At 70.5% G+C, this 111,418-nt stretch carries 108 protein-coding genes and 1 tRNA gene (1 of these 109 running past the window's edge); 46 read left to right on the top strand and 63 right to left on the bottom strand.

All coding sequences use genetic code 11. The features are described from left to right. The first annotated feature begins 445 nt into the window (after positions 1-445). Both D9599_RS31125 and D9599_RS03515 read left to right on the top strand, forming a co-directional pair. Positions 446-1,999, top strand: coding sequence for a DNA polymerase Y family protein (locus D9599_RS31125; protein WP_232480118.1), 1,554 nt, complete (start codon positions 446-448; stop codon positions 1,997-1,999). Further along, positions 1,996-5,181: an error-prone DNA polymerase gene (locus tag D9599_RS03515; RefSeq protein ID WP_309228527.1), complete on the top strand. Its 3,186-nt coding sequence runs from the start codon at positions 1,996-1,998 to the stop codon at positions 5,179-5,181. Before D9599_RS31125 ends, D9599_RS03515 begins: the two co-directional genes overlap by 4 nt. 8 nt (positions 5,182-5,189) lie before the next feature. On the opposite strand, the gene D9599_RS03510 is transcribed toward D9599_RS03515, so the two are convergent. From D9599_RS03510 to D9599_RS03490, 5 genes are all read right to left on the bottom strand, one after another. Further along, positions 5,190-5,534 (bottom strand): hypothetical protein, encoded by a 345-nt coding sequence (locus D9599_RS03510; RefSeq protein WP_198379831.1) that lies wholly within the window; start codon positions 5,532-5,534, stop codon positions 5,190-5,192. A gap of 193 nt (positions 5,535-5,727) precedes the next feature. Continuing rightward, positions 5,728-6,102 (bottom strand): hypothetical protein, encoded by a 375-nt coding sequence (locus tag D9599_RS03505; protein ID WP_198379830.1) that lies wholly within the window; start codon positions 6,100-6,102, stop codon positions 5,728-5,730. A 13-nt stretch (positions 6,103-6,115) separates the two neighbouring features. Further along, on the bottom strand, positions 6,116-7,369 hold the full coding sequence (locus D9599_RS03500) for a hypothetical protein (protein WP_198379829.1): 1,254 nt from the start codon (positions 7,367-7,369) through the stop codon (positions 6,116-6,118). After that, positions 7,369-9,795 (bottom strand): glycosyl hydrolase family 28-related protein, encoded by a 2,427-nt coding sequence (locus tag D9599_RS03495; RefSeq protein ID WP_198379828.1) that lies wholly within the window; start codon positions 9,793-9,795, stop codon positions 7,369-7,371. Before D9599_RS03495 ends, D9599_RS03500 begins: the two co-directional genes overlap by 1 nt. Positions 9,796-9,849: 54 nt before the next feature. Then, a complete protein-coding gene (locus tag D9599_RS03490; RefSeq protein WP_198379827.1) occupies positions 9,850-10,500 on the bottom strand; it encodes a hypothetical protein in 651 nt (216 codons plus the stop codon). A 235-nt stretch (positions 10,501-10,735) separates the two neighbouring features. On the opposite strand from D9599_RS03490, the gene D9599_RS03485 reads away from it, so the two are divergent. The 6 genes from D9599_RS03485 (at position 10,736) to D9599_RS03460 (ending at position 16,218) form a co-directional block, all read left to right on the top strand. Continuing rightward, entirely contained in the window at positions 10,736-11,824 is a 1,089-nt protein-coding gene (locus tag D9599_RS03485; RefSeq protein ID WP_198379826.1) for an extracellular solute-binding protein, read from the top strand. Next, positions 11,821-12,870 carry an ABC transporter ATP-binding protein gene (locus D9599_RS03480; RefSeq protein ID WP_198379825.1) on the top strand — a complete coding sequence of 350 codons (1,050 nt, stop codon included), beginning with the start codon at positions 11,821-11,823 and terminating at the stop codon, positions 12,868-12,870. The genes D9599_RS03485 and D9599_RS03480 overlap by 4 nt, the downstream gene beginning before the upstream one ends. Further along, positions 12,867-13,703, top strand: a complete 837-nt coding sequence (locus tag D9599_RS03475; RefSeq protein ID WP_198379824.1) for an ABC transporter permease — start codon at positions 12,867-12,869, stop codon at positions 13,701-13,703. Before D9599_RS03480 ends, D9599_RS03475 begins: the two co-directional genes overlap by 4 nt. Continuing rightward, positions 13,700-14,488 (top strand): ABC transporter permease, encoded by a 789-nt coding sequence (locus D9599_RS03470; RefSeq protein ID WP_198379823.1) that lies wholly within the window; start codon positions 13,700-13,702, stop codon positions 14,486-14,488. The genes D9599_RS03475 and D9599_RS03470 overlap by 4 nt, the downstream gene beginning before the upstream one ends. A 90-nt stretch (positions 14,489-14,578) precedes the next feature. Next, entirely contained in the window at positions 14,579-15,781 is a 1,203-nt protein-coding gene (locus tag D9599_RS03465; protein ID WP_198379822.1) for a pyridoxal phosphate-dependent aminotransferase, read from the top strand. A gap of 65 nt (positions 15,782-15,846) precedes the next feature. Beyond that, positions 15,847-16,218 (top strand): GNAT family N-acetyltransferase, encoded by a 372-nt coding sequence (locus D9599_RS03460; protein WP_198379821.1) that lies wholly within the window; start codon positions 15,847-15,849, stop codon positions 16,216-16,218. A gap of 44 nt (positions 16,219-16,262) precedes the next feature. Here D9599_RS03460 and D9599_RS03455 read toward each other — a convergent pair whose 3' ends face one another. Then, entirely contained in the window at positions 16,263-16,721 is a 459-nt protein-coding gene (locus tag D9599_RS03455; RefSeq protein ID WP_198379820.1) for a cupin domain-containing protein, read from the bottom strand. Between the two features lie 116 nt (positions 16,722-16,837). On the opposite strand from D9599_RS03455, the gene D9599_RS03450 reads away from it, so the two are divergent. The 4 genes from D9599_RS03450 to D9599_RS03435 all read left to right on the top strand — a co-directional run bounded on the left by D9599_RS03450 (position 16,838) and on the right by D9599_RS03435 (position 20,519). Then, complete coding sequence (locus D9599_RS03450) at positions 16,838-17,725, top strand: LysR family transcriptional regulator (RefSeq protein ID WP_198379819.1); 888 nt, start codon at positions 16,838-16,840, stop codon at positions 17,723-17,725. A gap of 87 nt (positions 17,726-17,812) precedes the next feature. Then, entirely contained in the window at positions 17,813-19,015 is a 1,203-nt protein-coding gene (locus D9599_RS03445; RefSeq protein WP_198379818.1) for a pyridoxal phosphate-dependent aminotransferase, read from the top strand. Continuing rightward, on the top strand, positions 19,012-20,010 hold the full coding sequence (locus D9599_RS03440) for a GNAT family N-acetyltransferase (protein WP_198379817.1): 999 nt from the start codon (positions 19,012-19,014) through the stop codon (positions 20,008-20,010). Before D9599_RS03445 ends, D9599_RS03440 begins: the two co-directional genes overlap by 4 nt. After that, a complete protein-coding gene (locus tag D9599_RS03435) occupies positions 20,010-20,519 on the top strand; it encodes a DinB family protein (protein WP_198379816.1) in 510 nt (169 codons plus the stop codon). Before D9599_RS03440 ends, D9599_RS03435 begins: the two co-directional genes overlap by 1 nt. On the opposite strand, the gene D9599_RS03430 is transcribed toward D9599_RS03435, so the two are convergent. From D9599_RS03430 to D9599_RS03400, 7 genes are all read right to left on the bottom strand, one after another. Next, the gene (locus D9599_RS03430) at positions 20,516-20,896 is read right to left on the bottom strand and encodes a VOC family protein (RefSeq protein WP_198379815.1); all 381 of its coding nucleotides are present in this window, start codon (positions 20,894-20,896) and stop codon (positions 20,516-20,518) included. The two genes, D9599_RS03435 and D9599_RS03430, sit on opposite strands and share 4 nt — an antisense overlap. Before the next feature lie 123 nt (positions 20,897-21,019). Then, positions 21,020-22,084, bottom strand: a complete 1,065-nt coding sequence (locus D9599_RS03425) for an ABC transporter ATP-binding protein (RefSeq protein WP_198379814.1) — start codon at positions 22,082-22,084, stop codon at positions 21,020-21,022. Beyond that, positions 22,081-23,091 (bottom strand): ABC transporter ATP-binding protein, encoded by a 1,011-nt coding sequence (locus tag D9599_RS03420; protein ID WP_198379813.1) that lies wholly within the window; start codon positions 23,089-23,091, stop codon positions 22,081-22,083. Before D9599_RS03420 ends, D9599_RS03425 begins: the two co-directional genes overlap by 4 nt. Before the next feature lies 1 nt (position 23,092). Beyond that, positions 23,093-24,016 (bottom strand): ABC transporter permease, encoded by a 924-nt coding sequence (locus D9599_RS03415; protein ID WP_198379812.1) that lies wholly within the window; start codon positions 24,014-24,016, stop codon positions 23,093-23,095. After that, positions 24,016-24,987, bottom strand: a complete 972-nt coding sequence (locus D9599_RS03410) for an ABC transporter permease (RefSeq protein ID WP_198379811.1) — start codon at positions 24,985-24,987, stop codon at positions 24,016-24,018. The genes D9599_RS03415 and D9599_RS03410 overlap by 1 nt, the downstream gene beginning before the upstream one ends. Positions 24,988-25,033: 46 nt before the next feature. Further along, on the bottom strand, positions 25,034-26,617 hold the full coding sequence (locus D9599_RS03405; protein ID WP_198379810.1) for an ABC transporter substrate-binding protein: 1,584 nt from the start codon (positions 26,615-26,617) through the stop codon (positions 25,034-25,036). 26 nt (positions 26,618-26,643) lie between these two features. Beyond that, positions 26,644-28,224 carry an ABC transporter substrate-binding protein gene (locus D9599_RS03400; RefSeq protein ID WP_198379809.1) on the bottom strand — a complete coding sequence of 527 codons (1,581 nt, stop codon included), beginning with the start codon at positions 28,222-28,224 and terminating at the stop codon, positions 26,644-26,646. Between the two features lie 108 nt (positions 28,225-28,332). Here D9599_RS03400 and D9599_RS03395 point away from each other — a divergent pair, with 108 nt between their 5' ends. Continuing rightward, positions 28,333-29,964 (top strand): ABC transporter substrate-binding protein, encoded by a 1,632-nt coding sequence (locus D9599_RS03395; RefSeq protein WP_198379908.1) that lies wholly within the window; start codon positions 28,333-28,335, stop codon positions 29,962-29,964. 60 nt (positions 29,965-30,024) lie between these two features. Here D9599_RS03395 and D9599_RS03390 read toward each other — a convergent pair whose 3' ends face one another. From D9599_RS03390 to D9599_RS03375, 4 genes are all read right to left on the bottom strand, one after another. Continuing rightward, positions 30,025-30,489, bottom strand: coding sequence for an Lrp/AsnC family transcriptional regulator (locus tag D9599_RS03390; protein ID WP_043836091.1), 465 nt, complete (start codon positions 30,487-30,489; stop codon positions 30,025-30,027). Between the two features lie 148 nt (positions 30,490-30,637). Next, on the bottom strand, positions 30,638-31,207 hold the full coding sequence (locus tag D9599_RS03385; protein WP_198379808.1) for a DedA family protein: 570 nt from the start codon (positions 31,205-31,207) through the stop codon (positions 30,638-30,640). 151 nt (positions 31,208-31,358) lie between these two features. Continuing rightward, positions 31,359-32,489 carry a type III PLP-dependent enzyme gene (locus tag D9599_RS03380; RefSeq protein ID WP_198379807.1) on the bottom strand — a complete coding sequence of 377 codons (1,131 nt, stop codon included), beginning with the start codon at positions 32,487-32,489 and terminating at the stop codon, positions 31,359-31,361. 378 nt (positions 32,490-32,867) lie between these two features. Next, positions 32,868-33,497, bottom strand: coding sequence for a TetR/AcrR family transcriptional regulator (locus D9599_RS03375; protein WP_198379806.1), 630 nt, complete (start codon positions 33,495-33,497; stop codon positions 32,868-32,870). 114 nt (positions 33,498-33,611) lie between these two features. Here D9599_RS03375 and D9599_RS03370 point away from each other — a divergent pair, with 114 nt between their 5' ends. The 3 genes from D9599_RS03370 to D9599_RS03360 all read left to right on the top strand — a co-directional run bounded on the left by D9599_RS03370 (position 33,612) and on the right by D9599_RS03360 (position 36,895). Continuing rightward, the gene (locus D9599_RS03370; RefSeq protein WP_198379805.1) at positions 33,612-34,817 is read left to right on the top strand and encodes an HlyD family secretion protein; all 1,206 of its coding nucleotides are present in this window, start codon (positions 33,612-33,614) and stop codon (positions 34,815-34,817) included. A gap of 20 nt (positions 34,818-34,837) precedes the next feature. Beyond that, positions 34,838-36,433, top strand: coding sequence for a DHA2 family efflux MFS transporter permease subunit (locus tag D9599_RS03365; protein WP_198379804.1), 1,596 nt, complete (start codon positions 34,838-34,840; stop codon positions 36,431-36,433). Between the two features lie 69 nt (positions 36,434-36,502). Further along, positions 36,503-36,895 (top strand): hypothetical protein, encoded by a 393-nt coding sequence (locus D9599_RS03360; RefSeq protein WP_198379803.1) that lies wholly within the window; start codon positions 36,503-36,505, stop codon positions 36,893-36,895. Between the two features lie 27 nt (positions 36,896-36,922). On the opposite strand, the gene D9599_RS03355 is transcribed toward D9599_RS03360, so the two are convergent. The 3 genes from D9599_RS03355 to D9599_RS03345 all read right to left on the bottom strand — a co-directional run bounded on the left by D9599_RS03355 (position 36,923) and on the right by D9599_RS03345 (position 38,313). Then, positions 36,923-37,714, bottom strand: a complete 792-nt coding sequence (locus tag D9599_RS03355) for a thiazole synthase (RefSeq protein WP_232480075.1) — start codon at positions 37,712-37,714, stop codon at positions 36,923-36,925. A 4-nt stretch (positions 37,715-37,718) separates the two neighbouring features. Continuing rightward, a complete protein-coding gene (thiS, locus tag D9599_RS03350) occupies positions 37,719-37,931 on the bottom strand; it encodes a sulfur carrier protein ThiS (RefSeq protein ID WP_232480074.1) in 213 nt (70 codons plus the stop codon). Between the two features lie 88 nt (positions 37,932-38,019). Further along, positions 38,020-38,313, bottom strand: coding sequence for a hypothetical protein (locus D9599_RS03345; RefSeq protein ID WP_198379801.1), 294 nt, complete (start codon positions 38,311-38,313; stop codon positions 38,020-38,022). Between the two features lie 147 nt (positions 38,314-38,460). Here D9599_RS03345 and aroQ point away from each other — a divergent pair, with 147 nt between their 5' ends. The 4 genes from aroQ (at position 38,461) to aat (ending at position 41,511) form a co-directional block, all read left to right on the top strand. Then, the gene (gene aroQ / locus D9599_RS03340) at positions 38,461-38,916 is read left to right on the top strand and encodes a type II 3-dehydroquinate dehydratase (protein ID WP_043836102.1); all 456 of its coding nucleotides are present in this window, start codon (positions 38,461-38,463) and stop codon (positions 38,914-38,916) included. Continuing rightward, positions 38,913-39,380 (top strand): acetyl-CoA carboxylase biotin carboxyl carrier protein, encoded by a 468-nt coding sequence (gene accB / locus D9599_RS03335; RefSeq protein WP_198379800.1) that lies wholly within the window; start codon positions 38,913-38,915, stop codon positions 39,378-39,380. The genes aroQ and accB overlap by 4 nt, the downstream gene beginning before the upstream one ends. Positions 39,381-39,387: 7 nt before the next feature. Next, on the top strand, positions 39,388-40,746 hold the full coding sequence (gene accC / locus D9599_RS03330; RefSeq protein ID WP_198379799.1) for an acetyl-CoA carboxylase biotin carboxylase subunit: 1,359 nt from the start codon (positions 39,388-39,390) through the stop codon (positions 40,744-40,746). A 96-nt stretch (positions 40,747-40,842) separates the two neighbouring features. Next, the gene (aat, locus tag D9599_RS03325) at positions 40,843-41,511 is read left to right on the top strand and encodes a leucyl/phenylalanyl-tRNA--protein transferase (protein ID WP_198379798.1); all 669 of its coding nucleotides are present in this window, start codon (positions 40,843-40,845) and stop codon (positions 41,509-41,511) included. Here aat and D9599_RS03320 read toward each other — a convergent pair. From D9599_RS03320 to D9599_RS03295, 6 genes are all read right to left on the bottom strand, one after another. Further along, positions 41,397-42,926, bottom strand: a complete 1,530-nt coding sequence (locus D9599_RS03320) for a trehalose-6-phosphate synthase (protein ID WP_198379904.1) — start codon at positions 42,924-42,926, stop codon at positions 41,397-41,399. The genes aat and D9599_RS03320 overlap by 115 nt on opposite strands. A gap of 219 nt (positions 42,927-43,145) precedes the next feature. Then, positions 43,146-43,901 carry a trehalose-phosphatase gene (otsB, locus tag D9599_RS03315; protein WP_198379797.1) on the bottom strand — a complete coding sequence of 252 codons (756 nt, stop codon included), beginning with the start codon at positions 43,899-43,901 and terminating at the stop codon, positions 43,146-43,148. Positions 43,902-43,936: 35 nt separating this feature from the next. After that, entirely contained in the window at positions 43,937-44,338 is a 402-nt protein-coding gene (locus D9599_RS03310; RefSeq protein WP_198379796.1) for a DUF2155 domain-containing protein, read from the bottom strand. Further along, entirely contained in the window at positions 44,335-44,562 is a 228-nt protein-coding gene (locus D9599_RS03305) for a hypothetical protein (protein ID WP_198379795.1), read from the bottom strand. The genes D9599_RS03310 and D9599_RS03305 overlap by 4 nt, the downstream gene beginning before the upstream one ends. Continuing rightward, positions 44,559-45,125, bottom strand: a complete 567-nt coding sequence (gene mlaD, locus D9599_RS03300; protein ID WP_198379794.1) for an outer membrane lipid asymmetry maintenance protein MlaD — start codon at positions 45,123-45,125, stop codon at positions 44,559-44,561. The genes D9599_RS03305 and mlaD overlap by 4 nt, the downstream gene beginning before the upstream one ends. Positions 45,126-45,243: 118 nt before the next feature. Continuing rightward, the gene (locus D9599_RS03295) at positions 45,244-45,597 is read right to left on the bottom strand and encodes an NADH:ubiquinone oxidoreductase subunit NDUFA12 (RefSeq protein ID WP_198379793.1); all 354 of its coding nucleotides are present in this window, start codon (positions 45,595-45,597) and stop codon (positions 45,244-45,246) included. Between the two features lie 177 nt (positions 45,598-45,774). Between D9599_RS03295 and D9599_RS03290 the strand changes: the two genes are divergently transcribed. From D9599_RS03290 to D9599_RS03235, 12 genes are all read left to right on the top strand, one after another. Further along, the gene (locus tag D9599_RS03290; protein WP_198379792.1) at positions 45,775-47,301 is read left to right on the top strand and encodes a hypothetical protein; all 1,527 of its coding nucleotides are present in this window, start codon (positions 45,775-45,777) and stop codon (positions 47,299-47,301) included. Between the two features lie 3 nt (positions 47,302-47,304). Further along, positions 47,305-47,781 carry a RidA family protein gene (locus D9599_RS03285; RefSeq protein ID WP_198379791.1) on the top strand — a complete coding sequence of 159 codons (477 nt, stop codon included), beginning with the start codon at positions 47,305-47,307 and terminating at the stop codon, positions 47,779-47,781. Then, positions 47,778-48,164 carry a nuclear transport factor 2 family protein gene (locus tag D9599_RS03280; RefSeq protein WP_198379790.1) on the top strand — a complete coding sequence of 129 codons (387 nt, stop codon included), beginning with the start codon at positions 47,778-47,780 and terminating at the stop codon, positions 48,162-48,164. Before D9599_RS03285 ends, D9599_RS03280 begins: the two co-directional genes overlap by 4 nt. A 42-nt stretch (positions 48,165-48,206) precedes the next feature. Continuing rightward, complete coding sequence (locus tag D9599_RS03275; RefSeq protein WP_198379789.1) at positions 48,207-49,361, top strand: GNAT family N-acetyltransferase; 1,155 nt, start codon at positions 48,207-48,209, stop codon at positions 49,359-49,361. 43 nt (positions 49,362-49,404) lie between these two features. Next, positions 49,405-50,244 (top strand): DMT family transporter, encoded by an 840-nt coding sequence (locus D9599_RS03270; protein WP_198379903.1) that lies wholly within the window; start codon positions 49,405-49,407, stop codon positions 50,242-50,244. Beyond that, complete coding sequence (locus tag D9599_RS03265) at positions 50,220-52,241, top strand: DNA/RNA helicase domain-containing protein (protein WP_198379788.1); 2,022 nt, start codon at positions 50,220-50,222, stop codon at positions 52,239-52,241. Before D9599_RS03270 ends, D9599_RS03265 begins: the two co-directional genes overlap by 25 nt. A gap of 8 nt (positions 52,242-52,249) precedes the next feature. After that, positions 52,250-53,092, top strand: coding sequence for an endonuclease/exonuclease/phosphatase family protein (locus D9599_RS03260; RefSeq protein ID WP_198379787.1), 843 nt, complete (start codon positions 52,250-52,252; stop codon positions 53,090-53,092). 63 nt (positions 53,093-53,155) lie between these two features. Then, on the top strand, positions 53,156-54,046 hold the full coding sequence (locus D9599_RS03255) for a PPK2 family polyphosphate kinase (protein ID WP_198379786.1): 891 nt from the start codon (positions 53,156-53,158) through the stop codon (positions 54,044-54,046). 121 nt (positions 54,047-54,167) lie between these two features. Further along, positions 54,168-54,911, top strand: a complete 744-nt coding sequence (locus D9599_RS03250) for a gluconate 2-dehydrogenase subunit 3 family protein (protein ID WP_198379785.1) — start codon at positions 54,168-54,170, stop codon at positions 54,909-54,911. Next, entirely contained in the window at positions 54,911-56,680 is a 1,770-nt protein-coding gene (locus D9599_RS03245) for a GMC family oxidoreductase (protein ID WP_198379784.1), read from the top strand. The genes D9599_RS03250 and D9599_RS03245 overlap by 1 nt, the downstream gene beginning before the upstream one ends. After that, the gene (locus D9599_RS03240; protein ID WP_198379783.1) at positions 56,680-57,930 is read left to right on the top strand and encodes a cytochrome c; all 1,251 of its coding nucleotides are present in this window, start codon (positions 56,680-56,682) and stop codon (positions 57,928-57,930) included. Before D9599_RS03245 ends, D9599_RS03240 begins: the two co-directional genes overlap by 1 nt. 67 nt (positions 57,931-57,997) lie before the next feature. Further along, positions 57,998-58,837 carry an alpha/beta hydrolase gene (locus D9599_RS03235; RefSeq protein WP_232480073.1) on the top strand — a complete coding sequence of 280 codons (840 nt, stop codon included), beginning with the start codon at positions 57,998-58,000 and terminating at the stop codon, positions 58,835-58,837. Between the two features lie 79 nt (positions 58,838-58,916). On the opposite strand, the gene clpA is transcribed toward D9599_RS03235, so the two are convergent. The 3 genes from clpA to D9599_RS03220 all read right to left on the bottom strand — a co-directional run bounded on the left by clpA (position 58,917) and on the right by D9599_RS03220 (position 62,745). Next, on the bottom strand, positions 58,917-61,283 hold the full coding sequence (gene clpA, locus D9599_RS03230) for an ATP-dependent Clp protease ATP-binding subunit ClpA (protein ID WP_198379781.1): 2,367 nt from the start codon (positions 61,281-61,283) through the stop codon (positions 58,917-58,919). A 192-nt stretch (positions 61,284-61,475) separates the two neighbouring features. Beyond that, positions 61,476-61,925 (bottom strand): ATP-dependent Clp protease adapter ClpS, encoded by a 450-nt coding sequence (gene clpS / locus D9599_RS31120; RefSeq protein ID WP_232480072.1) that lies wholly within the window; start codon positions 61,923-61,925, stop codon positions 61,476-61,478. A gap of 289 nt (positions 61,926-62,214) precedes the next feature. After that, positions 62,215-62,745 carry a phasin family protein gene (locus D9599_RS03220; protein ID WP_198379780.1) on the bottom strand — a complete coding sequence of 177 codons (531 nt, stop codon included), beginning with the start codon at positions 62,743-62,745 and terminating at the stop codon, positions 62,215-62,217. A 331-nt stretch (positions 62,746-63,076) separates the two neighbouring features. Here D9599_RS03220 and D9599_RS03215 point away from each other — a divergent pair, with 331 nt between their 5' ends. Beyond that, a complete protein-coding gene (locus D9599_RS03215; RefSeq protein ID WP_198379779.1) occupies positions 63,077-64,285 on the top strand; it encodes a D-alanyl-D-alanine carboxypeptidase family protein in 1,209 nt (402 codons plus the stop codon). A 53-nt stretch (positions 64,286-64,338) separates the two neighbouring features. On the opposite strand, the gene D9599_RS03210 is transcribed toward D9599_RS03215, so the two are convergent. The 7 genes from D9599_RS03210 to D9599_RS03180 all read right to left on the bottom strand — a co-directional run bounded on the left by D9599_RS03210 (position 64,339) and on the right by D9599_RS03180 (position 71,187). Further along, a complete protein-coding gene (locus D9599_RS03210; protein WP_198379778.1) occupies positions 64,339-65,445 on the bottom strand; it encodes a DSD1 family PLP-dependent enzyme in 1,107 nt (368 codons plus the stop codon). Between the two features lie 52 nt (positions 65,446-65,497). Further along, positions 65,498-65,851 carry a gamma-glutamylcyclotransferase family protein gene (locus D9599_RS03205; RefSeq protein WP_309228528.1) on the bottom strand — a complete coding sequence of 118 codons (354 nt, stop codon included), beginning with the start codon at positions 65,849-65,851 and terminating at the stop codon, positions 65,498-65,500. Then, positions 65,851-67,263 carry a phosphoglucomutase/phosphomannomutase PgmG gene (gene pgmG / locus D9599_RS03200; protein ID WP_198379777.1) on the bottom strand — a complete coding sequence of 471 codons (1,413 nt, stop codon included), beginning with the start codon at positions 67,261-67,263 and terminating at the stop codon, positions 65,851-65,853. Before pgmG ends, D9599_RS03205 begins: the two co-directional genes overlap by 1 nt. Before the next feature lie 10 nt (positions 67,264-67,273). Further along, positions 67,274-68,578, bottom strand: a complete 1,305-nt coding sequence (locus tag D9599_RS03195; RefSeq protein ID WP_198379776.1) for a UDP-glucose/GDP-mannose dehydrogenase family protein — start codon at positions 68,576-68,578, stop codon at positions 67,274-67,276. A 213-nt stretch (positions 68,579-68,791) separates the two neighbouring features. After that, positions 68,792-69,664, bottom strand: a complete 873-nt coding sequence (gene galU, locus D9599_RS03190) for a UTP--glucose-1-phosphate uridylyltransferase GalU (protein WP_198379775.1) — start codon at positions 69,662-69,664, stop codon at positions 68,792-68,794. Between the two features lie 81 nt (positions 69,665-69,745). Further along, a complete protein-coding gene (locus D9599_RS03185) occupies positions 69,746-70,420 on the bottom strand; it encodes a hypothetical protein (RefSeq protein WP_309228525.1) in 675 nt (224 codons plus the stop codon). Then, entirely contained in the window at positions 70,417-71,187 is a 771-nt protein-coding gene (locus tag D9599_RS03180) for a VWA domain-containing protein (RefSeq protein WP_309228524.1), read from the bottom strand. Before D9599_RS03180 ends, D9599_RS03185 begins: the two co-directional genes overlap by 4 nt. A gap of 49 nt (positions 71,188-71,236) precedes the next feature. Between D9599_RS03180 and D9599_RS03175 the strand changes: the two genes are divergently transcribed. Continuing rightward, on the top strand, positions 71,237-72,901 hold the full coding sequence (locus tag D9599_RS03175; protein ID WP_198379774.1) for a hypothetical protein: 1,665 nt from the start codon (positions 71,237-71,239) through the stop codon (positions 72,899-72,901). Between the two features lie 41 nt (positions 72,902-72,942). Here D9599_RS03175 and D9599_RS03170 read toward each other — a convergent pair whose 3' ends face one another. Beyond that, positions 72,943-75,207 (bottom strand): NADP-dependent malic enzyme, encoded by a 2,265-nt coding sequence (locus tag D9599_RS03170; RefSeq protein ID WP_198379773.1) that lies wholly within the window; start codon positions 75,205-75,207, stop codon positions 72,943-72,945. 94 nt (positions 75,208-75,301) lie between these two features. On the opposite strand from D9599_RS03170, the gene D9599_RS03165 reads away from it, so the two are divergent. Further along, positions 75,302-75,505, top strand: coding sequence for a hypothetical protein (locus D9599_RS03165; protein WP_198379907.1), 204 nt, complete (start codon positions 75,302-75,304; stop codon positions 75,503-75,505). Between the two features lie 114 nt (positions 75,506-75,619). Here the strand turns inward: D9599_RS03165 and D9599_RS03160 are convergent. Then, a tRNA-Leu gene (locus tag D9599_RS03160) sits at positions 75,620-75,705 on the bottom strand. A gap of 23 nt (positions 75,706-75,728) precedes the next feature. Between D9599_RS03160 and lipB the strand changes: the two genes are divergently transcribed. Next, positions 75,729-76,448 (top strand): lipoyl(octanoyl) transferase LipB, encoded by a 720-nt coding sequence (gene lipB / locus D9599_RS03155; RefSeq protein ID WP_198379772.1) that lies wholly within the window; start codon positions 75,729-75,731, stop codon positions 76,446-76,448. A 94-nt stretch (positions 76,449-76,542) separates the two neighbouring features. Beyond that, a complete protein-coding gene (gene ybaL, locus D9599_RS03150; RefSeq protein ID WP_232480071.1) occupies positions 76,543-78,246 on the top strand; it encodes a YbaL family putative K(+) efflux transporter in 1,704 nt (567 codons plus the stop codon). Between the two features lie 44 nt (positions 78,247-78,290). Here the strand turns inward: ybaL and D9599_RS03145 are convergent, their stop codons facing one another. Further along, a complete protein-coding gene (locus D9599_RS03145; RefSeq protein WP_198379770.1) occupies positions 78,291-79,661 on the bottom strand; it encodes a DEAD/DEAH box helicase in 1,371 nt (456 codons plus the stop codon). A gap of 336 nt (positions 79,662-79,997) precedes the next feature. Between D9599_RS03145 and mtgA the strand changes: the two genes are divergently transcribed. Beyond that, positions 79,998-80,705 carry a monofunctional biosynthetic peptidoglycan transglycosylase gene (mtgA, locus tag D9599_RS03140; protein ID WP_198379769.1) on the top strand — a complete coding sequence of 236 codons (708 nt, stop codon included), beginning with the start codon at positions 79,998-80,000 and terminating at the stop codon, positions 80,703-80,705. 3 nt (positions 80,706-80,708) lie between these two features. On the opposite strand, the gene D9599_RS03135 is transcribed toward mtgA, so the two are convergent. The 3 genes from D9599_RS03135 to D9599_RS03125 are packed head-to-tail and all read right to left on the bottom strand — an operon-like array spanning position 80,709 to position 81,936. Continuing rightward, entirely contained in the window at positions 80,709-80,906 is a 198-nt protein-coding gene (locus D9599_RS03135) for a hypothetical protein (protein ID WP_198379768.1), read from the bottom strand. 56 nt (positions 80,907-80,962) lie between these two features. Then, on the bottom strand, positions 80,963-81,238 hold the full coding sequence (locus D9599_RS03130) for an acylphosphatase (protein ID WP_198379767.1): 276 nt from the start codon (positions 81,236-81,238) through the stop codon (positions 80,963-80,965). After that, the gene (locus D9599_RS03125; protein ID WP_198379766.1) at positions 81,235-81,936 is read right to left on the bottom strand and encodes an ATP12 family chaperone protein; all 702 of its coding nucleotides are present in this window, start codon (positions 81,934-81,936) and stop codon (positions 81,235-81,237) included. Before D9599_RS03125 ends, D9599_RS03130 begins: the two co-directional genes overlap by 4 nt. A gap of 225 nt (positions 81,937-82,161) precedes the next feature. Here D9599_RS03125 and D9599_RS03120 point away from each other — a divergent pair, with 225 nt between their 5' ends. Further along, positions 82,162-82,623, top strand: a complete 462-nt coding sequence (locus D9599_RS03120) for a VOC family protein (protein ID WP_198379765.1) — start codon at positions 82,162-82,164, stop codon at positions 82,621-82,623. Here the strand turns inward: D9599_RS03120 and D9599_RS03115 are convergent. The 8 genes from D9599_RS03115 to D9599_RS03080 all read right to left on the bottom strand — a co-directional run bounded on the left by D9599_RS03115 (position 82,620) and on the right by D9599_RS03080 (position 91,499). After that, on the bottom strand, positions 82,620-83,645 hold the full coding sequence (locus D9599_RS03115) for a 4-hydroxyproline epimerase (RefSeq protein ID WP_198379764.1): 1,026 nt from the start codon (positions 83,643-83,645) through the stop codon (positions 82,620-82,622). The two genes, D9599_RS03120 and D9599_RS03115, sit on opposite strands and share 4 nt — an antisense overlap. Before the next feature lie 66 nt (positions 83,646-83,711). Beyond that, on the bottom strand, positions 83,712-84,422 hold the full coding sequence (locus tag D9599_RS03110; protein ID WP_198379763.1) for a metal-dependent hydrolase: 711 nt from the start codon (positions 84,420-84,422) through the stop codon (positions 83,712-83,714). Positions 84,423-84,498: 76 nt separating this feature from the next. Beyond that, positions 84,499-84,783, bottom strand: coding sequence for a formate dehydrogenase subunit delta (locus tag D9599_RS03105; protein WP_309228523.1), 285 nt, complete (start codon positions 84,781-84,783; stop codon positions 84,499-84,501). Further along, entirely contained in the window at positions 84,780-85,598 is an 819-nt protein-coding gene (gene fdhD, locus D9599_RS03100) for a formate dehydrogenase accessory sulfurtransferase FdhD (protein WP_198379762.1), read from the bottom strand. The genes D9599_RS03105 and fdhD overlap by 4 nt, the downstream gene beginning before the upstream one ends. Beyond that, positions 85,579-88,428, bottom strand: coding sequence for a formate dehydrogenase subunit alpha (gene fdhF, locus D9599_RS03095; protein ID WP_198379761.1), 2,850 nt, complete (start codon positions 88,426-88,428; stop codon positions 85,579-85,581). The genes fdhD and fdhF overlap by 20 nt, the downstream gene beginning before the upstream one ends. Positions 88,429-88,441: 13 nt before the next feature. Beyond that, positions 88,442-90,001 (bottom strand): NADH-quinone oxidoreductase subunit NuoF, encoded by a 1,560-nt coding sequence (locus D9599_RS03090; protein ID WP_198379760.1) that lies wholly within the window; start codon positions 89,999-90,001, stop codon positions 88,442-88,444. Beyond that, positions 89,998-90,504 carry a formate dehydrogenase subunit gamma gene (locus D9599_RS03085; RefSeq protein ID WP_198379759.1) on the bottom strand — a complete coding sequence of 169 codons (507 nt, stop codon included), beginning with the start codon at positions 90,502-90,504 and terminating at the stop codon, positions 89,998-90,000. The genes D9599_RS03090 and D9599_RS03085 overlap by 4 nt, the downstream gene beginning before the upstream one ends. Positions 90,505-90,602: 98 nt before the next feature. Further along, positions 90,603-91,499: a LysR family transcriptional regulator gene (locus D9599_RS03080; protein WP_198379758.1), complete on the bottom strand. Its 897-nt coding sequence runs from the start codon at positions 91,497-91,499 to the stop codon at positions 90,603-90,605. Positions 91,500-91,611: 112 nt separating this feature from the next. On the opposite strand from D9599_RS03080, the gene D9599_RS03075 reads away from it, so the two are divergent. Further along, complete coding sequence (locus D9599_RS03075) at positions 91,612-92,583, top strand: tripartite tricarboxylate transporter substrate binding protein (RefSeq protein ID WP_198379757.1); 972 nt, start codon at positions 91,612-91,614, stop codon at positions 92,581-92,583. A gap of 6 nt (positions 92,584-92,589) precedes the next feature. Here the strand turns inward: D9599_RS03075 and D9599_RS03070 are convergent, their stop codons facing one another. Beyond that, complete coding sequence (locus tag D9599_RS03070; protein ID WP_198379756.1) at positions 92,590-93,651, bottom strand: NAD/NADP octopine/nopaline dehydrogenase family protein; 1,062 nt, start codon at positions 93,649-93,651, stop codon at positions 92,590-92,592. Between the two features lie 116 nt (positions 93,652-93,767). On the opposite strand from D9599_RS03070, the gene D9599_RS03065 reads away from it, so the two are divergent. Continuing rightward, on the top strand, positions 93,768-94,760 hold the full coding sequence (locus D9599_RS03065; RefSeq protein ID WP_198379755.1) for a tripartite tricarboxylate transporter substrate binding protein: 993 nt from the start codon (positions 93,768-93,770) through the stop codon (positions 94,758-94,760). Between the two features lie 299 nt (positions 94,761-95,059). Here the strand turns inward: D9599_RS03065 and D9599_RS03060 are convergent, their stop codons facing one another. Genes D9599_RS03060 through D9599_RS03015 form a run of 10 tightly spaced genes read right to left on the bottom strand, consistent with a single transcriptional unit; the run spans position 95,060 to position 102,843 of the window. Then, the gene (locus tag D9599_RS03060; protein WP_198379754.1) at positions 95,060-95,620 is read right to left on the bottom strand and encodes a peroxidase-related enzyme; all 561 of its coding nucleotides are present in this window, start codon (positions 95,618-95,620) and stop codon (positions 95,060-95,062) included. Further along, positions 95,617-96,117 carry a CMD domain-containing protein gene (locus tag D9599_RS03055; protein ID WP_198379753.1) on the bottom strand — a complete coding sequence of 167 codons (501 nt, stop codon included), beginning with the start codon at positions 96,115-96,117 and terminating at the stop codon, positions 95,617-95,619. The genes D9599_RS03060 and D9599_RS03055 overlap by 4 nt, the downstream gene beginning before the upstream one ends. Further along, positions 96,114-97,538, bottom strand: coding sequence for an NAD(P)-binding domain-containing protein (locus tag D9599_RS03050; protein ID WP_198379752.1), 1,425 nt, complete (start codon positions 97,536-97,538; stop codon positions 96,114-96,116). The genes D9599_RS03055 and D9599_RS03050 overlap by 4 nt, the downstream gene beginning before the upstream one ends. Next, positions 97,535-98,323 carry a c-type cytochrome biogenesis protein CcmI gene (gene ccmI, locus D9599_RS03045; protein WP_198379751.1) on the bottom strand — a complete coding sequence of 263 codons (789 nt, stop codon included), beginning with the start codon at positions 98,321-98,323 and terminating at the stop codon, positions 97,535-97,537. Before ccmI ends, D9599_RS03050 begins: the two co-directional genes overlap by 4 nt. Then, the gene (locus D9599_RS03040) at positions 98,320-98,766 is read right to left on the bottom strand and encodes a cytochrome c-type biogenesis protein (protein WP_198379898.1); all 447 of its coding nucleotides are present in this window, start codon (positions 98,764-98,766) and stop codon (positions 98,320-98,322) included. The genes ccmI and D9599_RS03040 overlap by 4 nt, the downstream gene beginning before the upstream one ends. Before the next feature lie 17 nt (positions 98,767-98,783). Next, positions 98,784-99,380, bottom strand: a complete 597-nt coding sequence (locus D9599_RS03035) for a DsbE family thiol:disulfide interchange protein (RefSeq protein WP_309228521.1) — start codon at positions 99,378-99,380, stop codon at positions 98,784-98,786. Continuing rightward, positions 99,377-101,341: a heme lyase CcmF/NrfE family subunit gene (locus tag D9599_RS03030; protein WP_198379750.1), complete on the bottom strand. Its 1,965-nt coding sequence runs from the start codon at positions 101,339-101,341 to the stop codon at positions 99,377-99,379. The genes D9599_RS03035 and D9599_RS03030 overlap by 4 nt, the downstream gene beginning before the upstream one ends. Further along, on the bottom strand, positions 101,338-101,877 hold the full coding sequence (gene ccmE, locus D9599_RS03025; protein WP_198379749.1) for a cytochrome c maturation protein CcmE: 540 nt from the start codon (positions 101,875-101,877) through the stop codon (positions 101,338-101,340). The genes D9599_RS03030 and ccmE overlap by 4 nt, the downstream gene beginning before the upstream one ends. Further along, positions 101,874-102,005: a heme exporter protein CcmD gene (gene ccmD, locus D9599_RS03020; protein ID WP_198379748.1), complete on the bottom strand. Its 132-nt coding sequence runs from the start codon at positions 102,003-102,005 to the stop codon at positions 101,874-101,876. The genes ccmE and ccmD overlap by 4 nt, the downstream gene beginning before the upstream one ends. Positions 102,006-102,015: 10 nt before the next feature. After that, positions 102,016-102,843, bottom strand: coding sequence for a heme ABC transporter permease (locus D9599_RS03015; protein ID WP_198379747.1), 828 nt, complete (start codon positions 102,841-102,843; stop codon positions 102,016-102,018). 245 nt (positions 102,844-103,088) lie between these two features. On the opposite strand from D9599_RS03015, the gene D9599_RS03010 reads away from it, so the two are divergent. Next, positions 103,089-105,170: a 3-hydroxyacyl-CoA dehydrogenase NAD-binding domain-containing protein gene (locus D9599_RS03010; RefSeq protein ID WP_198379746.1), complete on the top strand. Its 2,082-nt coding sequence runs from the start codon at positions 103,089-103,091 to the stop codon at positions 105,168-105,170. Next, on the top strand, positions 105,167-105,583 hold the full coding sequence (locus D9599_RS31115) for a PaaI family thioesterase (protein WP_198379745.1): 417 nt from the start codon (positions 105,167-105,169) through the stop codon (positions 105,581-105,583). The genes D9599_RS03010 and D9599_RS31115 overlap by 4 nt, the downstream gene beginning before the upstream one ends. A gap of 27 nt (positions 105,584-105,610) precedes the next feature. On the opposite strand, the gene D9599_RS03000 is transcribed toward D9599_RS31115, so the two are convergent. Further along, on the bottom strand, positions 105,611-106,081 hold the full coding sequence (locus tag D9599_RS03000; protein WP_198379744.1) for a hypothetical protein: 471 nt from the start codon (positions 106,079-106,081) through the stop codon (positions 105,611-105,613). Between the two features lie 396 nt (positions 106,082-106,477). Here D9599_RS03000 and D9599_RS02995 point away from each other — a divergent pair, with 396 nt between their 5' ends. The 3 genes from D9599_RS02995 (at position 106,478) to D9599_RS02985 (ending at position 110,500) form a co-directional block, all read left to right on the top strand. After that, the gene (locus D9599_RS02995; RefSeq protein ID WP_198379743.1) at positions 106,478-109,156 is read left to right on the top strand and encodes a PAS domain-containing protein; all 2,679 of its coding nucleotides are present in this window, start codon (positions 106,478-106,480) and stop codon (positions 109,154-109,156) included. 126 nt (positions 109,157-109,282) lie between these two features. Next, positions 109,283-109,720, top strand: coding sequence for a low affinity iron permease family protein (locus D9599_RS02990; protein ID WP_198379742.1), 438 nt, complete (start codon positions 109,283-109,285; stop codon positions 109,718-109,720). Between the two features lie 45 nt (positions 109,721-109,765). Continuing rightward, entirely contained in the window at positions 109,766-110,500 is a 735-nt protein-coding gene (locus D9599_RS02985) for a lytic transglycosylase domain-containing protein (RefSeq protein WP_198379741.1), read from the top strand. Here D9599_RS02985 and D9599_RS02980 read toward each other — a convergent pair. Continuing rightward, positions 110,424-111,418, bottom strand: the 3' portion of a protein-coding gene (locus D9599_RS02980; RefSeq protein ID WP_198379740.1) for a hypothetical protein. 439 nt of this gene lie beyond the right edge of the window; 995 of the gene's 1,434 nt are visible here — the last part of the coding sequence; its start codon lies beyond the right edge, outside the window; it ends in the stop codon at positions 110,424-110,426. The genes D9599_RS02985 and D9599_RS02980 overlap by 77 nt on opposite strands.

Here is a 111,418-nt window from a genome sequence, read left to right as displayed (position 1 = left end):
GACAGACAGCGTCTGTGACGCTGACGTCACGCTATGGCGGCTAGCATGACGATGGGAGGGGAATCGAGGGATGCCTTCACACTTCGTTAAGGTAGTTGCAGATCTGCCCACCCCGACATGGCTCCTCCCGACTCAAAGAAAACGACGAGTCGCGCGGCGCGGGCGGTAGGCTGGTGCTCCGCGCTTCTTGTCCGATGTTTTGATGGAGCATTAATCAGTATAGTTGTTTCGATGGTGCGCTTTCATCTGTCTGGAAGGGGCTGCGCTTCCGGGTGGGTATGCGGGGTTCCGAAGCTTGCCCTGCCGCTCCACCACCTTTGGGCGGGTTCTTGCGGGCGGTGCTTGCCATCGGGCGCGCCGACAAGAACATTTAGAGAACGATGACCCTCGATTCGGCCTCTCCGCCGCGGCCCTTCCGCCCTTTCTCTCGTTGGGGAGAGCGGGGATGAGACGAAGGGCCTGCCGCACGCCGCGTATAGGGGCAGAATCCTCGTGCTCCTTCCCCCCCGCGCCCGATGCCTCCGACGATCTTTCCCCCGCCGGCCCTCGGATCCTTGCGCTCCACCTGCCCTGGCTCGCCACCGAGGTCCTGCGCCTGCCCGGCCCCATCCTCACCTGGCACATGCTGGGGAACCGGCGCCTCGTCGCCGCGGTGGATGCGGAGGCGGTGGCGCTGGGGCTCCGGCCTGGCCAGACGCTGGGCGACGCGCAGGCGCTGGCACCCGAAGTCGCAGCGCTGCCGCACCGGCCGGAAGCGGCGGCGGCGCGGCTCTCGGCGCTCGCCCTCTGGGCGTTGCGGATCGCGCCCCTGGTGGCGCCGGACCCACCGGACGGCCTCCTTGTGAATATCGCGGGCACCCGGGCGGTGCTGGGCGAGGAGGAGACGGTGATGCGTCGGGCGGTGGCGGGGCTGGCGCGGCTGGGCCACGCGGCCTCGGCGGCGGTCGCGGGCACGACGGGGGCGGCGATGGTTCTCGCGCGCTGCGGCATCCCCGCCCGCGTGCCGGCAGGCGGGGAGGCGGCGGTCCTGGCCCCCCTGCCTCTCTCCGCCCTCCGGGGGGCGGAGGTGCCACATCTCGATCTCGCGCGCCTCGGGTTGCACCGGATCGGCGACCTGTTGGCGCAGCCGCGCGGGCCGCTGGTCCGGCGCTTCGGGGCAGGGCTGGCTTTGGCGCTCGACCGTGCGACGGGGGCGGTGGCCGAGCCCTTCCGCAGCATCCGCCCCGTGCCCGATCGCCACGTGGCCCTCGACTTCGAGGAGCCGCTGATCACCCGCACCGCTATCGACGCGGCGGCGGACCGCCTGCTGGCGCGGCTCTGCGCCGCGCTGGCGGAGGAGGGGAGGGGGCTGCGCCGCTTGGTGCTGCGCGCGCACCGGGCGGATGGCGGCGTGCAGGAAGTCTCGGTCGGGCTGGGCCTCGCCGGCCGCGACCCACGCCACCTCTCCCGCCTGCTGGCACCGAAGCTGGAAGCGCTCGCGCCCGGCTTCGGCTTCGACCGTATCGCGCTGATGGCGGAGGAGACGGAGCCTCTGGCCGCTGCCCAGCCCGGTTTCGGGGCGGAGGACGAGCGCGCCGCCCTGGCCGCCCTGCTGGACCGCGTGGCGCAGCGCCTGCCCGCCTGGCGCCTGCACCCGCGGGAGAGCCACTGGCCGGAGCGGGCGGTGGAGCGCGCCGCCCCTCTGGTGCCGGTGCCGGTGCCGGCCGGCTGGGCCGCGCGCCCGCGCCCCCTGCGCCTGCTGCGCCGGCCGGAGCGGCTGGAGGCCATGGCGGTGCTGCCGGACGAGCCGCCCTTCCGCATCCGTTGGCGTGGCACCTGGTTCCAGGTGCGCGCGGGCGAGGGGCCGGAGCGCCTGGCGCCCGAATGGTGGCGCGACCGCCCGGGCCGCCCGATGCGCGACTACTACCGGTTGGAAATGGCCGATGGCCGCCGCTTCTGGATCTGCCGCGCTGGCGGCCCGGGAGAGGGCGGCTGGTTCCTGCACGGGCTGATGCCGTGAGCGGCTTCGGCGAGCTGGCCGCGATGTCGAACTTCACCTTTCTGGAGGGCGCCTCCCACCCTTGGGAACTGGCGGCGGCGGCGAAGGCGCTCGGCCACGACGCGATCGGCATCGCCGACCGCAACTCCTTTGCCGGCCTCGTCCGCGGCATGGCGGCGGCGGAGGAGGCAGGGCTGCGCTTCGTGCCCGGCTGCCGCGTGGCGCTGGAGGACGGGAGGGAATACCTCGTCTGGCCCACTGACCGCGCGGCCTATGCGCGGCTGTCGCGGATGCTCTCCGCCGCCCGGATGGCCGGAGAGAAAGACGAATGCGCCATCCCGCGCGATGCCCTGATCGCGGCGGCGGAGGGACAGGTGATGGCCATGGTGCCGCCCGACGCGCCGGACGACGCCTTCGCCGAGCGCCTGCGAGCGGATGCCGCGGCCATGCGGCGCGCGCTCGCCCTGCCGATGTTCGCCGCCGCGCATCACCGCTTCGCCGGCGACGACCGGCGTCGCCTGCGGCTGCTTTCGGCCATGGCCGGCGCGGCGCGGGCGGGATTGCTGGCGGCGGGGGGCGTGCGGATGCACGTCGCCTCCCGCCGGCGCCTGGCGGATGTGGTGGCGGCGATCCGGCTGGGCGTGACGGTGGACGCACTCGGCCTGCACGCGGCACCGAACGCGGAGGCGCATCTCAAGCCCGCCGCCGAGATGCGCCGCCTCTTCGCCGGGCAGGAGGAGGCGGTGGAGGCGACGCTGCACGTGGTGGAGGCCTGCCGCTTCAGCCTGCGCGACCTCTCCTACGAATATCCCGAGGAGATCTTGGAACCGGGCCTGACCGCGCAGCAAACCCTCGCGCAAAGGGTGGCGGAGGCGGTGGCGGCGCGCTGGCCGCAGGGAGCGCCCGCGAAGGTGGCCGCCCAGATCGCCGAGGAGATGGCGCTGATCGACCGGCGCGACTACGCCGCTTACTTCCTGACGGTACACGAGATCGTCCGCTTCGCTGTCTCGCAGGGCATCCTCTGCCAGGGGCGCGGCTCGGCGGCCAACTCGGCGGTCTGCTACGTGCTCGGCATTACCGCCGTCGATCCCTCCAAGCACCGCCTTCTCTTCGCGCGCTTCCTGAGCGACGCGCGCGGCGAGCCGCCCGACATCGACATCGACTTCGAGCACGAGCGGCGGGAGGAGGTGATCCAGCACATCTACAAGCGCTACGGCCGCGACCGCGCCGCCATCACCGCCACCCTCATCCGCTACCGCACGCGCAGCGCCGTGCGCGAGGTCGGCCGCGCCATGGGCCTCTCGGACGACATCACCGGCCGCCTTGCCAAGGCCTCCTGGCACGATGGCGTGGAAGGGCTGCGGGATGTCGCACGCAGCACGGGGCTGGATCCCGACGCCGACCCGCGCCTTGGCATGGCGATGGATCTGGCGGAGGAGCTGCAAGGCTTCCCGCGCCACCTGGCCACGCATGTCGGCGGCTTCGTCATCACGCGCGGCAAGCTGACGGAGCTGGCCATCGTCACAAAGGCCGCGATGAAGGACCGCCACACCGTCGAATGGGACAAGGACGACATCGGCGAGCTGCGGATGCTGAAGGTGGATGTGCTGGGCCTCGGGATGCTCTCCTGCATCCGCCGCGCCTTTGACCTGCTGCGGCGCTATCCTGGCATCGACCACAACCTGCAGTCGGTGCCGCAGGACGATCCTGAGACCTACGCCATGCTGGCGCGCGCGGATTCCCTCGGCGTCTTCCAGGTGGAGAGCCGGGCGCAGATGAACATGCTGCCGCGCATGCGCCCCGCGAAGTACTATGACCTGGTGATCGAGGTGGCGATCGTCCGCCCCGGCCCGATCCAGGGCGACATGGTTCACCCCTATCTCCGCCGCCGGAACAATCAGGAGCCGGTGGACTACGCGAAGCCCGAACTGCGCGCCGTGCTGGAGAAGACGCTTGGCGTGCCGCTCTTTCAAGAACAGGCGATGGAGATGGCGATCGTCGCCGCGGGCTTTACGCCGTCACGCGCCGACGAGCTGCGCCGCTCCATGGCCTCCTTCAAGCACGACGGGAAGCTCGAGACCTTCCACGACGAGTTCGTCGGCGGCATGGTCCGTCGCGGCTACGAGCCCGATTTTGCCGAGCGCTGCTTCTCCCAGATCCGGGGCTTCGGCGGCTACGGCTTTCCGGAGAGCCACGCGGCCTCCTTCGCGCAGCTCGTCTACATCTCCGCCTGGATCAAGCGCCACCATCCCGCGGCCTTCGCGGCGGCGCTGCTGAACAGTCAGCCCATGGGCTTCTACGCGCCGGCGCAGATCGTGCGCGACGCGCGCGAGCATGGCGTCGCCGTTCGCCCGGCCGACGTGACCGCCAGCGACTGGGACTGCACGCTGGAACAGGACGGGGAGGGGTGGGCGCTGCGGCTGGGTCTGCGCCTCGTCTCGGGCTTGCCGAAGGAGAACGGGGAAAGGATTGCGTCGCTCCGCCCGGCGGTCTCCCCTGCGGCCCTCGCCGCCGCCGGGCTGGGCCGCGTGGCGCTGGAGGTGCTGGCGCGGGCGGACGCCTTCCGTGGCCTCGGCCTCGACCGCCGCCGCGCGCTCTGGGAAGCGGCCGCGGTGGAGCGGGCGGTGCCGCCCTTGCCGCTCTTCATCGCCGCCGAGGCCGCGCCGCGCCTGCCGGCGGAAACGCGGGGCGAGGCGACGGTGCTCGACTACGGCGCGACGGGGCTAAGCCTGCGCGCGCACCCGCTCGCGCTGCTGAGGCCGAGACTTGCGGAAATCGGGGCCTGGGACAGCCGGGCGGTGGCGGCGGGGCGGCAGGGGCAGCGGATGCGAGTCGCCGGGCTGGTGCTGGTGCGTCAGCGCCCCGGCACCGCCAAAGGCGTCGTCTTCTTCACGCTGGAGGACGAGTTCGGCACGGTGAATCTCGTCCTCCATGCAGCGACCATCGCGGCCAACCGCGCTCCCGTGGTGGCCGCGCGCCTGCTGCTGGTGGAGGGAAAGGTAGAGCGCTACGACGAGGGTGCGGTGCCCGTCGTCCATCTTCTCGGCCAGAAACTGGAGGACCGCTCGGACCTGCTGGACGGGCTGCACCTGCTCGGCCCCGTGCCCGTGCCGCTGGCCCGTGCGGATGAGGTGTCGCGCGGAACGGACCACCGGCCCGATTCACGCTCCCCCACCTTTCCGGGAAGCCGGGACTGGCACTGAGCGCGGGCCTACTCCGCGGCCAGCGGCATCGTATCCTCCCCTGCGGCCGCCGCATCGGGCACGCGCTCCTCGCCGGTCCGAGGCAGGAGGAGGGCGCTGCGGCGGATCAGCCAGACCGCCCGCTCGAAGAGCGAGGTGGCGCGGAAGAGCAGGTCCAGCCCGTCCTGCATCGAGACCCCCGCGCGCGCCAGTCGGCGGCGGATCCCGTCCATCACCGAGCGGTCGGCCGACAGCTCGGACAGCGTCGCCGCCGCCTCGGGATCGCCTGAGAGCGCGGTTTCGTGCAGTTCCGTCAGCAAGAGGTGAAGGGACTCGGCGAGCGGCCCGGCGAGGCCCGCGAGAGGATCGTCCACCCCTCGCCGCGGCCCCAGGAAGGCATTCGCCGGACGCCTCCGGCGATATCGTTGCGGATCATGGGCGAAGTCGGGCGACGGCGCAGCAGGCCGCCGAGCATGTCATAAAAAGATTAATCGCAGGCCCCGAACGCTCCGCACGGCCGGGGCCCAGGCCTCCGCGACCGGTCACGCCGGTCGCGGGGGCGGTCCCTCAGGTGGGGTTCACCGCCAGGCTGTTGGCGGCCACAGTTACCGTGCCCGTGCCGCTCACCACCACCGGGGCGGCGAGGGGGGCAACGAGGAGCGGGTTGCCGCCCGAGGCCGCGTCGTAAAGCCCCACATGGGTTAGCGTGCCGGCCGAGGCGGAGAAGACGAAGCGGATCGCCTCGGCGTTCTGCTGCGTGCCCGTACCCGTGAAGGTTACGCGCTGGCGAGCATAGCCGTTGCCGGCCGGCTCCCCGTTCAGCCCCGCGGCCGCCGTGCCGCCGGTGCCTAGGGCGGCGTAGACCGTGGTCGGAAGGCTTGGGCCACGGGCGCAAACAGCGCGGGCAAGGAGGTTGCGCGCGTAATCGGTCAGTGCGGACATGGTGGTCTCTCGTTCAGTTGAGGGTGAGCGCCTGCAGGGTGGCGTCCGGCAGGCGAGTGGGGTGGAGGTCCAGGGGGCCGACCTCGCCGAAGGCACCCTGGCCGAGCGTGGAGGCGCCGTGGCCGACCAGAAGACGGTTGACCGACGGGATCGCCCCCGCCAGCGACATGACCGTGCCGCCGTTGCAGCAGGCCACGATGCCGCTCGTGTCCCAGGCCAGAGCGGCGCGGAAGGCGACGCCCGGTGCCAGGGTCTGGATGCTCGATCCCGAGGTCAGCGTCCCCGAAGCCGAGCGGAAGGGTTGGAGCGTCGCTGCCCCGCCCGGCTTGCGCAGCCCGAAGCGGTTGCCGTCCGTACCGTCGTCGAGCACGAGAAGGCCCTGCACGTCGGCCGCGCCCGTGCTCACCGTCGGCAGCATGAAGGTGCCGACCAGGGAGCCGGCCGCTGCACGGGCGGCGTTCAGCGAGAAGACCGGCACGTCCGCGCCACGGGTAGAAGAAGCGGGAGTGCCCGCGGCCGGCAGGACGGGCGTGGAGGCGAAGCCGCTCTGTTCGGCTTGTGGGGTCATGATTTGCAGTGTGAAGTCCGCCGCGACGCTCACCGCCAAGTTCGGCATGATGCCGAGCTGGATGTAGGTCGTCGTCGCGTCAGTAATGGTGCGCGTGACAGTGATCCGCTGCCACGCGCCCGCCGGCGTGAACTGCACATCCGACGCTGGCGTTGCGCCGCCCCCGCGCTCCTGAATGCGGATGCGGTAGTTGGAACTGGCCGGAAGTGAACCGGCGGCGAGACGCACCCATGCCGAGAAGGTCCATGTCTGGCCGATCGACGCAGGCATGGCCGCAGCGCTCGTCACTTCAGGCGTGACGGTAAAATAGCCGGTCGCCGTGGGCGTTCCCTGCACCCGAACGGACAGGACCGGAAGGCCGTAGGTTGGATCGGTTCCGAGCGCGAGCGTGCTTGTCGTTCCCGCCAGGGCGGCGATGGTCCAGTAGGTCGGAGGCGTTCCCGGCGACCCGGCAACCGCTCCTTCCAGGCGCGGGTTACGGAGGCTGTTGGTGCGTCCCCCCTCCACCAGCAGCCGCTGCGCTGCACCCTGGAAGCGGGGTGCGTTGGCCGCAAAGGACAGCATGGTGGTGCCGTCCGTGTCCGCCGCGAGCGCGGTGGAGGCGCGGGTCAGCGCCAGCCCTCCCGACAGCGCTCCCGCGGACACAAGCCGGAGCGGTCCTCCCCCCAGCGCGTGGATGATTGGTGTGGCGCCGATCATCAGCTGGCACCCGCGCCGGTGAGTTGGCAGAGCCTCGTCGTCCCACCGTCCGGCGAGAGGACGATGAGGCTGGCGATGCCGCCCGAGCGAATTTTCGTGAAGCCGTCCGGGTTGCCGATCGCCGCCGTAAAGCCGGTGAGCGGCAGGGCGAGGTCGGTGCCGCTGCGGTTCAGCACCATGCAGGAGAAGCCATTGCCTGTAGCCGACCAGTCGATTGAGAGCGTGGCACCAGGATTGGCCACCAGCATCCGCGCGTTATGCGTGGCGAAGATCAGCGGCGTCGCGGCGGAGAGCATCACCATGGGCATGGCCCGCTGCGTGAAGCTGTTGTCCACATAGTTGCGCGTCGCCGCCTGCATCGCCGATGCCGGATCGGCTGCCAGCGTCATCGACCCGGTGAGCGACAGCGAGCCCGCCAGCGTCATCGCCCCGTTGGAGGCGATCCGCATCCTCTCGGTCAGCGCACCGCCCGAGCGGGTCTCGACCACGATCGCGCCGGCTTCCGCCCCTGCCGTCACCGTCTCCGCGACGGCACCGATGCGGCCGAAAGTCACCTCCGCCGCGCTGCTGTTGTTGCCATTCACCTCAAGGTTGAAGAGACGGTCGTTCGCGGCGGGCGCCGCGGAGAGCCTTCGGGTGCGGAGGGTCATCGGCAACGTCATCCCGGCGCCGCCGAAGTTGAAGGCCGCGTTCGGGTTCAGCGTCTGGTCGCCGCCGAGGAAGACATCCGTGCCGGCGACGCTGACTGCGGCCGCCGCCGTGTCGCCACTGCCGTGCAGGCGGAGCATGGCGCCGGCGCTGCTGCTGCGGCGGTGCACCGCGACGATGCCATCGCTGCGGGCCGAGAGTCGCGTCTCGATCGCCCCGGCCGCTGAGATGGCCGCGAGTTCTGCCTGTCCACCGATGGAGCGGTTGATGCCAACGCTGGAGGGCATGCGGCTGCTGCTCACCTGCAGCTTCTGCAGCGCCCCCGCGCTCTCGCCGGTGAAGCCGGCGTTCTTGAGGTCGCAGCCGACGATCTGCAGGCTGTCCGCGTTGTCGAGGAGGTGGACGGTGCCGTAGATGTCGCAGCCCATCAGCACCAGCCCGCCGTCCTGCAGCTCCAGCGAGCGGCCGGAGCCAGCGGGAAGCATGACGCCGGCGATAGTGTTCTGGTCGGAGGCCTGGACATTCACCACCAGGGCACGGCCCTTGCTCGACCAGAAGCCGCCGTACCACTTGTTGCGGTTCGCCAGGCCTGTGATCTGCACGCCGATCGTGGCGGGATCGACCACGATGCCGTCGAGGCCGCAGTTCACGATCTGCGCCGAATGGCACTCGTCGTCGAGGTGCCAGCCGACGTCATGCCCGAACTCGAAGCAGTTCACGAAGTTCGGCATGTCGGCGTCGTAGATCCAGAAGCCCTTGCCACGACGGTGGTTGAGCGTCGGGTTGACCGATCCGCCGCTCGTGTAGGTGCCCGAGAAGGCGCTGGCCGCGAGGTCGAGGGTCGTGCTGTTCGGCACGGCGGCGATGGTGAAGCGACCGTTCGCCCCGGCAACGCCGCCCACGCCGCTGATCACCACCACGTCCCCGGCGCGCAGCTCGTGGGCGGAGGACACGGCGAGCCGCACGAGGCCCGACGGGTTGGCGGCGCAGCCCGTGACCGCGTAGGTCGTGTTGGAGAAGCCCCGGCCCGTGGTGGCCAGCGGGTGCCAGTTGATGCGCTCGTTATGGGCGATGTCATAGGAGCGGCCGAGATAGAGGCCGTTGGTGCAGTCGCCCACCACGTCGAGCACGCGCGTGCGGCTGGAACCGTTGCTGTAGATGCCCCAGGTGAACCCGATGATGAGCAGGCTGCGCACGGAGGCGTCGGTGGCGTTCGTCGGGCTGCCGCCCGTCGTCCCGTCGCCGATGCTGACCGCAGTTCCCGAGAAGGCGGCCACGCAGTTCAGCGCCTCGCGCACGTTGGAGGGCGCGACGAGGCCCTTGCGCAGGATGGCCACACCCTCCAGCGCCGCGTTCCGGCGCAGGCGGATGGTGCGCAGCGGGTTCAGCACGATGGCGTAGGGGATGGAGGTGTAGTCGTTGTCCACCCGGAAGCCGCCGGGATCGGCGGCGCCGCGGAGGGTGACGTTGGGCGGAATGATGAGGTCAGCGCTGTCCACCAGGTAGCGGCGCGGACCGAGCGTCACCACGCCACCACCGGCCGCGGCGGCGTTGTTCATCGCGGTCTGGATGGCCAGCGTGTCGTCCGTCGTGCCATCGCCGGCCGCGCCGAAGTCGCGCACGTAGAGGGGGCGGTCCGCGGTGATGATGGAGCGGATCTGGCCGAAGGTGGCGCGCCGTGTCTCGGTCCCGGACCCCACGCCCTGCACGATGGGGGAGACGTCCGTGTCCTGTAAGGCGGCGGCTGGAGGAAGTTCGCTGATCTTGCTGTCGGGCATCGGGGCTGGCGGCTCCGTTGGAGGGGCGGTCGGCGTCGGGGCGAGCGGGTGGCGCTACATGACCATCCGGCCGCCAGCCTCGATCAGCATGCTGACCCCATTCTCGAGCAGGAGGGCGAAGGCGGAGAGGACGACGAAGGAGGGGGAAACCTGCGCCACCAGCGGATCCAGCGCGTCCTCGACCTTCACGCGGTAGCCGTTGCCCGGCGTCGGCGCGGCGAAGGTGGCACTGGCGGTGCCCGCCGCGACCGGCACGCTCGTCGGCCCGAGAACAGGGGCGCCGAGCGAGTTGAGCACGCTGAACTTCAGCGTGGTGGTGGCGCCCGAGGCGCTGGCCCGGACGGTGAAGTTCTGCCCCTGGTTCAGGCCGCTCGGCATGGCGCCCAGGGCGACGCCGCGCGCGACCGCCGTAACGGAGAGGTCGGTCTCGATGCCGAGGGTCGCCGCGCCCGTGAGCCGCAGGGGCGCCGAGTTGGCATCGACCACGATGCCGTTGCCGACCTCGCCGTTATTGCGGACCGGCAGGATCGCCGTCGCGTCGCCCGCCTGCACCACCACCATGTGGCCTGGCAGCAGCCGGCCCGCCGCGCCGTTGAAGTAGCCCGGCGAAAGAACGGTGGCCCGGCTGTCCGTGGTCTTGTAGAGCCACAGGGTGAAACTGTCCGCTGCAACGAGCGAGATCAGGCTGTTGGCAATGAAGGACATGCGGGGTGGCTCCTGCGCGGCGAACACGAAAAACCCCGCGCGGCAGGGCCGGGCGGGGCGAATGGAGAGTGGTTGGGGGGCGGGCGCGGTTGTCCCGTTGGCGAGGGGGGAGTTACAGGACGACAGGCCTTATGTCAAGAACTAATTCCTCGGAAACCCCAGAAAAGATACCCATCTTGCGCCCGGCGCCCAGCGCCATAACCTCTCGCCCTCCAGCCCAGCTCCGCGAGACGGCATGACCCTTTTCCGCGTCCTCCTGCTGCTTCTCGCGATGGCCCTTCCGGCTTCTGCGCAGCAGCCCGTGCTGAACGTCTATAACTGGACCGACTACATCGATCCCCAGGCGATCGAGGGCTTCCAGCGCGAGACCGGCATCCGCGTCCGCTACGACGTCTTCGACAGCCTGGAGACGCTGGAAGGCAAGCTCTCCGCGGGGCGTTCCGGCTACGACGTCATCGTGCCCACAAGCGAGCCGAGCTTCGCCCGCCTGTCGCGCGCGGGCGCACTCCGCCCCCTGGACCGCACCGCGATCCCCAATTGGTCCGGCCAGGATCCCGCATTGCTCGCCCAGGTAGCCAGCAGCGATCCCGGGAACCGCTTTGGTGCCATCTATCTCTGGGGCACCATCGGCATGGGCCTGCGCGCGGACCGCATCCGCGCCCTCGCGCCCGACGCGCCGCTCGACAGCCTCGACCTCATCCTCAAGCCCGAGAACGCCCGGCGAATCGCCAGCTGCGGCATCGCCATCATGGACAGCGGCATCGACATCATCCCGAGCGTGCTGCGCTGGCTGGGCAAGGACCCGAACAGCGCCGACGCCGCCGACCAGCGCGCGGCCGAGGCGGCGCTTCTGGCCATCCGCCCGCATGTCCGCGCCATCATTCCCTCCTCCGCCATCACCGATGCCTTGGCGCAAGGCGAGTACTGCGCCGTGCTCACCTATTCCGGCGATGTCGTGCAGGCCCGTAACCGCGCTCAGGCCGCAGGCCGCGAATCCGGCCTCACCTATGCCCAGCCGAGCCAGGGCGCGCAGATCTGGTTCGACATGCTCGCCATCCCCGCCGACGCCCCGAACCCCGACGCCGCCCAGCGCTTCATCGACTACATGCTCCGCCCGCAGGTCATCGCGGGCGTCACGAACCAGGTGCGCTACCCCAACGCCGTCCCCGCCTCCCGCCAGTACCTGCGGCCGGAAGTCACGGCGGATCCCAATGTCTATCCCTCCCAGGAAGCCATCGCCCGCGCCTTCACCGTCGCCGCCCCCGGCCCGGCGGCCGAGCGCGCCCGCGCCCGCTCCTGGTCGCGCTTCAAGGCCGGCCGTTGACACCACGCCTCTCGCTCACCGCCGTGACCCGCCGCTTCGAGGGCGTGACGGCGCTCGACGCCGTCTCGCTCGACGTCGCCGCCGGGGAATTCCTGGCCCTTCTCGGCGGCTCCGGATCCGGAAAATCCACCCTGCTGCGCGTGATCGCGGGCTTTGAGACGCCCGACTCCGGCACCGTGAGGCTGGACGGCGCAAACCTCGCCGGCGTGCCCCCGCACCGGCGCCCCGTGAACATGATGTTCCAGTCCTACGCCCTGTTCCCGCACATGAGTGTCGCGGCCAACATTGGTTACGGACTTCGCCGCGAGGGTCGCCCGCGCGCCGAGATCGAGGCGCGCGTCGCCCAGGCGATCGCGACCGTGCGCTTGGAAGGCATGGAGAAGCGCCGCCCCGACGCCCTCTCCGGCGGCCAACGCCAGCGCGTCGCTCTCGCCCGCGCCCTGGTGAAGCGCCCCCGCCTGCTGCTGCTGGACGAGCCGTTGGGCGCACTCGACGCCAACCTGCGGGAGCGCACGGGCTTCGAGCTGCGCGCCATCCAGCGCGAGAGCGGCGCCGCCTTCGTCATGGTCACCCACGATCAGGCAGAGGCGCTGGCCCTCGCCGACCGCGTGGCCGTCATGGACCGCGGCCGCCTCCTGCAGGTCGCCCCCCCGCGCGACCTCTACGAGCGTCCGGCAACGCGCTTCGTCGCGGGCTTCCTCGGCGCCGCCAACGTCCTCTCCGGGGCCCGCACCGCCGATGGCGCGCTGGATTGCCCCGACGCCGCCTGTACCCTCCGCGCCACCACAACCATCCCCGAGGGAACCGCCGCCGCCGCGATCCGCCCCGAGCGAATCCGCATCGCGACCGTGACCGGCGATAACACCGCCTCCGGCACCGTCGAGGAGGCCGCCTTCCGCGGCGAGAGCAGCCTTCTCCTCGTGCGCCTCGCCGGCGGCGCCCTCATCCGCGTCTCCCACGCCGAGGAGGGCGGCGCCCCGCCGCCCCGCGGCACCGAGGTCCGCCTCGCCTGGGACGCCGACGCCGTGGTCCCGCTCGTCGAATGAAAGCCGCCCTCCGCCTCATCCCCGGAGCCTGGCTCGCCCTGCTGGTCGCAGCACCCCTCGTGCTGGTCGCCATCATGGCCCTCTCCTGGCAGGCCGAGGGCGTACCCCCCTACAGCCCGCCTTGGGCAGGGGAGGGGATCAACCCCGACAACCTCCGCCTCCTAGCCGAGGATCCCCACTACCGCGACGCCCTCGCCCAATCCCTCGTCGTCGCCGCCCTCACCGCTGGCTTCTGCCTGCTGATCGCCACCCCCATGGGCCTTGCCATCGCGCGCGCCGGGCGGGGGCGCAACGCGCTGCTCGGCGCGGTCCTGCTGCCCTTCTGGACAGGCTTCCTCATCCGCATCGGCGCCTGGATCGGCCTGTTGCGGGATGAGGGCTGGATCAACTCCGTCCTCCGCGCCCTCGGCTGGATCGACCAACCCCTGCCGCTGCTCTACTCGAACGGCGCGATGCTACTCGGCATGGTCCACGCCTACCTGCCCTTTGCCGTGCTCCCCGTCTTCGCGGCGGCCACGCGGCTCGACCCGGTGCTGGAACAGGCCGCCGCCGACCTCGGCGCGACCCCCGGCCGCGCCTTCCTCACGATCACCCTGCCGCAGCTCCTTCCGGCGCTCGCCGCCGCCTTCCTCCTCGTCTTCATCCCCGCGGCAGGCGAGTACGTCATCCCCGAACTCCTCGGCCCCGCCGATGCCACCCTTGTCGGCCGCGTCCTTTTCCAGGAATTCTTCCAGAACCGGGACTGGCCTGTCGCCTCCGCCCTCGCGGTCGCGCTGCTGGCCCTGCTGCTCGGCCCCATCGTCCTCTTCCAGCGCCTGGGCCGCTCGGCATGACGCCGCGCTGGCTCCGGGTCGCCATGTGGGCCGGCCTCGCCTTCCTCTGGCTACCGGTGGGGCTGCTCGTCGCCTACGCCTTCTCGGCCGACCCGGTTCCCTTCCACTGGGGCGGCTTCTCCACACGCTGGTTCACGGCCCTTGCCGCCAATACGCGCCTGCTGGAGGCCGCCTGGCTCTCCCTCCGCGTCGCCGCCGGCGCCGCCACCCTGGCCGTCCTCCTCGGCGGCGCCACCGGCTGGGTTCTCGCCCGCCACGGCCCCTTCGCCGGCCGCGCGGCCCTCGGCGCCCTGGCCGGCGCCCCGCTGATCCTGCCGGAGGTCGTGACCGGCCTCTCCCTCCTCCTCCTTTTCGTGGCGCTCGAGGGCGCGACGGGCTGGCCGGAGGGCCGCGGGGCCCTGACCGTCCTGCTGGCCCACGCCACCCTCGGCACCGCCTACGCGGCCGTGGTCATCCAGTCGCGCCTCGCCTCCCGGGACCGGGAACTGGAGGAGGCCGCCCGGGACCTCGGCGCCGGCCCGGCCACGGCCTTCGCCACCGTCACCCTGCCCCTGATGGCGCCGAGCCTCGCCGCCGCCTGGCTCCTCGCCTTCACCCTCTCGCTGGACGACGTGGTGCTCGCCTCCTTCGTCTCCGGCCCCGCCGGCACCACCCTGCCGGTCGCCCTCTTCTCCATGCTACGCCTCGGCATGACGCCCGAGGTCAACGCCCTGGCCACGCTCCTCCTGGCGGCCGCGGGCGTCACTCTCGCCGCGGTCGGCTGGTTGTTGCGTCCGCGCGACTAGAATTCGGGCCTGGAATGCGCGGATCGGCGGTTCCGCCGCGGGCCCAGGAGCATTAGGGTCCGCCGCGTTTCAACTCGAAGTCCGAGAACAATGACCCTCACCGCCGAGCGCCTGAACAAGATCTCCCCCTCCCAGACCATCGCCATCTCCACGAAGGCGCGGGAGATGAAGGCGGCGGGGCGGGACATCATCAGCCTCTCGGCGGGCGAGCCGGACTTCGAAACCCCGCGCAACGTGAAGGACGCCGCGATTCGCGCGATCGAGGCCGGCGAGACCCGCTACACCGACGTCTCCGGCACCAAGGCCATGCGCCAAGCCGCCGCGGATAAGTTCAAGCGCGACCACGGCCTCGACTACAAGGTGGAGGAGATCGTCGTCTCCACCGGCGGGAAGCAGGTCATCTTCAACGCGATGGTCGCGACGCTCGACAAGGGCGACGAGGTTGTCATCCCCGCCCCCTGCTGGGTTTCCTACCCCGACATCGTGGCGCTGGCGGACGGTACGCCCGTGATCGTCGAGGCCGGCCCGAACCAGGGCTTCAAGATCACCGCCGACCAGCTTGAGGCCGCGATCACCCCGCGCACCAAGTGGTTCATGCTGAACAATCCCTGCAATCCGACCGGCGCTGCCTACACGGCCGAGGAACTGAAGTCCCTCACCGACGTGCTCCTGCGCCACCCGCAGGTCTGGGTCTTCACCGACGATATCTACGAGAAGCTCGTCTACAACGGCTTCAAGTTCGCCACCGTGGTCGAGGTGGAGCCGAAGCTACGCGACCGCACCGTGACGATGAACGGCCTTTCCAAGGCCTACGCGATGACCGGCTGGCGCCTCGGCTATGCCGGCGCTCCCGCCGCGCTCGTCAAGGCGATGGACAAGCTGCAGAGCCAGTCCACCTCCAACACCTCCTCCATCACCCAGGCCGCCGGCGTCGAGGCGCTGAACGGCCCGCAGGAGACGGTTGAGGAGATGCGCCAGGCCTTCGAGCGCCGCCGCGACCTCGTGGTCTCCATGCTGAACGGAGCCCCTGGCATCCACTGCAACACGCCGGAGGGCGCCTTCTATGTCTTCCCCTCCGTCACCGGCTGCCTCGGCAAGACCACCAAAGGTGGGAAGCTCCTGAAGACCGACGAGGACTTCGTCCTCGCTCTGCTGGAGGAAGAGGGCGTCGCCACTGTCCACGGCTCGGCCTTTCTTTTCCCCGGCTACATGCGCATCTCCTACGCCGCCGCCGACGACCAGCTGAAGGAAGCCTGCGAGCGCATCCAGCGGTTCTGCCAGGGCTTGCACTGAGCTTCGCCTTCCGCCCCGCGACGGAGGGTGACTTCGAGCCCCTGCTCGACCTCTCGATGCGCGTCATGCGCGCGCATCTGGAGCGGGTAGGGCGCTTCGATCCTGCCCGCCGCCGCGCCCGGATGCGTGCCGCCTTCGACCCCGCCGCTTTCCGCCTGATTGAGGAGGAGGGCCATTTCCTCGGCTGCGTCGCGGTGGTGGACCACCCCTGCCATCGCGAGATCCACTCCTTCTACCTCGAACCCCGAGCGCAGGGACGTGGCCTCGGTCGCGTAGTCCTGGACGCCATCCTGGCCGAGCGCCCGGGCCGCCCGGTGCGCCTGGAGGTCCTGAAGGAAAGCCCTGCCGCCCGCTTCTACGAGCGCGCCGGCTTCCACCTGACTGGCGAGGCCGAGTACGACCTTCTCTACGAATGGCCCGGCCGGCATCCAGCGTGAGCGCCGGAGTTATCTGAGCCGCACCCGGCCTGCCCAGCTCCTGCTCAGCCCATGTTGACGCCGTACTGCCCGCAGATCGCGCCGATCTCTGGCGGCGTCAGCCCGCCAGGCGCCGCCCGGCCCGCGCGGTCGAAGTGCCGGAACATCTCCAGGCTTTGCACGCCCGGGGTGGCCATCACCAGGAAGCGGACCAGCCCCGCCGTGTCATTGCGGAAGGCGTGGCGCGATCCCGCGGGCAGCGTCACCGTCGTCCCTGGCCCGTGCCGCCGCTCTGCCACCCCATCGAACACGGTCAGCTCGCCCTCCAGGATGTAGAAGACTTCGGTATCCTCGCCATGCACGTGCGGCGGCACGAAGAAGCCAGGCGGCGTCAGGTGCTCGCCGAGGAACAGGCCGTGCGAGCCGGGCTCTGCCTTCACCACCATCTTCGCACCGAAGACATCCAGCGCCTCGCCCTCACCCGGGGCCTGCACGCCGACCGGCCGATCCATCACGTCCAACATCCCTCTCTCCTCTCCATGACGGGCATCCATCCCGCCCAAGCAGACTGCGGCATTACCCGCGCGCCGGGCAGTTTCTCGTTCTGGACAGCCCGTTCGCCCTGGCGAACACTGCGCACATGCGGGCCTTCCTCGGCATCGAAGCCTTTGTCCGGGTGGTGGAGGCCGGCAGCTTCACCGCTGCCGCCGAGCGGCTGCAAACCGCCAAGTCCTCCGTCAGCGAGACCGTCCGCGCCCTCGAGGATCGCCTTGGCGTTCGCCTGCTGGACCGCAGCACGCGCAAGGTGCAGCCCACCGAGGCCGGCCGTGCCTTCTACGCCCGCTGCCGCCTCCTGCTGCGCGAGGAGGAGGCCGCGCGGCTGGAAGCCCAGGCCCTGCAGGAGGCTCCGGCCGGCCGGCTGCGCGTTGCGGCCCCGGAGTGCTTCGCGGCCCGCCACCTCATGCCCGGCCTCGCCGCCTTCCTTGCGGCCCACCCGGCCGTCGAGATCGACCTCGTCGAGGCCGCCGGCCTCGTCCGGCTGGTCGAGGACGGCTTCGACCTCGCCATCCGCGTGACGGAAGCGCCAGCGCCGGGGCTCGTCGTGCGGCGCCTGGCCACCTCCCGCGTCGTTATCGTGGCCTCGCCCGGCTATCTGGCCCAGCACGGCGCCCCGGCCGTGCCCGGCGACGTCGCGCGCCATCGCTGCATCGGCTTCGCGCCGCTCCCATGGCGCGACACCTGGCGCCTGGGTAGCGAAACCGTCGCGATCCGCCCGGTCCTGCTGACCGACCACGCCGAATCCCTCCGCGCCGCGGCCGTCGCCGGCGTCGGCCTGGCGGCGATCCCGGACTGGGCCGTGGCGGACGCGATCGCCTCCGGCGGGCTGCAGCGCGTCCTGCCCGCCTGCGAGACGCCGGAGAGCGGCATCTTCGCCGTCTACCCGACCAACCGTCTCATGGTTCCCAAGGTCCGCGCCTTCACCGACCACGTCGCCGCCATGCTGCGCGAGCGCGGCCTGCCGCCCTGAAGGCCCCGCTGAGGCGGGGTTGGCGAGGCGCCGCCCGGGGCCTAGTTTCCGCCCCCTCAAAGCACCGCCCACACTGGAACATCCCGAATGCCCGCCCTCGCCCAGAGGCTGCAGGAGATCACCCTCTCCGGCTCATCCCGCATGTCCCTCCGCGCGCGCGAGCTGCGTGAGGCCGGCCACAAGGTCATCAGCCTGACGATCGGCGAGCCCGACTTCGCCACCCCGACCCACGCCATCGAGGCCGCGCACGAGGCCGCCCTGGCGGGGAAGACCAAGTACCCCCCCAACGACGGCTGGCCCGAGCTGAAGGCCGCCGTCCAGCGCAAGTTCAAGCGCGAGAACGGCCTCGACTACGCCCTCGACGAAATCATGATCGGGAATGGCGGCAAGCAGGTGATCCTGGACGGCATCCTCGCCACCGTCGATGCGGGCGACGAAATCGTCATTCCCACCCCCTTCTGGTCCGCCTATGCCGATATCGGCAAGCTCGCCGGCGGCGTGCCCGTGCTTGTTCCCTGCCCGCAGAACAACGGCTTCAAGCTCCGCCCCGAAGACCTCGACGCCGCCATCACCCCGCGCACGAAGTGGGTCGTGCTGAACTTCCCCAACAATCCTTCCGGCGCCGCCCTCACGCGCGATGAGGTGGCCGCGCTCGCCGCCGTGCTGATGCGCCATCCCCATGTCTGGGTGATGTCGGACGAGATGTACGAGCACATCTCCTACGTCGAGACCGGCTTCCACAGCATCGCCGCCGTCGAGCCCGGCCTGAAGGATCGCGTGCTCACCGTAAGCGGCGCCTCCAAGACCTACGCTATGACCGGCTGGCGCGTCGGCTTCTGCGGCGGGCCGCGTGCGCTGATCAAGGCCATGACCAACATGCAGAGCCAGACGACGAACGGCATCGCCACCGTCGCCCAGGCCGCCACCATCGCCGCTCTGGACGGCCCGCAGGACACGGTGGAGGAGCGCCGCGCCCTCTACCGCGCCCGCCGCGACCTCGTGGTGGAGATGCTGAACGAGGCACCGGGCATCCAGTGCCACCGTCCGGAAGGCGCCTTCTACGTCTATCCCAGCGTTGCCGGCCTCCTCGGCCGCACCACCGCCGGCGGCCGGCGCCTTGGGACGGACGAGGACGTGGCCATGGCCCTGCTTGAGGAGAACCACGTCGCCACCGTCTCCGGCACCGCCTATGCCATGAGCCCCTATATCCGCCTCTCCTACGCGACGGATACGGAAACGCTGCGCGAGGCCTGCGCCCGCATCCAGGCCTTCTGCCAGGGCCTGTCATGACCCCCGCCATCCGCCCCGGCACCGACGCCGACGCGGATGGCTTCATCCGCCTCATCGGTGATGCCTGGGCCGAGTACCCCAACTGCGTTCTCGACGTGGACGCCGAGGTTCCCGAACTTCGCGCGCTTGCGACCCACTTTGAAAAGGTCGGCGGTGCCCTCTGGGCTGCCGAAGCGGATGGCGCCATCGTCGGCATGGTCGCCACCCGCCCGCTGCGGGATGACGACGAGGCCTGGGAAATCGGCCGCATGTACGTCGCCAAATCTGCCCGCGGTACCGGCCTCGCGCATGCCCTGCTCGACCGCGCCGAGGCCCATGCCGTCGCCCACGGCGCAAAGCGCATGATCCTCTGGACCGACACCCGCTTCGAGGCCGCGCACCGCTTCTACGAAAAGCGTGGCTATGTCCGCGCCGGCTCCATCCGCATCCTCGACGACATCTCGAACTCCCTCGAATTTCGCTATGCCAAGCCCGCGACCGGCGTGGTGGTGGAGGTGCTGGACGCCGCCGCGGCCTCCAGCGCGGAGCGCCGCCTGGCCGAGATCCTCGTTGCCTGTGTCGCGGCCGGCGCCTCCGTCTCCTACCTGCCGCCCCTCTCGCCCGAGGTCGCCCGCGCCTTCTGGCGGGGCGTTTCCGCCGACGTCGCAACCGGCGCCAAGGTCCTTCTCGGAGCCTGGTGCGACGGCCAACTCGCCGGCACCGTGCAACTCGTCCTCGCCCAGCAGCCCAACGCCCCCCATCGAGCGGAGGTGGCGAAAGTGCTCGTGGACCCCGCCTTCCGCCGCCGCGGCATCGGCCGCGCCCTCATCCGACGCGCCGAGCAGACCGCGCGCGGCATCGGCCGGAGGCTTTTGGTGCTGGATACAGAGGCAGGCGGTGATGCCGAGCGCCTCTACCGCAGCCTCGGATGGCAGGAGACCGGCCGCGTGCCCGGTTACGCGCTGGGCCACGACCGCCAGCCGCTCGACACGGTCTTCTTCTGGAAAAGGCCCTGATGATCACGCCGGACTGGTGCCGCATGATGGCGGCCTACAACGCGGAGATGAATTGTCGTCTCCTCACCGCCGCCGCCCGCCTGCCGGACGCCGCCCGGCGCGAGAACCGCGGCGCCTTCTTCGGCAGCCTCCACGGCACGCTGAACCATCTTCTCTGGGGCGACATGCAGTGGATGTCCCGCTTCGATGGCGGCGAGAAGCCCCCCATCGGCGGCGGCCAGGCCAGCACCGGCCTGGAACCCGACTTCGACGCCCTGGTCCGCCGGCGCGCGGCCATGGACGCCCGCATCACCGAATGGACTGCCCGCCTCTCACCCGAATGGCTGGCCGGCGATCTCACCTGGACCAGCGGCGCCGCGCGGCGGGAGGTCACGCGCCCCCGCGCCCTGCTGGTCACTCACTTCTTCAACCACCAGACCCATCACCGCGGCCAGGCCCACGCACTGCTGACTGCCGCCGGCGAGGATACCGGCGACACCGACCTGTTCCTCGTGCTGGACGCCGCCTAGCTCCGCTCGAGCAACTCCACCCGCACGTTCTCCGGCCCCTCGATGAAGGCGATGCGCGTGCCCGGCCGAACGTCGTTCGGCTCCATCACCACGCGCACGCCCTTGGACCGCATTTCTTCGATGACGGCGTCGATGCCCTTCACCGTCACGGCCAGGTGCTCAATTCCCAGGAAGGGCGCCGGCGGACAACCGGGGGTCGTGGGCGGGACCCGGTCGATGAAGACGTCCACGCCACCGAGATCGAGGGTCACCCGCAGGCTCGTCGGCCCCTCGTTCCGTCCCTTCTGCTCCGCCGTGAGGTGCTCGACGAACCAAGCCGCCGTCGCGTCCGGATCGGGGCTGCGCAGGTGGACGTGGTCGAAGGCGAAGCGGGCCATGCTTGTTTCCTCAGCGGAGATAGTTGACCCCGCCACTACCACCGACATAGGGCCCGCGCGACCCCTCCCGCCCCTCGCAGGCGGCAAGGCCGAGCAGTGCCAGCAGAACGAGAGCCGCCCGCATCAGACCGGCTGCCCCCCATGATTGGGCAGGTCGTTCAGGTGGCACCGGCTGCGATGCCCGGGCGCCACCTCCTGCAAGGCGGGGATCTCCACCCGGCAGCGGTCGAAGGCATGCGGGCAGCGCGGATGGAAATGGCAGCCCGCCGGCGGGTTGAGCGGGGAAGGGATCTCCCCCTTCACCGTCGCAAAGGCCTTCTTCCGCGCCTCGATCTTCGGCACCGCCGACAGCAGAGACTGCGTGTAGGGGTGGTTGGCACGGGCGAAGACCGTCTCCGTCGGCGCCTCCTCCACCACGCGGCCGAGATACATGATCACCACCCGGTCACTCAGGTGCTCCACCACGCCGAGGTCATGCGAGATGAAGAGGTAGGTGAGGTTGAGCTCCTGCCGCAGCCGCATGAACAGGTTCAGCACCTGCGCCTGGATCGATACGTCCAGCGCCGCCACGGACTCGTCGCAGACAAGGAACTCCGGCTGCACCGCCAGCGCCCGCGCGATGCCGATGCGCTGCCGCTGCCCGCCCGAGAACTGGTGCGGGTAGCGCGCCTTGAAAGCCGGATCGAGCCCCGCCCGCCGCATCTGCTCGTCCACATAGGCGGAGAAGCCGGCCCGCGTCGTCAGCCCGTGGAAGAGCGGCGCCTCGCCGATGATCTCAGCCACCTTCAGGCGCGGGTTCAGCGAGGACATCGGGTCTTGGAAGATCATCTGCGCCTGCAGCATCGCCGCCCGCGCTTCCTTCCCATGCAGCCCCGTCCGGTCCTGGCCTTTCCAAAGAATCGCCCCGTCCGAGGGCGGCATGATGCCCGCCACCATCCGCCCGAGGGTGGACTTCCCGCAGCCGGATTCACCGACGAGCCCCACCACCTCGCCGCGGCGGATGGTCAGGTCCACCTTGTCCACCGCGTGCACGACCTCATCGCGCAGCGGCGCACCCAGCTTGGCCGCGATCTTCCCGGCGAAGTCCAGCCGCTTGGCGAAGCGGCGGGAAACACCCACCACCTCGATCAGCTTCTCCGCATCCGCCCCGCGCGCGAAAGCCACCGGGGCCTCAACCGTCGCGCTCATGCGGCCACTCCCGCGTTCTCGAGATGCGGCCGGAAGCACCGCGCCTCATGCGCGGGCAGGATCTCGGCCATGGGCGGGGACTGCACGCAGACCTCCGCCGCCCGCGGGCAGCGCGTGCGGAAGGGGCAGCCCGCCGGCAGGTTCAGCAGGGAAGGGGTCATCCCCGGGATCTGCAGCAGCGGCTGTCCCCGCTTGTTGCGGCTGGGCACGGAGCCCAGAAGCCCGTGCGTATAGGGGTGGAGCGGATGGTCCAGCACGTCGTCGACCGCGCCGTATTCCGCGATCTCCCCCGCGTACATCACGGCGATGTCGTCCGCGAGCCCGGCCACCACGGAAAGGTCGTGCGTGATCCAGATGATCGAGGTGCCGGTTGTTGCCGCAAGCTTCTGCACCTCGGCCAGGATCTGCCCCTGGATGGTCACGTCCAGCGCCGTCGTCGGCTCGTCCGCCACGATCAGCTCCGGCTCGTGCAGCAGCGCGATCGCGATCGCCACGCGCTGGCGCATGCCGCCCGAGAACTGGTGCGGATAGGACTTCAGCCGCTCGTCGGGGGAGGGGATGCCAACCATCCCCAGCGTGTCCCGCGCCCGCTGCCGCGCGTCCTCGTGGCTGATCTTCCGATGCGCCTGCATCGTCTCGATCATCTGCGTGTCGATGCGCAGGACCGGGTTCAGCGTCATCATCGGGTCCTGGAAGATCATGGCAACCCGGTTCCCCCGGAGCTGCCGCATCTCCTCTTCCGAAGCCTTCGCCAGGTCCCGCCCGCCGAACAGGATCTCGCCGCCCACGATCCGCCCGGGCTCGTCCACCAGCCGCATGATGGAGAAGCCGGTCACGGTCTTGCCCGAGCCGGATTCGCCGACCAGCCCGAGCACCTTGCCGCGCCCGACATTGAGGGACACGTCATTCACCGCCGGCACCACCCCGGCACGCGTGAAGAAATGCGTCCGCAGGTTCCGTACCTGCAGGGTCGGCGGCGCGGCGGAGGCGGGAATATTGGGCTGCACGTTACTTCTTCAGCCGAGGGTTGAGGACATCGCGCAGATGGTCGCCGACGAGGTTGATCGAGACGATCGTCACCAGCAGCGCAATGCCCGGATAGAAGGAGATCCAGTACTTGCCGGAGAGCATGTACTCGTAGCCGTTGGCGATCAGCAACCCGAGCGAGGGCTCCGTGATCGGCACGCCGAGGCCGAGGAAGGACAGAGTCGCCTCCAGCGCGATGGCACGGGCGATCTGAATGGTCCCTACCACGATCAGCGGCGGCATGCAGTTGGGCAGCAGGTGCCGGAAGATGATGCGCCGTGTCGGCAGCGCCAGGCACTGCGCGGCCTCGATATATTCCCGCCGCCGCTCCACCAGCGCCGTGCCGCGCACGGTCCGGGCGTAATACGCCCATTCCACCACGATCAGCGCCAGGACCACGTTCATGATCCCCTTGCCCAGAAAGGCGAGGATCATCAGTGCCGAAAGGATGGTGGGGAAAGAGAGCTGCAGGTCCACCAGGCGCATGATGACCGTGTCCGTCCGCCCCCCCGCATAGGCCGCAAGCATCCCGAGCGAGGCCCCGACCAGCGCCGCCGCAATGGCTGAGCCCGCGCCCACGATAAGGCTGATCCGGAGCCCGTACATGATGCCCGACAGCATGTCCCGCCCCTGGTCGTCGGTGCCGAGCCAGTAGGTCATGGTGTCGGCGCCATTGCGCGACCCCGGCTCCAGACGCCCGTCCATGATGTCGAGCTGTGCGAGGTCGTAGGGATTCTGCGGCGAGATCAGCGGTGCGAAGATCGCCACAAGCACGATCACGCTGAAGACGACCAGCGCCCCCGTTGCGATCTTGCTCTCGAAGAACTCCGAGACGAAGCGCCGGAACGGTGTCTCGACCCGGGGCGCCTTGGCGACGGGCGCGTCCCCCGCGGTGGTCGCGCTCATCACTTGCTCTCCAGCCGCACGCGCGGATCAAGGACCGAGTAGAGCAGGTCCACCACGAGGTTGATGACGATGAACATGAGCACGATGCTCATGAGGTAGGCGACGATCACCGGCCGGTCGAGCACGTTAATGCTGTCGATGATCAGCTTGCCCATCCCCGGCCAGGCAAACACGCTCTCGGTCACGACGGAGAAGGCGATGGTCGAGCCGAGCTCAAGCCCCACCACCGTCACCACGGGGATGAGAATGTTCTTGAACACGTGCACCCCGATCACACGCTGCGGCGAGAGGCCCTTGGCGCGCGCGAACTTCACATAATCCATCAGCATCGTCTCCCGCACGCCCGCGCGGGTGAGGCGGATGACGAGGCTGATCTTGAACAGCGCGAGGTTCAGCGCTGGCATCACCATATGGGCCAGTCCGTCCTGCGTCAGGAACGACCAGCGCATCCCCAGGAACTCCGCCGTCTCCCCCCGCCCGGTGGAGGGCAGCCAGCCGAGCTGCACCGCAAACACCATGATGAGCATCAGCCCCACCCAGAAGGTGGGCAGCGAGAAGCCGAGGATGGACCCCGCCATGATCGCCTTGGCGCCGGCCCCATTCGGCCGCAGCCCCGCATAGAGCCCGAGCGGCAGCCCGACGAGGATCGCGAGGAAGGTCGCCCCGAAGGCCAGTTCCAGCGTTGCCGGCGCCCGCTGCCCGATGAGCTTCAGCGCCGGCTCGTTGAACACGAAGGACCGCCCGAGGTCGCCCCGCACCGCGTTCGACAGGAAGGCGAGGTACTGCTCCCAGAGCGGCTTATCGAGGCCCAGTGCCGCGATCGCGCGCGCGCGCTCCGCCTGGTCGGCATCCGGGGAGATAAGGATCTCCACGGGATCACCGATGGCATAGACGCCGACGAAGACGATGACGGACATGGCCAGCATGACCAGCGCGGCCTGGATCAGCCGGCGCAACAGGTAAACGCTCATGCGTGATCCCTTTCCGTCAACGCCCCTGTCCTAGTCAAGTCCGGCTTCAGGGAGCCGCCGGCCGCACGTCCTGCGCGCGGGACAGCTCGTCGTTGCGCGCCTCGTGTCGGATGCCCCGCCGCATGGCCCAGGTGTTGGTCTGGATGTGGATCGGGATCACCGCCACGTCCTCCGCCGCGATCCGCTCCGCATCCAGCACCAGCTTCTGCCGCTTCTCCTCATCGAGTTCGGTCAGCGAGGCTTCAAGCAGCCGGTCCACCTCCGGATTGGAATAGCGCCCGCGGTTGGATGCGCCCCAACCCTTGTCTGCATTCACCGTCGCGAGGATGTTGCGCAGCGGGTGCGATCCGTCCGGGTTAGACCCCCAGCCGATGAGATGCGCGGAGAACTCCTGCCGCGCCGCCCGGCCGACGAAGACCGCCCAGGTCTGCCCCTCCACCGCCGTCCGCACGCCGATGCGCGTCCAGGTCTGCCCGATCGCTTGGATGATCCGCCCGTCATTGATGTAGCGGTCGTTCGGCCCGTTCAGCTGGATGCGGAACCCGTTGGGATAGCCGGCCTCCGCCAGCAGCCGCTTCGCCCCCTCGGGGTCGTAGCGGGTGGGCTGCACATCCGGCACATGGCCTGTGACACCCGGTGGCAGGAACTGCCCGGCGGGCGTCGCCGCCCCTTCCATCAGCCGGTCCACGATCGCCTGCCGGTCCACCGCCATGGAGAGCGCGCGCCGCACCCGCACGTCGCGCAGCGGGTTCCGCCCCAGCGGCTTGCCGTCATTGTCGGTGATAAAGGGCGAGTTCTCGTTCGGTCCTCGCAGGTGATCAAGCCCCAGAAACACAAGCCGCAGCCCCACCGTCTCGCTGAGCGCGACGCGCTGATCATTCCGCAGCTTCGCCAGGTCCGTCGTCGGCACCTGGTCGATAAAGTCCACGTCACCCGCCAGCAGCGCCGCCGTGCGAGAGGCGTCGTTCGTGATCATGCGGTAGTTCACGCGCTCATAGGCGGGCTTCGGGCCCCAGTAGGCGTCGTTCCGCACAAACTCGATCCGGTCGCCGTTGCGGTAGCTCACCGCGCGGTAAGGTCCGGTGCCGATCGCGGCGCGGAGGGCGTTGAAGTCCTCCGTCGTCGCGTTCTCGACCGTCTCCTTGTCCACGATCCGAACGTTCGTCATGTCCAGCGGCAGCAGGGGGTAGGGCTGCGCCGTGTGGAAGCGGATGGTCAGCGGGTCAACGATCTCCACCCGCGTGATCGGCTTCGCGTAGACCGCGTAGGAAGCTGGACTGTTCGGCACATTCGGCAGCCGGGCAAGGGTGAAGGCCACGTCCTCCGCCGTGAAGGCATTACCGTTGTGAAAACGAACGTTCGGCCGCAGCTTGAATTCCCAGGTCGTCGGCCCCACGACGCGCCACTCCGTCGCCAGGCCGGGAATGTTCCGTGCCTGCCCGTCCGTGTTCACCAGCTTGTCGAAGATCATGTCCGCCACGGCATTGTTCGGCGAAAGCTGGTGGTAATGCGGATCCAGCGACGTCACCGGCGCGCCCACCGCCATGGTGAGCGTCTGCGCCCATCCCGCCACCGGGCCGCCAATGACGGCCGCGAGCGCCACCGTCGCGCCGAGCAGAAGCTTCTTCATCCGCCTTCCTCCGTTCTTGCTGCTCGTCACGGCTGCGCCGGCCGCACGTCTTGCGCGCGGGTCAGCTCGTCCGCTCGGGCATCGTGCCGCAGCCCGCGGCGCATCGCCCAGATATTCTTCTGCGTGTGGATGGGGATGATGCCGACATCGTCCATCGCAATCTGCGTGGCCTCGCGCAGCAGCGCCTCCCGTCGCTCGTTGTCGAGCGTGCGCAGCGCCGTCTCCATGGCCGCGTCCATCGTCGCGTTGCTGTAGCGCCCGCGGTTCGACCCGCCGAAGCCCCGCTGCTGGTTATAGGTCGCGAGCAGCGAGCGCAGCGGGTTCGACGCCTCGCCGGAGGAGGTGCCCCAGCCCACCAGCATCGCCGAGAGCTCCTGCCGCCCGGCGCGCGCGACGAAGGTGGCCCAGGGCTGCGCCTCCACGCTCGTTCTCACGCCCGCGCGCGTCCACATCTGCCCGATCGCCTGGATGATCCGGGCGTCGTTCATGTAACGGTCGTTCGGACCGTGCAGCGTCAGTCGGAACCCATTCGGGTAACCTGCCTCCGCCAGCAGCCGCCGCGCCCCATCGGGATCGCCACGCTGCGCCACCAGCCCGGGGATCGAGCCGAAACCGCCCGCCGGCAGCAGCTGCACCGTGGGCGTGGAGGCGCCCTCCATCACGCGCTCCGAGATGGCTGCGCGGTCGATTGCGATGGAGAGCGCGCGCCGCACCCGGACGTCCTTCAGCGGATTGCGTGGCAGCGGCCGCCCGTCATCGCCCAGCGCGAAGGGCGTCGGACCCTCGCGGGAATGGTCGAGCGCGAGATAGATCAGCCGCAGCCCGTCCGTCTCGCTGAGCTGCACCCGTCCGTCGTTGCGCAGCTTCGCGATGTCGCTCGTCGGCACCTGGTCGATGAAGTCCACGTCGCCCGACAGCAGCGCCGCCGTCCGCGCCGCGTCGTTCGTGATCATCCGATAGCTCACGCGCGCCCAGTGCGGCCGGTCGCCGAAGTAGGAGTCGTTGCGCGCGTACTCGATCCGGTCGCCGTTGCGGTGGCTGATGAGCCGGAAGGGCCCCGTGCCGATCGCGAGCTTCCCGGAATTGAAATCCTCGGTCAGCGGGTTGGCGTGGATCTCGCGGTCCAGCATCTCCACCTGCGCCAGATCGACCGGCAGCAGCGGATAGGCGCCATTCGTGTGCAATCGCACCGTCAGCGGGTCCACCACTTCCACCCGCTGGATCGCCCGCGTGTAGATCCCGTAGGAGGAGGGGCTGTTCGGTACCGTCGGCACGCGCGCGATGGTGAAGGCCACGTCCTCCGCGGTGAAGGAGTTGCCATTGTGGAAGGTCACGCCGGGGCGGAGCTTGAACTCCCAGACATCCTCGGCCACCGGCTGCCAGCTCTCCGCCAGCCGCGGCACCACCTGCGCCCTCGCGTCGAAGCCCGTCAGGCCATCGAACAGCATCTCCGCCACCGCAAAGTTCGGCGACAACGCGTGATAATGCGGATCGAGCGAGGTGACGGGCGCGCCCACCGCCAGGTTGAGCGTCTGCGCCGCGAGCGGCGCGGAGACCGAAAGGCACGACAAAAGGGCGGCGCGCGCCACCAAGGCTACTCGCTGCATGAAATCCCCCGGGTTTCCCGATGGCGCCTTCCCCAAGCCGCTTCTAGCAGTCTGCCCAGCGTGCCGCTAGTTTGCGTCACCGAGAGATTACAAAAGGGAGAGCTTCGCGTGACCCAACCCATAAACCGACGCCTCTTCGTGACGGTCCCGGCCGCCCTGGCCGCCATCACCGCCGGCCTCGCTCCCTCCCTGGCGCGTGCCCAGGCGGGCGCCAACGGGGCCGCTGCCAATGGCCGGCCGCTCACCATCGGCATCGGCGGCGCGGTCACCTCGCTCGATCCGCATTTCTACAACGCCTCCCCGAACAACAGCCTCTCGATGCACATCTTCGACCGGCTGGTGGAGCGTGACGCCCAAACCCGCCTCGTCCCCGGACTCGCCCTCTCCTGGACCCCGGTTTCGGAAAAGATTTGGGAGTTCAAGCTCCGTCCCGGCGTGAAGTGGCATGACGGCCGCGACTTCACCGCCGACGACGTTGCCTTCACCATCGAGCGCACGCCGAACGTCCCGAACTCCCCCGGTGGCTTCGGTGGCTTCGTCCGCTCCATCCAGCGCACCGAGATCGTGGACCCGCTGACGGTCCGCTTCCACACGGCCAGCCCTGCGCCCCTACTGCCGACGGAACTGGGCTCGGTCGCCGTCGTCTCCCGCCATGCCGGCGGGAACGCGAGCACGGAGGACTACAACTCCGGCAAGGCTGCCATCGGCACCGGCCCCTACAAGATCGCGTCCTACTCGCCGGGCGACCGCACCGAGCTCGTCCGCAACGACGACTGGTTCGGCCCGAAGCAGCCCTGGAGCCGTGTCTCCTACCGCTTCATCGGCAATGACAGCGCCCGCACCGCCGCCCTCCTTGCCGGGGACGTGGACCTGATCGACCAGGTGCCCACCAGCGACCTCGCCCGCCTCCGCCGCGAGAGCCGCGTTGCCCTCGCCGAGGTCCAGGGCGTGCGCGTCATCTACCTTACCCTCGACCGCTCCCGCGACGGCAAGCCGCCTTTCATCACGGACAATGCCGGCCAGCCCCTGGCCAAGAACCCGCTGAACGACCTGCGCGTGCGCCAGGCGCTCTCGGCGGCCATCAACCGCGAGGCCCTGTGCCGCCAGGTTATGGAAGGCACCGCCGCGCCGACCGGCCAGTGGCTGCCCCCTGGCTCCTACTCCTACAATCCCGAGGTGAAGCCGGATCCCTTCAACCCCGACCGCGCCAAGGCCCTCCTGGCCGAGGCCGGCTTCCCGCAGGGCTTCAAGCTCACCCTGCACGGTCCGAACGACCGCTACCCGAACGACGCCCGCACCATCCAGGCCATCGCCCAGATGTGGCAGCGCATCGGCGTGGGAACCCAGGTGGAGGCCATGCCCTGGGCCACCTTCTCCGTCCGGAACAGCCGGCAGGAATTCGACGTCCGCCTCGGGGGCTGGGGCAGCGTGACCGGGGAGGCCTCCTACACGCTCGTGAACCTCATCGGGACCTACGATCAGGCCAAGCGCTTCGGCTCGACGAACTATGGCCGCTACACGAACCCCGAGCTGGACGCCCTGACCGAACGCGCCACCTCTACCCTCGACGACAAGGAGCGGGAGCGCCTGTTGCAGCAGGGCGTGAAGATGTCGATGGACGACCTCGCCTTCATCCCGCTCTTCCAGCTCGTGAACATCTGGGCGCTCAAGCGTGGCCTCGCCTACGATGCCCGGGCCGACGAACGCACCCTCGCGATGAGCGTGACCCCCGGGGCCTGATCCGCGGCACAACCCGGGAGGCCGTGAGGCCTCCCGGAACCCCGGGGAAGGGGAGGGGGCCTACTCCTCGTCGGCCTCGGCCACCGGCAGGATCATCGTTTCCTTCGCCGAGGAGAGCGCGACGACCACATCCGTCCGCTCCACACCCGTCTGGCCCCGCACCTCGTCCGCCACGAAGCGCTCCAGCGCCTGGAGGTCGGGCAGTCGCAGCTTCAGCAGGTAATCCCAGGGTCCGCTGATCGCGTGGCACTCCAAAACCGCCGGCGCCCGGCGCATCGCCTTGCGGAAGGCCCCGTCATCCCGCCCGGGCCGCAGCCCGACGGTCACGAAGGCCAGGAGCGCGCAGCCCACGGCCGCCGGGTCCAGCGCGGCGTGCCAGCCGCGAATCGTCTCCCTCTCCTCAAGGCGCTTCACCCGCTCCGCGGTGGCGGAAACCGAGAGCCCGGCGACCTTGGAGAGTTCCGCCAGCCCCGCCGCACCGTCCTGCTGCACGGCGATGAGGATGTTCCGGTCGATCTCGTCCATACCGTGCAGCCTAAAGCCTGAACCGCACTTGGCAAATTACCTGCAACGACTCCACCGGATGACCGGCCCGGGCGCCGCTCCGCCACCCCCTCCATTCAGGGGGGGGCACCTCACAAGAGGATCGGACCGGCCGCGGAAAGCGGGGCACTCAGACCACCGGCACCGTCCCGGTCGAGCGGCGCTTACGGAAAAAACGCCGGAACAGGAACACCGCGAGGACGATGAGCGCGCCGCCAGCGATGAAGTGGAACAGCCGCTCCGGCCCGATGAGCGCGCCGAGATACCAGCCGGCGGCGACGAAGCTGCTGGCCCAGACCCCGGCCGCGATGAAGTTCAGCACGGCAAAGCGCAGCTGCCCCATGCCCGCCAGCCCGCAGGCGGCTGCGGCCACGTTGCGGATGCCATAGAGGAACCGAAAGCTGAGGACGAAGAGCGTGCCGTACTGCAGCAGCATGGTGGTCGCGCTGGCCATCTTCGCCTCGGCCTTTGGATACCGCTTCACCAGGCCAGGCCCGTAGCGCCGGCCGAGCAGGAACCAAGTCTGATCCCCAAGGAAGGATCCAATCCAGACGGAACCGAGCAGCAGGAAAGGATCGACCGCCCCAGTCATGGCCCCGATAGCAGCGGCGGCGAGCACGAAGGTCTCACCTTCGAAGAACGCCCAGAGACCTGCCAGCAGATACGCTGCGGCGCCATATTCAGCCCAGAACTCTGCCACGCAAGCCCCCGGTCTTTCGGTACATTATTACCGACACGTCATCCTTAAGGAAGCAGATTCCGTGGCGCGTTGCACCATTCGAGAAAGTCCGTTGCGTAGAACCAAAAACGAGATGGGGCGCCACGAGGCGCCCCACTTGTTCACCCTATAGTCAGATGTAGTGCTCGGCCAGGGGGAGGAACCCGTTAAACTTCTGGCTCGCATAGGTCGTCACATAGGCCCCGGCCGAGAGGATCTCAATCCGATCGCCAGCCTCCAGCGAGGCGGGAAGCCGGTAGTTCGACTTCTCGTAGAGGGTGTCAGTGCTGTCGCAGGTCGGCCCCGCGATCGTCACCGGACCCTCCTCGCCCCCGTCATGCGGCGTGCGGAAGGCGTACTTGATCGCCTCGCCCTCGGTCTCCGCCAGCCCGCCGAAGCGCCCGATGTCGAGATAGACCCAGCGCACCGGATCGTCCTTCGACTTGCGGGACACCAGCACGACCTCGGCCGAGACCACCGCCGCGTCCGCCGCGATGAAGCGCCCGGGCTCCACCACGATGTCCGGCAGAGCATTGCCGAAGTGCTCCGCCATCGCACCCATGATCGCGGCGCCGAAGTCGTCGATCTCCGGCACCTCGGAGCGGTAGCGGACGGGATAGCCGCCGCCGAGGTTCACCATGCGAACCTTCACCCCGGCCTCGCGGAGGTCGGTGAAGAGCATGGCCACCTTGGCGATCGCCGCTGCATAGGCCGCCGTGTGGGTCTGCTGGCTGCCGACATGGAAGGAGAGGCCGAAGGGATCGAGCCCGAGCTCCCCCGCGCGGATCATCAGCTCCCGCGCCATCTCGACCTCGCAGCCGAACTTGCGCGACAGCGGCCACTCCGCGCCGTCGTTGCCGACGAGGATGCGGCAATAGACGCGCGAGCCCGGCGCGGAGCGCGCCAGCTTCTCCAACTCGCCCTCGGAGTCGAAGGCGAACATCCGCACCCCACGCGCATAGGCGGCCCGGATCGCGCTCTCCTTCTTCACGGTGTTCCCATAGGAAACCGCTTCAGGCGCCGCGCCGGCCTCGAGCGCCGCCGAGACCTCCTCGTAGGAGGCCGCGTCGAAGCAGGAGCCGAGCCCCGCCAGCCGCTCTAAGATCGGGGCGGCCGGGTTAGCCTTCACGGCATAGTAGATGCGGGCAAGCGGCAGGGCCGCCTGAAGCCGGCGATAGTTCGTTTCCACGCGATCCACGTCGAGCACAAGGCACGGCGTGGCCGGCTGAACATCGGCCAGAAATTGTGCGATCTTAGGTGTCATCGCACCACCCTCCCCATAGCGAGGCGGCAGGCGTTCGCCATCGGCGATACGGCCATGCTCAGGTTGACGAACGGTCGAACGAACCAGCGACCAAGTGAGAGCCCTGGCGCTTCCTTCCACCCTCTTTGTCGTGAGGGCGGAGATTGGTCGGCAGGGGGTTGCCAGAACGCTTGACGTCGTTGCGTAACCTTGCGGGCCAGAGGCACGTGCGTGCGGCGTCTGGGGGGCAGATAGCCCCGCGGTCCCAGGGGTGCAAGGGACTTCAGAGCCCAGACACCGATTTTTTCCGAAGGGGTGGCCGAAGGGCCGGAAAGCTCCCGGAGAAGCGCCGGATGGCCCGGCTCTTCCGGGGGCCAAACCTCGCGGCGGCAGGCCGCTTTACGGCGCGCTGACCCCATAGGCCCGGAGGAAGACCGCCACTGCCTGATCCACCACGGCATTCACCGCCGCGTCGTCCGGCGTCGGCCCCCCAAGCATCGTGCGGAGGTAGAGTTCGCCCCGCAGCAGGCCCATCAGGTGATCCGCCGCGACGCCCGGATCGGCATCAGCCCGCAACCGGCCCAGGCGCTGCTCCTCGGCCAAGCGCCGCATGAGCCAGGCCCGCCCGACCGCCGGCCCCGCCGCGTAGAAGGCCGCTGCCAGATCCGGGAAGCGGGCGCATTCGGCAATGACGATTCGATGGATCGCGATGCTCTTCGGCTCCAGAAGAAAGCGCATCCAGAGCCGGCCGGTCTCCCGCAGCGCCCGGTCGGTGGAGGCCGCCGCCGAGACCAGCGTCTCCGCCTCCGCCGCGATCGCCGCGCAGCGCTCCCCCACGATAGCCCCGAACAGCGCCTCCTTCCCGGCGAAATGCGCATAGAGCGTCGCCTTCGAAACACCTGCCTCCTTCGCCACCGAATCCATCGAAACCGTCGCGTAGCCGGCCGCCATGAACAGCTGGGCTGCCGCCTTCAGGATGGCGGCGCGCTTGGGAGAAACATCGGAAGAGGAGGTGGCGGCGGCTGACAAGGAACCCTCCGGCTGGTGGCCTGCCCATATGTGATACTGGACGGTTCAGTTTTCCATGGACAAATGGCCTAGAGATCGCCATCTAAGCAACTGAACTGAACGGTTCAGTTGAAGATGAACGCCCGGACAACGACCCTCCCCGACTCTGAGACGCGCACCACTGTCACCGAGGCAAAGACGGCCGGGGAGACTCGGCCCGCCACGCTCGCCCCCGCGGCGACAGCCCACGGCGCGCCGCGTCCGCGCCGCTCCCGTCGCCTCCTGTCCGTTTTCGCCCTGCTGGTCATCGCCGGCAGCGCGCTCGGCGGCGCCTGGTTCTGGCAGGTCGGTCGCTTCCTGCAGTCCACAGACAACGCCTATGTCGGCGGCGACATCGCCGTGCTCTCCTCGCGGATCGAGGGCGACGTCACCCGCATCCTGATCGGCGACAACCAGCCGGTTGAGGCCGGCCAACCTCTGATCGAGCTCGACCGCCGCGACTGGCAGGCCAAGCGCGACCAGGCTGCGGCCGCCCTGGCTGAGGCCGAGGCAAATATCGCTACCTTCGCCGCCCAGCGCGCCCAGGCCGTCGCTCAGGTCGCCGCCGCCGAGTCCCAGGTCGCCCAGGCCGAAGCCGACCGCGTCTTCGCTGTCACCGATGCGGGCCGCGCCGGCAGCCTCGCCTCCAGCGGCTTCGGCACGCGCGAGGCCGTGGACCGCACCACCGCCGCCCGCCACAAGGCCGAGGCGACCGTTGCCGTCGCCCAGGCCGGCCTCGAATCCGCCCGCGGCGCCATTCCGGTGCTCGACGCCCAGGCTAAGTCGGCTCTCGCCCGCCGTGACTCCGCCCGCGCTATGCTCGCCCTGGCCGAGGCGAACCTCGACTACACGGTCATCCGCGCCCCCTTCTCGGGCGTGGCGGGCAACCGCGCCGCCCAGCTCGGTCAGCATGTCCGCGCCGGGCAGAACCTGATCGCCGTCGCGCCCCCCGCCGGCCAGCTTTACGTCACCGCCAACTTCAAGGAGACGCAGCTCCGCCGCATCCGCGAGGGCCAGCCGGTCGAGCTGACGGTCGATGCCGGCGGCAGGCTGCACGGCACCGTGCAGAGCCTCGCCCCGGCCACCGGCGCCCAGTTCTCCCTCCTGCCGCCGGAGAACGCGACCGGCAACTTCACCAAGATCGTCCAGCGGGTGCCGGTCCGCATCGCCGTCGATGCCGGCCAGCCCGTCGATCACCTCCGCCCGGGCCTCTCGGTCGAGGCCGAGGTGGACACCCGGGACGACCCGCATGCGCCCCGCAGCGTATTCGGCGTTGCCGCCGCGGCGATTCACGGCCGCTGAGGGGAAGGCCAGGAACGGTCATGTCCGCCACCACGGCCAATCCCGCCGCCGCCCCCGCCGCCCTCCCGGCGGCGGGGGCGGCGGTGTCGAAGCGGCACTTCATCGGCTTCATGGTGATGGTGCTGGGCATGTTCATGGCGATCCTGGACATCCAGATCGTCTCGGCCAGCATCAGCGACATCCAGGCCGGCCTCGCCGCCTCCCCGGACGAGGCCTCCTGGGTGCAGACCTCCTACCTGATCGCGGAGATCGTCATGATCCCGCTCTCAGGCTTCCTCTCGCGCCTGCTCTCCACCCGCGTGCTCTTCACCATCTCGGCCGCGGGCTTCACCCTTTTCTCCCTCGCCTGCGCCACGGCCACCTCCCTTCCGGTGATGATCGTCGCCCGCGCCATGCAGGGCTTCCTCGGCGGCGCGATGATCCCCACGGTCTTCGCCACGGCCTTCCTGCTCTTCCAGGGCCCCCGACGGTCCTCCGTCAGCGTCCTCATCGGCCTCACCGCCACCCTCGCCCCCACCATCGGCCCGACCCTCGGCGGCCTGCTGACCGAGACCTTCTCCTGGCACTGGCTCTTTCTCATCAACGTCCCTGTCGGCGTCCTCATCGCGGTGGTGGTCTGGAGCACGATGGACATCGACCGGGGCGACCCCCGGCTGCTCGGCCGGTTCGACTGGATCGGCCTCGCCGCCATGGCCGTCTTCCTCGGCAGCATGGAATACGTGATGGAGGAGGGGCCTCGCTGGGACTGGCTGGACGACCCCACCATCGCCGCCTTTGCCGCCGCCGGCGCGGTCGCGGGCGTCGTCTTCTTCTGGCGCGCTTTCACTCGGCGCGACCCGATCGTGGAGCTGCGCGCCTACGGCAACGCGAATTTCGCCTTCGGCAGCGCCTTCGCCTTCATCGTCGGCATCGGCCTTTATGGCGCGGTCTACCTCATTCCGCTCTTCCTCGGGCGCATCCGCGGCTACAACTCGCTCCAGATCGGCGAGACGATGTTCATCACAGGCCTCGCCATGTTCCTGGCCGCCCCCGTCGTCGGCCGGCTCTCGCGCGTGCTGGACCTGCGCCTGCTGCTCGCCTTCGGCATGGCCACCACCGCCGTCGCCATGTGGATGACCTCCGAGCTCACCGCGCAATCCGCCTTCGGCGAGCTATGGCTGCCCCTCTCGCTGCGCGGCATCGGCACGATGTTCGCCATGGTGCCGGTCAACCAGCTTGCGCTCGGCACGCTGCCGCCAACGATGATCAAGAACGCTTCTGGCCTCTACAACCTCATGCGCAACCTCGGCGGCGCGGTGGGGCTCGCTCTGATCAACACCCTCGTCATCGACCGCTCGGCCGCTCACCGCCTTCACCTCTCCGAAGCCACCAACTGGGCCCGCCCCGGCGCCATCCAGTCCATCGATGCCATCTCCGGCGCCCTCGCCAACCGCCTCGGCGACGCCGCCGACCACGCGGCGCTCGCCCGCGTCTCCGGCATGATCACCCAGCAGGCGCTGATCCTTGCCTATAACGACGTGCTGGTGGCGATCGCCTGCCTCTTCGCGCTGGCGGTCCCCCTCGTCCTCTTCGTGAAGGCGCCCAGGTCCGGGGGAGGGGGCGGCGCTGCCCACTAAGGGTCCGCCTCAGCCCTTTCGCCTCGGGCAGCGTTCTACCCGCGCAAACCCCTCGCGGAGACGAACGCCATGCAGGTCCTCAGGCTTTCACGCTTTCTCGGCTGGTTCAGCATCGGCCTGGGCGTGTTCCAGATCCTCGGCGGCCGGAGCCTCGCCCGCACCATCGGCATGCGCCGCCATACAGGGCTGATCCGCGCCTTCGGCGTGCGGGAACTGGCGAACGGCGCAGCCATCCTCGCCAACCCTGCCTCCGCCCCGTTTCTGGTCGCCCGCGTGGCCGGCGACGCGCTGGACCTTGCCGTCCTCACCAGCACGCCGGTCTATGGCCCGCGGGAGCGTGCCAACGCCAAATGGGCCATCGCCGCAGTGGCGGGCATCACGCTGCTGGACATCCTCTGCGCCGCGCGGCTGAGCACCGAGGACGACGACGAACTTCCCGGCCTGCCCGTATACTGGGACTGAGCGGACCGGCAGAGGAGGGAGCGGACCCTACCGGATCAGCCCTGCCATGGGGCTGGAAGCATCCGCCGCGTAGTTCCGCGGCATCCGGCCAGCAAGGAAGGCGTGCCGCCCCGCCTCCACGCCCGCCCGCATGGCCCGCGCCATCCGCACCGGGTCCTTCGCGTGGGCGATGGCGGAGTTCAGCAGCACCGCGTGGCAGCCCAACTCCATGGCCTGCGCCGCCTCGCTGGCGGTGCCTATCCCGGCATCGACCAGCACCGGCACCCGCGCGTTCTCGATGATCGAGCGCAGCATGAAGGGGTTGGACAGGCCAAGACCCGAGCCGATCGGCGCGCCCAGCGGCATCACGGCCACGCAGCCCATCTCCTCCAGACGCTTGGCGGCCAGCGGGTCGTCGGCGCAGTAGACCATCACCTGGAACCCGTCCTTGATGAGGGCCTCTGCCGCCTCGAAGGTCGCAGGCATGTCGGGGTAAAGAAAGGGCGGAGGTCCCAGAACCTCCAGCTTCACCAGGTTCCACCCCCCGGCCTCGCGAGCCAGGCGCAGGGTTCGCACGGCCTCCTTCGCCGTGTGGCAGCCGGCCGTGTTGGGCAGGTAGGTGTAGCGGTCCGGCGGCACGAAATCCTGCAGCATGGGGGCGCCGGGGTCGGAGAGGTTCACCCGCCGCACCGCGACCGTCACCATCTCCGCGCCCGAGGCCTCGATCGCCGCGGCCGTCTCCTCGAGCGACTTGTAGCGCCCCGTCCCGACCACGAGGCGGGAGCGGAAGCGGCGCCCTGCCACCTCCCAGGCGTCCTCTGCGGCTGTCATCCCGTCCATGGCCTCAGCCCCCCCCGATAAAATGCACGATCTCCAGGGCATCCCCCGGCTCCAGCCGCGTCGTCGCGTAGGCGGAGCGGGGAACGATCTCCTCGTTCCGCTCCACCGCCACCTTGCGCGTGTCGAGTCCCGCGCCGGCAAGGAAGTCGGACAAGGGAAGGGAGGCCGGCAGATCGCGGGCCTCTCCATTAACGGTGATGCGGATAGGTCCGTGCATGGCCCGGCGCATGTGGCACGCGCCGGGGCTGGGTTGAAGGGGCATCTCCCCGACGGAGCGGGAGATCCCTCCGGGCCAAGTGCGCCGCTCAGTCCTCGTGCTTGCGGTGCCCGCGGCCGGTCTGGGTCTTCTCCGCGCCCGCCGCGGCCGCCTGTTCCTGCTCGCGCTTGCCGACCGTCGCATGGCTCGTGCCGCCCGTCCCCGCGTTTGCGTCCTCGGCGGTGGAGGCAGCGCCTTTCATGGAGCCGTGGTCCCCCTTCGGGGCCTCTGCCTCGCCGCCCTCGGGCACGTTGGCATCGGGATCCTGATGCTGGCCCTTCACGGTGCCCCGGCCGGTGACGTGGTCGTCACCGGTGCCGTGGTCGGTTTTCTTCTTCGTCATGGCTGGCCTCCTCGCCGGTTTGGGTCTTGAACCCGGCAGCCCAGGGACGGGTTGCGGGGGGGAGATGGGTTTGCCTGCCGGCCTCGGCCCATGCTAGCCCGCCCGGCCAGCACCCCGGGCCCATCCGGGCGGACCGGAACAGAGCCCTTGGAACCCCCGCTGATCGCCGTCCTCAACGGCCCGAACCTCAATCTCCTCGGCACGCGGGAGCCCGAGAAATACGGCTCCGCGACCCTCGACGACGTGGAAGCCCTCTGTGCCGAGGCCGCCGAGGAACTGGGCCTGGCGATCGACTTCCGCCAGACCAACCTCGAGGGCGAGCTGATCTCCTGGGTGCAGGAATGCCGCGGCCGCGCGGCCGGCATCATCATCAACCCCGCCGGTTACTCGCATACCTCCATCGCGCTGATGGACGCCCTGCTGGCGGTGGACCTGCCGGTGGTCGAGGTGCATATCACCAACATCCATCGGCGGGAGGCCTTCCGGCATCTCTCCTACGTCTCCCGCGCCGCGGTGGGCGTGATCTGCGGCCTGGGGGTAGGGGGCTACGCCCTCGGCCTCCGCGCGATCGCCGGAATCATCGGACAGGACGAGACGGCATGAGCGGCCTTTCCTTCGACCCGGACGCGATCCGCGCCCTGGCCAAAATCCTTCGCGAGACCGACCTTAGCGAAATCGAGCTCGTCCAGAACGAGAGCCGCATCCGCGTCGCCCGCAGCGTCCCGGCCCAACAGGTGGTGCAGACCGTGGCCGCCGCGCCGCAGCCCATCGCCGCGCCCGTAACCGAGGCCCCCGCCAGCACCCCGGCCAGCGAGGATGTCACGGCCGCGACGCCCGGCGCCGTCACCTCCCCCATGGTCGGCGTTGCCTACCTCTCGCCCGAGCCCGGCGCCGCACCCTTCGTCGCGCTCGGCGCCCGCGTCTCCCAGGGCCAGACGGTGCTGCTGATCGAGGCTATGAAGACCTTCAACCAGATCAAGGCCCCCAAGTCCGGCACCGTCACCCGCATCCTCATCGAGAGCGGCACGCCCGTGGAGTTCGGCGAGCCCCTCCTGGTCATCGAGTAGCCGCCGCGTGCCCGCCTTCAACAAGATCCTGATCGCCAACCGCGGGGAGATCGCGCTCCGCATCCACCGCGCCTGCCAGGAGATGGGCATCCGCACAGTCGCCGTGCACTCCACCGCCGACGACACGGCGATGCATGTGCGTCTGGCCGACGAGAGCGTCTGCATCGGCCCGCCCTCGGCGCGCGACAGCTATCTCAACGCGGCCGCCATCCTCTCGGCCGCCACGATCACCGGCGCCGAGGCCATCCATCCCGGCTACGGCTTCCTTTCCGAGAACGCGCGCTTCGCGGAAATGGTGGAGGCGCACGGCATGGCCTTCATCGGCCCGACCGCCGAGCACATCCGCATCATGGGCGACAAGATCGCCGCCAAGGACGCCATGCGCCGCCTCGGCGTGCCTCTCGTCCCCGGCTCGCCCGGCGCTCTCGCCTCGGTGGACGAGGCGCGCGAGATCGCGGACGCGATCAAGTACCCTATCCTCATCAAGGCGGCCGCCGGCGGCGGTGGCCGGGGCATGAAGGTGGCCCACAACGAGGACGAGCTGGAGGAGGCGTGGCGCGTCGCCCGCACCGAGGCCAAGGCCGCCTTCGGCGACGACGCCGTTTACATGGAGAAGTATCTCGACCGGCCCCGCCACATCGAGATGCAGATCCTGGCCGATACCCACGGCAACGTTGTCCACTTTGGGGAGCGCGACTGCTCCCTCCAGCGGCGCCACCAGAAGCTGGTCGAGGAAGCCGGCAGCCCCGCCATCACGGCCGCCGTGCGCGACGCCCTCGGCGAGACCGTGACAAAGGCGCTGAAGCAACTCGGCTACCGCGGCGCTGGCACGCTCGAATTCCTGTACCAGGACGAGCAGTTCGCCTTCATCGAGATGAACACCCGCCTGCAGGTCGAGCACCCCGTTACCGAGATGGTCTGCGGCGTGGACCTCGTGCGAGAGCAGATCCGCGTCGCGGCCGGCGAGCCGCTCGGCTACGAGCAATCGGACATCCGCTTCAACGGCCACGCCATCGAGTGCCGCGTGACGGCGGAGAATCCGATCAGCTTCGCGCCCTCCCCGGGGCGGGTGAACGCCTACCACGCGCCCGGCGGCCTCGGCGTGCGGATCGATAGCGCCCTCTACGCCGGCTACGCGGTGCCGCCGCATTACGACAGCCTCGTCGCGAAGCTCATCGTGCACGGCTCCACCCGCGCCGAGGCCATCGCCCGCTGCCGCCGCGCGCTGACCGAGATGGTGGTGGACGGCATCCACACCACGATCCCACTTCACCAGCTGATCATGGAGGACCCCGAGTTCGCCTCGGGCGACTACACGATCCACTGGCTCGAGCGCTTCGTCGCCCGCCACACGCCGGCGGCGTAAGGGGGCGCGGCGCTTGGCGCCGCACCCGCCCTCGGCCTATCCTGCCCCGATGCGGCACCGGGTGGACCATCCCCTTCGCGCTTGCAGGCCCCGCGGATGAGCCGCCGCGCCCTGCCGGTCACGCCGGATCTCGTTCTCCGCGCCTACCGCGCCGGTCTCTTCCCAATGGCCGAGGGCCGCCACTCAGGCCGCCTCTACTGGCTGGACCCGAAGATGCGCGGGATCCTGCCGCTGGACCGCTTCCACCTGCCCCGCAGCCTGCGCAAGACGGTGCTATCGGACGCCTTTGAGGTGACCGCGGACGCCGACTTCCCCGCCGTCCTCGCCGGCTGCGCCGCCCCCGCGCCGGGGCGCGAGGACAGTTGGATCAACCCGGAGATCGAGGACCTTTTCAACGCTCTCGCCCGCATGGGCAACGCCCACTCGATCGAGGTGCGGAGCGGCGGTGCCCTCGTCGGCGGGCTCTACGGCATCCGCATCGGCGCCGCCTTCTTCGGGGAGAGCATGTTCTCCCGCGTGGCGGACGCCTCGAAGGTGGCCCTCGTCCATCTCGTCGTGCGCCTGAGGCGAGGAGGCTTCACCCTCCTCGACACGCAGTTCCTGAACGATCACCTCGCCCGCTTCGGAGCAGAGGAAATCCCCCAGGCCGACTACCGCGCCCTGCTCGCCCTCGCGGTGGACAGGTCGGCCACCTGGATGCCCAGCATCTCTTCCGAGATGTTGGCCGAGGAAGTCGAGGCGTTGCGCGCCATCAGCCGCGCCTGAAACACTGCGAGCGCCGCAGCGCGCGAGGGCGCTTCCGCCGGCTCGTGCCCTTCCAGCACATCAAGGAAGGTCTTTGCCCAGCCGCCGACCGTGTTCTCGCGAAGGCGGCGCAGCATCGCGCCATGACGGTCCTGCCGCTCGCCCAACGGCATCTCCAGAGCGGCCTTCATCGCCTCCGCCATCCCCACCGCGTCCAGCGGGTTCACGGTCAGCGCTTCCGGCATCTCCTCCGACGCACCGGCGAAGCGCGACAGCACCAGCACACCCGGGTTCCGTGGGTCCTGTGCCGCCACGTACTCCTTCGCGACGAGATTCATCCCGTCGCGCAGCGGCGTCACCAGGCCGACCTGAGCCGCGCGGTAGTAACCGGCCAGCGTGTCACGCGGCACGGCGCGCCCGACATAGCGAACCGGTGTCCAGTCCGCATCCGCGTGCTCTCCGTTGATGCAGCCCGCCAGGTGCTCGATCTCGCGCTTGAGGTCCTTGTAGCTCTCGACGTCCTCGCGAGAGCGCGCCGCCACCTGCAGGTAGGTCACCTTGCTGCGGTATTCCGGGAAGCGGTTCAGCAGCGCACCGAAGGCCTTGAGCCGTTCCGGCAGCCCCTTCGTGTAGTCCAGCCGTTCGGCGCCGATGATCAGCGCCCGCCCGGCAAGGCTCGCAACCAGCCGCTGGGCTTCCGGTCCGCCGGCACTCCGGTCCGCCACCTCTGCGAACTCATCTGTCGCGATGCCGATCGGAAACGCGCGCAACCGGATGCGCCGGCTACGGAAGCGCACCTCGCCACCGGCCCGCATCTTCATGCCGGTGCCCTGCGCCATGCAGTCCGCGAGGCCTGCGAGGTCACGATGCGTCTGCACGCCCACAAGGTCATAGGCCAGCAGGTCGCGGATCAGGTCCTCCGCACCGGGCATCGCGGAGAAGACCGCCCAGGGTGGGAAGGGGATGTGGTGGAAATAGCCGATGCGATGGCGCGACCCTAGCGCGCGCAATTCCGCACCCAGCGGGATCATCTGGTAGTCGTGCACCCAGATCGTGTCGTCCGGGCGCAGCATGCCCATCAGCTTCTGGGCATAGCGCCGGTTGACCGCACGATAGCAATCCGCCTGGTCGCGATCGTAGTCCAGCAGGCCCAGGCGGAAGTGGAACATCGGCCAGAGCGCCGAGTTCGCGTAGCCGGCATAGAACCCGTCATAGGCATCCTGCGACAGGTCGATCACGGCGTAGTCCACGCCCGCTCGCCGCGCGTGTCGCACCACGTCCGGCGGATCAGCCGAAACATTGCCGCTCCACCCGAACCAGAGCCCCCCGCGGTTGCTGAAGGCATCCTTCAGCGCCACCGCAAGCCCGCCAGCCGCCGCGGCCTCGCCGCGCCGCGGCACCGCCACGCGGTTGGAGACGATCACGAGCCGCCCCATCATTCCTTCTCCTGCAAGTTTCGGGGCGACCGGCGCCGGAACCTCCCGCATGAAGGCAGCGGGCTCCCCCATTCCGGACCGGTCCTGCCAAGCGGCGCGCAAGGCCCTCCGTAGCCTAGGGGTCGCGCCACCATGGTCAAACCCCTCCTTATTGTTGCCCTATTCCCTCTAGGAACCGCGCGGCGGTGATGCGGTTTCTGACAGGGAAATGGGCGTGACTCAGCCGGGGTGCCTGTCACCTTCCAGCGAGGAAGCAACCCGGCGCAGCCAGGCGCGCACCAGCGCCGGCCGCCCGGCGAAGTCGTCGGGCACGCGAAGCCCGTAGCCGCCGTACTCGGCACAGGCAGCCATGCCGTCCTCATCCGTCACGTCGTCGCCGATGAAGATCGGCCGGCGCCCGAGGAACGGCGCCACGGCCATCAGCCGCCGCACCGCGCCGCCCTTGTCGGCCTGCACGGGACGAAGTTCCGCCGCGGCATGCGCGGGCACGACGTGGAAGCCCCTGGCTTCCCCGCGCAGCAGGCCGGCGAGCATTGCCAGCGCCTCGGGCGCCGCCTCGGGCCGTTGCCGGAAGTGAATGACGAAGCCGTGGGTCTTGTGCTCGGCCAGCGTACCCGGCCGCGCGGCGGCGAACTCGTCGGCGGCGCGGCGCCACTCGGGCGGCGGCACCGGCAGCGGCACGGCGCCAGGCAGGGGCGGATCCAGCACCGCCCCGTGCTCCGCGCCGATCGGCAGGCTCGGCACGCCGGCATAACCGCGCGCGACGGCCAGCCCGCGCCCGGTCACGACCGCGACCGCGCCGCCCAGCGCCGCCTGCAGGCGCATCAGCAGGTCCGGCAGTTCCGGCGGCACGATCACCGCGTCGGGCCGCGCCGCGATCTCGAGCAGCGTGCCGTCCATGTCGAGGAAGAGCGCCGCGTCGGCGCCCGGCAGCACCGGTCCCGCAAGGGTTCCGGGATCAGGGCTGTCGGTCATCGCACCTCCGCATTCCGCAAACCCTCAGGCGAGGGTCACCGGCACTCCAGGATCCGGAGATCGTAAACCGGATGCTCCAACATATGAGCGGCCGGCGCATTGGCCAGCATCCAGCCGCGAAAGGCGAGCGGCGCCGTCGGCGGCAGGAGCGAATCCCGCACCTCGATATAGGCGGCCGCGTCCGGCACCTCGTCGGGCGGGCGGGCGTTGCAGGCACGGACCGTGATGTTGAGCGAGCCGAAGTCGACAGGCCGCCCCACCTGCGCGTCGAGTACCGTGATCCGCGCCGTCACCTTATCGAGCGCCTGAAGCTGCGCGGTGCGCTTGGACACCCAGGCCGCCTCGGCCGGCGGCCCCTGGTCGGATCCCTGGCCTGGGGCCTGCGCAGCCGCGAGGCCTGGTGCCAGCAGGGCCAGCAAGGCGAGCACATGCTTCATGAGGGGCGCTTCGGGCTCGGCAGGGCCGCGACAAGCTCGGTGAGCACCCGCCGCATGGCGGCCTCGTCCACCCCCATCAGCACCGCATCCTCGAAGGCATCGCGCAGCACCTGCGCCGCCTCGACATGGTTTTCGGCCAATACCTTCAGCTTTTCCCGGCAGGAGAGGGGTTGCCCGTCTACGCCCGGCCAGAGGGCAGGGGGCGCGAGCGGGTCGGCGCTCACCGCCCGCTCCTGCCCGCCGGCGGCCGGTTGGCCGGCGCGGCATTGGCGGGCGGGGCGCTGGGCGGCGCCGCACCACCCTGGCCCCCGCCGTTGCGCTGCGCCTGGTTCCCGGCCAGCTCTGTCACCGAGAAGATGAAGCGCCCGAGCAGGCTCTCCAGGCTGACCGCGGACTGGGTGATCTTCACCTCGCCGCCGCTCGCCAGGTTACGATCGCTGCCGCCCGGCACCAGGGCCACGTACTTGCCGCCCAGCAGCCCCTCGGAGGTGATCTCGGCCGAGCTGTCGTCCGGCAGGCGCAGGCCGGAGTCGACGTTCAGCGTCAGCACCGCGAGGAAGGTCTGCGGATCGATCCGCTGTCCGGTCACGCTGCCGACCTTCACGCCCGCGATGCGCACGTCGGCGCCCTGGGCCAGCCCGTCAATCCGGTCGAACCGCGCTGTCAGCACCAGCCCGCCGCCCGCGGAGGAGCGGCCGGAATTCGTCACGGCATAGGCGAGGAAGAGCACCGCCGCGAGCAGCACCACCGCGCCGGCCGCGATCTCCGCGAGCCCGTGGCGCTTCACGCCCTGCGTCCCGTGGGCACGGGTGGTGTCGCGCGGTGGGCTTCGGTCAGGCGGGGCCGCGCGGGAAGGGGCATGGCGCGGCGGCGCGTGAAGTCTGGGTGCCTGGAGCATGCTTGCGTCAAGAACCCGGCGTCCACGCCTCGTAATCCCCCGCGGTCGGGGCACGCTTGCCACCGGCATAGTCACTTCCGGAAGGATGGTAGGCCTGTGGCGTGCCGGTCATGTTCGGCTGGTGCGGCTTCATCCAGGGAAGGCGCTTGGTGTCGAGCGGCGCGTCCGTGGTGTGGTGCAGCCAGGCATGCCACTCGGGCGGCACGACGGAAGCCTCCGCCGCGCCCGCATAGACCACCCACCGGCGCTTGCGCCCGTAGTTCAGGAAGGTGCGGCTGCTCTCGAAGTAGATGTTGCCGGCTGCGTCGGTGCCGACTCTGCGACCGGAAAGGCCGGCGAGCCAGCGCTGCATGGCGGACATGGAGGGGCTCCTGCCGATGCGGGCGGGTTGGAGAAGGGGCTGCATATGGCACGCCAGGCCCAAGGGCGAAAGCCACGGACGGAAACACGCCCGCCACACCCTATCTTGTGGCTCGCCGCGCCGACGCCCACGACATGCCGGCTTCACCCGGTGCCGGGGGAGGCATATGATCCACGCATGACGCGCGATGACGGCCTGACCCGTAACACCGCCTGGGAGGGATTGGCCCTGCGCCGCACGCGCGCGGCCGCAGATCCCGACGCCGAGCCCCGCCCCGTGGCGCTTCCCGCCACTTGGGACGAGTCCGCTGCGGAGGCGCTTGCCGCCCTCGCGCCAGGGGAGGGGCCCGTGGCCCTTCCGCGCCTTGCCGAGGCCTGGATTCGCCGCCTCGCCGCCCGCGGACGCAAGCTCGGCCTGCTGCCGGACGCCGGCGCGGCGGAGGGCTTCGCAAACGGCCTACGCGCCCTTCTCCTGGCCCGCCGCGGCGCCCCCGGCGCCGGCACCTGGGCGGGCGACACGAAGGCCGAAGCGCGGTTCGTCCTCAACCTCCCCGCCTTCTTCGACGAGGATGGCTTCGACACTGCCGGCTATGCCGTCGCCGTCCGCCTCGGCGTTATGGCACTGGAGATCCTCGGCGGCGCCAAGGCCACCCGCCTCCGCCTCGGATTCGCCGACCTGGCGGGCCTGCTCGCCGGCCTGCGACTCGACTACGACTCCGCTGAGGGCCGGCAGGTGGCGGTCTCCATTGCCGCCCTGACGCGCGGCGTGGCCGAGACCGTCTCGGGCGACCTTGCCGAGAGCTTCGGCGCCCGCCTGCCGCTCTCCCTGACCTGGCCCGCGCCGCCCGAGTCCACCCCGGTCCCGGGCCTCGCGGAGGCCGTGCGCGCCGCGCTGGACTCCGCTGCTGGTGCCCCGGGCCTGCGCCACGCCGCCATCTTCACCCTCTCCCCGCCCGATGCGGTGGAGGCGCTTCTCGGTGCCGAGACGGGCGGATTCGCTCCGGCCGTGGCTCCCACCCGCCTCGCGGCCACCGCGGACGGTGAACTGATCGACGTCCCGACCCGCGCCGCCCTGCTCGCCGGGGAGGACGCCGCCCGCCTCCTCGCCCCGCGCGGGCCCGAGGCGCGCGCCGCGATGGAAGCGGCCCTCCGCCCCTGGCTCCACGCCGCCGCGCCGGCTGTCGCCGCACCGGCCCAGGCACCCCGCCCGGCGCCGAAGCCGCGCCCGGCCCAGGACCATGCCCATGGCCGCGGCGCCGTCTGGAAGGTCAGCATCGGCGGCCACCGCGTCACGCTGCGCACGATGGAGGGCGCCTCCGGGCTGGAGGAGATCTCCCTCACCCTCGCCAAAGACGGCGCGGCCTTCCGAGGCGTGGTGGACGCCCTCTGCCACTCCGTCACTGTCGGCCTCTCCTCCGGCGTGCAGCTGGACGAGTACGTGCAGGCCTTCGCCTATACCCGCTTCGGCCCCGCGGGGCTGGTGGAGGGCGATCCAGCCATCCACCGCGCCTCGTCCGTGCTCGACTGGGCCTTCCGGCGCCTGGCCCTCGACCATCTCGGCGGCCGGGTCCTGCCCGACCCGACCGAGGAGGAGTGCGGCGGCGACCATCTCGGCACCGCGGCCCAGCAGCTTCCCCTGCTGCCCGACCTGCCCGCTACCCCCGCACCGGCCGCGCGCCGGCGCAACCTGCGGCTGGTGGGCTAGGCCATGGCGCAGGCCGTCCCGGGACCCATCGCGGCCCGCCTCAAGGAACTCGGCGTCACCCTGCCCGAGGCCGCGAAGCCCATCGCCAACTACGTGCCCGCCGTGATCACGGGCGACCTGCTCTTCGTCTCCGGCCAGGTGCCGATGCGGGAGGGCAAGATCGCCTATACCGGCAAGCTCGGCGCCGGCGTGCCGATCGAGATGGGGCAGCAGGCCGCCCAGCTCTGCTTCATCAACGTCCTCGCTCAGGCGGAGGCCGCCCTCGGCAGCCTCGACCGCATCCAGCGCGTGGTGCGGCTCGGCGGCTTCATTGCGGCGGGCCCTGAATTCACCCAGCACGCGCAGGTGATGAACGGCGCCTCCGACATGGCCGTCGCGGTCTTCGACGAAGCCGGCCGCCACGCCCGCACCACCATCGGCGTCCCCTCCCTGCCCGGCGACGCGGCGGTGGAGGTTGAGGCCGTCTTCGAGATCGCGTGACTGAGGCCGAGCGCCTCGTCCGCCGCTGGATGGAGAGCGGCGACCACTCCCTCCTGGCGGAGGATGTCCGCTGGCGCGTCTCCCCCGGCTACCCCGTGCCGCACCGGGATTGGCACGGCCGCGCGGCGGTCGCGAACGGGTTCTTCCCGACGCTCCGCCGCCGCTTCCCGCATTGGCGCATCGCGGTCGAGTCCTTCTCCCCGCTCGCCGATGGCCGCCTCCTCGCCAGCGGCGCCTATGACGCCCGCGACGCCGGGGGCCGCAGCGGGCAGGTGCCCTTCCTCCATGTCTGGACCGTGCGGGACGGCACCATCGCGGGTGTCGAGGCCGTCGCCGATTTCGCCGCCTTCGCCATTGCCGCCCCCGACGGGGAACAGGGCTGATCCCCGCTTGCACCGCGCTGCGCGCGCCGCACATGCGCCCCCATGCCCTCTGAGCTGACCCTCACCCTCCATTCCCGCATCGCCGACATCCCGGCGGAGGAGTGGGATGCCTGCGACGCCACCGACAATCCCTTCACCTCCCACGCCTTCCTCCTCACGCTGGAGGAGGCCGGCTGCACCGGTCCACGCACCGGCTGGCTGCCCCAGCACCTGGCGCTGCGAGACCCCGACGGCGCGCTCGTCGCCGTCGCGCCCGCCTATGTGAAGGGCCACTCTTACGGCGAGTACGTCTTCGACCACGGCTGGGCCCGCGCCTTCGAGAATGCGGGCGGCGACTACTACCCGAAGTTCCAGGTGGCCGTGCCCTTCTCCCCTGTGCCCGGGCCGCGGCTAATGGTGCGGCCGGGCACCGGCGTGCCGCAGTCTGCGCTTGCCAGCGCCATGGCTCAGGCGACCGAGGCGCTGAAGCTCTCCTCCTGCCACGTCACCTTCTGCACGAGGGAGGAGTGGGACGACCTCGGCGAAGCCGGCTGGCTCCAGCGGATGGGCGTGCAGTTCCACTGGAACAACGAGGGTTACGGCAGCTTCGACGACTTTCTTGGTGCCCTTTCCTCGCGCAAGCGCAAGGCTATCCGGCGCGAGCGGCGCGACGCGCAATCCGTGGGGTTGACCATGCGCGCGCTACGCGGGAGCGAGATCACGCCCGAGACCTGGCGCCTGTTTCACAAGTTCTATCGCAGCACCACCGACCGCAAATGGGGCAGCGCCTATCTCACCGCTCGCTTCTGGCCCCTGATGGGGGAGCGGATGGGCGACAAGGTCGTGCTGATGGTGGCCGAGCGCGACGGCAAGCCCGTCGCTGGCGCACTGAACCTCATGGGCCGGGATGCTCTCTACGGCCGCAACTGGGGCAGTCTGGTGGAGGCGCCCTTCCTCCATTTCGAGCTTTGCTACTACCAGGCCCTCGACTTCGCGATCGCGCAGGGCCTGAAGCGCGTCGAGGCCGGCGCGCAGGGAGAGCACAAAATCCAGCGCGGCTACCGACCCGTGCCCACCTATTCCGCCCACCTCATTGCCCATCCTGGCCTTCGGCGCGCGGTGGCCCAGTCGCTGGTTCAGGAGCGCGCGGCGATGGAGGCGGAGATCGCCGAACTCGACTCCCTCTCCCCCTATCGCCGGGAGGACGAGGCGGCGTGACGCGCGCCGCGTGATAGGCGCCTACGCGCAGCTCGCCGGATCCATGGTGCTTACCGGCGCCAACGTCGTCGTCGCCAAAACCCTGGCCGGGGCGCTGCCGGTTCCTCTTATCCTAGGCCTCCGCTGCCTCATCGCCTGCGCGGTCCTCCTGCCCCTCGCCCTCTGGCGTGACGGCGCGCCATGGCCGGGCAGGGGAGTGCTTCTGAACCTCCTCCTCCAAGCTGCCACCGGCACCATCCTCTACAACGCGGCCCTGCTGGCCGGCCTGCGCCTGACCACGGCGCTGGAGGGCGGCCTCGTCCTCGCCACGCTACCCGCCGTCATAGCCCTCGGCAGTGCCCTCTGGCTGCGGGAGCGGGTGTCGCCCCGCGGCTGGGCGGCGGTGGCGCTGGCAGCGGGCGGCATGGGCGCCCTCGTCCTCGCCCGTGGCGGGGCGGGTGGAGGCAGTGCCCTCGGCAACGGGCTCGTCTTCCTGGGAGTTTGCGGAGAGGCCGCCTATGTCCTCCTTGCCAAGCGCGCCTCGGGCGCCCTGCCGCTGCTCTCGGCCAGCCTCGGCATGCAGGCCTTCTCGGCCGCCCTGCTACTGCCGGCCTGGCTACCCGAGGCGGGAGCCGCTGCCCGCCTGGCTGACCCCCTGCTGCTCTCGCTTCTCCTATTCCACGCGCTGACGGCGAGCGTGCTGTCACTTCTTCTCTGGTACGGCGGCCTGCGCCGCGCGCCCGCCGGAATGGCCGGGGTCTTCACCGCCTTTCTCCCCGCCACCGCAGCGGCGGCCGCCATCCTGTTCCTTGGGGAGGAACCAACCCCCACCCATGCCCTGGGCTTCGCGCTGCTGCTGGCGAGTATGCTCCTCGCCACATGGCCCGAGAGGAGCCGCCGCTGAAACCCTGGCTCACCCTCAGCGTGCCGGCGCTTCTCGCCCTCCCCCCGGAGGAGATCGCGGCCCGCCTCGCCTATGCCCAGGCCGCCCGGCACGCGACGCTCGAACTCGCGCAGCGCGCCGCCTGGGTTTCGACCGCACGCCTGTTGCAGGTGGCGCTCGCCGTGCCGGAGACCTCCGGCTGGACCGTCATGCTGGAATACGACCTTCTTCGCCTGGAAAAGCGCGCCGACTGCGTCATCCTGACCGACCGCGCCGTGCTGGTGCTGGAGATCAAGGACGGCGCGACAGGCCACTGCGTCGCGGATCGGCGCCAAGCCGAGGATTACGCACTTGATCTGCGAGATTTCCACGCTGGGTGCCGCGGCCTGCCGGTCGTGCCGATCCCGGTTGCGACCGCGGCGCCGCGCCGGCCTTTCGAGCCGGCCCTCATCTGGGAGGGCGTGCCACCGCCATTCCCCACGAATGCGGTAACACTCGGTGACACGATCCGCGCCGTCCAGGCGGCCATCGGCACGCCAGCAACGCCGCTCGACCACGCCGCCTGGCTGGCCGCGCCCTACCGCCCCGTGCCCGGCGTGCTCGAGGCCGCCACCATGCTCTTCGACCGGCACCGCAGCGCCGAGATGGTCTCCGCCCGCGCGGACGCGGCAAACCTCACCCGCACCACCGCCGCGGTGGGGCGCGCCATCGAGGCCGCCCGCGCCAACTCCCAGCACGTGGTCGTCTTCGTCACCGGCATCCCGGGTGCAGGAAAGACGCTCTGCGGCCTGAACGTCGTTTTCGGCAGCCTCCGCGCGGACGGCGCCGCCTTCCTGACCGGCAACACGCCCCTCGTCGCGGTCCTGCGCGAGAGCCTTGCCCGCCGCGGGGCCGAGGGCGGGCAGGGGCGTGCGGCGGCAAGGCGCGATGCCGTCACGGCCCTGCAGAACGTCCATCGCTTCCTGCAACAATACGTCGAGAAGCCGGACGAGGTTCCGGAGGCCCGCGTCATCGTCTTTGACGAGGCGCAGCGTGCCTGGGACCGCGCGCAGGCCACGAAGCCATCGCAGCGCCGCGGCGCCAGCAAGCTCACGGACAGCGAGCCCGCGCACACGCTGGAAATCATGTCGCGCCACGCTAACTGGTCCGTCATCGTAGCGCTCATCGGCAACGGGCAGGAGATCAACACCGGCGAGGCCGGGTTGGCCGAATGGGGAAGGGTCATCGAGGCGACGCCCGGTTGGCGCGCCGTAGCCGCCGAGCGCGCGATCAGGACGCCCATAACGGCACAGCGCCTGGCCAACGGGCGGCGTCCCTGGCTCACACTAGATCCCGATCTGGACCTGACCGTCCCCATGCGTTCCGTCCGCGATCCGCAGGGTGCCCCCTGGGTAGACGCCGTTCTTGCCGGCGATGCCGCCGCCGCGGCCGAAATCGCTAGGAGCGCTGGCGGCGTGCCCTACTTCGTGACGCGCGACTTCGCTGCTCTCCGCGCCGCCCTGCGCGATCTCTCCCGCGGGATGCGCCGCGCCGGTCTCGTCGCTTCCTCTGGCGCCCGCCGCCTCCGAGCCGAGGGCCTGGGCGTACAGGCCGCCGACATGCCGCACTGGTTCCTCGACCGCTGGCCCGACATCCGGGCGTCCGACGCGCTGGAGACCTACGCCACGGAGTACGACTGCCAGGGCCTGGAACTGGATCAGGTCGGCCTCGCCTGGGGCGGCGACCTGCTGCGTGGCCCTGGTGATTGGGTGATGCGCGCCTTATCCGGCAAGGATTGGCAGATGGTTCGCAAGGAAGAGGACCGCAGCTTCACGCTCAATACCTACCGCGTGCTGTTGACGCGCGCCCGCTACGAGACGGTCATCTGGGTCCCGCCCGGCAGCCCCGCCGGCGACCCATGGTACGACAAGACGCGCGATGCGGACGCAATGGACGCGGTCGCAGCTTACCTCCTCTCCTGCGGAGCGCACCCTATCGAGGCGGCACCCGCCGCAGACCCCGCGCCCGCCCTGCTGTAGAAGCGCCTATGCTCCGCGCGCTCCTCGCCTTTCTTCTCCTCGCCGCCCCCGTCGCCGCGGCGGAGTTGAAGCTCGCCACCTGGAACCTCGACTGGCTGACCACCCGCCCGGCCGGCGATCCCGAACTCCCACGCGATCTCCACCGCCGCGCCCCCGAGGACATCGCGCGCCTCCGCGTCTATGCCGACCGCTTGGCTGCCGATGTCATCGCCCTGCAGGAGGTGGACGGACCCGAGGCCGCCGCCCTCGTGCTCGACCCTGCCCGCTGGCGCTTCTTCTTCCCCGGGGAACGGGACGTGCAGCGCGCCGGCATTGCGGTCCGTCGCGGCCTGCCGGCCACGCAGAACGAGGACCTTTCCGCGCTCGACCTTCGGCCAACGGCCCGCTTCTCGCTCCGCCGTGGCGTGGACGTGACGGTGGGGGAAGGGGCCTCGCGGCTCCGCCTCCTCTCCCTCCACCTCAATGCCGGCTGCCGGGAGCCGGACGACGCCGGGCGCCAGTGCGAGAGTACCCTCCGCCAAGCCGAGATCCTCGCGGGCTGGATTGAGGCCCGCCGCGCCGCCGGCGAGGCCTTCGTCCTGGCCGGCGACTTCAACCGCCGCTTCGACCGCGACCCCGCCATCCTTCCCCTGCTGGAGCGCGCGGCCCCGCTCACCCGCGCGACCGCCGGGCGCTCCAATCCCTGCTGGGGCGGGCGGCCCTTCATCGACCATATCCTGCTCGGCGGCCCTGCCCGCGGCTGGATGGTGGACGGCAGCCTGCGCGTCCTCGTCTATGCGGAGCGGGAGCCGGAATGGCGCCACAGGCTATCCGACCACTGCCCCGTCAGCATCGTGCTGAACCCACCCTGACGCTTCCGAAACTCACTCTCGTGCGTTCGGGGCAGGGGCCGCGCGCCTGAACACGAACCGGGGATGACCGCCTTGAACGCCGAGCGCCTGCACCGTTTCCTCGCCACCTGCCGCATCACCGACAGCACTTCCTTCTCCCTGGAGGAGCACCGCACGGATGACGACGGCGATACCGGCCTCGACAAGGACGAGGGAAAGCAGGCGCTGGAGCGCGCCGTCGCCCGCATCTCCGATCAGCAGGAGCGCCTCTACGCTGATGCGCGCTGGTCCGTTCTCTGCATCTTCCAGGCGCTGGACGCGGCGGGGAAGGACGGCGCCATCAAGCACGTCTTCTCCGGCGTGAATCCGCAGGGCGTGGACGTGGAATCCTTCGGCGCCCCCAGTACGCTGGAGCGCGCGCATGATTTCCTCTGGCGGCACCAAGTCGTCATGCCCCGCCGCGGCCGCATCGGCGTGCACAACCGCTCTTGGTACGAGGAGGTGCTGGTGCCGCGCGTGCAGCCCTCCATCCTCCAGGCCGCCCCGCTGCCTGCCGCCGTCGTCGGCCCGCAAATCTGGGACGAACGGCTGGAAGACATCGCCGCCTATGAGCGCTACCTCGCGCGCCAGGGCGTGCGAATCCTAAAGTTCTTCCTCCATGTCGGGGAGGAGGAACAGCGCAAGCGCCTTCTTGCCCGCATCGACGAGGGCGCGAAGAACTGGAAGTTCGAGGAAGGCGACCTCGTCGTCCGTGCCCGCCGCCCGGAATACCTCTCAGCCTATGACGCCGCGATCCGCGCCACCGCCGCTCCGCACGCCCCGTGGTACGTCATCCCCGCCGACCGCAAGTGGCTTGCCCGCCTGCTGGTGGCCGAAGCGGTGGCGGGCGCGATGGAGTCCCTGGACCTGCAGTTTCCGACCGTCAGCGCCGCCGCTCGCGCGGCGCTGCTCCGAGCGCGCGATGCGCTAACCTGAGGGCACGGCTCGGCCGTCGTTAACGAAACTTCATCAGGCTTTGTTCCTCCGGGCGGCAACTCTTGTGCGCCCCCGAATTTGATCCCTTGCGCGGCACCTGACCCGCACCGAGGGATCCCTGATGACCACCCCGCGCGGCTCAAGACGCCGCTTTCTGTTCGCGACAACCGCCCTGATCGGCCTGGTCGGTACCGCCACGGCCCGCACGATCGAGGGCCTTCCCTGGACCAGCAACGAGGTCTATCCGCCCGCCGAGGCCCGGCCCGGCCCCTGGCGCTTCTTCACGCCGGAGGAGGGCGCGGCCATCGAGGCAATCGTGGATCGCCTCGTCCCGGCAGACGAACTCGGCCCGGGCGGCAAGGAGGCCGGCTGCGCCGTCTTCATCGACCGCCAGCTCGCCGGCCCCTACGGCCGCTGCGAGGGCATGTACATGCAGGGGCCATTCCCCGCGAGCCCGCTGCCCACCCAGGGCTTCCAATCCTCGGTCACCTTCGCGGAGGCCTACCGGCGCGGCCTCGCCGGCCTTGCCGCCCATGTCGCGAGCAATTTTGGCGGGAAGAAGGTTCCGCAGCTCTCGGGCGAGGAACTCGACCGCCTGCTCACCGCGATGGAGAAGCGCGAGATCAACACGCCCGAGTTCAACGCCAGCAGCTTCTTCGACCTGGTGCACAACAACACGATGGAAGGCTTCTTCGCCGACCCGATCTACGGTGGGAACAAGGATATGGCTGGCTGGAAGCTCCTCGGCTTCCCGGGCACGCGCTACGACTTCCGCGACGTTATCGCCCGGCCGAACACGCGCTACATCCTGCCGCCCGTGAGCCTCCTCGGGAGACCGGAATGGAACCCCGGGGGGCGCAGCTGATGCGCCGCCTTCCCCGCAAGGACGCCGTCATCATCGGCCTCGGCTGGACTGGCGCCATCATGGGCCACGAGCTCTGCCAAGCAGGATTGGAAGTGGTGGCGCTGGAGCGCGGCCCCTGGCGCGACACGGCCAGCGACTTCAACATCGGCACCGCGCCCGACGAGCTGCGCTACGGCATCCGCGGCGAGCTCTTCCTGAACAACTCGCAGGATTCCGTGACGGCGCGCAACAAGACGGACCAGGTGGCGCTGCCCATCCGTAAATGGGGCAGCTTCCTGCCCGGCAACGGCGTCGGCGGCTCCGGCGTGCACTGGAACGGCCACACCTGGCGCTTCCTGCCGAGCGACTTCAACATTCTCAGCCACTACCGCGAGCGCTACGGCGAGGGGATCTTTCCCGAGAACCACACGATCCAGGACTGGGGCATCACCTACGATGAGCTGGAGCCCTACTACGACAAGTTCGAGTATCTGGCGGGCATCTCTGGCCAGGCCGGCAACATCAACGGCGAAATCCAGCCGGGCGGGAACCCCTTCGAGGGCCGCCGGCAGCGCGGCTACCCCACGCCGCCGCTGAAGGGCCAGCACGCGCAGGACCTCTTCTCCAAGGCCGCGACGGAGCTCGGCTTCAAGCCCTTCCCGATGCCGTCCGCCAATATCTCGCAGGCCTATACCAACCCGCTCGGCGTCACCCTCGCGCCCTGCACCTATTGCGGCTTCTGCGAGCGCTTCGGTTGCGCGAACTACTCCAAGGCCTCCCCACAGACGACGGTCCTGCCGGTGCTGATGCGCCACCCCGGTTTCGAGGCGCGCACGCAGTGCGAGGTGGTGCGCGTGCTCAAGAGCGCGGACGGCAAGACCGCCACCGGCGTCGTCTATATCGACGCGCAGGGCCAGGAATGGGAGCAGCCGGCCGACCTCGTCATCATGGCCGCCTACCAGCTCTGGAACGTGCGGCTGATGCTCTATTCTGGCATCGGCAAGCCTTACGATCCGAGCACCGGTGAAGGCGTGGTGGGCAGGAACTACGCCTACCAGGCGAACTCATCGGTCAACGGCTTCTTCGACAACACCCACGCCTTCAACCACTGGGCCGGCGCGGGCTCCCTCGGCATCACCGCCGACGAATACAACGGCGACAACTTCGACCACAGCGGCCTGAACTTCGTGGGCGGCGCGAACATCAACTGCACGAGCTTCCACGCGCGCCCCATCTCCGCGCGCCCTATCCCGCCGGGCACGCCGCGCTGGGGCAGCGCCTGGAAGAAGGCGACGCGCGAGGCCTACAACACCTTCGCCAATGTCGGCAGCCAGGGCAGCGTGATGTCCTTCCGGGACAACTACCTGGACCTCGATCCCACCTACAAGGACCGGCTGGGCCGTCCGCTGCTGCGCATGACCTTCGACTTCAAGCCAAACGAGGAGCGCATGTCCGCCTACGTCACCGAGAAGATGGTGCCGATCATGCGGGCCATGGGCGCGAAGCAGGTCGTGGCCAACCCGAAGAAGGGGCCGTGGAACGTCGTTCCCTATCAGACCACCCACAACACGGGCGGTGCCGTCATGGGCGACAATCCCCGCACGTCGGCGGTGAACAAGTACCTGCAGGTCTGGGACATGCCCAACGTCTTCGTCCTCGGCGCCTCCGCATTCCCGCAGAATGCCGGCTACAATCCAACAGGCACGGTGGGCGCGCTGACCTACCACGCGGCGGATGCGATCGTGAGCCAATACCTCAAGAATCCCGGCCAGTCGCTGGTGCAGGCCTGATGCGCGCCGCCCTTCTCGCCGCGCTCGCCGGCCTTGCCCTCCTCGCGCCTGAACCCGCCCGCGCGGCACCGGACAACTTCGACCAAGTGGAGCGCGGCCGCTACCTCGTCGTGCTCGGCGACTGCGTGGCCTGCCACATGTCCACCAGCGGCAACCACGAGGGCTCGCAAGGCTTCGTCGGTGGGCGCCCAATCGAGACGCCCTTCGGCAACATCGTCACGCCCAACATCACGCCGGACCGCGCGACGGGCATCGGCACCTGGTCCGCGGACGACTTCTACCGCGCCATGCACGAGGGCGTGCGCCCCAACGGCGCGCATCTCTACCCCGCTTTTCCCTACACCTACTTCACGCGTATGCCGCGCGCGGACACCGACGCGATCCTCGCCTACCTGAATACGCTGGAGCCGGTGAACAACGCGGTGGATCGCAACACCTTGCCGTTCCCGTTCAACATCCGCGCCTCCATGCTTGCCTGGAACGCGCTGTTCTTCGAACCCGGCGAGTTCCGCCCCGACCCCAACCGCTCGGCCGAATGGAACCGCGGCGCCTATATCGTGGAGGGGCCGGCCCATTGCGGCGCCTGCCACACGCCGAAGAACCTCGCCGGCGCCGATCGGACCAGTGAGCGCTTCGCCGGCGGGCCGCTGCAGGGCTGGTTCGCCACCAACCTGACTGGTGACCAGCGCACCGGTCTCGGCGCCTGGAGCGTGGAGGAGATCGTCGAGTACCTGGGGAAGGGCCGCAACGCCCGCAGCGCCGCCTCCGGCCCCATGGCCGAGGTAGTGGAATACTCCACCAGCCTGATGAGCGAAGCCGACCTTCGCGCCATTGCCGTCTACCTGAAGGAGCCACCCGTCGCCGCACCTACCGCCTCGGCCCGCACGGCGTTGGCGCGCGACAACACCCAGATGGTAACTGGCGAGGCGATTTACCTCGACCGCTGCATGGCCTGCCACCGCCGGGACGGGGAGGGGGTGGCGCGGATGTTCCCGCGCCTCGCCGGCAGTCAGGTGGTGCAGCAGGAGGGCAATGAGACCCTGCTGCGCGTCGTGCTCCAGGGCGTGCGCGCCGCCTACAGCCCGCACGCGCCGACATCGCCGGCCATGCCCGCCTTCGGATGGCGGCTGAACGACGACCAAACGGCGGCAGTAACCACCTATATCCGCAACGCCTGGGGCAACGCGGCGCCCGCCGTCACAGCCGCAGACGCGGGGCGGATGCGCGACCTCCTGCGCGACCGGCCCTGACACGCCGATCCCCGCCCGCAACGAGCGGGCGGGGCATCGCGTTGGCTGGGGGATGATCTCCCGCCGATTGCTCCTCGCCGCCGCGGCCCTCCCGGCCGCGGCCTGTTCTCCCATCGACATCGCCAACCGGCTGACGCCTGCGAGCGGCATTCTGCGCGAGGCTGGTCTCGTCTACGGCCCCGGTGAGCGCGGCCGCTACGACCTCTATACGCCGCAGGGCGCCAGACCCGATGCCCCGCTGATCGTCTTCTTCTACGGCGGCGGCTGGCGCAGCGGCGCGCGGGAGGACTACGACTTCGTCGCCCGCGCGCTCGCCTCCACCGGCGCAGTCGTCGCCGTGCCGGACTACCGCCTCTTCCCCGAGGTGCGCTGGCCCAGCTTCGTGGAGGACGGCGCGGCCGCGGTGCGCGCAATCCGCGCCAGCCCTGGCCGAGACCGTCCCGTGGTCCTCGCCGGGCACTCCGCCGGGGCCTTCAACGCCATGGCCCTCGCGGCCGATCCCCGCTGGCTCGGCCCGGCGCGCGACAGCTTGGCCGGCGGCATCGGCCTTGCCTGCCCTTTCGATTTCGGCCCCGCGGACGATCCCTCCGGCATCTTCGCCGCCGCGCCGAACGCCCGTGCACGCGTGGCACCGCCCGACGAGGCGGCCCTGCGCGGCACGCCGCCCCTGCTGCTGCTCCACGGCCTCGCGGACACCACCGTGCGCCCCGAACAAACGTCGCGCTTCACGGCCCTCGCGCAGGCACGGGGCGTCACGGTGGAAGCGCATTTCTACGAGGGCGTCAGCCATATCGGCATCATCGCCGCCCTCGCCGCACCCGTGCGGGCACTCGGCCTGGAGGGGGCGCCGGTACTCAGTGACATCGCACGCTGGCTGCGGGCGCGGTTCCCCGCCCGGGCGGCCTGATCCGCGCAGTAGGGCAAGAAAAAAGGGGAGCGGACGATCCCGTCCGCTCCCCCCAGGCTTGTTCAGCCAAAACCCGCGACTAGTTCGCCGCCTCCGGCTCCCGCTCCGCCTCGCCGTCGCCCGAGCCCTCGTCGGGCTTGGGCAGGGCAGGCGGCGGCGCTTCGGCGATGTCGAAGGTCAGCGCGCCGTCCTTCATGCCGACCTTCACGGCCCCGCCCTTCACCAGCTTGCCGAAGAGCAGCTCCTCGGCGAGCGGCTTCTTGACGTATTCCTGGATGACGCGGGCCAGCGGCCGCGCGCCGTACAGGGGGTCGTAGCCGCGCTCGGCCAGCCACTCCTTGGCGGAGGAGGACAGCTCGATGGTCACGTTCCGGTCTGCAAGCTGGGCCTCCAGCTGCATGACGAACTTCTCGACCACGTTGCCGACGATCTCCGGCGTAAGCCCGGCGAAGGGCACCACGGCGTCCAGGCGGTTCCGGAACTCCGGGGTGAACATCCGCTTGATCGCCTCCTCGTCCTCGCCGACGCGGACGCTCTGGCCGAAGCCGATGGCGGGCTTCGCCATGTCGGCCGCACCCGCATTCGTCGTCATGATGAGGATGACGTTGCGGAAGTCCACGGTCTTGCCGTTGTGGTCGGTCAGCTTCCCGTGGTCCATCACCTGCAGCAGGATATTGTAAAGATCCTGGTGCGCCTTCTCGATCTCGTCGAGCAGGAGCACGGCGTGCGGGTGCTGGTCGATGCTGTCCGTCAGCAGGCCGCCCTGGTCGAAGCCCACATAGCCCGGAGGGGCGCCGATCAGCCGGCTGATGCTGTGCCGTTCCATGTACTCGGACATGTCGAAGCGGATCAGCTCGATGCCGAGCGTCTTGGAGAGCTGCTTGGCCACCTCCGTCTTGCCGACGCCCGTGGGGCCGGAGAACAGGTAGTTGCCGATCGGCTTCTCCGCGTCGCGCAGCCCCGCGCGGGACAGCTTGATCGCGGCCGACAGGGCCTCGATCGCCTTGTCCTGCCCGAACACCATCGACTTGAGGTCGCGCTCAAGGTTCTTGAGCGTCTCCTTGTCGTCGGTCGAGACGGACTTGGGTGGGATGCGCGCGATCTTCGCGACGATGTCCTCCACGTCCTTCAGAGTCACCGTCTTGCGGCGCTTGTTCTCGGGCAGCAGCATCCGGGAAGCACCGACCTCGTCGATCACGTCGATCGCCTTGTCCGGCAGCTTCCGGTCGTGGATGTACTTCACCGAGAGCTCCACCGCGCCGCGGATCGCTTCCGGCGTGTACTTCACCTTGTGGTGCTTCTCGTAGTTCGTCTTGAGGCCGGTAAGGATCTTCACCGCGTCCTCGATGTTCGGCTCGTTCACGTCGATCTTCTGGAAGCGCCGGACAAGCGCCCGGTCCTTCTCGAAGTGCTGACGGTACTCCTTGTAGGTGGTGGAGCCGATGCAGCGCAGCGTGCCCTGGGCAAGCGCCGGCTTCAGCAGGTTCGACGCATCCATCGCACCGCCCGAGGTCGCACCGGCACCGATGACCGTGTGGATCTCGTCGATGAACAGGATAGCGCCGGGCTGCTGCTCCAGCTCGTTCACCACGGCCTTCAGCCGCTCCTCGAAGTCACCGCGGTAGCGCGTGCCGGCGAGAAGCGAGCCCATGTCCAGCGCGTAGATCGTGGACTTGAGCAGGACCTCGGGCACGTCCTCCTCGATGATCCGCTTGGCCAGGCCCTCGGCAATCGCGGTCTTACCCACGCCCGGGTCGCCCACATAGAGAGGGTTGTTCTTCGTACGGCGGCAGAGGATCTGGATCGTGCGCTCGATCTCGTCGGCGCGCCCGATAAGCGGGTCGATCTTGCCCTGGCCGGCCTTCTTGTTGAGGTTGACGCAGTAGTTGGAGAGCGCGTCGCCCCCCCGCTTCGCGCCACCCTCGCGCCGCTCCTCGCCGCCGCGGCTCTCGCCCTCGCCCTCGCCGTCCTTGCCGGCGTTGCCCTGGACAGGGCGGGTGGTGCTGCGGCCGGGGGCCTTGGCGATGCCGTGGGAGATGAAGTTCACCGCGTCCAGCCGCGTCATGTCCTGCAGCTGCAGGAAGTAGACGGCATGGCTCTCGCGCTCGCTGAAGAGGGCCACCAGCACGTTGGCGCCGGTCACCTCGTCGCGGCCGGAGGACTGGACGTGAATGGCGGCGCGCTGGACCACCCGCTGGAAGCCGGCGGTCGGCTTCGGGTCACCCCCGCGGTCGGTCACGAGGCCGGCAAGGTCCTTATCGAGGAATTCCTGCAGGTCGCGCTTCAGCTTGTCCACGTCCACGCCGCAGGCGCGGAGGACGGTGGTCGCATCCGTGTCTTCCGCAAGGCTGAGGAGCAGGTGCTCCAGCGTCGCGTACTCGTGCCGGCGCTCGCTCGCGAGGCCCAGGGCACGGTGGAGCGTCTGTTCTAGGTTACGGGACAGCATGTCGTTCGACGCTCCCCTGTCTCAACGGCCGCCGGGATCTCCCGGCAGGGCGCCCACCTGGGCGCTCGGCTTGGGACGGCCGTACGCAAGAAGTCGATTGGGTGAATATTGTGGTCCACTCCCCGAACGCCGAGGGGAGGGACAGGTTACGCCGTGTATCAGTGGCTCTGATCGCGATCCGGAGACCCAAGCTCATTCTTTCTCGATCGTGCACTGAAGAGGATGCTGGTTCTGGCGGGCGAGGTCCATCACCTGCGTCACCTTTGTTTCCGCCACCTCGTAGGTAAAGACGCCGCAGACACCCACCCCGCGCCGGTGGACGTGCAGCATGATCTTCGTCGCCTCGTCTCGATTCTTCTGGAAGAAGCGTTCCAGAACGTGGACCACGAATTCCATGGGCGTGTAGTCGTCGTTCAGCATCAGGACCTTGTACATGGTCGGCTTGCGCGTCCGGGGACGCGCCTTGACCACCACGCCCGTCGCCGGCCCGTCGCCGCCCTGGCCACCACCGCCCGGCGGCCCGCCCGGCGGTCCGCTCGGCGGCTGGGGACCGTTGCCGCCGTCCTTATCGGGCCCGGCCGGGCCGTTCTCTCCGGCGGCCGTCCCTGTCATGCCGCTTGGGCGCTCGTCCTGCTTGCTCATCGCCCTGCCATGGTCTCACGGATCACGGCCTTGCCAAGGGGGCTACCGGTTCCGCTTCGCTGGAATTGAGTGAGGGAAGGATATCGGATCACGGCGCCCGAGGTGAAGGCTTTCGGCGCCTCAACCGGATATGGGGCCTGCCTTCCTCCCCTGCCAGGGTTCGGCACCGCCCCAAAAGAGAAGGGCCCCGCCCGGCCGCCCCCGGCGAAGGGGACGAGCGGGCAGGGCCCAGGCTCCGCGATGGCCGGCGGGGGTTATCCCCGGCCGGCTCACCGATGCTCCGGCCTATTCAGGCGGCGATCGGCTTGGTCACGCGCTCGACGGCCTGGGAGACGCGCTGCGTCACCGGGGTGGCCACCTGCTCCACGAGGCGGAAGGAGGCCTCCTGAAGCTTGGCGGTCTCGGAGAGAACCTTCTCCATGCCGCCGCGCGCGTAGGTCGCCTGGATCTCGGCGGCCTCCTTGAGACTCTTCACGCCGGAAAGGGCGCGGGCGCCCTCCAGGGCGTGCTCGGTCAGGCCCTGCATCAGGGCGAAGGCCTGGCGGCTGATCTCCTGCGAGCCGGTCATCCAGGTCTGGGCGACCTGCGTCAGGGTCTCGACATTGCCGCGGGAGAACTCGGCGAAGTCCTGGGCGGCCTTCATCGTGCCCTCGGCGGCCTTGCTGGCCTGCTCCATGCTGCGCTCCACGGCGGTGCGGATCTGGGCGGTGCCGACGTCGGAGACCTTGGTCGCCTGCGTGGCGGCGGTGTCGGCGGCGGCGGTCGCGGTGCTCACGGTCTCGCTCGCGATACGGGCGATCTTGGGGGCCTCGTTGGCCATGGTCTCTTCTCCTGGGGGGCTAGGGCTTGCCATGAGCGAGCCCATGGCTTTGCTGCGGTGCAACAAGCGCCGTATATCAAAGCCTCGAAGAAGCCGTCCACAACTTCTTTTGCGCTGCAACATAGAATTCTCAACCGTTCCGGTTCGGTTCCGGACCGTGGCAGAAATCCTGCAATTACCGGCTTTTGTGGGTTTTTTCCGCTCGTGGTGATGGACACTCGCCGCAAGCGCCCTCTATCGTTCGCTCAGCGAGGCTGGGGGGCCGCGCAACGGTGCTGCCTGCACCGGGCTATCAGGACCCGCGGGGGCGGGTCTTCGAAGGGGGGTTCCTATGGTTGATGGTCTGGCCGCCGGGCGCGGCTGGCAGCGTTGCAGGGCCGGCTTGTCGGCACTGGGCGATGCCTCGCGAAGGCGCTGGCTCGCCCTCGTTATTCCGGCGCTCCTCGCGGCACAGCCCGCCGCGGCCCAGATCGGCAGCGATCGCTACTCCTCCTTCGTGATGGATAGCCGCACCGGCCAGCAACTCGGCGGTGCCAACCCGGATGCCCCGCGCTACCCGGCCTCCCTCACCAAGATGATGACCCTCTACATGCTGTTCGACGCGATGCGCGAGGGGCGCATCACCATGGACAGCCGCATCTATATTACGGAGGAGGCGAGCAGCCGCTCCCCCTCCAAGCTCGGCGTGCCGCCGGGCATGACCATCCCGGTCGAGGTCGCGATTTACGCCCTGACCATGAAGTCCGCCAACGACGTGGCGGTCGCGGTCGGCGAAGCCCTGGGCGGGAGTGAGGAGCGCTTCGCCCAGATGATGACCATGCGGGCCCGCCAGCTCGGCATGACCAACACGACTTTCCGCAACGCCTCCGGCCTGCCCGACTGGGACCAGACCACGACGGCGCGCGACATGGCCGCCCTCGGCCGCCGCCTCTTCTTCGATTTTCCGGAGCGCTGGCACTACTTCGGCAACGCCACCATCCGTGCTGGCAACTACGCCTTCCGCAACCACAACCATATGCTCAGCGACTACGAGGGCGTGGATGGGGTGAAGACCGGCTTCATCAACGCCTCCGGCTTCAACAACGTCATCTCGGCCCAGCGCGGGGGTCAGCGCGTCTTCGTCTCGGTCTTCGGCGGCTCCTCCTGGATGGAGCGGGACCGCCACGCGGCCCTTCTGCTCGATGACGGCTTCTCCCGCCTCGGGGTCGCGCCGAGCCCCCGCATGGCGCCCGAGGCACCTGTCGCGGTGGCCCGCACGCCCCTGATCTTCGCCCGCGCCCGCGCCGCGACGATCGAGGCCCCGCGCGCCGCGATCCGCCAGGTCTCGCTCCGCGTGGTCCGTCCCGTCGCCAGCGCCGCCGCGCGCGGCCGCAGCGCCGCAGCCGCCGCTCGCGCCGAGCTGCGCCCCCTAACCGCCCCGGTTGCCGCGCGCAACACGGCGGGGCGCACCCGCCGCGTAGTGGAGCAGGGCGACGGCGGGCGTGTGATCCGCGTCATCGCCCCGGTCCGTCGCCAGGGCGCCGCGCGCAAGCAGCGCTGAGCCCCCCTGGAGCGTCGTATGGAAGGGGTCGGCTTGCCGGCCCCTTTCCCTTTTTAGGCCATTCCGCCGCGCGCGGAGATCGGCCAGAGGCACTCTACCCGGCCGCCCCGCACGCCCACGTACCAGTCGTAGCGGTCCACTGTCGGATCGCAATGTCCCGGCACCAGCCGCAACCGCTCCCCCAGCTTCGGCCGCTCCCCGCCCTCCACCGCAAGCGCCCCGTGCTCGTCCGAGGCGCCGGCGTAGCGCAGCCCCGGCCGTTGCCAGACCAGCGGCAGCCCCGAATCGACCGCCACCGCCTTGTGCCCGGCATCAAGCACCGCAACCCCGTCGCGCGGCGCGGACATCACCTGCGCGAGCACGAAGAGGCTCTGCCGGAAGGGCGGCGGTGAACCGTTGGCCGCGTAATCCGCATCCATGAAGGCGTAGGACCCCGCCTGGATTTCGGTCCAGAGCCCCGCCTCCAGCTCCAGCTCGAAAGTGCCGGTCCCGGCGCCGCCGACGATAGGACAGGGCAGGCCGCGCTGCCGAAGCTGCTCCACCGTGCGCCGAACCCCCTCCGCCGCGTGCCCGATGGCGGCGCGACGCTCCTCCACCGTCCGCCGATGCTGGGCGCTGCCGTGATAGGCTTGCAACCCCCCGAAGACGAGGTGCGGGGAACCCGCGATCCGCTCGGCCAGCGCCACCGCCTCCGGCCCCGGATCCACGCCGCAGCGGCCGGCGCCGACATCGATCTCGACCAGCACCTCCATCCGCCGCCCCGCCGCTTCCGCCACGGCCGCGATGGTGTCGATGCCCGCGGGATCGTCCGCGCAGACGGCGACCTTGGCGATGCCGGAAAGAGCCGTCAGACGGCGCAGCTTCCGCGCATCCACCACCTGGTTGGAAACAAGGATGTCTGCGACACCCCCCCAGGCCAGCGCCTCGGCCTCCGCCACCTTTTGCACGCATTGGCCGACGGCCCCGCGGCGGATCTGCTGGTGCGCGATGGCCGCGGATTTGTGGGTCTTCGCGTGAGCCCGCAGCTTCGCCCCCGTGCCGGCGAGCCGGGCCGCCATGGCGTCGAGATTTGCTTCGAAAGCGTCAAGATCGATGAGGAGGGCCGGGGTATCGACCTCCTCCTCGCGCATGCCTGGCTCGGCCGGGGGGGATTGCAACATTGTCGCGGTCACTCCGTGGTCACCGCGGTTCTAGCCCCTGGGAGGCGACACGTCAGGCCCGGGTAGTAGGTGGCCACTCCGTGCGCGCTGCCAGCCGTTGCGGCACCATCCAGGCGCGCGCCTGGCGCCAGCCCTGCCGGCTCTGAACGCGAACTGGGATCAAGCGATAAGTCGCACCCTCGTAACGCCGAAGCGCGGCAAGGGCCGCGGGTACGGGCCGGATCAGCGCCCCCTCCACCCGGCCACCGGGCTGCGGGACGAGAGTCGGATAGGGCGTGCCGCGGAAGAACACCCGCGCGTGGTCGTGAAGCACCGCCGGCCGCATTGTCCGCGGCAGGCGGGGATCGCCGGACCGGCGCGCGAGGATGCGCCGGTCCAGCAGCGTGCCATAGAGAAAGAGCGGGATCAGTGCCCCGCATTCTCTCCGGTGAAGTCGGGCGCCGCGAGCCCGCTAGCCTCGAGCTGCTTCGCGATCATTGCCTTCAGCCGCTCCAGCCCCTCGGGGCTGCTCGCCTCGGCGCGGGCCACGAGCACCGCCTGGGTATTGGAGGCGCGCAGCAGCCACCAGCCGTCCTCGGTCAGCACGCGCACGCCGTCCACGTCCTGCACCTTCGCGCCCTCGGCGGAGAGGCGGCTCTTCACCTCCTGAACCACCGCGAACTTACGGTCCTCCGAGCAGTCGAAGCGCAGCTCCGGCGTGTTGATCACCTTCGGCATCGCCTCCCGCACCTGGGAGAGCGTCTCACCCATGCGCGCGACGATCCCGAGCAGCCGCACCGCCGAGTAAGGGGCGTCGTCGAAGCCGTACCACTTGTCCGCGAAGAAGATGTGGCCGGACATCTCGCCCGCCAGCGGCGCCCCGGTCTCCGCCATCTTGGACTTGATGAGCGAGTGGCCGGTCTTCCACATCAGCGGCGTGCCGCCGGCCTTGGCCACCTCGTCGAACAGCACCTGGCTCGCCTTCACGTCGGCGATGATGGTGCCGCCGGGCTTGCTCTTCAGCACGTCCCGCGCGAGCACCACCAGAAGCTGGTCGCCGAAGAGGATATTGCCCTCGTTGTCGACGACGCCGATCCGGTCGGCGTCGCCGTCGAAGGCGATGCCGAGATCGGCGCCCCGCCTCGCCACCTCGGCGATGATCTGCTCGAGGTTCTTGGCGACCGTCGGGTCCGGGTGGTGCGCCGGGAAGTTCCCGTCGATCTCGCCATTGATCACCGTGTGCTCGCCGGGAAGGCGGGCGGCCAGCATCTTCGTGATCTCGGCGCCCGAGCCATTGCCGGGATCCCAGACCACCTTCAGCGCGCGATCGCCGCCGTCATAGTCCTGCATCAGCCGGTCCACATAGGCGTCCGCGATATCGACGCTGCGCGACGACCCTTGGGCCTCCGCCACCACGTCGCCCGAGGCGGCCATGGCGCCGAGCTGCTGGATGTCCTTCCCGAAGAAGGGCTTCTTGCCGATCATCGACTTGAAGCCGTTGTAGTCGGGCGGGTTGTGGCTGCCCGTCACCATCACGGCGCCATCGGCCTTGAAGTGGTAGGAGGCGAAGTAGAGCATCGGCGTCGGCGCGCAGCCGATCCGGACCACCTCCATGCCCGAAGCCATGAGGCCCGCGACCAGCCGCTCCTCCAGCATCGGGGAGGAGAGGCGGCCGTCATAGCCGACCGCCACCGTCTTCCCGCCCGCGCGCGAGACGATGGTGCCGAAGACGCGCCCGATGGCGAAGGCGTCCTCGCCACCAAGGGTTTTCCCGATCACGCCGCGAATGTCGTACTCGCGCAGGCTGGTCGGGTCGAAGCGATGGCTGAAGCCGGTCATGCCTTTGGCCCTACTGACGTCCGATGGATTGATAGGTGAAGCCGGCCTCGCGGAAGGCCGCGGGATCCCAGGCATTGCGGAGGTCGAGCACCACGTCGCCGCGCATCGCCGACTTCAGCTTCTGGGGCGAGAGGGCGCGGAACTCGTTCCACTCGGTCAGCAACACCACGGCATCCGCGCTCTCCACGGCGTCGAGCGCCGTCTCCGCGAACTGCACGCCCGCCGGCATCATCTGCCGGGCATGGGAGGGCTGCGGATCATAGGTGCGGATCGTGGCACCTGCCTCAACCAGCCGCGGCACCACCACGAGCGAGGGCGCGTCGCGCATGTCGTCCGTCTCGGGCTTGAAGGTCAGGCCGAGCACTGCGACGGTCTTGCCCGCGGCCGAACCGCCGAGCGCCGCGATCACCCGCTCCGCCATCGCCTCCTTGCGGGCGTCGTTGGCTGCGATCGTCTGCTCCACGATTGTCACCGGCGCGCCCAGTTCCTGCGCGGTGCGGGCGAGTGCCAGCGTGTCCTTCGGGAAGCAGGAACCGCCATAGCCCGGCCCCGCATGGAGGAACTTGCGCCCGATGCGCCCGTCCAGTCCCATGCCGCGGGCCACGTCGTGCACGTCCGCCCCGGCCTTCTCGCAGAGGTCGGCCATCTGGTTGATAAAGGTGATCTTCACGGCGAGGAAGGCGTTGGCCGCGTACTTGATCAGCTCCGCCGTCTCGAGCCCCGTCTGCACGATCGGCGTCTCGATGAGGTAGAGCGGCCGGTAGAGGCGGCGCAGCACCTGGAACGCCCGGTCGCTCTCGGCGCCGATCACCACGCGGTCCGGACGCATGAAGTCGCCGATCGCGTTGCCCTCGCGCAGGAACTCGGGGTTCGAGGCGACCTCGATCTCGAGGTCCGGCCGCGTCTTGCGCAGGATCTCCTTGATCTTGCGCCCCGTGCCGACCGGCACGGTGGACTTCGTCACCAGCACCAGCGGCCCCTTGGCCGCCCGCGCCACCTGCTCGGCGGCGGCGAAGACGTAGCTGAGGTCCGCATGCCCGTCGCCGCGGCGGGAGGGCGTGCCGACGGCGAGGAACACGGCGTCGGCCCCGTTGATCGCCTCGTCGAGGTTGGTGGTGAAGCTCAGCCGCCCGTCGCGCGCGTTCTCCTCCACCAGCCGGTCAAGGCCGGGCTCGTAGATGGGAATGCGGCCGGCGCGCAGCGCCTCGACCTTCGAGACCTCCGTATCGACGACGCAGACGTCGACGCCGAATTCTGCGAAGCAGGCCCCCGAGACAAGGCCGACATAGCCAGCCCCAATCATTGCAACGCGCATGCGATTCCTCAGTCCGGCCCCGGAGGGGGCGTTGCGGCGGCCCTTCCATAAAGCCCCGGCCCCGCGCGGTCGATACGACCGCGCGGTCGATCCTCAAGCTGTGTTCGAAAAGCCTTCGAATCGATCAAGCCAATTCGCGCCGGTCCGGCGGCCGGAACGCACCTCCTGGCGGGCAGGCCCGGACACCGCGGATCCGGTTCCGGGCCTCCCGGCTCAGGACATGTACTTCGGCAGGAAGGACCGCACCGCATTGGCCAGGTCCGGCCGCTTCAGCGCGAAGGCGATCTGCGCCTCCAGGAAGCCCGCCTTGTCGCCGCAGTCGAAGCGGCGGCCCTGGTAGCGCAGCCCGTGGAAGGGCTGGGTGCCGATCATCTTGGCCATGCCGTCGGTCAGCTGCACCTCGCCGCCCGCGCCCTTCTCCATGGCGGAGAGGAAGCCGACCACTTCCGGCATCAGCACGTAGCGTCCGATGATCGTGAGGTTGGAGGGCGCCTCCTCCACCTTCGGCTTCTCGACCAGCCCCTTCACGGAGACGAGCCGGCCCTTGTCCTCGGCCACGTCGAGCACGCCGTACTTGTTCACGCGCTCCATCGGGACTTCCTCGATGGCCACGACGTTGCCGCCGGTCTCCATATAGGCCTCCGCGAGCTGCTTCGTGCAGGAGACGTCGCACTGCATGAGGTCGTCCGGCAGCAGGATGGCGAAGGGGTCGTCGCCGATGAAGGTGCGCGCGCACCAGATGGCGTGGCCCAGGCCCATCGGCACCTGCTGGCGCACGGTGGTGATCGAGCCGGGCTGCAGCGCGGCGGCGCGCAGCTCCTCCAGGATCGTGTTCTTCGCGCGCTCGGCCAGCGTCCGCTCCAACTCGTAGGCAACGTCGAAGTGCTCGACGATGGCGGTCTTGCCGCGCCCCGTGATGAAGCAGAACTGCTCGATGCCGGCCTCCCGTGCCTCCTCCACCGCGTATTGGATGAGGGGCTTGTCGACGATCGGCAGCATCTCCTTCGCGAGCGCCTTGGTGGCGGGCAGGAAGCGCGTCCCCAGGCCGGCGACCGGAAGGACTGCTTTTTTCAGGGGCTTCAGCACGGGCGGCAGTTCCTCATCCTCTTCGTGGCCGGAGATGTGGCATGGCCCGCAAAGGTTGGGAATGCCAGCCGCGCGGCCTGCTCAGCCGAGCAAGGTGTCGCGCGCTGCGTTCAACCGCGCTGCCAGCCATGCGGAGCCGCCTGCATCGGGGTGGGCAGCGCGCATCAACCTTGCGTGGGCGGCACGAATCTCCGCCTCCGTTGCCCCTTCCGACAGGCCCAGGATCGCCAGCGCCTCGGCCCGTGCGGAGGAAGCGCTCGGCGGCGCGGCCGAATCCGCCGCCTCGCGCCATCCCTCATGGGCCCGGTCCAGCCAGGCCTCCACGAGGGGAACGCTCTCAGAATCCTCCGCCGCGGCTTCGGCCAGCAGGTCCCGCAGCGAGGCGAGGTCGAGCGCCGAGAGATCCCACCCGGCCCAGCGCCCCCGCAGCACCCGGCCGGAGAGCGTGCCCGAGGCCGGATCCAGCCGCATCGAGAGCATGGCGGTCTCCACCACGTCCGGCGCCGCGCCGCCGAGCGTGCCCGGCGGCTGCCGCGCCTTCCACCAACGCCAGGCCACCGGCCCGAAGAGCGCCAGCGCCCAGATGAGCTGCCCCGCCCGGCCCGCGACGAGCAGCACCGCCACCAGCACGATTCCCAGCCCCGCCAGGGTGCCGGCGAGCACGGTCTTCACCTGTCCTACGCTGGCGGCGCTGAAGGCGCGCAGCCCTCCGGCGGCGAGTGCCAGCAGCAGCGCCCCGGCCGCGAGCCAGATCACCGGCTTGCCCCCGGCGCCGCGGGACCGGAAAGCTGCGCCAGCAGCCCGCCGGCGCCCGGCAGCCGCGCCAGCGCCTCGCGCCCGCCCGCCGCGAAGGCCGCGGCACCGCGCAACAGCTCGGCCAGCGCCCTCGGGCTGCGGTGATCGAAGGGCGCCCAGGCGCCACCCGAACGCTTGGCGATGCCCCGCAGCACCGGCGCCGCACCGGCATCGTCACCCTCCTGGAACACGAAAGCCGGCACGCCCCGCGCGCCGAGCCGGCTCGCCGCGGCCAGGATCGGGGCCGGCTCCTCCTCCACGGCGTCGCCGACGAAGACGAGGGCGTGCAGCCGTTCGGCCGCCGCCTGAGCCTCCACGTGGCGCAACAGCCGCAGGATCTGCGTGTGCCCGCCCCGGCACTCCACCCCGGTCATCCGGGCGGCCAGCATCGCCGCATCGGCCAGGAAGGGCGTCGCCATGAACTCCCCGTGACCGCGATAATAGGCGAGGCTGACGGTCAGCCGCCCCGCCGTTGCGCCGAACATCTCCGCTTGCACGTGGCAGGCCCGGTCCCAGGTCGGCTGTCGGCTGGCCGTCGCGTCCACCGCGAAGACCAGCCGCGCGGGGGAGGGGGCAGGGCGCAACGCCGGCACGCCCGCCGCTTTCTGCAGAAAGGCGGAGACGGCGCTGCTGGAACGGGCGGGGACGGGCGGCTGGGCCATGCCGGGAACATGGTGCGTCCCCTCGCGCAACGGAACAGAGGCGCCGACCGGGACGAGTGGCGCCACGGCACCGCTTCGCCTAGCCTTTCCACGGCCAAGGGAGACCTCAACACAGATGCGCCGCCGTCACCTGCTTCTCGCGAGCTGCCTTGCCCTGCCCGTCGCGCTCGGCGCCCTGGCCCAGGCGGAGGGGGAGCGCCAGTTCGACGCCGCCGTGGCGCGCCTTCGCGCCGGCATGGGGCCCGACGGCACCATTGAGTGGGCAAGCCGCAGCATCGACCCCGTCACCGGCCGCGTCCGCCTCCAGGGCGTCACCCTCCGCCACGGCACGGAGCGCCTGACGGCCGAGGACGCCACCCTGGAGAACCTGGCGACGGACCGCGTTGGCAGCGCCGTGTTGAACAAGGTCCGCGTCGAGGCGCCCGGCGCCGCCGGCACAAAGGACCCGATGGTCGCGACGGCCGCGCGCGTAACCTTCTCCGCCCTCGTCCTGCCCGCCATTGCCGGCGGTCCGGCGGTGGACTGGTCGGCCGCTGCGGCAGAGGCCGCGACCCTCGAAGCGGTGCGCGTGGAGACGCCCGGCGTTGCCGAGGCCGAGCTCGGCCGCCTGCAGCTCTCCGGCTACGCCCCCGGCAGCCTGCGCGAGGCCACGGCGGAGGGATTCACCTTCACCGACCGGACGGATGGCGTGACGCGGGTGCAGGTCGGCCGCGCGCGTCTCGCCGGCGCCACAGTGCCGCGGGTTGGCCAGCCCTTCGATCCCTGGGCCCTCGCCGCCGACGCCGCTCTGATCGAGGGGGCGGAGATGAGCAGCGAGAAGGACCAGGTCGCCTTCCGCCTCGGCCGCACGCAATTCGACGGCTGGGGAGAGGGGCGGCTCTCCTCGATGTCGATGGAAGGGCTCGCTGTCGGGGGAGACGCGAGCGGCAGCGGCCGCTTCGAGGCGCAGGTCGGCCGCGTCGCCTTCGCCGGTGTCGCGGTGCGCGACATCGCCTATGCTATGGCCAACAACCTGAATCCACCGCAGGGCGCGCCGGGTCAGGACCAGTCGGGTTCGATCGAGGGCATCAATTTCACCCTCGGTGGCGACCAGGTGCTCCGGATCGGCGCCATCCGCGGCCTCAACACCTGGGACAGCAACGCGCCCGGCACCGAGGTCGGCCAGATGGCGGTGGAGAACCTCGCTCTCGATCTCCCCGACGAGTTCGGCGGCGAGATGCTCGACACGCTCGGCTTCAAGGTGATCCAGGGCGCCCTCGGGGTGGATACGCGCCTCACCCGCAAGGAGGGACACCTCGTGGTGGATCCCTTCTTCATCCAGGCGGACGGCATGGGCCGGCTCGGCCTGACGATGGATATCCGCGGCTTCGACGTGCCGGTGCCGGGCACACCCTCGACCGACGACCCCTTCGCGATGATAGCGAACTGGTCCGCCGCGGGGATGAGCCTGCGCTACACGGACCAGGGGCTGCTGCGCACCCTGATCGCCAAGCAGGCCGCCGATTCGAACGTGCCGGAGCGGCAGCTGCGCGACAGCTACGCCCAGATGGCGCTCCGCACCCCGCTGCCGGGTGCCGGCCGCGGGCGCGAGGCACCCGGCGTCACCCGCGTGCGGGAGGCCTTCGCAAGCTTCGCGCGCGACCTCGGCACCATTGAGCTGACGATCCGCCCGCCCAAGCCCGTGCCCTTCCTGCAGGCGGTGGGCTTCGTGGGCATGCCGCCGGACCAGGCCGTGCGCGAACTCGGCCTCACCGCCACGGCCACCCGGCCGGCGCGCTGAGCGACGCCCCTGGGGCGCGCTGAGCGCGCCCGCGCCGCCCGTCAGCCCGGATGGGCGGCGGCGAGGGCCGAGAGGTTCACGATGCCCCGTGCCGTGGTGGTCGGCACCATCACGTGCACGGGCTTCCTCATCCCGAGGAGCATCGGCCCGAGCTGGAGCCCGTCCGCGGCGGCTTTCAGCAGGTTGTAGGCGATGTTCGCCGAATCGAGGTTCGGGAAGACGAGCAGGTTGGCCGAGCCCGTCAGCCGCCCGTCCTTCACCGACCGGTCACGGATGGCCGGCTCCAGCGCGGCGTCGGCGTGCATCTCGCCGTCCACCTCCAACGTCGGGTCACGTTCCTGGATGAGCTTCAGCGCGCGCCGCATCTTGCGGGCCGAGGGCGCGTCTGAGGCGCCGAAGGAGGAGTGGGAGAGCAGCGCCACACGCGGCGTCGCGCCGAAGGCCCGCACCTGCTCAGCGGCGAGATGGGTCATCTCCGCCACCTGCTCCGCGTCGGGATCGACCAGCAGGTGCGTGTCCACGAAGAACAATGCGCCGGCCGGGAGGATCACGCCGGTCATGGCGTAGACCCGGCCCACATCGGGCCGCTTGCCGACAATGTCGAAGGCCTGGTGCCAGTGGGTCATCCACTCGCCGGTGCCGCCGACGATGGCCGCGTCCACGCGCCCGGTCTCCAGCAGCATGGTGGCCGCGACCGTCGGGCGGGTGCGAAGGGAGCGTGCGGCCGCGTCGGGCGGGATGCCGCGGCGGCCCACCTTGGCCTCGTAGACCGGCAGCAGCGCTTCGTTCAGCTCGGTATCGGCGCCGGGGTCGATCACCGTCACGCTGCCCTCGAGGTCCATCCGCAAGCCCATGCGGCGCACCTTCTCGGTGATCACCTCCCGCCGGCCGATCAGAACGGGCTCGGCGATGCCTTCGTCGAGCACGGTCTGCACGGCGCGCAGCGTCCGCTCGTCCTCACCCTCGGCGTAGGCAATGCGGTGGCCGGCGTTGCGGGCCGCGGCGAAGACCGGCCGCATGAGGTCGCCCGAGCGGAAGACGAAGCGTTCCAGCTCCCGCTTGTAGGCGCCGAAATCGGCAATCGGCCGCGTGGCGACGCCCGAATCCATCGCCGCGCGTGCCACCGCCGGCGCGATCTCGAGGATGAGGCGCGGGTCGAAAGGCTTGGGGATGATGTAGTCGGGCCCGAAGATCGGCGCCTGGCCGCCATAGGCCGCGGCCACCACCTCGCTCGCCTCCACGCGGGCGAGGCGCGCAATGGCCTCCACCGCCGCGACCTTCATCTCCTCGTTGATAGTCGTGGCGCCGGCATCGAGGGCGCCCCGGAAGATGAAGGGGAAGCAGAGGACGTTGTTCACCTGGTTAGGATAATCGGACCTCCCCGTGGCCACGATCGCGTCCGGCCGCGCGGCCCTGACGGCCTCGGGCAGGATCTCGGGCTCAGGATTGGCCAGCGCGAGGATAAGCGGGCTCGGCGCCATGCCCGGCAGCCACTCCGCCTTCAGCACCCGCGGCGCCGAGAGGCCGAGGAACACATCGGCGTCGGGCAGGGCATCGGCCAGGGTGCGCGCGTTGGTCGCGCGGGCGTAGCGCGATTTGTAGGGGTCCATCAGGACCTCGCGGCCCTCATAGACCACGCCCTCGATGTCGCAGACCGTGATGTTGTCGCGCCGCGCGCCCATGGCGACGAGCAGGTCGAGGCAGGCGAGCGCCGCCGCGCCGCCGCCGGAGGTCACGATCTTCGCGTCCGAGATCTGCTTGCCCTGGAGCAGCAGCCCGTTGCGCACGGCAGCCGCCACGATGATCGCCGTGCCGTGCTGGTCGTCGTGGAAGACCGGGATCTTCATCCGCGCCCGCAGCGAGCGCTCGATCTCGAAGCACTCCGGCGCCTTGATGTCCTCCAGGTTAATGGCGCCGAAGGAGGGCTCCAGCACCGCGACGGCCTCGATGAACTTCTCGGGGTCGCGCTCCTCCACCTCGATGTCGATGGAGTCGATATTCGCGAACTTCTTGAAGAGGACCGCCTTGCCCTCCATCACCGGTTTCGACGCCAGCGCGCCGATGGCGCCGAGCCCAAGCACCGCCGTCCCGTTGGTGACGACCGCGACCATGTTGCCGCGCGTGGTGTACTCGTAGGCCTTGGCCGGATCGCCCGCGATCTCCATGCAGGCCGCGGCCACGCCGGGGGAATAGGCGAGCGCCAGGTCGCGCTGGGTGGCCATGCGCTTCGTCGGCTCGATGCTCAGCTTCCCCGGCCTCGGCAGCCGATGATAGTCGAGCGCAGCCTTGCGGAAATCCTCGTCCATCACCCCGTTATGGCGCCGCGGGCGGCCCGGCGCCAGCCGGGAACCGGCGCCCCCCGCGGGACGTTCGCCCCAGGTATTCGAAAAGGAGGCGGCAGTGACGGGACCATCGGGAACCAACCCATCCGGCAGCAAGCGCATGCTGCGCCCCGGCGACGAGGCGCCGGTCGGAACGCCGGGTACGGACGAGGTGGTCTGCCCGGAATGCGAAGGCGCGGGCGAGTTGATCGGCAAGCCCTGCATTGCCTGCAACGGCACGGGCATGGTCAACCGCCGGCCGGAGAACCGCGAGAGCGCCTGAGAGGAGAAAGCTTCGTCCGGAACCGCAGGGCGGGCCCCTGGGAGGGGCGCGCCCGTCGCGCTACATGGCGCGGGCAGGGGCCCTGCTGGCCCCCGCGGCAACCGGGAAAAGAAGTGGTGCGGTCAAGAAGATTCGAACTTCCACGGGGTTTCCCCCACCAGCACCTCAAGCTGGCGCGTCTACCATTCCGCCATGACCGCAGGCAGGGGCCGGCGTATAACCGATGAGCGCGTCGGCAGCAACGGGGGTACCAGAGATCATTTCACCAAATTCCGCGCCCGCCCTCGATGTGGCGGCGCCGCCCGTCTCCTGGCTCATCTCCGAGGGTCGGGTGACGGTGCCCGAGGCCCTGGCCGCAATGGAGGGCCGCGTCGCCGGGATCCGCGCCGGCACGGCTGGGGAGGCTGTTTGGCTAGTGGAGCATCCGCCCAGCTACACCGCCGGCACCTCCGCCAAGCCCGACGGCCTGCTCGACAGTCGCTTCCCCACTTACGAGGCCGGGCGCGGCGGGCAGTGGACCTATCACGGCCCGGGCCAGCGCACCGCCTATGTGATGCTCGACCTCACCCGCCCCCACGGTGGCGTCGCCGCCCGCGACGTGCGCGCCTTCGTCCACGGGCTGGAGGAGTGGATGATCCGCGCGCTCGACCGCTTCAACATCCGGGGCGAGCGGCGGGAGGGAAGGGTCGGCATCTGGGTGCAGGACCGCACCGCCGGCACCGAAGCCAAGATCGGGGCCATCGGCGTGCGCGTCTCCCGCTGGGTCTCCTGGCACGGCATCGCGCTGAACGTGGAGCCGGACCTGTCGCATTTCGGCGGCATCATCCCCTGCGGAATAAGCAACCACGGCGTGACGAGCCTGCACGCGCTCGGCGTCACAGCGACAATGGAGGAGGTCGATTCCGCCCTACGCGCCGCGTGGGAGGAGGTCTTCGGCGACTGAGCGGCGCGCGGAAACCCTTCGTCACGCCCTTATCGCTCGCCCGATGGGTGAAGTGGCCGTAATGCTGCGGTCTCACCCGCAGCAGGACACAGCATTGCCCGAACACCACGCGCCGCTCATCGCCATCATCGCCATCGGCCTCCTTCTGGCCTTCATCCTGGGGATGCTCGCCCATCGGGTGAAGGTGTCGCCGCTGGTGGGCTACCTCCTGGCCGGCGTCGTGGTCGGGCCCTTCACGCCCGGCTACGTCGCCGACCAGGACCTGGCGAACCAGCTCGCCGAGATCGGCGTGATCCTGCTCATGTTCGCGGTCGGCCTGCACTTCTCGCTGAAGGACCTGATGGCGGTGCGCGCCATCGCCCTACCGGGCGCCATCGGGCAGATCGCGGCGGCAACGCTGATGGGCATGGGGCTCGGCTGGTTCCTGGGCTGGGGGATCGGCGGCGGGCTGGTCTTCGGCCTCGCCCTCTCTGTCGCCTCCACCGTGGTCCTCATCCGCGCGCTGCAGGAGCGGCGTATCGCCGAGACTGAGCGCGGCCGCATCGCCATCGGCTGGCTGATCGTGGAGGACCTCGCGATGGTCCTCGCGCTCGTCCTCCTGCCCGCGCTCGCGCCGGTGCTGAAGGGGGCGGCGGCGCTGTCCCTAGGCGACCTGGCGCTCACCCTCGCCATCACGCTCGGCAAGGTCGCGGCCTTCGTCGCCATCATGCTGGTGGCGGGGCGCCGGGCCATCCCCTGGGTGATGCACCACGCTGCCCATACCGGATCGCGCGAGCTGTTCCGGCTGGCCGTCTATGCCATCGCCCTCGGCGTTGCCTACCTGGCCTCCGAGCTGTTCGGCGTCTCCTTCGCGCTGGGCGCCTTCTTCGCGGGCATGGTGATGGGCGAGAGCCAGCTCTCCCAGCGCGCGGCGGAGGAGGCGATGCCGCTGCGCGACGCCTTCGCGGTGCTGTTCTTCGTCTCGGTCGGAATGCTGTTCAACCCGGGCGTGCTCTTCAACGCCCCCCTAGCGGTGCTGGCGGTGGTGGGCATCATCGTGCTCGGCAAGTCGGTCGTCGCCTACCTCATTGTCCGCGCCTTCGGGCATCCGTCCGGCACCGCGCTGACCATCTCGGCCAGCCTCGCGCAGATCGGCGAGTTCTCCTTCATCCTCGTCGGGCTCGGCGGCAGCCTTGGCCTGCTGCCGCCGGAGGGGAGGGACCTCGTGCTCGCCGGGGCGATCCTCTCGATCCTGATCAACCCCTTCCTCTTCGTCCTCGTGGAGAAGCGGCGCGGCGCGGCCGCGGCACGAGTTTTGCCCGCCGTGGCGGAAGCATCGCCTCCTCCGCGCCCGGCACCGGCGGCGGAGGTGACCCAGCCTGAAGCCGCCGATCCAGCCCATGAGCTGCCGGCGATGGCGGACCACGACGTGGTCATCGGCTACGGCCGCGTGGGCTCCCGTGTCGTGGCCGGACTGGTCGGCGCCGGGCGCCCCGTGCTCGTCTTCGAGGATGCGGAGGCGGGTGTCGCCGCCGCACGGGCCGTGGGGCTGCCCACGGTCCTCGGCAATGCCGCAGACCCCGAGGTGCTGGCCGCTGCCGGGCTTCCCGCCGCGCGCCGCCTCTTCGTGACCGTGCCCGAGGCCTTCGAGGCCGGCCAGGTCGTCGAGCAGGCCCGCGCCCTGAACGCCACGCTGGAGATCACCGCCCGCGCTCATTCCGACGCGGCGGCGGAGCACCTCGCGAGACTCGGGGCGAACCACGTCGTCCTCAGCGAGAGCGAGGTTGCCCGGCGGATGCTGGAGGGGGCGACGGAATAGGCTGGAACGAGAAAGGGCGCCCCAAGGGGCGCCCTTCGATCAGTTCACCGGCCGTCGCGGAAATCGCCTTCCCGCCAGGAGCGGTCCTTGCGCTCGCCGCCCAGCGACTCCGGCCGGCGCTGGCCGCCAGGGCGACCCTGCCCGCCGGGCCGACCCTGGGACTGGCCGCCACCGGGGCGACCCTGCCCCTGGCGCTGCGGCGCCCCGCGGCCACCACCGCCGAAGCCGCCACCGTCGCGACGCGGGCCGCGCTGCTGCTGGCGGGAGGGCGGGCGCGGCACGGGGCCGGTCGGGATATCGCCCTCGGCCGGCACCTGCTGGCGCGTCAGCTTCTCCACGGCGCGCAGGTAGGCGACCTCGTCCGGTGCCACCAGCGCCACCGCCTCGCCCGAGGCGCCCGCGCGGGCCGTGCGGCCGATGCGGTGCACGTAGGTCTCCGGCACCTCCGGCAGGTCGTACTGGATCACGTGCGTCACGCCGTCCACGTCGATGCCGCGGGCTGCGATGTCGGTCGCGACAAGGATCGGCGCAGTGCCGCGCTTGAAGGCGTCCAGCGCCCGCTCGCGCTGGCCCTGGCTCTTGTTGCCATGGATGGCGCCGGCGGCCAGACCGTCCTGCTCAAGCTGCTTCACGATGCGGTCGGCACCGTGCTTCGTGCGGCTGAACACGAGGGCGCGGCCCACATTCTCGCCGCGCAGCAGGTCGGCCAGGATGGCGCGCTTGCCGTCGGCGCGGGTGTGGATCACGCGCTGATTCACGCGCTCCGCCGTGGTGGCGACGGGCGTCACCTCCACGCGCACGGGGTCGGGCATTAGCTCGCGCGCCAGCTTCGCGATGTCGTCCGGCATGGTCGCCGAGAAGAACATCGTGTGCCGCTGCTTCGGCAGCATCGCCGCCAGCTTGCGGATCTGCGGCCAGAAGCCGCGGTCGAGCATCTGGTCGGCCTCGTCGAGCACGAGGATCTCGAGCCCGTCGAGCCGCACGGCGCGCTGGTTGATGAGGTCCATCAGCCGGCCCGGCGTCGCGATGAGGATATCGACGCCCGTGGACATCGCCCGCTTCTGCGGGTTCTCCGGCACGCCGCCGAAGATGATCGCGGTGCGCGGCCGGATGTGGCGGCCATAGGCACGCACGCTCTCATGGATCTGGGAAGCGAGTTCCCGCGTCGGCGAGAGGATGAGCACGCGGCAGGTGCCGGCTGGCATCCGGCGCGGGTTGTTGGCGATGTGGTTGAGAACGGGCAGCGAGAAGGCCGCCGTCTTGCCCGTGCCGGTCTGGGCAATGCCGAGCACGTCGCGCCCGGAGAGCGCGGCGGGGATGGACTGGGCCTGGATCGGGGTGGGGGTGGTGTAGCCCTCTTCCTCAAGCGCGCGCAGCAGCGGCGCGGCGAGGCCGAGTTCGTTGAACTGTGTCATGGATTCCAATCGGGGCAGCCCGTCCCGGGTTGCCTGAGGCGGGTGGAAGCGCCCCGCGTGTCCGGTCGCATCCAAGGGTATCGGAAGATCTGACGCCCCGGTCAGGGCCGCGCGCATCATTGCGCGGGGCGGCCGTCTCACGCGGCCGAGGCGTGGCCGCGGCATGGGGCCGGGCACGCGGATGAATATGGGAGTTTTCGTGCTGCACTGCAAGATGAAACCTCCCTCGTTACGAAAAGGGGGCTGATATGCAGGCACCGGGCATCAGTGCCACTGCGGGGAAGGTGCCCTCCTGGGCCGCTTGACCGGCGAGGCTGCCACGGCCACCACCGGCGGATGGGACGGCAAGAACTCCTTCACCTTCCAGCCGCCCGGCGAGGCTGGCGCTGGCGGCTGGCGCGACTGGCGCTGCTCCTGTCGCTGCTCCCCTCTGTGCTAATCCTCGTTTACGGCTTCATCCCGCCGCCCGTCACGCCGCTGATGCTCATCCGCGCCGTGCAGGGCCACGAGATGCGCCGCGACTGGGTGTCCCTCGGCTCGATCTCCCCCGCCCTAGCTCAGACCGTCATCGCCGGGGAGGACAACCGCTTCTGCACCGAACCCTTTGGCTTCGACTTCGGCGCCCTGCGCGAGGAGGCCGAGGCCTGGTGGGACGGGGAGCGCCCGCGCGGCGCCAGCACCATCACCATGCAGACGGCGAAGAACATCGCCCTCTGGCCCGGCCGGGACCCGCTGCGGAAGGTGGCCGAAGCCTGGCTCACCCCGCAGATCGCGATCCTCTGGCCGAAGCGGCGGGTGATGGAGGTCTATCTCAACGTCGTAGAGTTCGGCCCCGGCCTCTACGGCGCCGAGGCCGCTGCGCGCGCCTTCTTCGACAAGCCTGCCTCGGCTTTGACCCTCCGTGAGGCGGCGCGGCTCGCGGCCGTGCTGCCCAGCCCGCTGAACTGGTCGGCGGCCCGGCCCTCCGAGCACGTCCTCCGCCGCGCCGCCGTCATCGAGCGGCGGGTCGGCCAGCTCGGGCCGCTGCTGGACTGTGTGCGGTAAGGATCAGCCCGTCCCGCCATCGTCGGTCTTGCCGCTCTCGGCCAGCTCGCGCAGCTCGCGAGAGGTGAGGCCGGCGGGCACGGAGCCTGAGAGCGTGCCGTCGCCCGCATCCTCATGGGCCTGGTCGGTCGGGGCGCCGCCCTCCGTGTGAGTGTCATTGCCAGGGGCGGGCTTCGGGTCGGGGCTCGGCTTGTCGCTCATGATCGGCTCCTCAGTTCCAGTGAAGGGAACGCAGGGAGAGGGACCTGGATGCCCTGTCAGAGGGTCGGCCGCTTATGGAAACCGGGCTCCTCCGGTAACGGCCCGAAGCTCTCCTCGATCGCGTCCACCCGCGCGCCAGGCGGGCCGCGGCGGGTGGCGAGCAGCACGGCGCCGACTGCGTCCTCCCCCCCGGCCAGCAGCGCTTCCACCGAGCCATCCGCCCGGTTGCGCACCCAGCCGCTGAGGCCGGCCGCCGTCGCCTCCTCCACCAGCCAGGCGCGATAGCCGACGCCCTGGACGCGGCCACGGATGCGCAGCAGCCGCGGTGTCACCGCGAAAGCTCCAGCAGCCGCGCCGCGAGGGCGACATCCGCACCGATCCGGACGCGCCGCGCCTCGGCTTCCGAATCCGTGCCCCAGAAGGATTCCTGGTAGGTCTCGTCGATCATCGAAAGCCGGTGCGCCTCCGCCGCGTCGATCCGTCCCGCCGAGAGCGCCAGGCCCAGGACCACGCTTCCCATGGCCGGCACCGCGATGCCGAGCGCCGAGAGCCCGAAGGGCGAGTGCGCGGCCACCGCGGCGTGCAGCGCCCGAAGCGAGTCCGGCGGCTGCGTGACATGGACAATGCCGGTCGTCACCCGCAGCGGCGCGTCGTGCTGCAAGGCCGCCCAATCAAGGATAGGCTGCCAGTTCTCGGCCTGGATGGCCGCGAGCCTCCGGTCCTCGGCGCGGTAGCAGAGAAGATCGCTCTCCCCGTACTCGGCGATGGCGGCCGCACTCGGCGCCGGGTCGGGTGCAATGCGGTCCACAGCCGTGCCGACGAGGCGGGTGAGGGGCACCTCCTCCATCGACATCTCATTGCCCTTGCCCCCGCCGGCCATGTCCCACTCCGCCGCGACCGCTTCCGCCAACGGGCGGCTGGGCAGGTGCAGGGTGGTGCCGCCTGGCAGGCGCAGCGGGCGACCATCGAGGGCGATGCCCCAGCCCTGTTCCATGGGCTGGACGGCGGCTTGTTCCCAGAATCGCTTCATGCGCCGCAAGTGGGGTCGCAGGGGGTAGGCTGGCAAGTTGGTCGATAGGGAAGGATTTCGTCCCCTCTGGAGAAGGGCAGGGAGGGGACCGCGACGACTTGCCGTGGCGGCATGCACAGCGGCAGCGGCGTCCAGGGAGGCCAATGAGGTTTGACGTGGCCACGAATGGTTGATATCAACCTGATGGAGAGGGAGCGCCTGCGCAGATAGGCCAGGGGGATCAGCATGCTTGCGAGCACCTATCTTTTCTTCGACGGAACCTGCGAGGAGGCCTTCACGCGCTACCAGCAGATCCTTGGCGGCCACATCACCGCGATGCTTCCTGCCCGCGGCACCCCGGCCGAAGCGGGTATGCCCCCCGGCTGGGGAGACAAGATCATGCACGCCTGCCTGGACCTCGGCGGGACGATGCTGATGGCCTCGGACGCACCGCCGGGCTGCGGCTCCCCACCGGGCGGCTTTTCCGTCAACCTCATGCCGGAAACGGCAGCGGAAGCGGAGCGCATCTTCGCAGCCCTTTCCGAAGGGGGCGCCGTGCGCATGCCACTGGAGAGCACCTTCTGGGCGGAGCGCTTCGGAATGCTCGTGGACCGCTTCGGCGTGCCCTGGATGATCAACTTCGCCGGTCAGGCCGCCGAGGGCGCCGCGACCTGCGCGCGCGAGGCCGAGACGGCTGGCTCCGCCTAGACGAGGAAGCCGGCGCGCAACGGGTCGCGCTCGTTCACGAAGATCGTGTTGATCCCATGGGTGCGCGCCCAGCCGGCGATGCTCGGCACGATCGCGGCGTGGTTGCCCACCACTGCCCGGTCCTCCACCCGGCCGTCGAAGAGCGTGCCGATGATGCTCTCGTGGATGAACTCGTCGCCCACGTCGAGCCTTCCGCGCGCGGCGAGCTGCGCCATGCGGGCGGAGGTGCCCGTGCCGCAGGGGGAGCGGTCCACCGCGCGATCCCCGTAGAAGACGGCGTTGCGGGCATGCGCCCTCGCATCCCGCGCCCGGCCCGTCCACATGACGTGGCTGACGCCGGCGATGGTGGCATCCTCAGGATGGACGACCGCGACGGCCGCGTTTACCCGCCGCCGTAGCTCCGGGCTCAGCCGCAGCACATCATCGGCCGAAAGGTCCTCGAGCCCCGCGAAGCCGGGCTGCGGCTCCACGATTGCGTAAAAATTCCCGCCGTAGGCAATGTCCACGCGCAGCCGGCCCATTCCCGGCATCTCCACCTCGACCTCCGGCACCGCGAGGAAGGAGGCGATGTTGCGGATGCGCACGCTGTCCACGTGCTCCCCGCGGCGCTCATAAGTGGCGACGATGCGCCCAGCCGGGGCGTCAAGGCGCAACTCCCCCTCTCGCACCGGGCTGGCCAACCCGTTCTCGATCGCCATCGTCACCGTGCCGATCGTGCCGTGCCCGCACATCGGCAGGCAGCCCGAGACCTCAATGAAGAGGATCGCAACGTCGCAATCCTCGCGCGTCGGCGGGTAGAGGATGGAGCCGGACATAACGCTGTGCCCACGCGGCTCGAACATGAGGGAGCGGCGAATCCAGTCGTGGTGGGTGAGGAAGTCCTGCCGCCGCTCGCTCATCGTCGCGCCGCGCAGATGCGGCGCGCCGCCGGTGACGAGCCGCACGGGATTGCCGCAGGTATGCCCGTCGATGCAGGAAAAGGTATGATCGCCGGGCGGCACCGGCGTTTCGATCTCCTGCATCCCAGACCTCCCCTACCGCGGGCTCAAGCTATAGGAGGGATCGGGCGGGAGGCACAGGCGGGGGCTTCAGACCTCAAAGCTCTCTCCCACCGCCGGTACGCGCACGCGGCCGGCCTGATCGCCCATCTCCCGCAGGAAGTCGTCCGGCGACTGCGCCAGGGGCAGGAAGGTGCGGTAGTGGCAGGGCAGCACGACCGGCACATCCGGCAGGAAGCGGCGCATGGCCAGCGCCGCGCCGCGCGCGCCCATGGTGTAGCGGTCGCCCATCGGCACCATCGCGACCTTCGGCCGGTACAGCTCGCCGATGATTGCCATGTCCGAGAACACGTCCGTATCGCCCATGTGATAGACCACCGGCTCGGAGGCCGACTTCGGCGAAATCACCACGCCGTTCGGCAGGCCGAGATTGTGCAGCACGCCGTTGGCATCCATCTCCGCCGAGGAGTGGAAGGCGATGGTGAGCGTGACGCTAAACTCGCCCTGGTCGGTCGTGCCACCCGTGTTCATCGAGTCCGTCGCCGCCACGCCCTTGCGGCCGAGATACTGGCACAGTTCGAAATTCGTCACGAGCTTTGCGCCCGTCGCCTTCGTGATAGCGACGGTATCGCCAACATGATCCGCATGCCCGTGGGTCAGCACGACATGGGTCGCGCCTTTCGAGGCATCCTCCACCGTTCCGGTGAAGCTCGAATTGCCTGTCAGGAAGGGGTCGATCAGCACGACGGACGATCCGAACTCCAGCCGGTAGGCCGAGTGCCCCAACCAGGTGATCTTCATGGCTGCTCCTTGCCGAAAGCTCCGCCCGATTTAGCGTAGTGCGGTAAGACGAGCCACCCTGCGGCGCCCGTCGGGCCTATCCCGCGTCGCTCCCCAGCTGTCCGACCTCATCCGGGCCGCCCGTTTCCTTCAGGATCGGGCTCTCGCCCAAGGTCTTGCCGCTGAATGCCCCGAGCACCAACGGATCGAGCCCTCCGCCCCCATGGGCAATCAACTGGTGCAGTTCATCCCGCATCACGCGGGTCCAGAAGGACCGGATGTGGTCCGCAATGCCCGCCCGGGCTTCCTCCGCCGGATAGGAGCGGAAGAAGTCCGCAATCCCGTTCGCCATGCGGGCCAGCTTCTCTTCCTTGTCGCTCACGCGCGCGCCGTCTCCTTCACGCGATCCATCCCATGGAAGACCGCCACCGCATCCCGCCGCGCCACCGCCACGAGGTTCATGTCGAGCGCCCGCGCACGAACGAGCGCGAGCGCCGTGGGCGCCGAGATCGCGACGAGCGTGCGCGCGCCCATGGCGGCCGCCTTCTCCACCAGCTCGAAGGAGCAGCGGCTGGTCACAACCACGAAACCCTCCGCCGCCGCGATGCCGCCGCGCATCACCGCGCCCACGAGCTTGTCGAGCGCGTTGTGCCGCCCGACATCCTCGCGCACCGCGCGCAGCGTGCCGTCGGCGCTGGCGAAGGCGGCAGCGTGCACCGCGCGCGTCTCGTCGTTGAGCGGCTGCGCGGCCTCCAGCGCCGCCAGCGCGCGCCGTATCGCGGCGGTGTCGATTATGGGCGCTGGCCCATCGGGACGTGCCGCCTGCGGCATCTGGTCCAGCTCCTCAATGCCGCAGAGTCCGCAGCCCGTACGCCCTGCGATGGAGCGGCGGCGCGAAAGATGCGCGCTGAGGTCCGAAGGGGCGAGCCGGATGTCGAGCCGCAATCCACGCTCCTCCTCAGCCACCCCCACCTCGCGGATGCCCGCGGCATCGGTGACGATCCCCTCCGTCAGGCTGAAGCCATAGGCGAAATCCTCGAGATCGCCCGGCGTAAGCATCATCACCGCGAAAGGAACGGAGGAGTAGACGAGGCTGACCGGCACCTCCTCCGGCACCGCGCGAATACCGGGGCGGAGGCTGCCATCTGCCCCCACCGCCAGCACCTCGGCGGGCCGGCTACTCGGCGGCAGGGACATCCAACCTCGCCTCGATGCGCTTCAGCCTCGTCTCGCCCTCGGCGAATTCCTCCTGCCAGGCGGAGGGCCGGTTCGTCCGGCGCACCTGCACGGCGGTCACCTTGTATTCGGGGCAATTGGTCGCCCAGTCCGAGTAGTCGGTCGTGATGACGTTGGCGCCCGTCGAGGCGTGGTGGAAGGTCGTGTAGACCACCCCCGGCTGCATCCGCTCGCTGATCCTGGCGCGCAGCGAGATGTCGCCGGAGCGGCTCTCGAGCGAGACCAGTTCCCCGTCCTCGATGCCCCGCAACTCGGCATCGAAGGGGTGGATCTCCAGCACGTCCTCCTCGTGCCAGCGGCTGTTCTCCGTCCGTCGCGTCTGCGCTCCCACGTTGTACTGCGAGAGGATGCGGCCCGTGGTCAGGACCAGCGGGAACTTGACCCCCGTTCGCTCATCCGTCGGCACGAACTCCGTGATCATGAAGCGGCCCTTGCCGCGCACGAAGCGGTCCACATGCATCATCGGCGTGCCCAGCGGCGCGTCCTCGTTGCACGGCCACTGAAGGGAGCCGACCTCCTCCAGCTTGGCGTAGGAAACGCCCGCGAAGCTCGGCGTCAGCCGCGCGATTTCGTCCATGATCTCGCCGGGGTGGCGGTAATTCATCGGGAAGCCGAGCGCGTTGGAGAGCGCCATCACCCCCTCCCAATCCGCGAGCCCACCCATCGGCGCCATCACCCTCCGCACGCGGTTGATGCGCCGCTCCGCATTGGTGAAGGTCCCATCCTTCTCCAGGAAGGAAGAGCCGGGCAGGAAGACATGCGCGTACTTCGCCGTCTCGTTGAGGAAGAGGTCCTGCACGATCACGCATTCCATCGCCACCAGCCCGGCGGTGACGTGCTTCGTGTCCGGGTCGGATTGCGCGATGTCCTCCCCCTGCACGTAGAGGCCCTTGAACCGGCCGCCCACCGCTTCATCGAGCATGTTCGGGATGCGCAGCCCCGGCTCGGGCGAGAGCGGCACGCCCCAGATCGCCTCGAACATCTCCCGCGTCGCGTCGTCCGAGACGTGGCGGTAGCCGGAGAACTCGTGCGGGAAGGAGCCCATGTCGCAGGCGCCCTGCACGTTGTTCTGCCCGCGCAGCGGGTTCACGCCCGCCCCGGGCTTGCCGATGTTCCCCGTGGCCATCGCGAGGTTCGCCATGGCCATGACGGTGGTGGAGCCCTGGCTGTGCTCCGTCACGCCCAGCCCGTAATAGATGGCCGCGGCACCACCGGTGGCGTAGAGCCGCGCCGCCTCGCGCAGCATCCGCGCCGGCACGCCCGTGATCGGCTCCACCGCCTCCGGCGAGTTCCGCTCCTGCGCGATAAAGCGCGCCCAGCTCTCAAACTCCGCGAGTTCGCAGCGTTCGCGCACGTAATCCTCGGCGACGAGCCCCTCCGTCACGACCACATGCGCGATGGCGTTGATCAGAGCGACATTGGTGCCCGGCAGCAGTTGCAGGTGATAGTCCGCCTCTACATGCGGCGTCCGCACGAGGTCGATGCGGCGCGGGTCCGCGACGATCAGACGCGCCCCCTCCCGCAGCCGCCGCTTCATGCGGGAGGCGAAGACCGGATGCCCGTCCGTCGGGTTGGCGCCGATGACGAAGATCACCTCGGCATCTGCCACCGAAGCGAAATCCTGCGTTCCCGCGGAGGTGCCGAGCGTCGTCTTCAGCCCATAGCCCGTGGGCGAGTGGCAGACGCGCGCGCAGGTATCGACGTTGTTGTTCCCGAAGGCCCCGCGGATCATCTTCTGAACAAGGAAGGTCTCCTCGTTCGTGCAACGGGAGGAGGTGATCCCCCCGATCGCGTCCGTCCCATAGTCCCGCTGGATCCGCCGCAGCTCGGAGGCCGCGTGCCTCACCGCCTCCTCCCAGCTCACCTGCCGCCAGGGATCGGTGATCCGCGTGCGGATCATCGGCTTCGTGATGCGGTCCTTGTGCGTTGCGTAACCGAAGGCGAAGCGCCCCTTGACGCAGGAATGGCCCTCATTCGCCTTGCCGTCCTTGTAGGGGACCATGCGGACGAGCCTGTCGCCCTTCATCTCCGCCTTGAAGGAGCAGCCGACGCCGCAATAGGCGCAGGTCGTCACCACCGAGTGCTCCGGCGTGCCCAGCGCCACGACCGACTTCTCGTTCAGCGTCGCCGTCGGGCAGGCCTGCACGCAGGCGCCGCAGGAGACGCATTCCGAACCCATGAAGTCCGTGCCGCCGGGCGAGACCTTCGAATCGAAGCCGCGCCCCTCCATCGTCAGAGCGAAGGTGCCCTGCACCTCCTCGCAGGCGCGGATGCAGCGCGAGCACGCGATGCACTTCGACGCCTCGAAAGTGAAGTACGGATTGCTCTCGTCCTTCGGCGCGTCGAGATGGTTCGCGCCGTCATAGCCGTAGCGCACCTCGCGCAGCCCGACGGCGCCGGCCATGTCCTGCAGCTCGCAGTCGCCGTTGGCGGAGCAGGTGAGGCAGTCCAGCGGGTGGTCGGAGATGTAGAGCTCCATTACCCCCCGCCGGCGCTTGGCAATAGCCTCGTTCTGCGTGTGCACCACCATCCCCGCCTCGACGGGCGTGGTGCAGGAGGCCGGGAAGCCGCGCCGTCCCTCGATCTGCACGATGCAGAGGCGGCAGGAGCCGAAGGGCTCCAGGTTGTCGGTCGCGCAAAGCTTCGGAACCTTCGTTCCCAGCGTCATCGCGGCCGCCATCACGGAGGTGCCCTTCGGCACCGCCACGGCCTGCCCGTCGATGGTGAGCGTCACGGTGTTCTCGGCCAGCCGGATCGGCGTGCCGAAGTCGGTTTCCTGGATCAGGGGCATGCGTCGATCCTCCTCACTCCGCCGCCTGGGGAAGGCGGCGGGTGGTGGCGTCGAAATCCTCCGGGAAGTGCTTCAGCGCGCTGCCCACGGGGATGGGCGTCAGCCCGCCCATGGCGCAGAGCGAGGCGTCGGTCATCACCTCCAGCAGGTCGTCCAGCACGGCGAAGTTCCTTGCCGTCTCGACGCCGGCGGTGATGCGGTCGATCACCTCCACGCCGCGCACGGCGCCGATCCGGCAGGGCGTGCACTTGCCGCAGCTCTCGGCCGCGCAGAACTCGAAGGCGAAGCGCGCCTGGCGCGAGAGGTTCACGCTGTCGTCGAACACCGTCAACCCGCCATGGCCCAGCAACCCGCCGGCGCGCGCGAAGGCCTCGTAATCCATGGGCGTGTCGAGCAGGCTCTCCGGGAAATAGGCGCCGAGCGGCCCGCCCACCTGCACCGCGCGGAAGGGCCGACCCGTCGCGGTGCCGCCGCCCCATTCCTCGATCACGGCGCGCAGCGGCAGGCCAAAGGGCAGTTCCACCAGCCCGCCCCGCCGCACGTTGCCGGCGATCTGCACCGCCAGCGTGCCGAGCGAGCGGCCGGTGCCGAAATCCGCATAGGCCTTCGCCCCGTGCTCCATGATCCAGGGCACGGCGGCGAAAGAGAGCACGTTGTTCACGACCGTCGGCTTGCCGAACAGCCCCTCGATGGCCGGCAGCGGCGGCTTGGCGCGCACCACGCCGCGCTTGCCCTCCAGCGAGTTCAGCAGCGAGGTCTCCTCGCCGCAGATATAGGCGCCTGCTCCGACGCGCACCTCCATGTCGAAGGCGTGGCCGGAGCCGCGGATGTCCTTGCCCAGCCAGCCCGCGCGCCGCGCCGCGAGGATCGCAGCGCGCATCGCCCGCACCGCGTGCGGGTACTCCGAGCGCGTGTAGACATAGCCCTTCGTCGCCCCCACCGCGACGCCCGCGATGGCCATCCCCTCGATCAGCAGGAAAGGATCGCCCTCCATCAGCATCCGGTCGGCGAAGGTGCCGCTGTCGCCCTCGTCCGCGTTGCAGACGATGTATTTGCGATCGGCCTCCGCCAGCCGCACCGTGTTCCACTTGATGCCCGTGGGGAAGCCCGCGCCGCCACGCCCGCGCAGCCCCGAAAGCTTCACCTCGTCGATGATCGCCTCGCCGCTCATCGCCAGCGCCTTCGCGAGCCCCGCGAAGCCGCCATGCGCGACGTAATCCTCGGCCGAGGCGGGATCGACGATGCCGCATCGTGCGAAGGTCAGCCGCGTCTGACCGGCGAACCAGGGGTGCTCTTCCGGCCGCCCGATCCGCAGCGGATGCGCGCCGCCCTCCAGCAGTCCAGCGTCGAGCAGCCCCGCCACGTCCGCCGCCCGCACGGGGCCGTAACCGATCCGCCCTTCCGCGGTCTCCACCTCCAGCAACGGCTCCAGCCAGACGGCGCCGCGCGATCCCGTGCGCACCACCTCCAGCACCACGCCACGTCGCGAGGCCTCAGCCCGCAGCGCGCGCAGCACGGCCTCCGCGCCAAGCGCCAGGGCAGCCGCGTCCCGTGGCAGATAGATCCGCGTCATGCGCGCCGCACCTCCGCCACAACCTCGTCCAGCGCCGCGTCGTTCAACCGCGCCATCGGCTCGCCATCCAGCAGCGCCGCTGGCGCGCAAGCGCAAAGGCCGAGGCAGAAGGCCGGCTCCAGCGTCAGGCTGCCATCGGCCGTGGTGCCGTGCCATTCCAGCCCGAGCCGCCGCATCAGCCCCGCCGAGAGCGCCTCCGCGCCCATCGCCTGGCAGGCCTCCGCCCGGCAGAGCTTCAGTACGTGCCGGCCGGGCGGGGTGGCGCGGTAGTCATGGTAGAAGGTGACGACGCCGTGCACCTCGGCGCGCGAAAGGTTCAGCGCCTCGGCCACCAGCGGCACGGCCTCGTGCGGCACGCAGCCGAACCTCTCCTGCAGCGCGTGCAGGATCGGCAGCATGGCTCCTTCAAGGCCCGCATGACCGGCGATGATCTCGCTGGCGACGGCATCATCCCAATGAGGAGTAGGGGCGGGGCCGCGCGAAAGGGTGGCGCCGGGCAGCATGCTTCGCCTTCAACTCCAGTTCTCTGAATCGCACGATTCTCCGGATCGATCCCCCCGGGATCAAGGCGCCATTTCCGTGCCGCGATAGAACATTCCTATCAAGGTGGCGTTGCGCCGCCCGCCAGCTCCTGCGCGGCCGTCATCAGGGCAGCGGTCAGGGGTGGCGTCGGGGCCTGTACCGGCACCACCAGCCCGATCCGGTACTCAGCATCCGGCGAGACCAGCGGGATGGCCTGGAGCCCGGCTGCGGAGCCAAGTGTGTTCGCTACGCTCTCGGGCAGCACCGTCATCCATTCTCCACTGCGAACATGGGCGATCAAGGCGACAATGGAGTTCGACTCAACGCTTGCCGCCGGCTCCACCCCGGCCTGTTGCATCAGCCGGTCCATGATCCGCCGGTTCTGCATGTCCGGCGTCAGCAGGCAGAGCGATTCTCCCGCCAACTCCGCCCAGGCCACCGAGGGCCGTCCACCCCAGCGCGAACCCGCCGGCACCACCAGCCGGTAGCGCTCGGTCGAGAGCGGCACACTCCGCACCGAGCCCAGCGGCTCGTTGCCGAGATAGGTGATGCCCGCATCCGCCTCGAAGCTCGCGAGCATGTCCACGATGGCCTCCGAGGTGTGGGAGAGGATGGTGAAGCGGATCCCCGGGTTGCGCCTGCGGCAGGCGAGCGTCAGCAGCGGCACCAGCGCCAGGGCCGTGGGGACCACCGCCAGCCGCAGGTGTCCGGCCAGCCCGCCGCGCGCCACCTGCAACTCCTGCCGCATCGCCCGCGCGTCGGCCAGCATCCGCTGGCCCCAGGCGACAACCTTCTCCCCCTCCGGTGTCAGCCGCTGGAAGCGTGAGGAGCGGTGCACCAGCAGCACCCCCAGCTCCGCCTCCAGCCCCTTGATCCCCGCTGAAAGCGTCGGCTGCGCCACCCCGCAGGCCTCGGCAGCGCGCCGGAAGTTCCGCTCCCGCGCGACGGCGACGAGGAATCCGAGCTTGTCGAGCATGCATCCTCCCGCCGGGCATGAGAGGGGCGCCCGCCAGGGCTGGCAAGCGGCACCGAGGGCTGGCCGCCTGACCGCCCGGGGCTATGGTCCCACCCGGATCAAGGACCAGCCTATGAAGCGCCGCGCTCTCCTCTCTCTCGCCGCCCTCGCGCCCGCCGCCCCGCGCGCCGCCCGCGCCCAGCCCCGCTGGTCGCCGGACGGGCCCGTGCGGCTGGTCGTGCCCTTCGCCCCTGGCGGCTCGCAGGACGTGCTGGGCCGCCTCCTCGCCCAGGCCGCCGGCCCGATCCTCGGGCAGACCGTGGTGGTGGAGAACCGTGCCGGCGCCGGCGGCGTGCTGGGCGCCGAGGCCGTGGCCCGCGCCGCACCGGACGGCCAGACGGTCCTCCTCGCGACCGCCGGCCAGCTCACCATCGCCAAGGCCATCGGCCGCCACCTGCCCTACGACCCGATCGCCGACTTCACCCCGGTCCTCCATCTCAGCGACAGCCCGGTGGCGCTGCTCGCCGCCCCGCAGCTGAATGTCACCGACGCCCAGGGCCTGCTGCGCCTGGCGCGCGAGGTAACGCGGCCGCTGCCCTATGCTTCCACCGGCATCGGCACGAACACCCACCTTATCATGGAGGATCTGAAGGCGCGCGAGCACCTCAACCTCGAGCACGTACCCTACCGGGGCGCAGCGGGGGCCTTCAACGATCTCGCGGCCGGACGGATCGCAACGATGTTCGTCTCCGTCCCATCCGTGCTCGCCGCCGGCGGGGCGCAGTTCAAGGTGGTGGCCGTCACTTCCCGCGAGCGCTTCCCCGCCACGCCCGACATTCCCACCCTCATTGAATCCGGTGTGCCGGATTTCGACGCGAGCATCTGGACCGGCCTTTCCGCCCCCGCCCGCACCCCGGCGCCGGTCGTCGCTCGCCTGACGGAGGCCTTCCGCCAAGCCATGGCCACCGACCTCGTCCGCTCCCGCCTGGACGTGCTCGGCGTCACTCCCAACGGCGCCGATGGAGCGGCCTTCGGCGCCCTCCTGCGGGACGACCTCGCTCGCTGGACCCGCGTCGCCGCACCCCTCGACATTCGCCTCGACTGAACCGGTTCAGGCCCGCCCGTATCCGGCCGCGAGCGCATTCTCGATTCCCGCGGGATCCAGCCCATCCAGCAGCGGGTTCCGCCGAAGGTCGCGCCCCCAGAGCGCCTCCAGCGCCATAACCACCGCCTCCGTCACCGGCATGGTGATCCCCCGCCCGCGCGCGAGCCAGAGATAGAAGGAGAGCCCGTAGGGCACGTCCTCCGTCACGTAGCGCGTCTCCATCTCCGCCGGGCCCAGCACCGCGCCCCGCGTCTCCGCGATTCGCGCCGCCATCCCTGCCAGCGGCCCGAGCGGCACACCATTCGCCCGGTGCAGCGATTCCTCGAGGCTCAGCACCGGGAAGCCGAAGCACGCCGCCAGCGCCGCGCGCTCATCCGCCAGCGCCTCCATCATCCGGCAGGCGGCAGGCGTCATCAGCCCGTACTGCGGCCACTCCTCCGCCCGCTCGATCCGCGTGACGTTCGTCAGCGCCAGCACGGCGTGGATGATCGGGTTGGCATTGCCGATTCCCGCGCCCAGCACGCCGGTCGCCGGGCTCGCATGGCCGAAGAGCGCGGTCGCCAACGCCCCCATTGCCGACGCGTCGCCCTCCGGCACCGCCGCCACATCCACGGCTGCCCGCACCGCCGCGACGAGAACCCGCCCCGGCCCCCGCCGCCGCGCCGTGGCGGGCGTGGTCGCCATGGCCCCGATCGGGGCGCGCCGCGCCGATACGCCCCGCGCCGCCAGCATCCGGTCCAGCGCCAGCGGCGCGAGCGAGGCCGCGGGCGAGATCAGCAGCGGCAGCGCCGCCGGCAGCGCCGCCGCGACCCGTGGCAGCAGGTCCGGAAAGGCGTAGGCCGGCACCGCCAGCAGCGCGACCTCCGCCCCGGCCAGTGCCTCCGCCAAGTCCCTTGCCACCCCCAGCGGAAAGCGCCCGGTGAGCGCCCCCTCCGCCTCCATTCCGCCCTCGATCCCCTCCGTGCCGCGGCCGGAGGGCGACCAGATCGTCACCTCATGCCCGCGCGAAGCCGCCAGCACCGCCGCCGCCGGCCCCACCGCGCCCGCCCCCAGCACGCTCAGCCGCATCGCCTATCCTCCTCGCCGAGACCGCCGACCAGAACCCGCCCGATCGCAAGCCCACCTTTCCGCCCCGGCCCGGTTCCTGCCTAATCTTCCGCCGATCCCGCTGGAAGCACCGTCCCATGACCATCCCGCGCCGCAGCGCCCTGATGATCCCCGCCGCCCTCGGCCTCTCCCCAGCCGCCCGCGCGCAGGCCCCGGCCCCCGCCGACCCCTGGCCCAACCGCCCCGTCCGCATCATCGTCCCCGCGCCGGGCGGCGGCGGCACCGCCGACACCCTCGCCCGCATCTTCGCGCAGGAGATGGAGAAGCGCGTCAATCAGCGCGTCCTCATCGACAACCGCGGCGGTGCAAACGGCAATATCGGTGCCCTCGCCGGCGCGCGCGCGGCGCCGGACGGCTACACCATCCTTTGGTCCTGGGCCGGGACGATGGCCACCAACCCTGCCCTCTACAAGGACCTGCCCTTCGACCCCGAGCGCGACTTCGATCCTGTCATCCTCGTCGGCAACGTCCCCAACGTCCTCGTCGTGAATAAGGAACTCGGCCCGCGCACGCTGGATGATTTCGGCGCCTATGCCCGCGCCCACCCCAATGCCATCAACTTCGGCTCCACCGGCAACGGCTCCTCGATGCACCTGGCGGGGGAACTCTACAAATCCCTCACCGGCGCGCAGATGACGCACGTGCCCTACACCGCGCCCGCCGCCGCCGTCACGGACCTGCTCTCCGGCCGCATCCAGGCGATGTTCAACCTCATCACCGGCGTTGCGCCCCAGGTGCGCGCGGGCGCGGTGACGCCCATCGCCGTCCTCGCGCCAGAACGCGCCCCGCAATTGCCGGAAGTGCCGACCACCGCCGAACTCGGCATGCCCGGCCTCGTCTTCGGCACCTGGTTCGGCCTCTTCCTGCCGAAGGGCACCGACCCCGCGCTCCTGCAGCACATCAACACCCTCTCGAACGAAGTCCTGTCCGACCCCGAGGCGCGCGCTCGCTTCGAGGCGGCCGGCATGGCAACCTTGGGCGGTGGGCCGGAACGGCTGGCGACCTTCCTGCACTCGGAAATCGAGAGCCACGCCGCGCTGGTGCGGGCCTCGGGCGCGCGGAACGAGTGATACACGCCGGGCCCTGTTGCCATGGGTGACTCCGGGGAGAGGAAGAAGGAATTCTTCCTCTCCCCGGGCCCCTCACCATCATCTTCTTTTTCGAGTTTGAGTCACCCTCCGGCCGGTGCGTCTCGGGTCACTGACCCGAGGCGACTGCACGCACAGGAAGGGCGCCAAGAGGAAACCTCCCTCCGATCGCCGCGTCCGCGAAACCAGATGGAGATCCAAGGGCCTCAGGCCCTTGGCAGGCGAGGTCCGGAGAGGGCAGGGGCCGCCCAGCGCCAACCTCAATCGCCCCGAAACATCGCCTACTTCTCCGTCTCGCCCAGCGACTGCATCAGCCGGTTCGCATTCGCGAACATCGCGATGGAGTGGATGAGGTCCAGCACTTCCAAGTCATCCATCCCAACCGCCCGCAGCGGCTTCAGATCGGCGACGGTGACCGCGCCCGGCGTCAGCGTCAGCTTCTCGCTGAAATCCGCGATGGCGCGGCGACGCGGGTCCGTCTCCACGGCGTGGCCCTCGTCCAGCACGCGCTGCATCGCCTCGCGCTGCTTCGAGAGTTCCGTGAACCGCCGCGCATGGACCGATGTGCAGTAGACGCAGCCGTTCGCCATGGAGACGACGGCGGTCGAGAACTCGCGGTCCGCGCGCGGCAGCCCGCGCGGCGCGTACATCACGCTGTTGAACAGCGCCCCGCGCTCTCCGAGCGAAGCCGGGTCCTGCGCCAGCGTCAGGAAGTAGGTGGAGCGCCGCTGCGCCGGCGGGCAGGCCTCCAGCGCGGCCAATTGCGCGGGCGAGGCGGTCTCGGCCTGCACGGGCGGGATGCGCGGCGTCCAGCCCACCTCCTCCATCGTGAAGCGGCTCATGCGGCGGCCTCCCCCTGCATGGCGCGCAACCCGGCGATCAGCCGCACCTGATAGGGCACGAAGGAGACGAGCTGCGTCACCGCCACGATGTCGCGCGGTGTCAGCCCCATGGCGGAGAGCGCGTCGATCGTCTCCTGGCTCACTGTCGCTGGCTTGGCGGCCACCATGTCGGCGTAGCGCAGCAGCGCGGGCAGGCGCCCTTCCATCACCCCGTCCGAGAGATCCTCGGCCAGCATGATCGCCTCCTCCGCGCCCGCCTTCTCCAAGAGCGCGTGGAACCGGGCGGCAAGCGCCTTATCGCCCTCCCGCAAGGCCACGCGCAGCGCGAGGGCCGCGCGCTCGGTGTGGGACACATTGCCGGCGTCTTCAGGCATCAGCAGCTCGCGATAGGCGCCCTCCGCGTGGCGCAGCGCCTCCGGCCGCCGGCGGCGCAGCTCCGCGAGCGGCGAGCCAGGGGCGATGCCGAGGATGTCCTCGACAAGATCGTCAGGATTCACGCCGCCACCTCCCTCTCAGGCCACTCGTCGCCCAGCAGCTCGGGCGTGTCATAGGCTACCAGCCGCTCGAAATGGGTCTCGCGATCCTCGACGAACAGGGCGGCCGCGATCGCGCGCGACAGCCGCTGCGCCCCGGCGGAGATGGCGGGGATGTCGCCCGTCAGCTTCCCGTGGCTGAGCGTCGCCGGGTAGTTGAAGGCGTGGATGCGCGACAGCGCCGAGCACTCCCCCAGCACCTTCTCCTGGAAGGCGAAGTCGGGCGCGAGGTCGGGGGAGGTCGCCAGCTCCTCGCTCTCCTGCCTCGGCGGCTGCGGGAAGCGGTCGCGCCAGAGGCGGATATGCGGCGCGATCAGCGCTAGCTCCGGCCGCTCCTCAAGTGCCACGCGGAAGCCCGTCGCGAAGATAACGAAGTCGAGCGCGAATTCGCCCCCCGCTGTCTCCAGTACCACGCCGCGGCCTTCCTCGCGCAGCCCCGTCACGGGGCAGCCGAGGTGCAGATAGGCGTGCGGGTGGCGCGAGACGCGCATGGTGCTGTCCCGCGGCGGCGGCGTCTGGGCTGCGCCCGCGTAGTGGAGAAAGCGCCACTTCCACTCGTCCGGCAGGCCGGCGAAGCCGTGCACCACGCCCTGGCTGCCGATGCCCGTGAATTTGTTCACCCGCGGCAGCACTGCGCGCCGGACGAACATGTGCAGCGACGAAGCGCCCACCTCCAGCGCCGTTGCCGCATTGTCCATGGCCGAAGCGCCCGCGCCCACGACGCCGACACGCTTGCCGCGCAATTGCGCGAAGTCGATCTCTTCCCGCGAATGCGCCCAGAAGCGGTGGTCCACCCCCCGTGCCATCTCCGGCACGAAATGCCCGCCTAAGCCGTCACGCCCGCTCGCCAGCACCAGCCGGCGGCAGACGAGGCTCTCCCCGTGCGCGAGGTCGAGCTCGATCATCCCGTCCTCGCGCGGCCGGATGAGGGAGACCTCCACCCCGTTCCGCACCGGCACGGCCATCACGCGGCGGTACCAGTTGAGGTAGTCCATCCACATCCCGCGCGGAATCTTGCCCAGATCCTCCCAGGCCGCCGCCCCGTGCTGCGCCTCGAAGAAGGCGCGGAAGGTGAGGGAGGGTAGTCCGAGCGCCGGCCCGGCCAGCCCCTTCGGGGAGCGCAGCGTCTCCATCCGCGCATAGGTCACCCAGGGCCCCTCCTGGCCCTCCACCGCGCGGTCCAGCACGCTCACGCGCTCGATCCCGTCCAGCCGCAGCGCGGTCGCCGCCGCGAGCCCCGCCATTCCCGCGCCGATGACGGCCACATCCACCACCGGCCGCCCTTCCGCGAGCCGTTCCGGCACCCAGGGCTTGGCGGGCAGCTCCAGGTATTCCAGATCCTGCCGCAGCCGCGCCTCCAGCGCCGGCAACCCGATCCCGCTCACGGCAGCGCCTCCATGCGTCGTTGCACCATGGCCTTCCAGGGCGCCTCGTCCGGGGCGGAGGCCAGCAGCGCCGTCCAGGCCTCCCGCGCCTTCTCCGGCCGCCCCGCCTGCGCCTCGGCGAGGCCAGAGAGGAAGCGCAGGCCCACATGGTCCGGCGCCAGGCGCACGGCATCCGCCAGGAAAGCCGCTGCCTTGTCCGTCTGGTTCGCCTCGATCAGCACCTGTGCCAACTGAGCCGCGATCTCGGGATCGAACCCGCCGCGCAGCACCTCGACATAGGCGGCGGCCGCCTCCTCCAGCCGGCCGCGGCTGCGCTGGGCATCCGCCATCAGCATCCAGCCCTGCCGCGCGGCGGGGCTGCCCGGCGGCATCGCCGTGAGCCGCGCGCGAAGCTGCGCCAGCAACGCGTCGTCCCGCGCCGCGGAGTCCCGCCGCTCCGCGAAGGTGGCGGAAGGCATCGCCGGCACGCCGCTCATGAAATAGAGGGCGAAGGCGATCGCCGGCACCGCCACCAGCCCCGCGATCAGCGCCCCGCGCCCGCCCGCCTTCACCGCCTGCGGCTCTGGCACCGAAAGCAGGCGCCGCTGCACCTCCAGCAGCGCCGCCGCATAGGCCGCCTCGTCCAGCCGTCCCAGCGCCTTGTCCCGCTCCAACTCCGCCATCTGCGCGCGGTAGAGCGCCCGGTCGGCCGAGCCGCGGTCGAGCGCCCGCGCCGGCCGCACCATCGCCCAGGCGAGCGGCAGCAGCGCGAGAAGCGCCAGGGCCGCCGCGAGAAGCCAGATCAAGGATCGTTCTCCAGCGCCGCGAGCCGGGCGCGCTCGGCCTCCGTCAATGGCGCAGGTCCGCCGCGCACCGCGCTCCGGCGGCGCATGAGGAACAGCGCCAGCCCCGCCCCGCCCAGCACAAGCACCGGTAGCGCCCAGAGCGGCGCCGTCACCAGGTTCAGCGGCGGCCGCAGCAGCACGAAGTCGCCGTAGCGGGCGTGGATGCCCTCGATGACCTTCTCGCTCGGCTCGCCCGCTGCGACCCGCTCGCGCACCAGACGCCGCAGGTCGCGCGCGAGGTCGGCCTCGCTGTCCTCGATGGACTGGTTCTGGCAGACCATGCAACGCAGCTCGCGCCCGATCTCCTGCGCGCGGGCCTCCGCCGCCGGGTCCGGCAGCATCTCGGCCGGGCGGCCCACCGCCCAGGCCGGGGACGCCAGCGCCAGACCCGGCACCAGCAGCATTGCGAAGAGCGCCGCCCTCACGCGTACCGCCGCAGCAGCGGCTCCAGCTCGGCCGAGACGGTGTCGGGCATCATCGGCCCCGCCCAGCGCCAGCGCACGATGCCGCGCCCGTCCAGCAGGTAGGTCTCGGGCACACCGTAGAGGCCGTAGTCGATCCCCGCGCGCCCCTCGGCATCCGCCACCAGCGCGCCGAAGGGGTTGCCGTGCTGCGCCAGGAAGCGCGCGGCATCGGCCGGCTTATCCTTGTAGTTCACGCCGAAGAGCTTCACGCCCCGCCGCTGCAGCGCCATCAGCTGCGGGTGCTCCACCACGCAGGGCACGCACCACGAGGCCCAGAAGTTCAGCAGCACCGGCCCGCCGGCCGCCAGCGCCTCCGGTCCGAAGCCGGGGGTGGACAACCCCTGCACGGCCGGCAGCGCGAAACCCGGCGCCGGCTTGCCGAGCAGCGCGGAGGGAACGCCGCGAGGGTCGTAGGACCCGTCCCGCATTCCCCGCAGCATGGCCCAGAACCCGACGCCAGCCCCGGCGGCCAGCCCCAGCGGCGCCCAGAGCAGCACCCGGCGGCCCAGCGGTGCCCGCGACTTCCCGGCGCCCGTTTCCTCCACCCCGCTCACGCCTTCGCCGCCCCTGCCGCGGCCCGCCGCGCCGGCGCGCCCACCCGTGCCCTACGGTCGGAGAGCGAGAGCCCTCCGCCCAGCGCCATGATCGCGCCGCCGAGCCAGATCCAGGGCGCCAATGGGTTGTAATGCAGGCGCAGCGTCGCCGTGCCGTTCTCCTCCTCGCCCATCACGGCATAGAGGTCGGAGGCCATGGTAGTGTGGATCGCCGCCTCGGTCGTGCTCTGCCGGGCGAGGGGGAAGTTACGCTTCTCCGGCAGCAGCACGGTCACCGGGGCGCCATCGCGGGTCACCGTCACGGTCGCCTGCCGCCCGGCCCAGTTCGGCCCGACCACGTCCCGCACGCCCTCAAGCTTCCACTCGTAGCCGCCGAGGGAAATGCTCTCCCCCGGACGTACCGCCGCCAGCCGCTCCGTCGCCAGCCCCATCCCGGCCATGCCGAGCAGGGTGACGCCGAAGCCCGCATGGGCCACGGCCCCGCCCCAGGCGGAGCGCGGCAGGCCCCGCGCGCGGGCGAAAGCCGCGCGCGGGCGAGAGAAGAGCGCGATCCGCTCCGCCACATCCGCTAGCGCCCCCAGGATCAGCCAGGCCGCCGCGCCGAAGCCGAGCGCCGGTAGGATCGGCCGCCTCTGCACCAGCCAGACGGTCACGATGGCGCCGAGCGCGATCAGCCCCGCCCACCACAGCCGTTGCAGCACCGGCCAGGGCCGCGCGCGCTTCCAGGCCATCAGCGGCCCCGCGGCCATCGCCAGGATCAACGGCAGCGCCAGCGGGAAGACCGTCGCCTGGTAGAAAGGCGGCCCTACCGAGATCTTCGCCTTCAGCATCAGGTCCGCGAACATCGGGTAGAGCGTGCCCGCCAGCACGACGGCCGCGATGGTGCAGAGAAGCAGGTTGTTCAGCACCAGCGCCCCCTCCCGCGAGATCGGCGCGAACAGGCCGGTGGGCGAGAGGGAAGGGGCCCGCCAGGCGAAGAGCGCGAAGGCGCCCCCGATCGTCAGCAGCAGCAGCCCGAGGATGAACACCCCGCGCTCCGGGTCGTTGGCGAAGGCGTGCACCGAGTTCAGCACGCCCGAGCGCACGAGGAAGGTGCCGAGCAGCGACATGGAGAAGGCGAGGATCGCCAGCAGCACCGACCAGGTCTTCAGCGCCTCGCGCTTCTCCACCACGATGGCGGAGTGCAGCAGCGCGCAGCCCGCCAGCCAGGGCAGCAGCGAGGCGTTCTCCACCGGGTCCCAGAACCAGTAGCCGCCCCAGCCGAGCTCGTAATAGGCCCACCAGGACCCCAGCGCGATGCCGAGCGTCAGGAAGGACCACGAGGCAAGCGCCCAGGGCCTTACCCAGCGCCCCCAAGCCGCGTCCACGCGTCCCTCGATCAGCGCCGCGATGGCGAAGGCGAAGGTCACGGCCGTGCCGACATAGCCGAGGTAGAGCAGCGGCGGATGGAAAGCGAGGCCGGGGTCCTGCAGAACGGGGTTCAGTCCCTGCCCGTCCATCGGCGGCGGCCAGACCCGCGAGAAGGGGTTCGAAGTCGCCAGGATGAAGGTAAGGAAGCCCGTGCCGATCATCCCCAGCACCGCCAGCACCCGCGCGCGCAGCGCCCCCGGCAGCCCGCGCCCGAAACCCGACACCGCCGCCCCGCAGAGCGCGAGGATCAGCACCCAGAGCACCATGGAACCCTCATGGTTCCCCCAGGCGCCCGCCAGCTTGTAGAGCATCGGCTTGGCTGAGTGGCTGTTCTGCACCACCACCGAGACCGTCGTGTCGTTCTCCGCGAAGGACCAGAGCAGCGCGGCGAAGGCCGAACCCACCGCCAGCAGCACGCCCGCTGCCAGCCCTGGCCCCGCCGTCATCAGCCGGGCATCCCCGCGCTGCGCCCCAATCAGCGGCAGCACCGCCTGCGCGAGCGACAGCGCCAGCGCCAGCGCCAGCGCGAAATGACCAAGCTCGGGGATCATCGGCCGGTCCCGCCCGCGGGCTCTAGCGTGTTCCATTCCCGCGCCGGCGGCGCCGCGCCCTGCTCGGGGTTCCAGTGGCCGCTGCGCTTGAGCGCGTCCATCACCTCGGGCGGCATGTAGGTCTCGTCGTGCCGCGCCAGCACCTCGGAGGCGGCGAAGGTCCCGTCTGGCCGCATCCGGCCGAGCGTCACCACGCCCTGCCCCTCGCGGAAGAGGTCCGGCAGCACGCCGCGGTAAAAGACCGCCACGGCATTCGCCCCATCGGTCACGCGGAAGCGCACCTCCGTACCGTCCCGCACCACGCTCCCCGCCTCCACCAGCCCGCCGAGCCTGAAGGCCCTCTCGTCCGGAGAGGCCATGGAGACGATATCCGAGGGGGAACGGAAGAAGACGAGATTGTCCCGGAAAGCCGTCAGAGCCAGTGCCGCCGCGGCGCCGATCCCCAGCGCGCAGAGCAGCAGCACCAGCATCCGCCGCCGCCGGCGGGAGGCCGCGACGCCAAGGCCGCGCCGAGAGGTGGTCGTCGTTGCGCTCATCGCGCGCGCTCCAGTTCGCGCAGCCGCCGGGCCGCGGCGCGGTGGCGAAGGGCCGCGCCCAGCGCCAGCCCTCCGAACCCCACCGCAGCCAGCCCCCAGGCCGCCCCGACGCTCATCCAATGACTCATCGAGGCGCGCTCATGCCGGCACCGCCTCGGCGGGTGCTCGGTCGGCTGCGCGGGCGCGGGCCAGCTCCAGCGCCTCCACCCGCCGCTCCATCACCGCTGCCCGCACGCGGGCAAGGACCAGGGTCGCGAAAAGAAGCGAGAACCCGGCCGCGCAGGCCAGCAGCGGCCCGAGCATGGAGACGTGCATCCCCGGCGCCGCCAGCCGCGTCACGCTCGCCGGCTGGTGCAGCGTGTTCCACCAGTCCACCGAGAACTTCACGATCGGCAGGTTCACCACACCCACGAGGGCGAGGATCGCCCCCGCCCGCGCGCCCCGCTCCTCGTCCTCGAAGGCGCGGGTGAGGGCGGCGTGGCCCACCCAGAGGAAGAAGAGCACCAGCACGGAGGTCATCCGCGCGTCCCAGGCCCACCAGGTGCCCCACATCGGCCGCCCCCAGAGGCTGCCCGTCGCGAGGCAGAGCGCCGTCGCCACCGCGCCCACCGGCGAGAGCTCCCGCGCCGCCAGGTCCGCCAGCGGGTGCTTCCAGACGAGCGCCAGGATCGAGGCGATGGCGAGGCCGGAATATCCGGCCATGGCCAGCCAGGCCATCGGCACGTGCACGTACATGATCCGCACCGTCTCGCCCTGCTGCCAGTCCGCCGGCGAGACGAGCAGCGCCCAGGCCGCGGCCGGCAGCAGCACCGCGAGCGAGAGCCCCCATGCCCAGGGCATGATCCGCGCCGTCGCCCGCAGGAAACGGCCCGGATTGGCGAAGCGGTGCAGGAGCGGCGCGGGGGAGGTCAGGAGGGGGTGTCCCGGCGTGTTTGGCCCGGCATTGGGCTGCGACTGCCGCAACATTAGCGCGTCGCGGCCCGCGCTGGAATTGCCGGTAAACCCCGGCAGCCATGCCCCAGAGATAGGGACCGCCGCGGGCGGCGAAAGTCCCGCCGGGCGCCCTGAGACAAGACGTCACGATCGCCGCCGCTTGCGCCCGCTCCGCCCCTCCGCTTGACGCGGGCGCCGCCCGGTTCTTTCCTCATACCCCGCAGATGCCGCCTTTTCGTGGCGAAAACAAAGATTTGCAGGGAAGAGGGAGCCGGTCGATGGCCCAGCAGGAACCGGTCACCAGCACGGTGGAGGACGGCGTCGCCGTCATTCGCATCGCCAACCCGCCGGTGAACGCGCTCAGCGCCGCCGTGCGCGGCGGCCTGCTGCGCGCGGCGCAGGCCGCCGGAGCCGATCCCGCCGTCCGCGCCGTCGTCGTCGCGGCGGAAGGCCGGACCTTCATCGCCGGCGCCGATATCTCCGAACTGGGCAAGCCGCCCGTGCCGCCGAACCTGCCCGAGGCCATCGCGGCCCTCGAATCCCTCCTCAAACCGGTGGTGGCGGCCATCAACGGCGCGGCGCTGGGCGGCGGGCTGGAAGTGGCGCTCGGCTGCCATGCTCGCGTGGCGGCGCCCGCCGCGAAGCTCGGCCTGCCCGAGGTGAAGCTCGGCATGCTGCCCGGCGCCGGCGGCACCCAGCGCCTGCCCCGCCTGATCGGCGCCGTGCCCGCCCTGAAGCTCATGGTTGCGGGCGACCCGGTCGGCGCGACGGAGGCGAAGTCGCTGCGCATCGTGGACGAGGTGGCCGACGACGTGCTGGCGGCTGCCAAGGCCCTCGCGCTGCGCCTGGCCGATAAGGGCCGCCCCACTCCCACCAGCGCCCGCCAGGATACCGGCGAGCGGGATGCCTTCGAGGCCGCGGCCGCCGCCATGCTGAAGAAAGGCGCGGAAAACCCGAGCATCGCCGCCTGTGTGGACGCCGTGCGCGCCACCTTCGACAAGCCCTTCGACGAGGGCATGTCGGTCGAGCGCGCCCATTTTCTCCGCCTGCGCGACGATCCCCGCAGCAAGGCCCTGCGCCACGTCTTCTTCGCCGAGCGCGCCGCCGCCCGCATCCCTGGCCTGCCCAAGGGCACCCAGCCCCGCCCTGTGGCGAAGGCGGCCGTCATCGGCGGCGGCACCATGGGCGGCGGCATCGCGATGAGCTTCGCCAATGCTGGCATCCCCGTGACCCTCATCGAGACGAGCGAGGAGAACCTTCAGCGCGGCCTGGAGCGGGTGGCCGGCAACTACGCTACCTCCGTCAAGCGCGGCAGCCTGACCGAGGAAGCCCGCGACAAGCGCATAGGCCTCATCGAGGGCAAGGTTGGCCTGGAAGCCGCCGCCGGCGCCGACGTGGTGGTGGAGGCCGTCTTCGAGGAGATGGGCCTCAAGAAGGAGATCTTCGGCAAGCTGCAGGAGATCGCGAAGCCCGGCGCCGTGCTCGCGACCAACACCTCCTACCTCGACGTGGACGAGATCGCGGCCTCCACCTCCCGCCCCGGCGACGTGCTGGGCATGCACTTCTTCTCGCCCGCCAATGTCATGAAGCTGCTGGAGGTCGTTCGGGGCAAGGAAACCGCGCCCGACGCGCTTGCGACGGCCGTGGAACTCGGCCGCAAGCTCGCGAAGGTGCCGGTGGTATCAGGGGTCTGCTACGGCTTCATCGGCAACCGCATGCTCGCCCGCCGCACCGCCCAGGCCGAGCGCCTGCTGATCGAGGGCGCGATGCCCGAGGAGGTGGACGCCGCCCTCAACGCCTTCGGCTTCCGCATGGGCCCCTTCGCCATGTCCGACCTCGCCGGCCTCGACATCGGATGGCGCATCCGCCAGGCCACCGGCAAGAAGGCCCCGGTCGCGGACGCGCTGGTGGAGGCCGGGCGCCTCGGCCAAAAGACGAAGCGCGGCTACTACGACTACTCCGGCGATGGCCGCACCGGCACGCCCGACCCCGAGGTGCGCGCGGTCATCGAGCGCGTCTCGGCCGAGCAGGGCGTCACCCGCCGCGCGATCCCGCAGGAGGAGATCCTGGAGCGCCTCCTCTATCCCATGATCAACGAGGGCGCCCGCATCCTGGAGGAGGGCATCGCCGCCCGCGCCGGGGACATCGATACGGTCTGGCTGAACGGCTACGGCTGGCCGGCCGGCACCGGTGGCCCGATGTTCCACGCCGATGCCGTCGGCCTGCCGCGGATCGTCGCGCGCCTCCGCGATTTCGCCGCCGCCTCCGGGGATGAGAGCCTGCAGCCCGCCGCCCTGCTCGTGCGCCTGGCGGAGGAGGGCGGCAGCTTCGCCGCCCTCGACGAGAAGGCCGCGGCGTGAGCTTCGACCCGGCCGCCGAGGGCTGGTCCCCCTGGCCCCCGAGCGGCTTCTCCGGCTTTACCGGCCCACTCTGGTCCCGCGCCGAGGGGGACGGCTGGGCCTATGGCGTGCTGGCCGACGAGCGCCACGCCAACAACCACGGCATCGTCCATGGCGGGATGCTCGTCACCCTGCTCGACAACACCCTCGGCATCACCGTCTACCGCGCGACGGGCAAGCGGCCGGGCGTGACGATGCAGCTGAACACCCAGTTCCTCTCCGCCGCCCACCCAGGCGAGTTCCTGGAAGGGCGTGGGGAGGTGCTGCGCGTCGCCCGTTCCGTCGCCTTCGTCCGTGGCACCGTCAGCGTGGGCGACCGGCTGGTGGCGGCCGGGGACGGTGTCTGGAAGCTGCTGGGCACTCCCCCGGGCTGAATGCCCGGGGGCCAGCCGGCGGGCTGGCTAGCGCCGCCGCGGCGTGCCGCCGTGCTCGGGATCTTCCGCGATCTCGCGGTCAGCCTCCTCCGCCGCCTCGCGCGAGACGATGCCGGGCGTGTGCATGTCGGGATCGCCGCCCTCGGCGTTCTCCACGTGGCTCTTGATACTCCGCAGCGCGTTGCCCGCATTGGTCGGGTCGTCGTTGGGGCTCATCTCCTCGGCCGGCGGCTCGTCGATGTGCCCGCCTTCGGCGAAGGTGAGGGAGAGGTCGGCAACCCCCGCGTCGTGGGTCGCGGGATCCGTCACCCGCATCTCCCCGGCCGGCGCCGCGGTCCAGCGCACCACCCGCTCGCCCGCATCGGCGCTCAGCTTCGGATCTGGCACCCGGTCGGCGTCGTGGCGCAGATGGGCGAACCAGAAACGGGCATTCCCCGGCTCGGACAGCCAGGCGAAGAGCCGGTCGGGGCTGGTATGGACGGTAATCTTGGCGTGCATGGGTCCCTCTCGGCTGTCGAACCACCTGGGGCGAGGTCCGGGCATCGCGCCGGCCGCCGCCCCTGGGAGGTTCCTCGGGGCCTATCGTTCGGCATGCCCACGGGGTTGCGCAACCGACATGCCCGGCCGGAATGATGAGGAGGCCAGGATCATTCCGCACTCGTCATCTTGATCCCAGGATCGAAGCCCTTCATTTCTTCATCAAGCGGTCGCAACCGACATGATGAGGCCAATTTGAACCAGCTCGCGACCGGCTGGCGCTGACGAATGTCCTACCTTTCAGCGCCTACCGAGTGCCTGTCCCCGACGGTCCCCAGCCTTCAGGCTGGCAGCGAGCCGCCGTCCGCACTGCACCTGCTCGCTGGGCCCTTTCTGGACGCTCTCGATCGCTCGGGCATGTCCGTCGTCGTTACCGATCCTCATCTGCCCGACAATCCGATTGTCCACGTGAACCCCGCCTTCACGCGGCTGACGGGCTACTCGGCCGAGGAGGTGCTGGGCCGCAACTGCCGCTTCCTCCAGGTTCCCGAGACCGACCCTGCGGCCGTCGCCGCCTTCTCGCTCGCGGTGAAGGAGGGACGCCCGCTCGATACCTGCATCCTGAACGCGCGGCGGGACGGCACGCTGTTCTGGAACGCCGTGTTCCTGACGCCGGTCCCTGGCATGGGTGGTGCACCCCGCTTCTTTCTCGCTACCCAGACCGAGATCGTACCGACGCAGGAGATCCCGGCCCTGCAGGCAGCCCTCCGCGTCGGGCGGGAAGCGCTCGGCGAGGCGAACCAGCGACTCCGTGAGGCGCTACTCGCCTCCGACGTGATGGCCGCCTGGGACTGGGACGTAGCGACGCGCCGGATTACCGGTGACGCGCGCTTCGCCCGGCTCTACAGCCTCACGCCCGAGGAAGCGGCGCGCGGCGTCGGCCCCGGGACCTTCTTCTCCGTCATCCACCCCGAGGACCGGCCGCGTGTCCGCCTTGCCGTCGGTGCCATCCTCCGCGGTGCGGACCTCTTCTCGAAGGAGTACCGCGTCCTCTTGCCCGGCGGGTCGATGCGCTGGGTCCATGCGCGCGGCCGCTGCTACGCGGGCACCGACGAGCGGCCCGCCCGCTTCGTCGGCACGCTGGTGGACATCAGCGAGCAGAAGCGGGTGCAGGAACGCCTGCGCATCGCCCAGACCGCGGGCGGCATCGGCACCTTCGAGTACGTGGCCGGCTACGGCACGGCCTCCGTCTCGGAGCGGTTCTGTGCCCTGCTGGGCCTGCGCCCCGCGACCGACCTGCCGCTGCGCACCATCAACGCCCTCGTCCATCCAGGCGACCCCTGCCTGATCGAGGCCGGCGCCACGCCCGCCCCGGGCACTTTGGCCGAGGCCGAGTTCCGCATCCGCCGCCCCGACACCGGGGAGACCCGCTGGCTCACCCGCCGCGGCGAGTACCTCTCCGACCCCGAGACGGCGGAACTACGCTTCTGCGGCGTCATCTACGACATCACGGAGACGAAGCTCACCGAGGCGCGGCTGCGCACCCTGAACGAGCGGCTGGAGGCGGAGGTCGCCGAGCGCACGGCCGACCGCAATCGCCTCTGGCGCCTCTCGGCGGACATTATGCTCGTCGCCCGGCCGGACGGCACGATCGTCGCCGTGAACCCCGCCTGGACCGCCGTGCTCGGCTGGTCGGAGACCGAGCTCGTCGGCCGCCAGATCCGGGACTTCATCCACCCCGACCACCTCGGCAGGGCCGCCGCGCGGCTGGAGGCCCTCGCGCGCGGCGAGGCCCTGTTGCACGCCGACAACCTCTACCGCCACAAGGACGGAAGCTGGCGCTGGATCAGCTGGTCCGCGGCCTCTGGCGACGGGCTCGTCAGCGCCGTCGGGCGCGACGTGACCGCCGAGCGCGATCAGGCCGAGGCGCTGCGCCTGGCCGAGGAGGCGCTCCGCCAGGCCCAGAAAATGGAGGCCGTGGGCCAGCTCACCGGCGGCATTGCGCACGACTTCAACAACCTCCTCGCGGGCATCGTCGGCAGCCTGCAGATGACGCGGACCCGCATCGCCCAGGGCCGGCTGCCGGAGGTGGAGCGCTACCTTGCAGCAGCAGAGGGGGCGGCCAGCCGGGCGGCGGCTCTCACCCACCGCCTGCTCGCCTTCTCCCGCCGGCAGACGCTCGATCCGCGGCCCACCCAGCCCAACAGCCGCATCCGGGAGATAGAGGACCTCGTCCGCCGCACGATGGGGCCGGGGATCGAGGTGCGGACGGTGCTCGACGCCGGGCTCTGGCCCACGCTCTGCGACGCCAACCAGCTCGAGAACGCCCTCCTCAATCTCTGCATCAACGCGCGCGACGCCATGCCTGAGGGCGGGCGCCTGACCATCGAGACAGCCAATGCCCAGGTGGACGAGCGCACGGCGCGGGGCCGCGGGATGGCTCCCGGGCAGTACGTCACCATCTCCGTTGCCGATACTGGGCAGGGGATGGCGCCCGAGGTGGTCTCCCGCGCCTTCGAGCCCTTCTTCACGACGAAGCCCATCGGCAAGGGAACCGGCCTCGGCCTGTCCATGATCTACGGCTTCGCCCGGCAGTCCGGCGGGCATGTGGCGATCCATTCGGAGGTCGGGCGCGGCACCACCATGCGCCTGTACCTGCCGCGCCACCTCGGCGAGGTCGTGGAGGACGGCGGCATGGCCCGCGCGGTCGAGCTTTCGCGTACCGGCAGCGGCGAGACGGTGCTGGTGGTGGATGACGAGGTGACCGTCCGCATGCTGGTCGTCGAGGTGCTGGAGGAGCTTGGCTACACCGCCATCGAGGCCGCCGACGGCCCCGCGGCCCTCGAGGTGCTCCGCTCCCCCGCGAGGATCGACCTATTGATCACGGATGTGGGCTTACCCGGCGGCCTGAACGGCCGTCAGGTCGCCGATGCCGCGCGGGTGACCCGGCCGGGGCTGAACGTGCTCTTCATCACTGGCTATGCCGAAAACGCGGCCGTCGGCGGGGAGAACCTCGAGCCCGGCATGCACTTCCTCACCAAGCCCTTCGCCATCGCGGCGCTGGCGAACCGCATCCGGACGATCCTCGCGGGCTGAGACCCGAGACCGTTTGGTGAAATGAACGAAAGGTTGATCCCCGGCCCTTGTCCCGGGAGCGCCAGAATGCCCAGTTCAGCCCCTGGACGCCGGACCGGTCCGGCCCCCTCGGGACACTGCCCAGCGATGCATTTCGCCAGGATATTCAACGCGGCCGCGAGCAGCGTCGCCCACGCGGCCGGGCGGCCCATCACCTTCGTCGTCTCGGTCGCCGTGGTGATCCTCTGGGCGCTTTCCGGCCCCTTCTTCGGCTTCTCCGACACCTGGCAGCTGGTCATCAACACCGGCACCACGATCATCACCTTTCTAATGGTCTTCCTCATCCAGAACACCCAGAACCGGGACGGCGCGGCCATCCAGGCGAAGCTAGACGAGCTGATTCGCACCAGCGCCGCCGGCAACGCCTTCATCGGCATCGAGCACCTGACCGAGGAGGAGCTGGACGAGATCCGCGCCACCTGCGAGCAGCGCGCCCGCCTCGCCATGGCCGCCGAGGCTGCCGAGGAGGCGAGTGGACGCGCCAACCGCCGCGCCGCCGAGGCCGCCGAGGCTGCCACCGAGTAGGATCTGGAGCTTGACCGCGCGCGCTGGCACGCGCGACCTGCCCGCATGCCCCGCGCGCGCTCGATCCTCGCCCTTCTGGCCATCCTCGCGGCCGCAACGCCCGCAGCACCCGCCCGTGCCCAGGAGGGCGACGACTGGTCCGTCTGCCGCCGCGCCATCGCCGCCGTGGAACCCGGATCGGGCATTCCTGCCGGCCTCCTCGGCGCCATCGCGCTGGTCGAGGCCGGGCGCGCCTCTCCCTCAGGCCGGCCGGAGCCCTGGCCCTGGAGCTGGAATGCGGAAGGCGAAACGGGCAGCGCCCCGAGCAAGGCTGCGGCCGTCGCGGCGGTGGCGGCCATGCGGGCGCGCGGGATTCGCTCGATCGACGTGGGCTGCATGCAGGTGAACCTCCTGCACCATCCGGACGCCTTCCCGAACCTCGAGGCCGCTTTCGACCCGCCCACCAACGCGCGCTACGCCGCCCGCTTCCTCGGCCGCCTGCGCGCCGCCTCGCCCGACTGGGGGGAAGCGATCGGCCGCTACCACTCCGGTGAGCCCGAGCGCGGCGCCGCCTATAACGGCCGCGTGGCCCTCGCACGCCTCGGCGCCGCCTGGACGCGCGGCGGGACAGTGCCGCTGCCCACCATGCGCGGCCTCGCTGGCCTATGTGCGCCCGGGCTGCAGCCGGCGCTGCTGATCGGGAGCGCGGCGGAGGCGCGGCGCTTCATGCGGCCCGGGGTGAACCGGCCGGTGCCGCTTCCACGGAACCCGCGGCCGCGGATGGCCTGCCTGCGGCGCTGATCGCCTCGGCCGACGCACGAAGAGCGAGGACGACAGCTCCCGCCACCAGAACCCAGGCGATCCGCGCCCCGTAGCGGTCGTGCGGCCCGCTCAGCGCGCCCGTGGCGAAGGCATTGGCCAGCACGGCCAGGCCCAGACCGAGCGCGAATCTCAGCACCGCCTGTTTCCGCCGCCCGCACCATCCCAGCAGCAGGAGGCCCGCCGCACCCAGCACCAGCACCGGCCCTTGCACCCAGAGGAGCGGCAGGACGACCGGCATGAGCGCGTCCCGCCACTGCGCGCCCGCCCGCAGCCGCGCCACCTCGGCCGGGCCGAAAGCCTCAAGGCGCCGCAATACCCCCTCGCCGACATGCCGCCCTTCCAGCGTGTCCCCCACGCGGTTGGCGAGGAGCTGGGCGAGCGTGTCACGCGCCGCGCCGAGCGCGACCGCCAGGGGCTCCCGCACCAGCGTCGCCCGGACGATCTCACCGGCCTCCCCGGAGAGCGCCCGCCCGCCAAAATCGCGCGGCCGTCCCGCCTCGTCGCGGTTGACCGGGCTCTCGGGGTTCCAAAGGAAGAGGTCGCTCGCCAGCAGGTCGCGCGGACAGGCACCGGGGGGGCAGGCGAGGGGACCATAGGCTTCCAACCGGCCCTTGAATGCGCAGAGCGACCATCCCGCCGCCGGGCATTCCGCCTCTACCGTCCGGATCGCCAGCCCGTTTGCCACCAGCCGGGCGAGAAGGAAGGTCGCCCCATGGGGGGAGAGCGAGAGCCGGCCGTGCCCCACGAGGTTCGTCGCCAGCAGCAGCGCGACAGCCCCGGCCAGCGGCAGCGCGACGCGCCCTGCTGCCCGCCACCCCGCCAGCAAGGAGACCACCACCAGCGCGCCGAGCACCGGCAGGTTCGAGAGATGCGCCGCTGCGCCGAGCGCCGCCAGCA

The sequence above is a fragment of the Roseomonas sp. KE2513 genome (assembly GCF_016107305.1).
In the GTDB taxonomy this organism is placed as follows: domain Bacteria; phylum Pseudomonadota; class Alphaproteobacteria; order Acetobacterales; family Acetobacteraceae; genus Roseomonas.
The sequence above is the reverse complement of the archived record's forward strand: the minus strand, read 5'-3'. Positions and strand labels throughout refer to the sequence as shown.

Excerpts from the sequence above, each read along its gene's own strand:
- D9599_RS31125 (WP_232480118.1), top strand. The coding sequence starts at position 446 with ATGAGACGAAGGGCCTGCCGCACGCCGCGTATAGGGGCAGAATCCTCG.
- D9599_RS03505 (WP_198379830.1), bottom strand. The coding sequence starts at position 6,102 with ATGTCCGCACTGACCGATTACGCGCGCAACCTCCTTGCCCGCGCTGTT.
- D9599_RS03500 (WP_198379829.1), bottom strand. The coding sequence starts at position 7,369 with ATGATCGGCGCCACACCAATCATCCACGCGCTGGGGGGAGGACCGCTC.
- D9599_RS03495 (WP_198379828.1), bottom strand. The coding sequence starts at position 9,795 with ATGCCCGACAGCAAGATCAGCGAACTTCCTCCAGCCGCCGCCTTACAG.
- D9599_RS03490 (WP_198379827.1), bottom strand. The coding sequence starts at position 10,500 with ATGTCCTTCATTGCCAACAGCCTGATCTCGCTCGTTGCAGCGGACAGT.
- D9599_RS03485 (WP_198379826.1), top strand. The coding sequence starts at position 10,736 with ATGACCCTTTTCCGCGTCCTCCTGCTGCTTCTCGCGATGGCCCTTCCG.
- D9599_RS03475 (WP_198379824.1), top strand. The coding sequence starts at position 12,867 with ATGAAAGCCGCCCTCCGCCTCATCCCCGGAGCCTGGCTCGCCCTGCTG.
- D9599_RS03470 (WP_198379823.1), top strand. The coding sequence starts at position 13,700 with ATGACGCCGCGCTGGCTCCGGGTCGCCATGTGGGCCGGCCTCGCCTTC.
- D9599_RS03465 (WP_198379822.1), top strand. The coding sequence starts at position 14,579 with ATGACCCTCACCGCCGAGCGCCTGAACAAGATCTCCCCCTCCCAGACC.
- D9599_RS03460 (WP_198379821.1), top strand. The coding sequence starts at position 15,847 with ATGCGCGCGCATCTGGAGCGGGTAGGGCGCTTCGATCCTGCCCGCCGC.
- D9599_RS03455 (WP_198379820.1), bottom strand. The coding sequence starts at position 16,721 with ATGTTGGACGTGATGGATCGGCCGGTCGGCGTGCAGGCCCCGGGTGAG.
- D9599_RS03450 (WP_198379819.1), top strand. The coding sequence starts at position 16,838 with ATGCGGGCCTTCCTCGGCATCGAAGCCTTTGTCCGGGTGGTGGAGGCC.
- D9599_RS03445 (WP_198379818.1), top strand. The coding sequence starts at position 17,813 with ATGCCCGCCCTCGCCCAGAGGCTGCAGGAGATCACCCTCTCCGGCTCA.
- D9599_RS03440 (WP_198379817.1), top strand. The coding sequence starts at position 19,012 with ATGACCCCCGCCATCCGCCCCGGCACCGACGCCGACGCGGATGGCTTC.
- D9599_RS03435 (WP_198379816.1), top strand. The coding sequence starts at position 20,010 with ATGATCACGCCGGACTGGTGCCGCATGATGGCGGCCTACAACGCGGAG.
- D9599_RS03430 (WP_198379815.1), bottom strand. The coding sequence starts at position 20,896 with ATGGCCCGCTTCGCCTTCGACCACGTCCACCTGCGCAGCCCCGATCCG.
- D9599_RS03425 (WP_198379814.1), bottom strand. The coding sequence starts at position 22,084 with ATGAGCGCGACGGTTGAGGCCCCGGTGGCTTTCGCGCGCGGGGCGGAT.
- D9599_RS03415 (WP_198379812.1), bottom strand. The coding sequence starts at position 24,016 with ATGAGCGCGACCACCGCGGGGGACGCGCCCGTCGCCAAGGCGCCCCGG.
- D9599_RS03410 (WP_198379811.1), bottom strand. The coding sequence starts at position 24,987 with ATGAGCGTTTACCTGTTGCGCCGGCTGATCCAGGCCGCGCTGGTCATG.
- D9599_RS03405 (WP_198379810.1), bottom strand. The coding sequence starts at position 26,617 with ATGAAGAAGCTTCTGCTCGGCGCGACGGTGGCGCTCGCGGCCGTCATT.
- D9599_RS03400 (WP_198379809.1), bottom strand. The coding sequence starts at position 28,224 with ATGCAGCGAGTAGCCTTGGTGGCGCGCGCCGCCCTTTTGTCGTGCCTT.
- D9599_RS03390 (WP_043836091.1), bottom strand. The coding sequence starts at position 30,489 with ATGGACGAGATCGACCGGAACATCCTCATCGCCGTGCAGCAGGACGGT.
- D9599_RS03380 (WP_198379807.1), bottom strand. The coding sequence starts at position 32,489 with ATGACACCTAAGATCGCACAATTTCTGGCCGATGTTCAGCCGGCCACG.
- D9599_RS03370 (WP_198379805.1), top strand. The coding sequence starts at position 33,612 with ATGAACGCCCGGACAACGACCCTCCCCGACTCTGAGACGCGCACCACT.
- D9599_RS03365 (WP_198379804.1), top strand. The coding sequence starts at position 34,838 with ATGTCCGCCACCACGGCCAATCCCGCCGCCGCCCCCGCCGCCCTCCCG.
- D9599_RS03360 (WP_198379803.1), top strand. The coding sequence starts at position 36,503 with ATGCAGGTCCTCAGGCTTTCACGCTTTCTCGGCTGGTTCAGCATCGGC.
- D9599_RS03355 (WP_232480075.1), bottom strand. The coding sequence starts at position 37,714 with ATGGACGGGATGACAGCCGCAGAGGACGCCTGGGAGGTGGCAGGGCGC.
- thiS (WP_232480074.1), bottom strand. The coding sequence starts at position 37,931 with ATGCACGGACCTATCCGCATCACCGTTAATGGAGAGGCCCGCGATCTG.
- D9599_RS03345 (WP_198379801.1), bottom strand. The coding sequence starts at position 38,313 with ATGACGAAGAAGAAAACCGACCACGGCACCGGTGACGACCACGTCACC.
- accB (WP_198379800.1), top strand. The coding sequence starts at position 38,913 with ATGAGCGGCCTTTCCTTCGACCCGGACGCGATCCGCGCCCTGGCCAAA.
- aat (WP_198379798.1), top strand. The coding sequence starts at position 40,843 with ATGAGCCGCCGCGCCCTGCCGGTCACGCCGGATCTCGTTCTCCGCGCC.
- D9599_RS03320 (WP_198379904.1), bottom strand. The coding sequence starts at position 42,926 with ATGGGGCGGCTCGTGATCGTCTCCAACCGCGTGGCGGTGCCGCGGCGC.
- otsB (WP_198379797.1), bottom strand. The coding sequence starts at position 43,901 with ATGACCGACAGCCCTGATCCCGGAACCCTTGCGGGACCGGTGCTGCCG.
- D9599_RS03310 (WP_198379796.1), bottom strand. The coding sequence starts at position 44,338 with ATGAAGCATGTGCTCGCCTTGCTGGCCCTGCTGGCACCAGGCCTCGCG.
- D9599_RS03295 (WP_198379793.1), bottom strand. The coding sequence starts at position 45,597 with ATGTCCGCCATGCAGCGCTGGCTCGCCGGCCTTTCCGGTCGCAGAGTC.
- D9599_RS03290 (WP_198379792.1), top strand. The coding sequence starts at position 45,775 with ATGACGCGCGATGACGGCCTGACCCGTAACACCGCCTGGGAGGGATTG.
- D9599_RS03285 (WP_198379791.1), top strand. The coding sequence starts at position 47,305 with ATGGCGCAGGCCGTCCCGGGACCCATCGCGGCCCGCCTCAAGGAACTC.
- D9599_RS03275 (WP_198379789.1), top strand. The coding sequence starts at position 48,207 with ATGCCCTCTGAGCTGACCCTCACCCTCCATTCCCGCATCGCCGACATC.
- D9599_RS03270 (WP_198379903.1), top strand. The coding sequence starts at position 49,405 with ATGGTGCTTACCGGCGCCAACGTCGTCGTCGCCAAAACCCTGGCCGGG.
- D9599_RS03265 (WP_198379788.1), top strand. The coding sequence starts at position 50,220 with ATGGCCCGAGAGGAGCCGCCGCTGAAACCCTGGCTCACCCTCAGCGTG.
- D9599_RS03260 (WP_198379787.1), top strand. The coding sequence starts at position 52,250 with ATGCTCCGCGCGCTCCTCGCCTTTCTTCTCCTCGCCGCCCCCGTCGCC.
- D9599_RS03255 (WP_198379786.1), top strand. The coding sequence starts at position 53,156 with ATGACCGCCTTGAACGCCGAGCGCCTGCACCGTTTCCTCGCCACCTGC.
- D9599_RS03250 (WP_198379785.1), top strand. The coding sequence starts at position 54,168 with ATGACCACCCCGCGCGGCTCAAGACGCCGCTTTCTGTTCGCGACAACC.
- D9599_RS03245 (WP_198379784.1), top strand. The coding sequence starts at position 54,911 with ATGCGCCGCCTTCCCCGCAAGGACGCCGTCATCATCGGCCTCGGCTGG.
- D9599_RS03240 (WP_198379783.1), top strand. The coding sequence starts at position 56,680 with ATGCGCGCCGCCCTTCTCGCCGCGCTCGCCGGCCTTGCCCTCCTCGCG.
- clpA (WP_198379781.1), bottom strand. The coding sequence starts at position 61,283 with ATGCTGTCCCGTAACCTAGAACAGACGCTCCACCGTGCCCTGGGCCTC.
- clpS (WP_232480072.1), bottom strand. The coding sequence starts at position 61,925 with ATGAGCAAGCAGGACGAGCGCCCAAGCGGCATGACAGGGACGGCCGCC.
- D9599_RS03220 (WP_198379780.1), bottom strand. The coding sequence starts at position 62,745 with ATGGCCAACGAGGCCCCCAAGATCGCCCGTATCGCGAGCGAGACCGTG.
- D9599_RS03215 (WP_198379779.1), top strand. The coding sequence starts at position 63,077 with ATGGTTGATGGTCTGGCCGCCGGGCGCGGCTGGCAGCGTTGCAGGGCC.
- D9599_RS03210 (WP_198379778.1), bottom strand. The coding sequence starts at position 65,445 with ATGTTGCAATCCCCCCCGGCCGAGCCAGGCATGCGCGAGGAGGAGGTC.
- pgmG (WP_198379777.1), bottom strand. The coding sequence starts at position 67,263 with ATGACCGGCTTCAGCCATCGCTTCGACCCGACCAGCCTGCGCGAGTAC.
- D9599_RS03195 (WP_198379776.1), bottom strand. The coding sequence starts at position 68,578 with ATGCGCGTTGCAATGATTGGGGCTGGCTATGTCGGCCTTGTCTCGGGG.
- D9599_RS03175 (WP_198379774.1), top strand. The coding sequence starts at position 71,237 with ATGCGCCGCCGTCACCTGCTTCTCGCGAGCTGCCTTGCCCTGCCCGTC.
- D9599_RS03170 (WP_198379773.1), bottom strand. The coding sequence starts at position 75,207 with ATGGACGAGGATTTCCGCAAGGCTGCGCTCGACTATCATCGGCTGCCG.
- lipB (WP_198379772.1), top strand. The coding sequence starts at position 75,729 with ATGAGCGCGTCGGCAGCAACGGGGGTACCAGAGATCATTTCACCAAAT.
- D9599_RS03145 (WP_198379770.1), bottom strand. The coding sequence starts at position 79,661 with ATGACACAGTTCAACGAACTCGGCCTCGCCGCGCCGCTGCTGCGCGCG.
- mtgA (WP_198379769.1), top strand. The coding sequence starts at position 79,998 with ATGGGACGGCAAGAACTCCTTCACCTTCCAGCCGCCCGGCGAGGCTGG.
- D9599_RS03135 (WP_198379768.1), bottom strand. The coding sequence starts at position 80,906 with ATGAGCGACAAGCCGAGCCCCGACCCGAAGCCCGCCCCTGGCAATGAC.
- D9599_RS03125 (WP_198379766.1), bottom strand. The coding sequence starts at position 81,936 with ATGAAGCGATTCTGGGAACAAGCCGCCGTCCAGCCCATGGAACAGGGC.
- D9599_RS03120 (WP_198379765.1), top strand. The coding sequence starts at position 82,162 with ATGCTTGCGAGCACCTATCTTTTCTTCGACGGAACCTGCGAGGAGGCC.
- D9599_RS03115 (WP_198379764.1), bottom strand. The coding sequence starts at position 83,645 with ATGCAGGAGATCGAAACGCCGGTGCCGCCCGGCGATCATACCTTTTCC.
- D9599_RS03110 (WP_198379763.1), bottom strand. The coding sequence starts at position 84,422 with ATGAAGATCACCTGGTTGGGGCACTCGGCCTACCGGCTGGAGTTCGGA.
- fdhD (WP_198379762.1), bottom strand. The coding sequence starts at position 85,598 with ATGTCCCTGCCGCCGAGTAGCCGGCCCGCCGAGGTGCTGGCGGTGGGG.
- fdhF (WP_198379761.1), bottom strand. The coding sequence starts at position 88,428 with ATGCCCCTGATCCAGGAAACCGACTTCGGCACGCCGATCCGGCTGGCC.
- D9599_RS03090 (WP_198379760.1), bottom strand. The coding sequence starts at position 90,001 with ATGACGCGGATCTATCTGCCACGGGACGCGGCTGCCCTGGCGCTTGGC.
- D9599_RS03085 (WP_198379759.1), bottom strand. The coding sequence starts at position 90,504 with ATGCTGCCCGGCGCCACCCTTTCGCGCGGCCCCGCCCCTACTCCTCAT.
- D9599_RS03080 (WP_198379758.1), bottom strand. The coding sequence starts at position 91,499 with ATGCTCGACAAGCTCGGATTCCTCGTCGCCGTCGCGCGGGAGCGGAAC.
- D9599_RS03075 (WP_198379757.1), top strand. The coding sequence starts at position 91,612 with ATGAAGCGCCGCGCTCTCCTCTCTCTCGCCGCCCTCGCGCCCGCCGCC.
- D9599_RS03070 (WP_198379756.1), bottom strand. The coding sequence starts at position 93,651 with ATGCGGCTGAGCGTGCTGGGGGCGGGCGCGGTGGGGCCGGCGGCGGCG.
- D9599_RS03065 (WP_198379755.1), top strand. The coding sequence starts at position 93,768 with ATGACCATCCCGCGCCGCAGCGCCCTGATGATCCCCGCCGCCCTCGGC.
- D9599_RS03060 (WP_198379754.1), bottom strand. The coding sequence starts at position 95,620 with ATGAGCCGCTTCACGATGGAGGAGGTGGGCTGGACGCCGCGCATCCCG.
- D9599_RS03040 (WP_198379898.1), bottom strand. The coding sequence starts at position 98,766 with ATGCTGCTGGTGCCGGGTCTGGCGCTGGCGTCCCCGGCCTGGGCGGTG.
- D9599_RS03030 (WP_198379750.1), bottom strand. The coding sequence starts at position 101,341 with ATGATCCCCGAGCTTGGTCATTTCGCGCTGGCGCTGGCGCTGGCGCTG.
- ccmE (WP_198379749.1), bottom strand. The coding sequence starts at position 101,877 with ATGAGCGCAACGACGACCACCTCTCGGCGCGGCCTTGGCGTCGCGGCC.
- ccmD (WP_198379748.1), bottom strand. The coding sequence starts at position 102,005 with ATGAGTCATTGGATGAGCGTCGGGGCGGCCTGGGGGCTGGCTGCGGTG.
- D9599_RS03015 (WP_198379747.1), bottom strand. The coding sequence starts at position 102,843 with ATGTTGCGGCAGTCGCAGCCCAATGCCGGGCCAAACACGCCGGGACAC.
- D9599_RS03010 (WP_198379746.1), top strand. The coding sequence starts at position 103,089 with ATGGCCCAGCAGGAACCGGTCACCAGCACGGTGGAGGACGGCGTCGCC.
- D9599_RS03000 (WP_198379744.1), bottom strand. The coding sequence starts at position 106,081 with ATGCACGCCAAGATTACCGTCCATACCAGCCCCGACCGGCTCTTCGCC.
- D9599_RS02995 (WP_198379743.1), top strand. The coding sequence starts at position 106,478 with ATGTCCGTCGTCGTTACCGATCCTCATCTGCCCGACAATCCGATTGTC.
- D9599_RS02990 (WP_198379742.1), top strand. The coding sequence starts at position 109,283 with ATGCATTTCGCCAGGATATTCAACGCGGCCGCGAGCAGCGTCGCCCAC.
- D9599_RS02985 (WP_198379741.1), top strand. The coding sequence starts at position 109,766 with ATGCCCCGCGCGCGCTCGATCCTCGCCCTTCTGGCCATCCTCGCGGCC.